Below are 113,305 nucleotides of genomic sequence, written 5' to 3' on the forward strand. Positions count from 1 at the left end.
CCCGCGGCCTCGCATCGGCCGCGCAAGTCGATCTCGTCGAGGTGGGCTCGGCACCCAGCACCGTCGACGCCGACGTGCTGGTCGTCGGCGGCCCGACCCACGCGTTCGGCATGTCCCGTTCCATGACCCGGCGAGACGCGCGGGAGGAGCAGGAGACGGTGTCGCCGGGTGACGGCATTCGCGAGTGGCTGTCCGGGCTCGGATCGGTCACGGTGCAGGCAGCCACCTTCGACACCAAGATCTCCCGGCCACGGCTGCCCGGTTCGGCGGCCCGGAGCGCGGCACGGGCACTCAGACGTGCCGGATGCCGGCTCGTCGCCCGACCGGAGACGTTCTACGTCGAGGACAAGGCAGGTCCGTTGCTCGACGGTGAAATCGACCGGGCGAAGGAGTGGGGCAACCGGCTTGCCTCAGTCGTCGCCGGCCGCACTCCCGGCCGTTGATTCCGACGCCACGTGGTACGGCTGCACGATCCGCGTGCGGGCGGTGGACGCGTCGTCCGGGTCCGGTGGGCTGAGGTAGACCTCCCAGGCGTCACCCTCCGGGATGCCGCCGTGGTCCTCGACCCATTGGGCGACCGCCGCGTAGGCGGGCGCCATCTCGTCGTACGCCCCGGCATGCTCCAGCGTCGCCCGCTCCCCGGCGGGGAGGACCGACGAGCGGACCTGGCCGACCGTCCAGATGTAACTGGACACGGGAAAGCCGGCCTCGACGTCGAAGCGGCCGTCGCCGCGACGCCGGTACCTGGCGAATGGTGGCCCGACAATCGCCACGCCCTGCTCGGACACCACATCGCTGACCGCCTGATACGCGCGCTCGAGGAACTGGCCGATGTCGGTGTCGGACACCGTCGCACTCACCACCGCGGTGCGTTCGGGATGCGGCACGGTCACCGCCACCACGGGCGCGCCGTCGTCAGCCATCGGAGTCGAACCCTTCCCTGGCTTTGCGCCAGTTCCGCCTGGCTTCGGCCATCTCCTGCTCGACGTCGCGGTCGTCGATCCGGTACGTCAGCTCGTTGCGCACGTCCACCACGCCGGGTGTGCGTGCGGTCATCGACTCGGCCAGGGCGACCTCGCTGCGCCGTTCCACCGTTCCGCGGAGCGTGACGACTCCGTCCCGGACCGACACCTCGATCGTGTCCGGATCCAGCCACAGACCGTCGCGCAGGACCTCCGTGCGGATCGTCTCGCGCAGGTCCTCGTCGTCGGCCAGGAAGGCGCGCACGGCGTCCCGCCGGGCGATGACGCCGACCAGCTTGCCGTCCTCGACCACGAACAGACGGCGCAGCCGCTCCTCGGTCAGCCGGCGAGCCGCCTCGGACAGCGACGCGGTCGGCTCGATCGACTTCACCGCCGGCGTCATCGCCTCCGCGGCCGTGGTGGCGCGTGCCTTCGCCCACTTCCGCCAGCGCTTGGCGCCTGCGATCATCGCGGGCCGCTTCCACCCGGTGGAACCGCTCTCCTTCACCAGCAGGTCGGCTTCGGACACCACCCCGAGCAGCCTCGATTCCTCGTCCACCACCGGCACCGCGCTGATGCCCCGGCTGACCAGCACCCGCGCGACCTCCTTGAACGGCGCCGTCGGCGGCACCGTGACCACATCGGTCGTCATCACGTCGGCAACGGTGACCTTGCTGTTCATGTCAGACCTCCACACCAGCGACGCTACGCCGCATCGGGTCGTCCGGCCGCGCCGGAAAGTCCCGGAACGACGGGACCATGGGACCGTCTCAGCCGCTGCGGCTCGGCGACCGCGCCGACGCCTGACTGATCGCCACCGCGACGAGCGCCCCGCCGACCACCAGCAGGAACACGCTGAACACCAGCAGTCCCGCTCCCACCAGCGGCAACGCGGGCAGCTCCGCACCGACGCCGACGATCGCGCTCACCCCTGGCGAGCCGTCGGCGTTGGCCACGACCACCACCCAGTCACCCGGTTGCGCCGTCCACGTCACCTGCTGCGGACCGGGGCCGGACGCCTGAACCGCCCAGAAGCCGTTGTCCGCGGGCGGGGTCAGCACGGCGGACCCGGGACGGGCCACCGGTGCGCTGTCGAAGTCGTCCACCTCGATGTGGCTGACACCCTGCAGATAGCGAGCCGCGTCGTCGGCGGGCGCGATGCCGACGAACACCGGCCGGTTGCCGACCGGCTGCACCTCCACGCGCACGTCGCCGACGAACGTGCGCAGTGCGGCCAGCTCACCTTCCGCGATCCCGCCGGCCTCGATCTGGTCGCTGGCGATCGCGGAGCCGCTGGTGGCGAACGAGCGCGACGTGGACACGAATCCGTCGTCCCGCTGCGTCTGGTCCAGCCACAGCAGGGTGACCCCACCGGTCACCGTGCCTGCGGACAGCAGTGCGGCGAGCGCGCCGATCACCACCATCGTGATCTTGCCCGCGGTCCATCGGTGCGGGACGGGTTCGGGCGGCGGATCGTCGTGCGGGGCGGGCGGGGCCTCCGGTTCGGTTTCGCCCAGATCCAGCCGGAACGGCGGGTACTCGTCGGTCATCAGCGCGGTGTAGGCGCCGGTGCGCACCACCCACCGGTCCATGCCCATGACGAAGTCGAAGATGGGCCGCGGATAGCGGCCGGTGAACAGCAGCGCGATGGCGGCGAACAGCACCAGCACGCCGATCAGGCCGCCCGCGGCCCACTGGAAGCCGCGCGGGCCGGTGTCGGTGGTGGTGGTCAGCCAGATGCCCCCGCCGGCGAACACGCCGACGATGATCAGGTGCGGGATGGCCAGCAGCCACTTGACCAGCACCAGCCAGCGGTTCAGCCGCTCGGGATAGTCGACGGTCAGCCGCGCCGGGTAGTCCGGCACGTCGGCCAGCGTGAACGGTGGATACCGGTCGGTGCCCAGCGCGGCGTAGGTGTAGTAGTGCACCCGCCACGACCAGCGCATCACCCCGACGGTGAAGTCCCAGATCGGCCGCGGGTACCTGGTGGTGAACAGGATCGCCACGCCCGCCACCAGGGTGAGCACGACGAAGCCGATCCACAGGAAGGCGAGCACCAGGTAGTGCGGGATGGCCAGGATCCACTTCACCAGCCACAGACCGCGGGACAACGGCTCGTCCAGCCTGCCGGTCACCCGCACCGGGTAGGCCGTGACCGCGTCCCGGCCGCCGGCGGTGGTGGTCATGGGAACTGTCCTGCCGGTCGCACGACGAGGACCGGGCATGCGGCGTGGTGGATCAGCTTCTGGCTGGTCGACCCGAACAGCAGGCCCCGGAAGCCGCCGCGGCCGCGGCTGCCCACCACGACCAGCTGGGCGCGATCGCTTTCCGCCAGCAGGGCGTGGGCAGGCCGGTCCCGCGCGACCCGCCGCCGCACCGGCACGTCCGGGTACTTCTCCCCCCAGCCCGCCAGCTGCTCGGCGAGCAGCCGCTCCGCAGAGCGCTCGATCGGCTCCCAGTCGAACGCCATCCGGCTCTCGCCGAACACCTGGCTGGTGTCGGCGTCGCTCCAGGCGTGCACGGCGATCAGCGGCGCTGAGCGCAATGCCGCTTCCTCGAACGCCACGGCGATCGCATCCGTCGACAGCCTGCTGCCGTCCACGCCGACCACCACCGGGTCGCGTTCCGGCCGCCGGTCGGCATCCGCGCCGCGGACGACCGCCACCGGCGCCCGCGCGTGGGCGGCCAGCTGGGTGGCGAGTGAGCCGACCAGCAGGCCCTTGACCGCCCCGGGGTGGCCCGAGCCGCCGACCACGAGCATGCGGCTGTCCTGCGCGGCCTTCAGCAGCGCCCGGGCCGGCGGGTCGTCCACCAGCACCTTCTCGACTTGCACGTCGGCGACCTCGCGAACGGCGCGGAACGCCAGCTCCAGTGCGTCGTCACCGGTGCGCTGCAGCTGCTCCCAAAGGCGCTGCGCGGGCGGAAGCGTACCCGCGACCGCTTCGGTGTAGCCGGTGGCGTGCAGCAGACGCATCGGCGCGTGCCGATGAGCGGCGGCGGATGCCGCCCATCGGGCGGCCACGATGGCCCGGTCGGAACCGTCGATCCCCACGGTGACGGGTTTGCCACCCAGCAGTGTGCTCACGATGCCTCCCTCGGGGTGGTCGCCCGGGCGCGCTCGGCGATGCCGCGCAGCATCGCCCGGTGCATGACGAAACTGACGACTTCGATCCGCGTGACCACGACCGCCCGCCAACGGCGTCGATAGCGGTGTCGCTCCCGCACCGGCTCACGGCTGCCGGACGCGTTCGGGGTGACGGCGAAATTCCGGGTGAAGCCGAACGGTGCCGACCGGTGCTGGTCGCGGGGTGCCCGCAGGACCAGGTACTCCGGCGGCTCGATCTCCGCCACGATCGGCGCGACCTCGGGATGCAGGTGCAGCTCGTCACCCGGCCCGGACAGCCGCCGTTGCGGGTCGAGATGCCGGGCGCTGTGGATGCGGCAGCCGGCCAGGTCGGCCACCGTGTCGTGGCTGTCGAAGCCGCCGCGGTCCTGGCCGGTCTGCGCGATCCACGGCCAGACGTCCTGGGCCCGGGCAGGCATGCTGGTCGCGCGGGTGGCCGTGGCGTCCGCGTCCGGCATCAGCTCGTCCCCGGGAAGCCTGCAGCGAGCGTCCTCGGCGGTGGCTCCCCAGGTCCTCGTCCGTGCCAGCGGTCCCATGCCTCGACGCTGCCCCAGCGCCAGGCGCCCGGCCAGGGCCACAAGTCCGCAGCCCGGTGACCAACGGGCCCCCTTCACCTCGCGCATGTCACACCCCGTGCTCGGCGACGACGCACCCGCGGGCAGATCAGGCAGGCTCGGTGTCGAGCACCGCGTCGGCCGGCCTGCGCGGAGTCTTCGGCAGCGGATGACCGGCCAGGGTCGGCCAGCCGATCCGGATCACCATGTGCGGCACGAGATCACCGCCGAGCACGTCGGTGACCATGGCCCGGGTGCTGCCGACCTCCAACGGCTGGGTCAACGGGCAGCTGGCCAGGCCGTCGGTGGTGGCGGCGAGCATCACCGCGCTGGCCGCTTCGCCGGCTTTCAGCTGTGCCGTCCGGTCGTCCGATGCGGTACCCAGGACCAGCAGGTCGCCCGCCCCGTCGGGCGGCGGCGGGGTGTCCGGTGTCCCGGCGAACGTGCGCAGCGTCAGGTCGCCGTAGCCGGCCGCCTCGGCCACACTCGCCGCAAGCACCCCGTCCTCGGCGAGCCGGCCCCGGCCGCTCCAGCTGGCCAGCTCGCCGACGGTCCGCGGATCGCTGCGCTGCAGCCGGTCCGCTTCCGCGACCGCGGCGACCAGCGCCTGCCGCTCGGCACCGTCCGGCACCGCCCGGAGCACCACGCCTTCGGCGGCCGCCAGCTCGGCGTACTCCAGGTACCGCGCGTCGGGCACCGGCCACGACGCATACCGGCGCCGGTCGGACCGGCGATGCGGGATCGCCGTCGCCAACGCCAGAACCTCGCGGGACGGTTCCTCGCGGTGCAGTTCGATGGCGGCGAGGTGATCCGGGTCGGCGGGGTTGGGCAGCCGGTGCACTGTGCCCGCCCAGCCGAGCGCGGCCAGCGCGATCCGCGCGTGATGCAGGGCAGCGCCACAGCTCATCACCATGTCGCGCCCGGCGGGATCGGTCGCGGGCAGCCAGCGTTGCGGATCGGCATACAGGTGCACGCTGCGCTGGCCGAACCGCCACCGCCAGGGCTGGGTGTTGTGCACCGACGGCGCATGCACGGCCAGCGCCAGAGCCGTCCACAGCGTCTCCCGGTCGGGAACGGGCTCGGCCATCGTCATTCCCGGTCGCTTTCCCCCGCGGCAGGCCCGGTGGTGATCTTCACCCGCTTCACCGGCTCCGCCGCCTCCTCCAGCGCCACGGTGACGGTGAGGATGCCGTTGTCGTAGGACGCCTCGACCTCGTCCTCGCGTGCCCCTGGCGGAAGCGCGATCGAGCGGGTGAACCGGCCGTAGCGGAACTCGGACCGGGTCTTGCCCGTGGTGCGTTCGGTGCGCTCGGCCTCGATGGACAGCACGCCGTTGCGCACGGACACGGTGATGTCCTTCTCCGGGTCCATGCCCGGCAGTTCGGCTCGCACCGTGTACCGGCCGTCCGCGAGCTCGTCCTCGATGAGCGGCACATGCGCGTCGAACAGCGCGGGCAGGCCGGACAGCGACGGGAAGGTGTCGAACAGCTCGGACAGCGCCGGCAGCAGCGGCTGCGGGCGACGGGGGGACAGCAAGCCCATGGCGAACTCCTTTCCGAATCGTGAACCGGGCATCGGCTCGATGCTTCTGCCTCGATTCCACGCGGCGGCGACGGCGGAGCGCAGTGCCAGACGTCCCGACTCGATGGGGCCGGTCGAACGGTTCACAAGACCCTGCCCCCGCCGACCAATGGCAGAGGCGGCGGGTGCGGCCGCGACATACCGTCGCGATATCACGAGCCGAAGAAGGTGAACGCCATGCGAGCCGCCGAGATCATGACCAGGCCGGTCGTCACCGTCAGCCCGGACACCCCGGTACGCGAAGCGATCCACGAGCTGGTGGAGAACGGTTTCGCGGGCCTTCCGGTGGTGGACGACCGCGGACAGGTGGTCGGCGTGATCACCGAACAGGACGCGCTGGCCGCAAGCATCCGCGACGACGGCATGACCGGCACCGTCGCCGACGTGATGAAGCACCCGGTGGAGGTCACCACGCCGGACGCCGACACGCACGAGCTCGTACACCTGATGATCGACAACCGCCTGCGCTGCCTGCCGGTGGTCCGCGACGGCGAACTCGTCGGGATCATCAGCAGGCGTGACCTGCTCAGGCCGCTGGTGCGGCCGGACGACGCGATCCAGGCCGGTGTCGCCCGGCTGCTGACCGAGTACACCAATCTGCGCCTGCCGTGGCGGGTGAGGTCGGTGGCAGGAGCGGTCACCATCTCCGGGAAGTTCCGGGACCACGCCGAACGGCTCGTCGTGGAAGCGATCGCGCGCACGGTGCCCGGCGTGGTGAGCGTCGAGCTCACCGACGCCGCCCCGGAGCCCAGCACGGACGGGCGCACCACGGTCGGTACCGGCTGAGGATCGCCCGGTTCGCTACTCGACGAGCGAGGTGGGCCGATGCGTCACGGCCTCGATGTCGGCCGAGGCCTGCTCGACGAGCTGGTGCGACAGGTCCGCCAGGGCGCGCGCCACCGCCAGCTCGTCGCCGATCGCCGGAACGTCCTCGTCGTGCGGGTTCCGCCTGGCGAGGCCGGTGCCGACCGTGGCCGCGTCCGTGGTGCGCAGTTCGGCCCGTGCCCTGGTCTGCCGCTCGTGCTCGTCGATGACGATCTCCACGGTCCAGGTCTTCGCCTCCGGCATGGCAACCACCCTCCTGGCCGGCCGCGCCGACCGGCCCGATGTGCCGGTGCAACCGTGCGGGACCGCCCTGATGCGCCTGACAGCGACGCTAGGCGGCGGCACGCAGGGCCTGCTGCGGCAGAAAGTCGGCAGCGCACAGGACCTGCGACCGGGGACTTTCCGCCCCGCCTACCGCAGCGGGTGGTAGTCGTCGAAGTCGTCGATGCCGTCGTCGTCTTCCGGCTCGTCGCGCCGCGGCGGCCGGGCCGGGCCCGAGCTCGCCTGACCCCGCGCCCCCGGCGGAGCAGGCGGCGCCCCGGGTCCGTCACCCTCGACTTCGCGCCGGGCCTCTTCCAGCTCCGGGTCGTCGGCGAGCGCCTCGGCGACCGCGTCCCGGTTCTGCGCCATCATCCGGTCCAGGTGAGCGTGCAGCAGGTCCCGGTTCGGCGACTCGCCGGAGAACACCGCCTGCCAGGAGTCCTCACCGGCGTCGACCAGGCGGGCCAGCTCCCGCATGTCCTCGCCCAGCTCGCCGCTGCGAGCCAGCCGGTGCAGCTCGCTGATCTCCTCGTCGGTCGGCTTGTTGCGCTCCTTGAACCGCTCCAGCTCGCGCCGCGCCTCGGCGATGGTGGCGTTCAGCTCGCGGAAGGCGTTCCGGATCGCGTCGTCGTAGGCGGAGAAGTCGGTGGCCATGTCATGCCGCCTTCGGGGCCGGGGGCAGCGACTCGAGCGTGATCTGGTTCGCGATCATCTTGATCGAGTCGATGATCATCTTCAGCGCGTCCCAGAACACCTTGATCACCTTGATGGCCTTCCAGATCATCTGCACCGCCTCCTTGGCGGACTTGATCAGCTTCCACTGCCCGTAACCGGGAATGGCGGCGTTGGACAGCGCCGCGGACGCCAGGTCCACGACCGTCTTGACGATGTCCACCACCACCTGGGCCATCTGCAGCGCCTGCTTGGTCGAGTCGAGCAGGTGCTCGCTCATCTTGCGCATGCCGGAAGCCTGGTCGCCCAGCGCCTCGAGCCACTTCTGGATCTGCTTCCTGGCCGCGGTCGCTCCGTCGCCGGACCAGGTGCCGTCGATCACCTGCTGGCCTTTCGCCAAGTTCTCCTTGCTGACGTCGGTGCAGGCGGCGAGCTTGTTCCACGCGTCGGCCTGACGGGCCGCCTTCTCCGTGTCACCGGTGATCCACTTGGCGACTTCCTCCCGGATGTCCGGCCCGCCGACGTAGCTGACCAGCTCGCAGACCTTGTCCAGCGCGAAGCCGAAGGAGACCTCGGGCGGCGGCCCGACCTCGGAGCTGGGCGCGGTCAGCTCCGCGGAGCCGTCCTGGTGGCTGAACGACTTCGACTCGCCGTCGTCCTCCACCCGGCCGGGATCGCCCTTGTCCAGCTTGGTGAAGTCGTTGCGCGCCGCGTCCTCCATGTCCTTGTAGGTCCGTTCGGCGGCAACGAGCGCCTTGCTGGTCTTCTGCAGGCGGGTGTGGTCCTCCCGCAGCACCTCGTGGAACTTCGGGATCATCTGCTCGTACGGATCGGTGATCAGTTCGAGAATCCGCCCGAAGTCGCCGTCGGCGATGTTGCTCTGGGCGTAGTCGTGTGCGCTTCCCATGTCGGAGGCGACGTTCCCGACTTCCTTCGCCCAGCCACGGAGATCGGCTCGCTCGACCGTGTAACCCACCTGCTTCTCCCCTTCGCTCGTGCCTGCGGGCCCGCTGCGGACCTCGCCTCGCGGTCAGCCCGTCACCTGCTCCATGAGGACGACGAGCCCGACGTCGACCGCCGCGACGGCCAGGTAGGTGACCCACTGGGCCCAGGGACGCCAACGCCGGAGCTTCGCCACCAGCGCCACGACGACGCCGGCGACTCCGGCCGCGACGAGCCCGGCCTTCCAGCCGGAACTCGATGCGGTCAAGCCGGCGAACACGGCGACGACACCGGCCAGCAGAGCGCCGTACAGCGCGATGTCACGCAGCCACTCCACGACGATCACGGCCAGCGCGGAAGGAACGAGGCGGCCGAGCGCTTTCCGCCGCTCCGCCTGATCCGACGCGTTGTCGTAGGCCTCGGCGTGCCGCATGGCCGCCTCGTGGAGATGTCCTTCGTGCTCTGCCCCCGTCGGCCTGTCGGGTTCGTGAGTCAACTCGCCAGCCTTCCCCAGCACTTCCGGCTCTCGCAGTGCTGAGACAGTACATCGGGCCACCTACACCAGCAATTCGTCCGACGCGGCAGGGGGAATTCCGGTTCCGGAAAATTCGCGGCGACCGGCAAGATCCTTTTCGGCAGGCATCCGCAGCCCTGTGTGCCAGCAGACATCCGCAGCCCGACGTGGGCCGTGAAAAGTCGCTGTCCTCCGGGGTGCGACCAGCCAGGCGGCACCTGGCGAGCACCGTGCGGGCACACGGCACGCGCCCGTTCGGCGCCCTCGACCTCGCCTGCCTCGGTCACCTCAGCTGACCGGGGCTGCCTCGGCTCGCTCGGCCAGTGACTCCCCGAGCAGTGCGGTGACGTAGGCGATGTGACCCGCCATCTTGGCGCTGGCCATCCGTTCGTCCCCTGCCTCGATGGCGTCGGCGATCGCGCGGTACTGGTCGACGACGATGTGCACGTCTTCCGCACGCCTGATCACGTGCTGAATTCTGCCGTCGAGCAGGTTCATGACGGCGTGGAACACCGATTGCAGTGGCGCGTTGTGACTCGCCGCGGCGATGGCGGCGTGGAACTCACCTTCGGCTTTCGCGAATTCGTCGGCCGAATCCGGGGTGGCCATCCGGTCGAGGCAACGGTCGATGGCTGCGATGTCGTCTTCGGTGCGCCGCTGGGCAGCCAGCCGGGCGAGGGCCACCTCCACGAAGTGCCGCGCCTCGACGAGTTCCCATGCCTGGCGGCCACCGAGCAACAGGCCCCACGAGACCGTCCGGGACAGCAGCGTCGCTCCAGCCTCGGCCAGGTACGTCCCGTCACCTTGGCGGACCTCCACGAACCCCAGCACGTTCAGGCACTTCATGGCGTCGCGCAAGACCGTGCGTCCCACGCCGAGTTGTTCGACCAGCTGCCGCTCCGGGGGAAACCGGTCGCCCGGTTCCATCCGGTTGGCCACGGTCTGCTGCACGATGTGCTGGACGATGTCCGCGACGGTGTGCTGTCGGGCAGTCGGGGCGGGTTGGAAGACGACGTCGGTCACGTCACAACCTTGCCATGGCGCGATACCGACAGTGTGCGCCCCACCAGCCGAGAGTAGCCACCTGCCAGTGCCCGGTCCTTCGTCGCACCGGTTCGCCCGGAGCGCGGGCGCGCTGGCGCTTGTGAACCTCTGACCACCCTTGCCGTCGGCGGGTCAGGCGGTGACCGGTCTCACCACGCGGAACGGAAATACCCGCCATTGCCCGGGCGATGAAACGGGTGGGGGTATCACACTCGCAAGGAGGGCACGAATTGACCGAGTCCCTGGTGACGATGCTGGCGGCGGAGATCGGCATTCTGTTCGCCTTGGCATCGGGCCTGGCGTGGTGGGCCAAGCGCGGGTTCCGGCTGCCCAAGCGCAATTGCCGCACTCACTGAAAGAAGCAGCGCCGCAGCGCGGCCACGACCATGGAAAACGGGCTTTCCGCCGCGACGGAAAGCCCGTTTTCGCCGAGCCAGGGGTGTGCGGCCACTACGCAGGCGCGGGAACCACCCGCGCACGCTTGGACCGCTTGGCATCAGGAATCTCGGTGCCCCGCAGCGACGCGCCCGCCGTCTCCGGTGCGAAGTAGACCGCGACGATGCCGATGATGCTGGCCCCCATCATGTAGAACGCCGGGAAGTAGTCCGTCCACGACGTCGTCAACGCTTCGTTGATCGCCGGGGTGGGCCCGCCTGCGACCGCCGTCGCCACGTTGTAGGTCAACGCGAAGGCGGTGAATCGCACGTGGGTCGGGAACAGCGCCGGGAACGTCGCCGAAATGGTCGACAGCTGCGGCACATAGCAGATGCCGAGCACCAGCAAGGCGATGATCTTGACGAGCAGATTCCCGTGCAGCAGGAAGTAGAAGGCGGGCAGCGCCAGCAGGAAAAGGCTGATCCCGGACAAGTACCAGGACGGTTTCCGGCCGAAGCGGTCGGATGCGGCGCCGCCGAGCGGCATCAGGATCATCATCACCGCGTACATGATCGCGGTCAGGCCCAGGCTCCAGCTGCCGGACAAGCCGCCGCGCTCCGGGTCGGCCAGGTATTCGACCATGTAGACGAACAACGTGTAGTTGTGCACGTTCAGCATGAACACCATGCCCGCGCAGATCGCTATCGGGCGCCAGTGTTTCACCAGGTCGCGCAGCTGCGTCTTGGTTTCGTGCTCCTGCTTGCCCTCGGCCACCAGCTCGGTGAACACCGGGCTCTCCTCCAGCTTGGCCCGCATGTACAGGCCGAACAGGCCGATCGGCGCCGCCAGCAGGAACGGAATGCGCCACCCCCACGCAAGAAACGCCTCGGCCGACATGAACGCCTGCAGCGCGGAACCGAGCAGCGAACCGGCCAGGAAGCCGGAAAGCGTGCCGAATTCCAGGAAGCTTCCGTAGAAGCCGCGTTTGTTGTCCGGCGCGTGCTCGGCCATGAACGTCGCGGCCCCGCCGTACTCCCCGCCGGCGGCCAGTCCCTGCACCACGCGCAGCAGCACCAGAATGAACGGCGCGAGCCAGCCGAGCACGCTGAATCCGGGCAGGACGCCGATCAGGAACGTTCCCCCGGAAATCAGCAGGACGGTCAGCGCCAGGATCTTCTGCCTGCCGACACGATCACCCAGTGCACCGAAGATGGCGCCGCCCAGCGGACGGAACAGGAACGGCACCGCGAAGATCACGAACGTGATGATCGTCCCGGTGGTGGACCGATCCATGGGGGCGGGCAGGAAGTTGGCCTGGATGGCCGTGGCCAGGAAGCCGTAGATCGCGTAGTCGTACCACTCGATCCCGTTTCCGATGGCCGATCCCCCGATGACTTTGCGCAGGCCCCGTCGATCCGTCGCGATACTGCCCTCGCCGCGGTGCCCGGTCGCGGAATCCTGTTCTGACATCCGTTCCCCTTCCGCCGGTTCCATTCGCGTCGGGCCACGCTACGCGCGGCAGCGCGCTCGGCCAAACACCACGCATACGTACCCAGCACGGGCCACCGTCATGTGGCTGCAGCAGCACACCATTTCCCCCGAAAGAGCGAAATCCCGACAACCGGACATTCCGCCCAATTTCCTGGACCGCGGTCGGCGGGCGCTCAGAACGCATTTCCGGCGACGGGCGGGCGGCAATATCGCAGGTCAGCCCAGCGTCGCCGAGCCAGGGTCCGGCACGCCGCGCGAGGACCGTGATCGCGGCCCGCGGGCGGGGAAGCACCCTCCGGGCCGCTCCCGTCGGCATCCGTGCGGCCGGGCAAAGATCACCTGAGTGGTGGTCGTCACATCTCCCGGCCGCAAGGCTCGAGGCACGAGCGACAACGGCGTCCCGGGCACCAGGAAGTGCCCGGGACGCGAAGCTGACCGCGACCACGGCCCGCCACCGCAACCACCGGTCCCTTGACCTCCACGGGAAGCCGGCGCCGGCGAAGCGCCACCGCGAGCGCGATCGGCACAGGACGCGGCATGACGGAACGCGGCGGCCGTCAGCTGCGGGCCGTAGCGCGGAACACCCAGCCACGCAGCAGAAGAAAGCGGGCGATGCCACCCGCGACCGCGGCGAGAACGATCACCGCGGTTTGCTGAGTTGCGGTGGGATCGACCACGAACGCCGCAAGGAGGAGCAGTGCTGAGGAACTGTATGTGGCGTCGTAGAACACGGTCGCCACGACCGCGACAAGCCTTCGCCCCCGCTCGCTGCGCCGGGAGCGGAACGTGACCCGGTGATGGAACTCGACGTTCGCAGTCGCCGTGACGGAGATGGCGACGACGTTGGCAGCGAACGGCCCGAGTGCCCCACGGAGCAGGAGGAACAAGACGGCATGCGCCGCAGTGACAGACGCACCCGCGGCAATGTACAGGAGGGCTTGCGCGGTGAAGGCTCTCCGCGGGCCGGGGTTCCGCATCGTGGTGATCACTCGAGACCACCGGCCGCGACTGTTGCCGCCCTCCCGCAAGCACCGGCAGCAAGCACGACACCAAGCCGAGCTACCGGCGGCACGGCGCGCCCTCCCACAAGCACAGGGAACGAGGGCACCGACTCGCCCGCTTCAGCTCGGCCACACCTCCACCCTGAGACGAGCTCGGGCCTCGTCGCGAGTGCCGGTAGTCCCTTCGCAGCAAGCGAAGTCCGGCACCGCGCCGGGGGTGGTCGCGGCGACCCGGCCAGTAGGGAACAAAGCCACAGGTGCCGGTGGGCCTGGCGGCCCTGGCCGTCCACCGGCCGACTCCAGCAGGCTGATCCGATGAGCAACAATGCGGGCAGCGCGACCGGCGGCGCCGTCTACTTCTTCGGCATCTTCGGCGCCTGGGTGTTCTTCTGGCAGCAGGCGGATCAGTTCTGGGACTATGCCCTGGCCGTCCTGCAGGGACTGGTGTGGCCGGCGTTCCTGGTCTACGACGCGTTCGTCGCGCTGCGCTGACCGGCCCGCAGCGGCGGCACTGCACTCGTACCGTGGAGAAATCATGCAAGCCAAGAAGACGTGGCGGGAACTGTCGCCCGCTCAGCGCGGCGCGGTCGTGGCCGTCGGTTGTGTCCAGCTCGGGCTCGCAGCGGCCGCGTGGCGAGACCTCGCGCGCCGCCCGGCCGGGGAGATCCGTGGTGCCAAGGCGCTGTGGGTGGCCGTCATCGCGGTCAACTTCGTCGGACCGATCGCCTACTTCCGCTGGGGCCGGAAGCCTGGAAAGGCGACGTCCGCGCAGTAGCGCCCTGCACCACGTCATCGCCGCCATCGCCGATCAGCATGGGCTGGTCCCGCACACAAAGGCCCGCCCGGGGCTCGGCCGTTCGTCTCTCGACGACGCTGCAGATCGAACCCTTGAGTTCGATCCGGCTCCGATCCTCGGGCGGGTCACCGGTCTCCCGGCACATTCATGGTGCTCCGCGCATCAGGCCGGGCGCGTGAGCCGAAAGTCCTCGCTTCGGCCGCCATCGGGCCCACGACCGATCCTGGACCGGTCAAGCAGGCGATTCGCCTGACCCGCGGCCGCACGCTCGGTACCGTCCGTGTCCATGTGGTGGGGCAGGCGGAAGCGGGCCGAGCGCATCACCCTCGTCGAGGAAACCAGGGGCGAGATCCACGAAGCCTGGGTCGAGGTCTTCACGCTTCAGGAGCAGTCGTCCGAGGGACCGGACCTCGATGCCGCCTTGTCCGGCATCATGGCGAGGCTGCGTGCCCGTCTGTCGCCGCGCATGGCGGCATTGTCGGAGCTCGCCTCGTCGGGGCGGCTGGAGTCGTTCCATGTGCGGATGGCCCTGGAACAACTGGACGATGCCGTCGTGGTCGCGAGAAGCGCGCCCTGTGGCAGCACGACGACGATCGACCAGCTTCTCATGTCGGCCAGCGGCCACCTGGTCGAGGCTGCCTGCCGCATCGAGTTCCCGAGGATGTACCGGAAAGCTGCCGGTGACCGACCGGTGTCCGCCGGGCCGGCCTCCCCCGGCCCGGCCATGACGAGCGTGCTCGGGCCACAAGCACCGCCCTCGGACCCCGACCGACGGCATGGCGAGCCGCTGTCCCGATCGGCGTCGCCGGAAGCGACGCCCATCCGGAACGAGCTACGCGACGCCTTTCTTCCGGTGTGTGATGCCCTCTACTGGGCGATGATCGATGCCGACAACCTGGAGGGCGAAGAACCGGAGGAGACGCGTCGGGAGCTCGCGCGCATCATGGCGGAGCCGAAAGCCGAACTGGAGCCGGCCATGGCGCAGTGGACCGAGCTGGCTTCCGGTGACCGGCCCGAGTCACCCGCCCTGCGGACGGCGCTTGCCGCTCTGCGAGCCGCCGACGAGGCTGTCCGGCATCCCGATCTCGCGCACGCGGGCCTGCTCGGCACGACCAGCCAGATGCAGGTCTGGAGATGGTTGGAGCTGGCCGAAGCAAACGTGGGCTGGCTCGTCGTGGCTGCCGACGAGGGACCTGCGCCTCAGGCGCCGGTGGTCGACCCGCGCCACGACCGTGGTGAGCCACCACGGACGACTGCCCAGGCAACTGCCGCCCCCGACCGCCACCCGGCACTGCCACAGCCTTACCGGGACCTGCGCGTGCCGTGGTATCGACGGCTTTTCCGCCGGTAGCCGCCGCACGAGGGACCCCACCTGGGATGCCGCATCACCGCGACGAGAGTTCGCCGAACTCCCGCCACTCGCGCTCCCACATGGCGTACCGCTGCCGATCGAGTGCTCTGCGCGCCAGCACGACCGTTCCCGCCAGCAGACCGGCCACGCCGAGCCAGGTCAGCAACGCCAGGCAGGCGGCATCCCATGCAGCGTCCGGCACGGGCAGCGGCGGCGGCACCCGGTGACCGTTCTCGTCGACCCAGATGTCGATCCGGTCGCCTTGCCGTGCCCCCGGATTGGCCGGGACCTTCTCCACCATGCGCCTGCCGTCCCAGTGCCATGCGGCAGGCACCATCGGTGTGATGAGCAACCTCGGCTCCATGGGCGGTGCGTCCGCCAGCAGTGTCGCGGTGATCTGCGTCCGGCTCGCCTGCTGCTCCTCGGCGGTGTCCACCACTTCGGCGTGCACCAACGACCCCACGACCCCCGCGAGCGGCATCGCGGCCAGCGCCAGCAGCACGGCCAGCGCCACGATCACCGCCTCGATGCGATCGCATCGGCGCACCAGCGGGTTTCGCCGTACGCCGCTGCGCAACAGGAGCCACCAACGACCCGTGTCAGCCACGTCTCCACCGTGGCCCGATCCCACCATCTCGCGCGAGTGCCGGTAGTCCTGCCGGGTGGAGCCTTTTCGGCTGAACGACCGCCGGTGGTGCAGACGCCGACACCGGCATTCCCGGTCGCCGGGCACGGCGCCGCCGCCCCGGCTGGGCACGTTGCTCCCGGATCGCGACACCTCGCCTGGCAGAGGACTTCCGGCTGCGGCCGAGGGTGGCGTCGAATCCCGTGCCCGTGAAGCGGCGTGCTCGCCACCATCACAGCGTTTCCGCAGGTCGTGGGCCGGGCGGGACTTGAACCCGCGGCCAAGGGATTATGAGTCCCCTGCTCTAACCAACTGAGCTACCGGCCCGGAACGCGACTACCTTGCAGACTACGAGGTCACCGGTGGAGCTCGTCACCCAGGCGTCCCCTGCTCCCCCCAACCCGGCTCGACTGACCAGGCATTTTCACCGCGAAGACGCCATCGCACCTCCACGTGGAGCTCACCCGAACGGACTTTGAGACGAAAAGTTGGCCCAGATGGAACGAACCCGTGTCGAGGGTCACTCCGTGGGGTGAGCGACGAGCCATTCGGAAGGACGACGATGTCTGCCGCAACCCTGCCGAGTCTCCTCACGAGCCACCGCGCCATGGCGTTGCTGCGTGCAGTCGCCGAGGGGCGCGCCGAGATCACCGCCAGTTGCGAGCCGGACCTGTTCATCGACGGCCTGAGCTGCGGTGACCAGTACACCGCGCACCTGCTGGCGCACGCCGGACTCATCCGGCCCGCCCGCCCCACCGAGATCGGCGAACGGGTCCGGGCCGAACTCACCAGCACCGGCCACGCCGTGTTCGCGCGGGCGGGCACGCACCGGGCAGCCTGACCCGGACGACCGGGTTCCCGTGAGACCGCACCTTTGGCACCGATCGTGAGCAGCGCGCACCGTGCCACCGCCGCCTTCTCACGGACAAGCGCCGAAGCCGCACCCACCCCGCGGCAGCGCAGGCACGGTGGCACGCTCTCGGCGCACGGACGACACGATTGCGTCGATTGCGCGGTCGGTGCGCTCGACCAGGTCCGGTCGCTGCACGCTACGGCATTCCCCTACCGACCGGACAGCGTGCCGGTTACCGGCACAGCCGCCTCGGATGTCACCGGCCGTGCACCGATGGTGCCCCGCGGGACGTTCGTCGTTCGGATTCGGCATTCCGTTCGTGGCCCGGCGACCTGTTGCCGAGCCGCCGCACCTCGGCCGGCGACGCCTCTGCCGCACACGACGGCGAATCCGGGCGAGTCCTCGAGTTCATCCGCACCGCCGGGTCCGTCGAATTCATCGCACCGAGGGCGGACGACACAGCGCCGCGCGCCTCCGACACGACGGGCACGGATGCGTAGTCCATCCCGTCCCGGCTGACGGCCTCGTGCCAATCGGTGGATCCCGGACACCACCGAGCCGCGTCCCTCCGCCGGAGCAAATGACCACCCGGTAGGAGACGGAGATGGCTTGATGGTGTGACGACTACCACAGAAACCGGCCAGCACCATACCGCTGAGCAGAGGCAGCGCACCCGGATTGCGTTTTTCATTCCACCCTTGTCGTGTCTTGCACGTCAGGCGCATGCACGTACGATCACCGGCACCTCGGGCTCCGCGCAATCGCCGCATTGACCGCCTGGTGCACGGGATTACTCTGCCGAGCGCCCCATTACCCACGAGTTGCTTCAACTGCAGCCGGACTCCATCGCGTCATACTGGAGGCGAATGATGACGACTGCTCTGACTTCGCGTTCGCTCGTCGAAAAATATTACGAGCTCATCGACAACGGTCATGTCGACGACGCCATGGAACTGACGACAGAAGATATCAAATTCAAGTTCGCCAATGCCGCCCCCGCCGTCGGCCGGTCCGCCACCAGAGCCGGTATCGACCGAGTGCTGGACCAGTGCAACAAAATCAAGCACGACGTCCTCACATTCTTCGACATTCCCCGCGGTGACGGCCTGCGCGACGTGATTTTCGAGCTGCGCATCACGTACGACCTGAAAAACGGCAAGCACGTGAGCATCCCGGGTTGTGCGGTGACCACGGTGAATTCCGACGGCCGCTTCGTCGAGCAGCGCCTGTACGGGGATCTGACCGACGTCTTCGCCGAATGACTCCCCCTGCCCGGCCGGCACGACCGAGCCGGGCAGGGGACTGCTTCCCGTCCCCCTGACGGCCGTCGCGGTCGGCCGGAACTGTCGATCGGAGTGCCCATGGTGCCTGACGTGAACGTTCCCGTTCTCATCGTTGGCGGCGGCGGATGCGGCTTGACCTCGTCGATCCTGCTGTCCGAGCTCGGCGTCGAAACGCTGCTCGTCGAACGACACGACAGCACGTCGCCGGTCCCGAAGGCGCACTACCTGAACCAGCGCACGATGGAGATCTTCCGCCAGTTCGGGATCGCCGAACCGATCGTCGCGGCCGGCGCACCTCTGGAAGCGTTCGGCAAGGCGACGTGGCGAACGTCGCTCGGGGGCGACGGGCCGCTCGACGGCAAGGTCATCCACGCCATGGACGCCTTCGGCGGCGGCCAGCTGCGCGAGCGCTACCTCCGAGACAGTCCCAGCCTGCCGACCAATCTGCCGCAAGTCCGATTGGAGCCGATCCTGCGGCGCATGGCCGAGGATCGCGCTCCCGGCCGAATTCGATTCGGCCACGAGCTGGTGGATTTCACGCAGGACGACACCGGCGTGACCGCCACGATCGAACCGAAGAACGGAACCGCCTACCGAGTCCGCTGCCAATACCTGATCGGCGCGGACGGCGGAAGATTCGTCGGCCAGAAACTCGGTGTCGTGCTGGCCGGTTCCGGTCGCCTGATCGACATCATCGGATGTCACTTCAAGGCGGACTTGTCCGCCCATTTCTCCGGCGACAGCGTCATCACCTGGCTGATCGACCCCGACGGCGGCGGCCCGTTCGGCAGCGGAGCGCTCCTCCCGATGGGGCCGACCTGGGGCAGGAACTCCGAGGAATGGGTCCTGCATTTCACTGTCCCGCCGGACGATCCGCAGCGGATGTTCGATCACGACGTGCTCGTCGCGCATCTGCGACGGTTGCTGAAAATTCCCGACCTCGACGTCGAGGTGCTGAACGTGAGCCGTTGGGGTCCGGAGGGCGCCCTGGCCGAGCGATTCCGTGCGGGCCGGGTGTTCCTGGCCGGTGACGCCGCGCACCGCACTCCGCCGACGACCGCGCTCGGCCTCAACAGCGCGATTCACGACGTCCACAACCTCGCCTGGAAACTCGCCGCCGTACTCGACGGCACCGCCTCCCCCGCCCTGCTCGACAGTTACGAAACCGAACGCCGCCCCGTCGACGCCGGTTACGTGGATTGGGCGATGTTCACCTTCGTCAACCACACGGTGATCAACGCCGGTCTGGGCTTGAGCCCGAACCAGACACCGGAGCAACGCCACCAGGCGATCGCGGCACTGCTCGCCGACACACCGATGGGGGCCACACCGGGCACGTGCCGTTCAGGTGATCGAAACCCAGCGCACGGAGTTCCACTCGCACGACATCGAGCTCGGATACCGATACGACGACGGTGCCGTCGTACCCGACGGCACCGCTCCCCCACCGCGGGATCCGATGGGATTCGAGTACCGCCCGACGACCCGGCCAGGCCACCGTCTGCCACACGTGTGGCTGAACCATGGCGGCCGACGGGTGTCCACCCACGATCTCGTGGACAAACGCGGATTCGTGCTGATGACCGATCCCAGCGGCACGGCCTGGACGGCAGCCGCCTCGGCCGTCGCGGAAGGGCTGAGAATTCCGCTGCGAACTGTGACGATCGGCGAGAACGGCGAATACACCGACCCCGACGGGGCCTGGGCCCGGTTGAGTCAGCTGGACCGCGGAGGAGCGGTCCTCGTGCGCCCGGATCATCATGTCGCCTACCGATCGACGAGCCCCGTGCCCGATGCCGAGAACGCCCTGCTTCGGGCCCTGAGCGCAGTGCTCGCGCGGCTGCCGGAGCCGGTGGGGTGACCCGGAGCCTGCCCGGCACCATGCTCGGGGCACGGGGCTCTGCCGGGCCGGCCGGGTATCGATTCTCGCTGTCGACCGCACACGTCCTGTCCGGGCCGAATCCGAGGGCGCGCCGGCCGTCCTGCCGACGACGGCGGTCCGTGACCGCGCCGCGAACCTCCGTTCAGCGAGCACCAAGCGAGCGGTGGGGCGATCACTGCGTCCAACACTGACAGGGTGGGCATGCCTGCCCGTCCAGCCGGTTTCGGGCAGCGCGACGTCCCGGCGCGCCCTCGCCGAATCCTGGCGCCGGAAGCCCTGACCGGTCGGCGTGCCCGAACGCGCTCGAGGTGGTCGATGCCGTCGCGGCAGCAGGCGCGCCGACCGCACGTCGCGTCCGTACACATGACGTCCTGCGGCGGTGCGGACCGATCGACGGACGTCGGCGGCCGGGCTTATGGGCCGCAGGCGTGCGACTCGAGTACGCGACACCGTGCGCCGGGTTTCAGGATCGCGACGGTCTCGGTTGAGGTGGGACCGCCGACGACGACCGCCGATCGGCTCGGCGACTCAGTGGCCAAGCTCAACGCGAGCACACGGACTGCGACTGGCCGGACAGCACTGCCGACGCCCGAGCAGGGGCCGACGCGATCAGTGCGCAGCTGCTCGAAGCGATGGTCGATGTCAGCTCGAACGGTTGATGTTTGTGGGGGGTCTTGGCGGGTTCGCTGGATCGGCGAGCCTTGATGATCGGAGACCCTCTGACGTGAGGTTTTGCTCCCCCGGTTGGACTCGAACCAACAACCTACCGGTTAACAGCCGGTTGCTCTGCCAATTGAGCTACAGGGGAAAGTCGTCCCGTGCCCCTCGCGGCGCGGCACGAGCAAACTTTATCCCATGGCTTCCGGGGCCCCAGCAGCGGGGTGCACCTTGCGAAGCCGATGAGTGACGGCGCGCCGAAGCGGGAATCCAGCCCGCACGTTCCTACGAGGAGGAGGCCATGGTGCGCATACTTCTTGCCGCCGCAGTCGGTTACGTGCTGGGGACCCGCGCCGGTCGCAGCCGCTACGAGCAGATGGTGCGTGGCTACCGGAAGCTGGCCGAGCATCCCGCTGTGCAGAGCGCTGCCGGCGTCGCCAGGGCGAAGGTCTCGGAGAAGGTGCCGTTCGTCACCGAGCCCGGGAAATCCAAGCCCGCCGCAGCCACGGCGAGCGCGAGCAACCCCCAGCCCGGGGAGGCCCAGCACTAGCGGGCTCAAGCGGCCGACGGTGCACCGCAGCGCTACGCCGCCTGACGAGTCCGGGCCACGAAGAAGACCCGCCGGAAAGGGAACCACGTGGTGCCGTCCGGACGCATCGGGTACGCCTCGCGTAGCCGCGCGCCGAGCTGCGCGCAGAAGTCCGCCCACCGTTCGTCGTTCAACGCTGCGCGGATCGGCCGCAGCGTCGTCCCGGTGAGCCATTCCAGCACCGCATCCGGCCCGTGGAGCCGCTGCAGGTAGGTGGTTTCCCATGCGTCGACGGTGCAGCCGGCCTTCTCCAACAGTTCGGCGTAACCCATCGGGTCGAGAACGTCACGAACCTGGGCCACGCCGTCCAGGCCCCAGCGCGGGTCGGCGACGAACTCCCTGACCAGCTGATGCGACGGCGATCGCTGATGACCGGGCACCTGCACCGCCAGCCACGCGCCCGGCGGCAGGGCCTCGGCCCACCGCGGCAGCAACTCCTCGTGCCCGGGGACCCACTGCAGCACCGCGTTGCAGACCACCACGTCGGCATCGGCGGGCGGCACCCAGTCCCGGACGTCCTGCACCCGGGCGTCGATCCCGTTCGCGCGGGCGGCCGCGACCATCTCCGGCGAGCTGTCCAGCGCCTCGACCTGGGCGTCCGGCCAGCGCTCGATCAACCGCACGGTGAGATGACCGGGGCCGCAGCCGAGGTCTACGACCCGGCGTGGCTTGTCCGCATCCACCCGGTTGAGCAGTTCGGCGAACGGCCTGGCCCGCTCGTCGGCGTACCGCAGATACTTCCCGGGATCCCACATGCTCAGCGGCCCACCAGCTTGTCCGCCGCCTCCCTGGCGATGGCGGCGACCACGTCCACGTCGGTGCCCGGATCGGGCCGTGCCTGCAGCACCGGGCCGTCCGGAGTCTTGCGCTGCACGAACCACACGCCGCCGCCGTCCGGCAACTCCTTGCGGTAGCGCGAGGTGATCGACCCCTCGACTCGCTTGTGCACGACCGCGGGCAGTTTGCCCGGCTGGGTGAGTTCGAACGTGCGTGGCGGCAGATCCGCGATCAGCACCGCCTTGCCCGCCGTCTGCGTCTGCTGCGCCCACACCACGGTGAGCTTGCCGTCGCCCCACGTCGCCTTCGTCACGAAATGCCATGCGACGTGCCGGTAGCCGTCGCCTTCCGGCAGCCACAGACCACGGTTGGTCGCCACCACGCCGTCGGCCTGAGCCAGCACGTGCTCGTTCGGGTCGAGCGACCCGGTGAAACCATCCGGCAGATCGTCGCCCAGCAGCCGTCGCAGCCACTTCATCAGGTCAAGCCTCCGACCGCGCGCTCGAGCAGCGCCTTGCGGTACTGCTCCAGCGCCACCAGATCACCGAACAGCGCGTGGTACTCCTCGGGCTGATCCACCGGCGACAGCCGTTGCAGCTTCGACTTCACGTCGGCGATCTGCCGGCCGACGAGGCTCTGCTGGACCGCGGCGAGCACCGTGTCGACGTAATGCGCGTCGGCCTCACCGTCCTTGGTGCGCAGCGGCTCGACCGCCAGCTCGGACAGCACGACCTTCGCCGTCTCGTCCGAGCAGTGCTTGCCGGCCGCCTCCAGCAGCTCCGGACCCCGCAGCCCCGATGCCGCGCCGCCCGCGGCCAGCACGGCCTTGTGGATCGCGACATAGACCGGGTGGGTGAAAGCCTCCTCCGGCAGCGCGTCGTAGGTCGGCCCGGCCAGCGCCGGTTCCTGCAGTGCGGCCTTCAGCACCTCGCGCTGCGCCTCCAGGGACGGGTCGCGCGGATCCGGCCGGGGCAGGCTTCCTTGCGCCTTGCGCGGCGACCCGTTGCGGGCCGCCCTGCGGCGGACCACGACCTCGGCCCCCGCCGTCTCGCGTACCCGCCGCACGACCATCGCCTCGTCCTGCCACCCGGTCCAGAACGCCAGCTTCGCCGCGTAGCCGTCCCGCTTCGCCTCGTCCTTGATCCTGGCCACCAGCGGCACGGTCCGCTGCAGGGCCGCGACCTGCCCGTCCACCGAGTCCAGGTCGTACTCGCGCAGGATCGACTTGATCGCGAACTCGAACAGGGGGATGCGCCGGGCCACCAGGTCCCGGACCGCCGCGTCGCCCTTGGCCAGGCGCAGCTCGCACGGATCCATGCCGTCCGGCGCGATCGCGATGTAGGTCTGCCCGGCGAAGGTCTGGTCGCCCTCGAACGCCTTCAGCGCGGCCTTCTGGCCGGCTTCGTCGCCGTCGAAGGTGAAGATCACCTCACCACGGAAGGTGTCGTCGTCCATCATCAGCCGACGCAGCACCGTCATGTGATCGGCACCGAACGCCGTCCCCGACGTGGCCACCGCGGTCGGCACCCCGGCGGCGTGCATGGCCATCACGTCGGTGTAGCCCTCCACGACGACGACCTGGTGCCGCTTGGCGATCTCCCGCTTGGCCAGGTCCAGCCCGAACAGCACCTGGGACTTCCGGTAGATCGGGCTCTCCCCGGTGTTGAGGTACTTCGCCTCGATCTTGTCGTCGTCGAACAGCCTGCGCGCGCCGAACCCGACCACGTCCCCGGCCAGGTCGCGGATCGGCCACAGCAGCCTGCGGTGGAACCGGTCCAGCGGCTTGCCGCGTGAGCCCTGCTTGGCCAGCTGCGCCTTGTACAGCTCCTCGACCTCGAAGCCCTTGGACAGCAGGTACCGGGTCAGCTGGTCCCAGCCGCTCGGCGCGTACCCGCAGCCGAACCGCCGGACGTCCGCGGCGTCGAAGCCGCGCTCGGCCAGGAACTGCCGCGCGGGCTGCGCCTCGGGGGTGTTCAGCTGCTCGGCGTAGAACTCCTGCGCGGCGCGATGCGCCTCGATCAACCGAGCCCGGGTTCCCCGGTCGCGCTGCACGGCCGCACCGCCGCCGGTGTAGGTCAGTGTGTAGCCGACCCGGTCCGCCAGCCGTTGCACCGCCTCGACGAACCCGATGTGCTCGATCTGCATGATGAACTTGATCACATCGCCGCCTTCGCCGCAGCCGAAGCAGTGGAAGGTGCCGTGCGACGGACGCACGTTGAACGACGGGGTCTTCTCGTCGTGGAACGGGCACAGGCCCTTCAACGAGCCGCCACCTGCGCGGCGTAGCGCGACGTAATCGGAGACCACCTCGTCGATCCGGTTGCGCTCGCGAACTTCCGCGATGTCGCTCTCCCGGATCAGCCGTGGCACGCCATTAGTCTAGGACTTCCATCCCAGCCGTGACCCGCTACCGTGCACGGTGGAAGGCGAGATCCCCAGTTCCCGTGAAGGGAGACCAGCACATGCGCATCAGCGTCGAGTCCGATCAGTGCGCCGGCATCGGGCAGTGCCACGAGGTCGACCCCGAGCTGTTCCCGCTCGACGACGACGGCTACAGCGCGGTCGGCAAGGACCGCGACGTACCCGCGGACAAGGAGGAGAAGGCGCGGATCGGTGTCGACAGCTGCCCGATGGCCGCGTTGTTCATCACCGAGTAGTCCCACCGGGGCGCCATGACCTCGCTCGACGTCCTCGCTGAGCAGTTCACTGCGCTGCGCGGCAGGCTGCTCGCCCTCGCCTACCGGCTGACCGGCACGCGCGCGGACGCCGAGGACGCGGTGCAAGAGGCATGGCTGCGCGTGCAAGGGCTGGACGCGGCCGAACGCGACGGCATCCGGGAACTGGCCGCGTGGTCGACCACCGTGGTCAGCCGTATCTGCCTGGACCGCCTGCGTTCGGCCGCCGTGCGCCGGGAGTCCTATGCCGGGCCGTGGCTGCCCGAGCCCGTCGTCACCCCGCTGGACGGGCCGCGCCAGGACGATCCGCTGCAGCTCGCCGTCCAGGGCGAGGACGTCCGCCTGGCGGCGATGGTCGTGCTGGACAAGCTGACTCCGGAACAGCGTGTGGCGTTCGTGCTGCACGACGCTTTCGGCGTGCCGTTCGCCGAGATCGCCGAGGTGCTCGGGTGCAGCGAAACGACGGCACGGCAGCACGCCAGCCGGGGAAGGCGCGTGCTGGCGGAAGCCGACGTGCCACCGCGGATCGACCTGGCCGAGCAGCGTCAGGTGGTCGAACAGTTCATCGCCGCTCTGCTGGCGCGGGACACGGAACGGCTGACCGCACTGCTGCACCCGGACGCGGTGCTGATCGGCGACTCCGACGGCAAGGCTCGCACGGCCCGGCGTGTCATGCAGGGTGCGGACAAGATCGTCCGGTTCTACCTCGGGCTGTTGCGGCTCTACGCGCCCGAGGCCATCTCGGCTGCCCAGCCGATGCTGGTCAACGGCGACCTCGGGGTGTTCCTGCCGCACCACCCCGGCGACGACCAGTACCGTCCGTTGGATCCGCGGCTGACCGTCGCCGTGGTTCGCGACGGCCGCATCGTCGCTTTCTACGACCACTGCAACCCGGACAAGCTGCGCACCGCAGGTGTGCTCTGAATCACCCCTTCGGGCTGTCACACGCGCAGCCGCCGCCTCGTCAGGGCGGTGTCAGCGCAAACGTTCAGCGAAGGGAGTGCGGCATGCCGCGCATCGCAGCCGTGGACATGAAGAATTCGGGCCTGGCCAACCGGATGATGGCCCGGTTCGCCGAGAAGAGGTACGGCAAGACCCTCGACCCGCTGGCCGTCACCGCGCACCACAAAGGCCTGCTGCGCGCCACCGTAGTGCACGAACTCATGGTGGAGCGGGCAGGCAGCGTACTGCCCGAGGCAGTCCGTGAGCTGGTGGTGTACCGGGCCGCGGTGCGGCTCGGCTGCTCGTGGTGCGTCGACTTCGGCACCATGCTGCAGATCCACCAGGGCCTGGACGTCGAGCGGCTCGAGCACATCGACGAGTACCCGACGTCCGACCTGTTCAGCAGGCAGGAGCGGTTGGCGCTCGCCTACGCCGACGCGATGACCGCGACCCCGGTGGAGGTCACCGACGCCCAGGTGGCCGAACTCGAGGCCGAGTTCGGCCCCGCGGGCGTGGTGGAGCTGACCTATCACATCGCGCTGGAGAACATGCGGGCTCGCAGCAACAGCGCGCTCGGCATCCCCGCGCAGGGGTTCACCGAGTCCTGTCAGGTGCCGGTCGGCGACTGACGGTCAGGCGACGCGCAGCTCGACGTCGATGTTGCCCCGGGTGGCCCGGGAGTACGGACAGACCTGGTGCGCGGCCTCGGCCAGCTCGCGGGCGACATCGGCGTCCACGCCGGGGACGCCGACGGTCAGGGTGACGGCCAGTCCGTAGCCCTCGCCGTCCGGGCCTATGCCCACCTCGGCGGTCACCGAGGAGCCCTCGATCCTCACCTTGCGCCGGCGCGCCACCAGCTGCAGCGCACCGTGGAAGCAGGCCGCGTAGCCCGCTGCGAACAGCTGCTCCGGGTTGGTGCCCTCGCCGCCACCGCCGCCGAGCTCCTTCGGCACGCTGAGGTCGACCTTCAGCCGGTTGTCCGAGGTGCTGACCGCGCCGTCTCGGCCGGCGCCGGTTGCGGTGGCTTGTGCGGTGTAGACGGGTTCCATCGGGTGATCTCCTCATCGGTGTCCTGCCCTGCCCCACCCTCGAGGTGGGACGGGGTGATTCCGCGCGGGCGCGCGGTGTGCCGCCCGGCAGACACACACCTACCGGGACGCTTGCGTGGGAACGGCCGAGCTGGCCGGCGCGGACGGCGGCGGTCAGCCAGCCCGTCTCGCGGCGGCGGGCGGCGCTGTCATCGCGCGGCCGCCATGGCGGTGTGACTTTCGGCGAGGGAGTCCGCCAGCTCCCCCAGTGCGGTACGCAAGGCGACGATGTCCTCCAGCTGCATCTGGGTTGCGCAGCCGATCTTCGCCGGGATGTCGCGGGCACGCTCACGCAGCGAGCGCCCCTTGCCGGTCAACGCGATCTCCACCGAACGCTCGTCCTCGGCACGTCTGCCGGTGGTCACGAGCCCGGCGGCCTTGAGCCGCTTGACCAGCGGGGACAAGGTGCCGGAGTCGAGGTCCAGCTCGGCACCGAGCTCCTTGAGGGTGACCGTGCCCCGCTCCCACAGCACCAGCATCACCAGGTACTGCGGGTAGGTCAGGCCCAGCTCGTCCAGCAGCGGACGGTAGATCTGCTGGATCAGCCGCGTCGCGCGGTACAGCGCGAAGCAGAGCTGGTTGCGAAGGTGCAGATCGCTGTCGCTCACGGCTGAAGCATTGCACACAATTTAATTGCGCGCAATTGAATGGCGCGCAATGAGACTCGTGGCTGGGCGTATGACGACACGTCACCGGCAGCGGCCGACGGGCACGCCGCGAGGACCTGACCAGCCGCGGCCCGGCCATCGACGACAAGACGGCTCATCGACCTTGCCTGGGCTGCACCCGGCGCCGGTGGCCGCACCAGCTCGGCCGGACTCGCCGGCCGCGTCGTCCACCGACGCCATGGAACTCAGCGGCCGGCATCCACCTGCGCTGTGCCGCCTGCCCACACCGCCGGACTCGACGGGCCGGGACCCGCATTCACGTGGACCGAGCAGCCAGCCGCCCACGTCCGCCCGAAGCACGCCGGACGGCGACTGGGCGCCCATGGGCCGGGCTCCCGCCGATACCCGCTCTGGCGCCGGTCAGCACGCCGGAGCGCGACCTGACAGGCGCGAGCCGGGGCCGTCAGCCGGGGTCGGCCACCCGCGCAACGAAGTACACCGCCCCGGAGGCCGCGTGGCGAACGAGCAGCAAGAACGGCCGATCGAAACGGACCTCGACCGGGCTTTCGACGATCACCGAGGTCATCCGGACCATCATGGCGGTCGCGGCGGCACCCTCCAGGCCCTTCTCGTCGACCCGCAGCACCGATTCGTGCAGAGCGTCCGACACCGTCAACCGGGGATCGCTGGACAGCCCGCTGAGGTCGGCCTGCGGCGTGAACAGCGTCCGCACCCCGAGGGTGCTCAACACGTCGGTCAACCCGACGTTGGTCTTCACCCGCAGCCGCGGAAGCCACAGCGAGACCCGTCGCGCGCGAAGCTCGCTCAGCACGGCGGCCAGGGTCGCCGCATCGGTGTGGGCTTCCGCTTCCGTCAGCTCCCCGTCGGGCAACAACGCCACCGCCTCGACGCCGCCGGCCGCGGGCAGGCTCACCGCGGTCCAGCCCGCCGCGCTGGCGTAGCCGAATCTGTCCACCTGGTGCATCATCGGCACCCGGCGCTCCCCGGACGGCGTGGCGAACGGTTCCTCGGCGGTCTCGTGCTCGGCGAACGGATGCCGCCACCCCACCTTGAGATACAGCGCGTTGACCAGGCTGGCCACGGTGGAGGAGTCCACCGCGCCTTCCGGCACCAGATCGGTGATCAGGTTCCTGGTGGTTCTCGCGACGTCGTCGTTGATCGCGCGGCGAGCCGCTTCCGGGTCGGTCACGAACGGCGCGGTGGCGACCTTCGCCCCCGGCCATCCGGCCAGCTCCACGGTGAACGACTCGTTGAGCGGCAGCTGCTCCCACGCCCAGAGCGTGTTGGACACCTCGAGCACGGGCTGGTCGCCGCCCCGACCCGAGGACAGCACCGCCGCCGTGCGCAGCAACTCCACCTGCTTGCCGATGTCGGTGGCGTCCGGGTCCAGCAGACCTTGCAGCTCTTCCGCGGTCGCGCCGCGCGCCGCCTGGTAGACCATGCCGAGCGCGCTCTCCACCGAGTACGGCGAGAAGCACACGGTGCCGCCACCGGCACCGATGACCCGATGCAGATCCAGGGTGAACTGCAGATGCCTGCGCTCGGCGGGTGGGTCAGCCATGCCGCCCAGTGTGCCAGGCGTGCCACGCCACGGCTTGCGAATCGGTCAAAGTGGCCACCTGGTCGACCACCACGCGCAGCCGGGCGGCATCGTCACCAGCCGCCTGCCAGTCCGGCACGAACAAGGCGTCCAGCGACTCGGGCGCGCGTTCGGCCAGCACCGTGGCCAGCTCCATGAGCAGTTCCCGCTGTCCCTCCTGCACCGCGAGACGGCGCCGGTCGCTCATCACGTACCGCAGCGCCAGCGACTTCAACAGCGCGACCTCCGCGGCGACCTGGTCCGGCACCTCCAGCCGTGCGGCGTACCGGCACAGCGGCCCGTCGCCGTGGGCCGCCCGCGTCGGAGCCACCACGGCGGTGGCGAAGCGGCCGACCAGCTCGGACGTCATCCGTTTGAGCGCCACCATGGCCCGGGGCGAGAAGTCGCACCCGGACCTGGCCAGTTCGGCGACCGCGGGCAGCTCGAGCAGCCCGACCGCGGCGGCCTCCAAAGTGGCGACGTCCAGGTGGGAGAAGTGCTTGGCGGCCAGCTCCGCGATGGCTGCCCGCTCGTCCCGGCTGGCCAGCACGGCCATGGAAATGCGCCCGGCGAGCACGCCGTCCTCGACGTCGTGCACCGAGTAGGCGACGTCGTCGGCCCAGTCCATGATCTGGGCCTCCATGCAGCGCTCACCCTCCGGGGCGCCTTCGCGGACCCAACGGAAGGTGTCCAGGTCGTCCGGATACACCCCGAACTTGCGCTCGCCCGACCTGCGCGGCCACGGGTACTTGCTGGTGGCGTCCAGGCTCGCCCTGGTCAGGTTCAACCCGACCGGCGTGTCGTCGCGCAGGTGCTTCGGTTCGAGGCGGACCAGGATGCGCAGCGTCTGCGCATTGCTCTCGTAGCCGCCGATGTCGGCCGCGACCTCGTCCAGTGCCTTCTCGCCGTTGTGGCCGAACGGCGGATGCCCGATGTCGTGCGCCAAGCCGGCCAGGTCCACCAGATCGGGATCACAGCCCAGGTCGGTGGCGATCCCGCGGCCGATCTGCGCGACCTCCAGCGAGTGGGTCAGCCGGGTGCGCGGGACACCGGACACCTCGGCCCCCTCCCCCGGCCCGACCACCTGCGTCTTGCCGGCCAGCCGCCGCAACGCCGCGCTGTGCAGCACACGGGCCCGGTCGCGGGCGAACGGCCCTCGCGTGTCCTGCGCCCCCTCCGGTACCGCGCCCTTGGGCGGCTCGGGATACCGCCTGGCCCGGTCGTGCTCGGTGTACATGCGACCAGACTAGGAGCGCGCCGCGTGATCAGTCCAAGCTGGAGCCGCTGACGACGTCCGTCGGCGACGTGACGAAGCGGTAGAACAGCAACGCCCTGGTCTCACGCCAGATGTAGCGCAGTTCCGTCCGACGGGTCTGCACGATCGGGCCGCTGCGCGTCGGCGAGGTCCAGGCGTCGATGCCGAGGTCGCGCATCATGGTGCGGGCCCGCAGCGAGTGCCACGGGTCACTGACGATCACCGCGGACCGGATGCCGGTCTCACGCGCCGACGCGACGAACGACTGCACGCTGCCCAGCGTGTCCGTGCCTTCGCCGAGCGCCGAGACCGCGTCCCGCGGTACGCCGTGGTCGACCAGCCACTGGGCACCGGCTTCCGCCTCGGTCGTGGCATCCCCTGCCTGACCGCCGCCGAGCGTCACGATGCGGCCGGCGACGCCCTGCTCGTACAGCTGCTGGGCGTGCGCCAGGCGCGCGGCGAAGATCGGTGACGGGCGGCCGTTGTACTGGGCCGCCCCGAGCACCACGATGGCGTCCGCCGGGGTGCGGTCGTCGATGCGGGCGACCTGCCACACCCGGAACGCGGTGCCGCCCAGCACCAGCAGGCCGACCAGGAGCGCCCCCACGACGCCCCGGACGATCCAGCGTCGCACTCCTGTCACGAATCAGCAGCCGACCAGGCGCGCGGCCAAGTAGGACTCGACCTGGTCGATGGAGACCCGCTCCTGCTCCAGGGTGTCCCGGTCCCGCACCGTGACGGCCTGGTCCTCGAGCGTGTCGAAGTCCACCGTCACGCAGAACGGGGTGCCGATCTCGTCCTGCCTGCGGTAGCGCTTGCCGATCGACGCCGCGTCGTCGAACTGCACGTTCCAGTGCTTGCGCAGCACCGCAGCCAGGTCGCGCGCCTTCGGGCTGAGGTCGGCGTTCCTGGACAGCGGCAGCACCGCGACCTTCACCGGAGCGAGCCTGCGGTCGAGCTTGAGCACGACGCGCTTGTCCACCCCGCCCTTGGCGTTCGGGGCCTCGTCCTCGGTGTAGGCGTCCAGCAGGAACGCCACCATCGACCGGTTCACACCGGCCGCGGGCTCGATGACGAACGGGCGGTACCGCTCCTTGGACGCCTGGTCGAAGAACGACAGGTCCACCCCGGAGTGGTTGGAGTGCGTGGTCAGGTCGAAGTCGGTGCGGTTGGCGATGCCCTCCAGCTCACCCCACTCCTGGCCGGAGAACTGGAAGCGGTACTCGATGTCGACGGTGCGCTTGGAGTAGTGGGACAGCTTCTCCTTCGGGTGCTCGTACAGCCGCAGGTTGTCCTTGCTGATGCCCAGGTCGGTGTACCAGCGCATCCGCTCGTCGATCCAGTACTGGTGCCACTTCTCGTCCTCGCCGGGCTCGACGAAGTACTCCATCTCCATCTGTTCGAACTCGCGGGTGCGGAAGATGAAGTTGCCCGGCGTGATCTCGTTGCGGAACGACTTGCCGATCTGGCCGATACCGAACGGCGGCTTCATCCTGGCCGTGGTCAGCACGTTGGAGAAGTTGATGAAGATGCCCTGCGCGGTCTCCGGGCGCAGGTAGTGCAGGCCTTCCTCGGACTCCACCGGCCCCAGGGTGGTGCGCAACAGGCCGTTGAACTCGCGCGGCTCGGTGTACTGGCCGCGCGTGCCGCAGTTCGGGCACGGGACGTCCGAGACGTCGTTGGGGGCGATCTCCTTGCCGCTGCGCTCGGCGTACTCCTCCGCAAGCTGGTCGGCACGCCAGCGCCGGTGGCAGGACAGGCACTCGATGAGCGGGTCGACGAACGCCGCCACGTGGCCGGACGCCTCCCACACCTGGCGCGGCAGGATCACCGACGAGTCCAGGCCGACGACGTCCTCGCGGCCCTGCACCATGGCCTTCCACCACTGGCGCTTGATGTTCTCCTTCAGCTCCACCCCCAGCGGGCCGTAGTCCCACGCCGACCGGGTGCCGCCGTAGATCTCACCGCACGGGTAGACGAACCCCCGGCGCTTGCACAGGCTGACGATGGTCTCGAGGCGATCGGTGGCCACTGGATCTCCGCATGTGTCGAACTGGTCGTGGAGTAAAGCCCAGGGTATCCATTCCCCGAACGGATGAAGCCAGCCGGGGCCGCAGACGTGCCCAGCGGCATGGGCACGCGGGACCCGGACGACCACGTGCGGCGCATGGCACCGGCGCGGTACTCCCCGCCGGGCCGTATGCGGGCACCCAGCAGGCCGCGCGCACCGCCGCCACCACGTCGGCCCCCGCCCGGCCGTATGCGGGCACCCGGCACCGGCTGCCGGACCAGTGTGCGGCACGCGTGGCGTCGGCTCGGCGCTTCCGCCGCCGGGCCGCTTCCCGCGCGCGTCCGCCGCTTCCTGCCGGAGCCGGGAGCCGGTCACCAAGTGGCATCGGCCGGCGGCGCCGGGGCCGCCCGGCAGCCACGGCCACCTTCGTCGCGCGGCGTCTACCATGGGGTGCATGCAGACGCTCACCCACGCGGCCGACCGCCCGTCGGCGTCCGCGGAATCGCCGCTGCCTGCGGAGACGCTGGCCGCCGCCGGTGAGCTGCTGCGCGCGCTCGCCGCGCCGGTGCGGATCGCGATCGTCCTGCAGCTGCGGGCCGGCGAGCGCTGCGTGCACGAACTCGTCGACGCGCTCGGTGTCGCGCAACCGTTGATCAGCCAACACCTCCGCGTCCTGAAGGCCGCGCGCGTGGTGCGTGGCGAGCGGCGTGGGCGCGAGGTGCTGTACCGGCTGGCCGACGACCACCTGGCCCACATCGTCGTGGACGCCGTGGCGCACGTGCAGGAGGAGGGTCGATGACCAAGGCGAGCCCGGTGCCCGGCAGGCGGGCGACGCGGCAGCGTGCTGCCGTGGTGGAGCTGCTGGAGAACATCGACGACTTCCGCTCCGCGCAAGAACTGCACGACGAGCTGCGGCGGCGCGGCGACACCATCGGGCTGACCACCGTCTACCGCACCCTGCAGTCGCTGTCCGACGCCGGGCTGGTGGACACCATGCGCACCGAGTCCGGCGAGGTCATTTACCGCCGCTGCTCCGACCACCATCACCACCACCTGGTGTGCCGGGAGTGCGGCTACACGGTGGAGGTCGAGGAGCCCGCGGTGGAGCGCTGGGCGGAGTCGGTCGCGGCCAGCAACGGCTTCGTGAACCTGCGGCACACCGTGGAGATCGTCGGCACCTGTGCGGACTGCAACGCCGCCAAGTCGTAGCGCCCCGGGAGGGCATTCGGCACCGGCATCCCTGCCCGAACGTCGCTGGCAGGAACCCGGGCAATGACTCGCCGCGGACGCGGCAGCCTGGGTGCGCTGGTTGGAGAGGCGCGGAACCGGCGGTAATCGCGGACGGCACGGCGGGCGCACGGCCTGCCCTGAGCGGTCCGGGTAGCACCCCGGCCGGAATCGGCAGCGCGATGCCCGACCCGATGAGCAGTGCCAGCCGCGTACGTGATCGCAGCGGCCGGGACACGTCGCCGGGACAAGTCGTCGGGACACGTCGCCGCGGCAGCCGCAATGCGTGGAAGTCACGCCGCCCGGGCACTGTCCGCCATGTCCGCCGCAAGGCGTCGACATCGCACCGATGGAAAGTCATCCGCCTCTGGGGCCCCTCCCCTCCCCTCCCTCCCCTCCCCGCCGGACTGCTGGCAGTGTCGCCGACCCGGGGCGCACGCTTCCGGTCCGCGGCGCACGCTTCAGTACTCGTACGGATCGGCAGGTTCCGGTATTCGCCTGAGCTCCTCCACCGTCAGGTCCGGGGTGGTCACCGACGACGGACGCGACGGCGGGCGATACCGCCCGACCACCTCGATCCACTCGTCCTGCCCCAATCCCCGCAGCATCTCCGAATCGCCGACCAGGCGGACCGGCACCGGATAGCCGTCGGCCGCGCAGCACCTGATCACCACCCGCGCGATGTAGGTGCGCCCGCGTTCGCGCACGACGAAGCCGCTCAATCGCACTCGCCGGTCGATGAGCGTCTTCCCCTCGCCCCAGACCGCCCTGGCATGGAACTGCGACAGCGGCAGCGTGGTGACTTCGTCCGCCGGCAACGCCGAGAACGCCTCGACCTGCGCCGGGTCGACCTGCCTTCCGCCCGCTTCCAGCGACCGGGACACCGAGTCGGCACCCAGCGCAGGCGGAGCGACCAGAAGCCCGGCGAGCACCGGCGCCAACAGCAGCCATGCGCTCCGGCCACCGCCATGAGCATGGCCGTGGTCATCCACCGAGGAGTCGGCACGGGCGTGGTGGTCTGCTCCTGCCGGGGCACCGGAATGGCCATCGCCCTCCATCCGCGCCGAACCAACAGCGCCTGCACCACCGCCCCCTCCGCCGGCCGGGCGGGCGGCGCGCATGTCACGCCAGATCGCCACCGCGGCCAACACCACCACGACCAGGCCGGCGCCCACCAGCCACCAGCGATGCTGCGGCTTGACGTACCGCAGGTAGTCGCCGGTCCAGGCCAGCTTCAGCAAGCAGCCACCGAGCAACAGCAACAGGACATTGGCCGTCTCCCGCCTCATCGGCTGCCTCCCAGGACCACCCACCACGCGGCGACCGCACAGGCAATGGCCACCACGAACGTCAGCGGAGCGAACCGCAGCGCGAACGGGCGCCCGAACGTCCCCGCCTGGAGACTGATCAGCTTGACGTCCACCGCCGGGCCGACCACCAGGAACACCAACTTCGGCAGCAGTGGCAAGCCGGCGAGGGAAGCCACGACGAACGCATCGGCCTCGCTGCACAGCGCCAGCAACACCGCGAGCACCGCCATCACGAGCACGCCGAGCACCACCTGCTCGCCCAGGAACGCGAACCAGCCCGGTGGGATCAGCACGTTCATCGCCGCGGCGATCGCCGCGCCCAGCACCAGGAAGCCGCCCGCGTCCACCAGGTCGGCACGCGCCGTCTCGGTGAACGCCCGCCAGCGCCGCCCCGCTACCACATCGGCCACGCGCTGCCGGGCTCGCTCGACGATCCAGTCGAGCTTGCCGAACCGGGCCCACAGCAGCCCGACCAGCACCGCGGTCCCCAGCGACGCCACCAAACGCGCCAGCATCATCAGCGGCTCCCCCGGGAATGCCACCGCGGTCGCCACCATCACGACCGGGTTCACCGCCGGCGCGGCAAGCAGAAAGGTCAACGCCGCCGCTGGCACGACCCCGCGCGCGATGAGCCTGCGGGCAATCGGCACCGCCGCGCACTCACACGTCGGCAACGCCACCCCCGCGACCCCCGCGACCCCCACGGACCCGACGCTGCTGCGTGGCAGCGCCCGCTGCAGCACGCGAGCCGGGACGAACGCGGCGATCGCACCGGACAGCAGCACCCCGAGCACCAGGAACGGCAGCGCCTGCACGCAGATGGCGACGAACACGGTGGCGGCCGTGCTCAGCCGCGGATAGCCGGCCAGCCCGTCACGCAGCAGCGGCCGCACCAGCAGCGCCGCCACCAACAGCACGCACAGCACTTCCATCGACGTGATGCGCAGGCGCCGCGGCGGCCGAACCTCGCGGCCACCCGGCCCCCGCCGATCAGCGACGCCCGAGGGCGCGGCAGGCCGCGCCGGCCGCTCGGCACGCTCGAGCGCCCGGCCGGGCTCCGCACCGGAAACATGTGCGCGTTCTGCGTTCACGGTCGACGATCGTGCCAGCCCACCTAGTCGAAATCGACAATCAGTGTCACGAGTGGCGCGAATTCTCCCCTTCTGTGCAGCCGGACGACACGTCCGTCGCCACTCGCGCCGCCACGGCTTGCGCCCGGCCCGCCACGATGCCTTCTGCGCTCAGCGATTCTCGACCAGCGCGAGCAAGTCGGCGCGCAGCCGCGAGGCTGTCGACACCACCAGCATCAACAGCGTCCCCAGCGGCGTGGGCTCCAGCCCGTCGGCCGGGAACGCGTAGCGCAGCGTGACGTCCAACCCGGTGTCGGTGTGCACCACGCCGAGCGTGCCGAACAAGCCCTGGCCCGCCCGCTCGGCCGCCGCCACCGCCAACGCAGGGTCGTCCGGCAGGTCCCAGGCCACCACACACGTCAGGCTCAACACCGTCAAGCCCTCGGCCAGCCGCACCGCCTGCACCGCGCACGGCACATCGGAGTGCTGGAAGGTCAACGCGCCGTCGTCGTCGACCTTGACCTCCAGGTAGCGCTCCAGCGCCGTCTTGGCGTTGGTCAGCAGTTCTGCGGTGTCAACGGCCTCGGTGCTCATGGTTCTCCGGTCTGTCGGGCTGGCTCCGCAACGGCATCCCGCGCTGCCCCGAACCGCCGATCACGCCGGGCATACTCCAGGCACGCCTGCCACAGGTGGGTGCGGTCGAAATCAGGGAACAGGGTGTCTTGGAACACCATCTCGGCATACACCGACTGCCACGGCAAGAAGTTCGACGTGCGCTGCTCGCCGGACGGTCGGAGGAAAAGGTCCACGTCGGGCATCTCCGGCTGGTAGAGGTACTTCGCCACGGTACGCTCGGTGACCTTCCTCGGGTCGATCCGGCCCGCCGCGGCCTCCTCCGCGATGCGGCGCACCGCATCGACGATCTCCGCCCGCCCACCGTAGTTGACGCACATGGTCATGTTCATCCTGGTGTTGAACCGGGTCCGCTCCTCGGCGATCCGCAGCTCCTTGATGACGCTGCGCCACAGCCGCGGCGCCCGGCCCGCCCAGCGGATGCGCACCCCGATCGAACCGAGGTAATCCACCTGCCTGCGGATGGTGTCCCGGTTGAAACCCATCAGGAAGCGCACTTCCTCCGGGCTGCGCTTCCAGTTCTCGGTGGAGAACGCATACACCGTCAGCCACTTGATGCCCAGCTCCACCGCGCCGCTGGCCACGTCGATCATCACGGCCTCGCCGCGCTTGTGCCCCTCGATGCGGGGCAGGCCGCGCTTGTTGGCCCACCGGCCGTTGCCGTCCATCACCAGCGCGACATGGCGGGGGATCAACTCCGGCGGGATCTCCGGCGGCCGGGCGCCGGACGGATGCGGATCCGGCTTCCGCGTTTCGCGAATGGGCTCCAACCGTGCCTTACCCCGCACGTTCTCAGCCTCCCGCTCTGCGTTCCACCAGCGGAAGCGAGCGTAGCTGACGTTCCAGATGCCACTGCAGGTGCGCGGCGACCAGGCCGCTCGCGTCACGCCGGGCCGACGGCTGGCAGCGTTCGGCGACCTCCCAGTCGCCGTGCAACAACGCACCGAGCAGCCGGATCACCTCCGGTGACGGCGACACGGCCCCCGCTGGGCGGCACCCGGCGCACACCACCCCGCCTGCCGGGACACTGAACGCACGATGCGGCCCCGGCTCCCCGCACCGGGCGCACTCGGTGATGGCGGGCGCCCAGCCGGCATACGCCATGGCACGCAGCAAGAACGCGTCGAGCACCAGCGACGGATCCCGCTCCCCCGCCGACAACGCCCGCAGCGCACCCGCCACCAGCAGATACAACCGGGTGGCAGGCTCGCGTTCCTCCGCCGCCAGCCGGTCGGCCGTCTCCACCACCGCGGCGGCCGCGGTGAAGCGCGGATAATCCGAGACGATGCCCTGCGCGAACGCATCGACGGTCTGCACCTGGGTGATGACATCGAGCGAGCGCCCGGGATAGAACTGCACGTCGACGTGACAGAACGGCTCCAGCCGTGCACCGAACCGCGACGTGGTACGCCGCACCCCGCGGGCGACCGCCCGAACCTTGCCGTTCCTGCGGGTCAGCAGCGTGATGATCCGGTCGGCCTCCCCCAGCTTGTGCACGCGCAGGACCACGCCGGTGTCACGGTAGAGGTTGGCCACCCCGTCATCATCCCACCACCCGCCGACGAGCCCGCCCGCCGACGCGCAGCATGCCACCCGCCGGTCAGAACCCGAGCTTGCGCAGCTGCTTCGGGTCGCGCTGCCAGTCCTTGGCCACCTTCACGTGCAGGTCGAGGTAGATCTTGGTGCCCAGCAGGCGCTCGATCTGCTTGCGCGCGGTGCTGCCGACCTCCCGCAGCCTGCTGCCGCCCCGGCCCAGGATGATCCCCTTCTGGCTCGGCCGCTCGACGTACAGCGCCGCGTAGACGTCGATCAGGTCGTCACGGCCTTCGCGCGGCAGCATCTCCTCGACCACCACCGCGATCGAGTGCGGCAGCTCGTCCCGCACCCCCTCCAGGGCCGCTTCCCGGATCAGCTCGGCCACCAGCGTCTGCTCCGGCTCGTCGGTCAGGTCGCCGTCCGGGTACAGCTGCGGCCCCTCCGGCAACCGTTCGATCAGCAGGTCGGCGAGCAGGTCCACCTGGAAGCCCTCGTGCGCCGACACCGGGATCAGCTCGGCGAAGTCCATCAGCTCCGCCATCGCCGCCAGCTGCTTGGCGATCTGCGGCGGCTTGACCAGGTCGGTCTTGGTGACGATGCCGATCACCGGGGTGTGCTTGGCCACCTTGCGCAGTTCCGCGGCGATGAACCGGTCACCGGGCCCGATCTTCTCGTTGGCCGGGATGCAGAACCCGACCACGTCCACCTCCGACCAGGTGGCGCGCACCACGTCGTTGAGCCGCTGGCCGAGCAGCGTGCGCGGCCGGTGCAGCCCCGGCGTGTCCACCACGACCAGCTGGGCGTCCGGGCGGTGCACGATGCCGCGAATGGCGTGGCGGGTGGTCTGCGGCTTGGTGGAGGTGATCGCCACCTTCTCGCCGACCAGCGCGTTCGTCAGGGTCGACTTGCCCGCGTTCGGCCTGCCGACGAAGCAGGCGAAACCCGACCGGTGCGGCTCGCTCATGGCGTCTTGTCCACCACGGTGCCGGACGGGTCGACCAGGTAGATCGGCGCGTCGGGGGTCAGATCGCGCACCGCGGACGCGGACGCGGCGGTGATCTCCGCGGACTCCCCCACGATCACCGCGGCTTCGATGCCGTCCGCGCCGCTGGACACCGCCGCGACGACCGCCGCCTGCAGCGCGGTGACCGACAGCGACGGCAGCTCGACGGTGGCCGCGGCGTAGGTGCGGCCGATGGTGTCCCGGACCGCCGCGCCCTCCGCGGCGCCGGTGCGCGCCCGCGCAGAGCGGGCCAGCGTCACCAGCTTGGCGTCCTCGGAATCCAGGTCGTCGATCGTGGTCGTCATGCACGCTCCGTTTCCGCCGGGGCCGTCGTGGCCGAGGATTCCCGCGCGGTCGGCTGGACCACGACGGTGGTGATACGCATCCTGCCACGATGGTCCTTGCCGCCTTCGGCGTGCAGCCGCAGGCCGTCGACTTCCGCTTCGGCCCCGGGCAACGGCACTCTCCCCAGCCGTTCGGCCAGCAGCCCGACCACGGTGTCCACGTCGTGGTCGGACAGGTCGATCCCGTACAGCTCCCCCAGGTCGTCCACGCCCAGTCTGGCGGACACCCGCACCGCGCCGTCCGCCAGGTGCTCGACCGGCGGCCGCTCGTCGGTGTCGGACTCGTCGGTGATCTCGCCGACGATCTCCTCCACGATGTCCTCCAACGTGACCAGACCCGCGGTGCCGCCGTACTCGTCGACCGCGATGGCCACGTGGTTGCGCGAGACCTGCATCTCCCGCAACAGGTCGTCCAGCGGTTTGGAGTCGGGGATGAACGACGCCGGGTTCATCACCTCCGACACCGGGCGGGAGCTGCCGCCCTCGGTCATGCTCGCCCGCACCAGGTCCTTGATGTTCACCACGCCGACCACGTCGTCGACGTTCTCCCCGATCACCGGAATCCGGCTGTAGCCGGTGCGCAGCGACAACGCCAGCGCCTGCCGCACGGTCTTGGTCCGCTCGATCCACACGATCTCGGTGCGCGGCACCATCACCTCACGGGCCAGCGTGTCCCCCAGCTCGAACACCGAGTGGATCATCGCCCGCTCGGAGTCCTCCACCACGCCGCGTTCCCTGGCCAGGTCGACGATCTCGCGCACCTCGATCTCGCTGGTGAACGGCCCCTCCCGGAATCCGCCGCCGGGCACGATCGCGTTGCCCAGCCAGATGAGCAGCCTGCTCAGCGGGCCGAGCAGGAAGCCAAGCAGCCGCACCAGGCCGGCCAGCGCGGAGCCCACCCCGTACGGGTGCTGACGGGCGATGGTGCGCGGCCCGACACCGACCAGCACGTAGCTGATCACCAGCATCACCGCCGCGGCGACCAGCACGGCCAGCCACTCCGACTCGATCCAGCGCAGCAGCACCACGGTGACCAGCACCGTGGCGGTCAGCTCACAGCCGAGCCGGAGCAACAGCAGCAGGTTGATGTGCCTGGTCCGGTCCTCGACCACCGCGGCGAGCTGACGGGCGCCGCTGCGCCCGGCCCGGACCATGCCCGCGACCCTGGCCTTGGAGACCACACTGACGGCCGAGTCCGCGGCGGCGAACACGCCTGCGAGCAGGATCAGCGCGCCTGCCACGACGAGCAACGCCGCTGACGAGGCCATCAGGGCTCCTGACGGCCCGATTCGTCGTCCAGCCCCACCACGCCGAGCAGCTTCTCGTCGGCGTCCCGCTGCACGCTGCGCCGCTTCGCCTCGGCCACTGCCCGCCGGTAGTCGGCCAGGATCTGGTTCTGCAGGCCGAACATCTCCCGCTCCTCGTCCGGCTCCGCGTGGTCGTAACCCAGCAGGTGCAGCACGCCGTGCACGGTCAGCAAGTGCAGTTCGTCGGACAACGAGTGCCCGGCCTTGCGGGCCTGCTCCTTGGCGAACTCCGGGCACAACACGACGTCACCCAGCAGGGCGGGTGCCTCCGCCGGGGACGGCTCCGGGGCGTCCGGCCGCCGCGTGTCCAGCTCGTCCATCGGGAAGGCCATCACGTCGGTCGGCCCCGGCAGGTCCATCCACCTCCGGTGCAGGTCCTCCATCACCTCGAGGGTGACCAGCTGCACCGACAGTTCGGCCAGCGGGCTGACGCGCATGCGGTCCAGCGTGTAACGCGCGATGGAGACGATCGACTCCTCGTCCACCGCGATACCCGACTCGTTGGCCAGCTCGATACTCATGGTTCGTCCGTGTCTCCCACCGTCGGCACCGTCAGCGCCGACGGCGCCGCTCCGCCTGCTGCCGGCGGCCGACCTGCCACTTCTCGTAGGCGTCCACGATGCGGCCGACCAGCTGGTGCCGCACCACGTCGTCGCTGGTCAGCACCGAGAAGTGAACGTCATCGACGTCTTCCAGGATCTCCCGCACCACGCGCAGCCCGGACTCCTGGCCCCCCGGCAGGTCGGTCTGCGTGACGTCGCCGGTCACCACGATCTTCGAGCCGAAGCCCAGCCGGGTGAGGAACATCTTCATCTGTTCCGGCGTGGTGTTCTGCGCCTCGTCCAGGATGATGAACGCGTCGTTGAGCGTGCGGCCGCGCATGTAGGCCAGCGGCGCGATCTCGATCGTGCCCGCCTGGATCAGCCCGGGGATGGAATCCGGGTCGACCATGTCGTGCAACGCGTCGTACAGCGGCCGCAGGTACGGGTCGATCTTCTCGTAGAGCGTGCCGGGCAGGAAGCCGAGCCGCTCCCCCGCCTCCACCGCGGGCCTGGTCAGGATGATCCGGTTGACGTCCTTGGCCTGCAGCGCCTGCACCGCCTTGGCCATCGCCAGATACGTCTTGCCGGTCCCCGCCGGGCCGATGCCGAACACCACCGTGTGCGCGTCGATGGCGTCGACGTAACGCTTCTGGTTCAGCGTCTTCGGTCGGATGGTGCGGCCGCGCCGAGACAGGATGTTGATGCTGAGCACCTCGGCGGGCGACTCGTCCTCGGACACGCCGTTGGCCAGCATGCCCACGGTGCGACGCACCACGTCCGGCCCGACCTGCTGACCTTTGCCTGCCAGCTCGACCAGCTCACTGAACACTCGCTCGGCGAACGCCACGTCCGCCGCGCTGCCAGTGAGGGTGACCTCGTTGCCGCGCACGTGCACGTCCGCGGCAAGGTACTCCTCCATGGCGATGAGGTTCTCGTCGGCGGAACCAAGCAGGTTGAGAGCGATCGCAGCGGGTATCGGGAACCGGGACTGCGCTGGTGACGAGGATCTGGGAACGCCTTCTGCGGTTTCGGCCACGTGGCCTCTGGCCTGCCTTCTTCTGCTGCTCGACGGACGGGTTGGTGGCACCGATGCTAACGAATTTCTCCCCGGGTGCGCAGCTCACTTTCCCCCGGGACGTCCGAACAGGCCCAGCGGCTCGCCTCCCAGCACGTGCGCGTGCACGTGGAAAACCGTCTGGCCGGCGTCCGGGCCGGTGTTGAAAACGACCCGGTAGCCGCTGTCGGCGATGCCCTCCAGCTCGGCGACCTTGCGGGCGGTGGCCAGCACGTCGGCCAGCAGCTGCGGCTCGGCGGCCAGCTCGCCGACGTTGCGGTAGCGCTTCTTCGGCACCACCAGCACGTGCACCCGGGCCTGCGGATTGATGTCGCGGAAGGCCAGCGTGGTGTCCGTCTCGTGCACGATGTCGGCCGGGATCTCCCTGGCGATGATGCGCTCGAAAAGCGTCTCGCTGTCGCTCATGCCGATCAGACTACGAGCCACCCGCCGCATGCCGACGACCGGTCAGCCGTCTCCCGCGACCGCGCACAGCGCGACCCGCGCAAGGGCGAGGACACGATGCGCGCGACGATCGCCGGCATGCTGCGCCGCCCTGGTGGAACGGCCAGCTGAGAGGGAGAACGACAACGCTGGGAAGAGGCCGCGGGGCGGTGGAACCTGGGGGTCGCTCCACCGCCTCCCGCGGCGCCGCCGGACCGAGGGGGGAGGTGTCCGGCGGAGTCTTCTGTTCGCGGGGTCAGCGACCGGTGACTCCCGCAACCTCAATTTTAAGCACCGTTAGCCTGCGGTCGCCATAGCTGAAGGGCAATTCGTCACCGAAGGCCCGTTCTGGGCGGTTCCGGCGCCGGTCACCTCCAGCGCTTGGTCAGCGTCGCCGCCGCGCTCACCGCGACCGCCCCCGCGGTCGACGTGCGCAGCACATACGGCCCGAGGCGGGCTTCCACGGCCCCCGCGGACGCCAGTGCGGCGCGCTCCTCGGGCGTGATGCCCCCTTCCGGACCGACGACCAGCAGGACCTCGCCCCGCTCCGGCCAGGGCAGGTCGGCGAAGGCCCGCTCGGCATCGCCCTCCAACACCACGGTCAGCGCGGCCGAGGACGCCAGGCCGAGCAGTTCGCGCGTGGTGACCGGTTCGGCCACGTGCAGCAGCCGCGGCCGCCTGGCCTGCTTGGTGGCCGCCCGCGCCACGGATCGCCACTTGGCCAGCGCCTTGGCACCGCGCGGCCCCTCGTCCCACCGCGCCACGCAGCGGGCCGCGCGCCACGGAATCACCGCGTCCGCACCGACCTGGGCGGCCTGCTCGACCGCGAGCTCCCCGCGGTCCCCTTTCGCCAGGGCCTGCACCACCGTGAAACGCAGCGCGGGTTCCGGCTCCACCCATCGCCGGCGCACGATCACCGTCACGACGGCGTCGCGGCCGGGGCGAACGGCCGCGACCGTGCCCTCCGCCACGGCGCCCGCGCCGTCACCGACCAGAACGGCCTCGCCCGGCTTGAGCCGCAGCACCGAAGCACCGTGATGGGCCTCGTCGCCGGTCAGCGTCAGCTCCGCGCCGTCCGCGGGCTCGCCAAGCTCCTCGACGAGGAACAGCGGTGGGGTCATGGGACACGGCGCCTTCAGCGCTTGGCACGCAGGCGGGAGAACAGGCCGCCCGACTTGGCGCCGTTGGAGGTCAGCGACGGCGCCTCCTCGCCGCGCAGCTGAGCCAGCTGCTGCAGCAGCCTGCGCTGCTGCTCGTCCAGTTTCGTCGGCACCTCGACGTCGATGTGCACGTGCAGGTCGCCACGCCCGTCGGACTGCCCGGAGGAACGCAGCTTCGGCATGCCGAGACCGGGAACGACCACCTCGGTGTCCGGCTGCGTGCCCGGGTCCAGGCGCAGCTCGTGCACCCCGTCGACCAGCGTCTCCATCGGCACCGTGGCGCCCAGCGCCGCCGTGGTCATCGGAATGCGCACGTGGCAGTGCAGGTCGTGGCCCTGCCGGACGAACACGTCGTGCGGCGCTTCGTCCACCTCCACGTACAGATCGCCCGCCGGGCCGCCGCCCGGACCGACCTCACCCTGCCCCGCCAGGCGGATGCGCATGCCGTCGCCGACCCCGGCGGGAATCTTCGCGGTGACCGTCCGGCGAGCGCGCACCCGCCCGTCGCCGCCGCACTTGCCGCACGGGTCGGCGATGATCTCGCCGTAGCCCTGGCAGACCGGACACGTCCTGGTGGTCATCACCTGGCCGAGGAACGACCGCTGCACCGTCTGGATCTCACCGCGGCCGTCGCAGGTGTCGCAGGTCACGGTCTGCGAGCCGGACCGGCTGCCCGAGCCCTTGCACTCGTCGCACAGCACCGCGGTGTCCACCGCGATCTCCTTGGTGACACCGGTGGCGCACTCCTCCAGCGTCAAGGTGATCCGGATGAGGGCATCGGAGCCCGGCTGCACCCGGCTGCGCGGGCCGCGACCGGTCGCCGCCCCACCGGTGCCGAAGAAGGCGTCCATGATGTCGCTCAGGCCGCCGAACCCGGCGAACGGGTCGCGCATGCCCGCGCGGGCGCTCGCGCCGTTGTCCAGCGGGTCACCACCGAGGTCGACGATCTTGCGCTTCTGCGGGTCGGACAGGACCTCGTAAGCCTGGGTGACCTCGGCGAAGCGGTGCTGGGCGTCCTCCGACGGGTTGACGTCCGGATGCAGCTCGCGGGCCAGCTTGCGGTAGGCCCGCTTGATCTCCTGCTCCGTAGCGTTCTTGGACACCCCGAGGATGCCGTAGTAGTCCTTCGCCACCGTGCTCCCTAACGCCTCTGCTCAGCGCCGCTACCCAGCTTCGCGCATCCCGCTGCTCACCGGCCGGAGAGGATCTGGCCGACGTAGTTGGCCACGGCACGCACCGCGGCGATGGTGTTCGGGTAGTCCATCCGCGTCGGGCCGACCACCCCCATGCCGCCGAACAACGTGTCCCCGGTGCCGTACCCGATCGACACCACGGACGTGGTGCGCATCTGCTCGTCTTCATTTTCCTCGCCGATACGCACGTTCAGCACACCGGGTCCGCGCACCGCGGCCAGCAGCTTGAGGACCACCACCTGCTCCTCCAGCGCCTCCAGCACCTGGCGCAACGAGCCGGGGAAGTCCGAGACGTTCCTGGTCAGGTTGGCCGTGCCGCCCAGCACCAGCCGCTCCTCCGGGTGCTCGACCAGCGACTCGATCAGCACCGTGGCGATCCGGGTCATGTGCTCGCGGATCTCCGGGCGCACCCGGTCCGGCAGGCCGGAGACCGTGGACGCGGCGTCCGCCAGCTTCTGCCCCACCAGCGACTCGTTCAGCTCGTTGCGCATCGCGGCGATGTCGTCGTCGCTGATCACGTCGCCCAGCTCGACCGTGCGCTGGTCCACGCGGCCGACGCTGGTGATCAGCACCAGCATGAGCCGGGCGGGGGTGAGCGGGACGACCTCGACGTGCCGGACGGTGGAGTTGGTCAGCATCGGGTACTGGATCACCGCGACCTGCCGGGTCAGCTGGGCCAGCAACCGCACGGAGCGGCGCAGCACGTCCTCGAGGTCGACGGCGCCGTCCAGGAACTGTTTGATGGCGCGGCGCTCGGCCGCGCTGAGCGGCTTGACCTCCGACAGCCGGTCGACGAAGACCCGGTAGCCCTTGTCGGTGGGGATGCGCCCGGCGCTGGTGTGTGGCTGGGTGATGTAGCCCTCCTCTTCCAGGACGGCCATGTCGTTGCGCACCGTCGCGCTCGACACGCCGAGATTGTGCCTGTCCACCAGGGCCTTCGACCCCACCGGCTCCTGAGTGGCCACATAGTCGGCGATGATTGCCCGCAACACCGCGAACCGACGATCCTCGGCGTGGCCCACGGACACCTCCTCCGGCTCGGAACCACCCAGCGACCAGACACCTTCAGTTTACGGCCAATTCGACGCGGTACTGTTGCTTGTGCTAACGACCGGCAGGCACACCGTACCCGCAAACGGGTGATGCTCGCCCCGGCCGGGCACACTCAGCGCCGTGTCGTCCGCCGTGGTTCCCCTCAACATAACGCTCGTTGTCGTCCTGGTGATCCTGGCCACCGTCGCGGCGGTGGTCACCGCGGCAGGCGGGCTCGGGCCCGCCAGGGCCCCGCTGCTGGCAGGCGTGCGCGCGGCCGGGCAGCTGGCCGCCGTCTCCGGGGTCATCACGTTCCTGCTCACCACCGGCTGGTGGGCGGTGTTCGTGGTGATCATGCTCGTGGCCGCCACGGTGACCGCTTCCCGCCGCATCACCAGGACCTTCACCGCGTTCTGGCTGGCCGTGCCCATCGTGTGCGGGGTCGCCCCGGTGCTCACGCTGACACTGGCCACCCGCCTGGTCCCGCTGTCCGGCATCGCGGTCATCCCCATCGCAGGCATCCTCATCGGCAACGCGATGACCGCGACGACGCTGGCCGGGCGGCGGGCACTGGACGAGCTCGAGGCCCGGCGCGGGGAGTACGAAGCAGCGCTGGCGCTCGGCTTCATGCCCCGGGGCGCCGCACTGGAAGTGGCCAGGCAGCCTGCCGCGGAAGCGCTGATCCCGTCGCTGGACCAGACGCGCACCGTCGGCCTGGTCACGTTGCCCGGCGCCTACGTCGGCGTCCTGCTCGGCGGCGCGAGCCCGGCGGACGCCGGCGCCGCGCAGCTGCTCGTGCTGATCGGCGTCCTGGCGGTCCAGGCCATCGCGGTGCTGATCACCGTCGAGCTGATCGCCCGCGGCATGGTCAGCCGATCATGACCCGGACACGACGTCGCGGTCCGCAGGGTGCCACGCCGTGCCAGACTCGGTGCGCGTGAGCATCAAGGGCCTGCTGTGCACCGCAGCGGTGCTGGTGGCTGCGTCCGTCACGCTGACCGGGTGCGCCCTCTTCTCGTCCGAACCGGTCTCGGCGACATGCGCCAACGGCGTGTCGCTGTACTTCGCCGACGACAAGTCCATGCGGACGGCCGCGCAGCGGCTCCGCGAGGACGATCGGGTCGGCGACGTGCGCACCGAGACGCAGGAACAGATGCTCCGCCGGCTGGTGCGTTCCTTCCCCGAGCTGGCCGACGGCATGCGGGACCAGACCAGCAGCGAAGCACCGGCGGTGGCAGCCGTCCACGTCGCTGCGGTCGATGCGCCCAAGGGCGAGCTGGCGAGCGTGCTCGGCGACGAGTTCGCCGACGCGCTGGCCGTCGAGCCGGTGACGTGCGTCAAGGGAGACGAGCGCACAGCAGCGATTCTCTCCCTGTCGCAGTCGGTGAACTGCCGGAATTCCGTGCTGGTGTACTTCGGTACCGATGCGGCCATGACCGCCGCCGCCAGCGCGTTGCGCAACGACCACCGGGCAACTTCGGTGGTGGAGACGACCCGCGAGGAGGCATTTCGGCGCGCCAAGGAGCAGTTCGCCGACCAGCCCGAGCTCGTCGCGTCGCTCCAGCCCGACGACATGTCCCCCTTCGTCGAGGTCACCGCGGCAAACTCGGTCGACGCCCGGCAGCTGGCCGCCGAACTGCAGGCGAAGCTGCCCGACGTGGAGGATGCCCGGGTCGGCATGTGCATCGCGCTGCCGCATCCGGTGGCCGGGCCGTGATCCGGGTCAGCCGGCCAGCCTGCGGACCACGCCGTCGGCCAGCAACCGCCCGCGCCGGGTCAGCACCGCCTTTCCGGCAGCCCACTCCCCCGGTTCGAGCAGGCCGTCCCGGACCGCGTCTTCGGCGGCGCGGCGGCCGGCGTCGTCGAGTGCGTCTCGCGGCAACCCGCGGGCCAGCCGCAGTTCGAGCATGACCCGCTCGAGGTAGCGGTCCTCATCGGTCAGCAGCTCGCGGCCGGCAGCGGGTGAATCACCCGCACGCAACCGCTCCGCGTAACGGGCGGGGTGCTTGACGTTCCACCAGCGGACCCCGCCGACGTGGCTGTGCGCCCCGGGCCCGGCGCCCCACCAGTCGCCGCCCAGCCAGTAGCCCAGGTTGTGGCGGCACTCCGCATCGGCGGATCGCGCCCAGTTCGACACCTCGTACCAGGAGAACCCGCATCCGGTGAGGTAGTCGTCGACCATCTCGTAGTAGCCGGCCAGCACGTCGTCGTCCGGCGCGGGGATCACGCCCGAGCGGACCTTGCGCGCCATCGCCGTGCCGTCCTCGACGATCAGCGCGTACGCCGACACGTGGTCCACACCGTCGGCGATGACTTCGCCGACGGCCTCCAGCGACGCGCGCAGGTCTTCCGGCCGCTCCCCCGGCGTCCCGTAGATGAGGTCCACGTTGACGTGCTCGAATCCGGCGTCGAGCGCCTCGCGAGCGGCGGCGAGCGGCCGCCCAGGGGTGTGCACTCGGTCGAGCACCCGCAACACGTGCGGCACAGCGGACTGCATGCCCAGCGAGACCCGGGTGTAGCCGGCCTCGAGGAGCCCGGCGAAGAACTCCGGCGACGTCGATTCGGGATTCGCCTCGGTCGTGACTTCCGCACCACGGGCAAGACCGAACGCGTCCCGCACGGCCGCCAGCACATCGGCCAGGCCCTGGGCTCCCAACAGCGACGGAGTACCGCCGCCGACGAACACCGTTTCCGCACGCGGAACGCTGCCCAGCACTGTCGCCGCGAGATCCAGCTCTCGCCGCAACCCCTCCAACCACGACTGCGGCGACGCCGACGTGCCCAGCTCACCGGGTGTGTAGGTGTTGAAGTCGCAGTAGCCGCACCGGGTGGCGCAGAACGGCACGTGCACGTAGACGCCGAACGGCCGCTCGCCCAACGACCGCAGCGCTGCGGCGGGTAGCGATCCGTCGCGGGGAGCGGGTTCACCGTCGGGCAATGCAGGCACCCATCCAGTGTCTCCCCACCACGTCGCCGCCGCCCACGGCGGGGCGGGAGGCGGCCGACGACGACCGCACGATTTGGCCGAAAGTTCATCTCACGATCTGAACGACATAGATCAGCAGGTGGACGGCTGGCACTCTGACCCGCATGACGTCAGCCACCGTTCTCCTCGTCAGCCGGCTGCACGTCGACCTTCTCCGGGTGGCCAGCGCACTGTGCCGTCCGGGCTGCTGACTCATCCGCGATCCGTTCCCGACCGCACGCTGCGCACTGGCGCGCCGCCATGTCCACCCGGAGGAATGACGTTGACCACACCTGCCAGAACACGCCCGCGCAAAGGGCGTGGCGAAGGTCAATGGGCCCTCGGCTACCGCGAGCCGCTGAACAAGAACGAACAGACCAAGAAGGACGACAACCCGCTCAACGTGCGCGCCCGCATCGAGAACATCTACGCGCACGTCGGGTTCGACGGCATCGACCCCAGCGACCTGCGCGGGCGTTTCCGCTGGTACGGCCTCTACACCCAGCGCAAGCCCGGCATCGACGGCGGCCGCACGGCCACGCTCGAGCCGGAGGAGCTGGACGACAAGTACTTCATGATGCGCGTGCGCATCGACGGCGGCGCGCTCACCACCGAGCAGTTGCGGGTCATCGGCGAGGTGTCCCAGGCCTACGCCCGCGACACCGCCGACATCACCGACCGGCAGAACGTCCAGTACCACTGGGTCCGCATCGAGGACGTGCCTGCCATCTGGCAGCGGCTGGAGTCGGTCGGGCTGATCACCACGGAAGCCTGCGGCGACTGCCCGCGGGTGATCCTCGGCTCGCCGGTGGCCGGCATCGCCGCGGACGAGGTGATCGACCCGACCCCGGCCATCGCCGAGATCCGGCGCCGCTACGTCGGCGACCCCGAGCTGGCCAACCTGCCGCGCAAGTTCAAGACGGCCATCTCCGGCCTGCAAGACGTGGCGCACGAGATCCACGACGTCGCGTTCGTGGGGGTGGAGCATCCCCAGCACGGGCCGGGCTTCGACGTCTGGGTCGGCGGCGGTCTGTCCACCAACCCGATGCTGGCCACCCGGCTGGGCGCCTGGGTTCCGCCGGCGGAGGTCGGGGAGGTCTGGGCGGGTGTCACCAGCATCTTCCGCGACTACGGCTACCGCAGGCTGCGGCACCGCGCCCGGCTGAAGTTCCTGGTCAAGGACTGGGGGCCGGAGCGGTTCCGCGAGGTACTGGAGAACGAGTACCTCGGCCGCAAGCTCGTCGACGGGCCCGCGCCGCCGGTGCCCGAGACCCAGGTCGACCACGTCGGGGTGCACGCCCAGAAGGACGGCAAGTTCTACGTGGGTGCCTCGCCGATCGCCGGCCGGGTGTCCGGCAGCACGCTGATCGCCGTCGCCAAGGCCGCCGAGCGGGCAGGCTCCCGCCGGGTGCGGCTGACGCCGCTGCAGAAGCTGCTGGTGCTCGACGTGGCCGAGTCCGAGGTGGCGGCGCTGCAGCGGGATCTGGCCGACGTGGGCCTGGAGACCGAGCCGAGCCCGTGGCGGCGCGGCGTGATGGCCTGCACCGGGATCGAATACTGCAAGCTGGCCATCGTCGAGACCAAGGCCAGGGCCAGGGACCTGGTCGCCGACCTGGAGAAGCGCCTGGCGGACGTCACCGACGGGCTGACCGCGCCGCTGTCGATCCACCTCAACGGCTGTCCCAACTCGTGCGCCCGGATCCAGACCGCCGACATCGGGCTGAAGGGCCAGATCGTCACCGATGCCGACGGCAACCAGGTCGAGGGGTTCCAGGTGCACCTGGGCGGCGGGCTCGGCATGGACGCCGGGTTCGGCCGCAAGCTGCGCGCGCACAAGGTCACCAGCGCCGAGCTCGGTGACTACGTCGAGCGCGTGGTGCGCAAGTTCGTCGAACAACGCGAAGACGGCGAGCGGTTCGCCCAATGGGTGGCCCGCGCCGAGGAGGCCGACCTGCGATGAGCGAACGAGCGACTCCGTTCTACTGCCCGTACTGCGCGAACGAGGACCTGCGGCCGCACGTGGACGAGGCCACCGGGTCGCACGCCGCCTGGCTGTGCACCGGATGCCGCCGGGTCTTCCGGCTCAAGATGCTCGGGTTGAACTTCGCCGCCGCCTCCGAGGTGGTGCGGCGATGACCACCTCGACGAGGCAGCAGCACCGCGCGCTGGCCGAGCGCGCCGAGGCAGAGCTCGCCGACGCGACCGCGATCGAGGCGCTGACCTGGGCGGTCGAGCAGTTCGGCGACCGGCTGATCGTGGCGTCCAACATGCAGGACGCGGTGCTGATCGACCTGGCGACCAAGGTCAAGCCGGACATCGACGTGCTGTTCTTGGACACCGGCTACCACTTCGCCGAAACCCTCGGTGTGCGGGACGCGGTCGCCACCGTCTACCCGCAGGTGCGCATCGTCGACGCACAGGCCGAGCAGTCGGTGGCCGAGCAGGAAGCCGAGTTCGGCGAGCTGTACCGGACCGAACCCGACCGCTGCTGCCACCTGCGCAAGGTGGTGCCGCTGCGGCGCACGCTGGCCGGCTACGACGCCTGGGTGACCGGCGTCCGCCGGGTCGACGCGCCGACCAGGGCGAACACCCCGATCGTGCACTGGGACGAGCGGAACGGCCTGGTCAAGATCAACCCGATCGCGGCCTGGTCGGACGAGGAGTTCGACGACTACCTGCGCACCAACGGCATCCTGCAGAACCCCCTGGTGTCCGTGGGCTATCTGTCCATCGGCTGTGCCCCGTGCACGTCGAAGGTCGCCCCCGGCGCCGACCCGCGCAGCGGCCGCTGGGCGGGACACGCCAAGACCGAATGCGGCTTGCACGGATAGGGAGAACCATGACCGCAGTCGTATCCCGATCACGTCCCGCCGGCGACGTCGGCGTTCCGGCCGTCGGCGACCACCTGACGGCCCTGGAGTCCGAGGCCATCCACATCATCCGCGAGGTGGCCGGGGAGTTCGACCGCCCGGTGATCCTGTTCTCCGGCGGCAAGGACTCCACCCTGCTGCTGCACCTGGTCGTCAAGGCGTTCTGGCCCGCGCCGGTGCCGTTCCCGTTGCTGCACGTCGACACCGGGCACAACTTCCCCGAAGTGCTCCAGTTCCGGGACAAGATGGTCGCCAAGCACAACCTGCGGCTGATCGTGGCCGAGGTGCAGCGGTGGATCGACGAGGGCAAGGTGGCCGAACGGCCGGACGGCACCCGCAACCCGCTGCAGACCGTCCCGCTGCTCGACACCATCGCCGAGCACCGTTTCGACGCCGTCTTCGGCGGCGGCCGCCGGGACGAGGAGCGGGCCCGGGCCAAGGAGCGGATCTTCAGCCTGCGCAACGCGTTCGGGCAGTGGGAGCCGCGCAGGCAGCGGCCCGAGCTGTGGAACCTCTACAACGGCAGGCACCGGCCGGGCGAGCACGTGCGGGTGTTCCCACTGTCCAACTGGACCGAGCTCGACGTGTGGCACTACATCGCCAGGGAGAACATCGAGCTGCCGTCGATCTACTACGCCCACGAGCGCGAAGTCTTCCGACGTGACGGCATGTGGCTGACCGCCGGCCCGTGGGGCGGGCCGCGCGAGGGCGAACAGGTCGTCCGCAAGATGGTGCGCTACCGCACGGTCGGCGACGGCTCGTGCACCGGTGCCGTGGAATCGCACGCCACCACCGTCGAGGACGTCATCGCGGAAGTGACCGCCTCCCGGCTCACCGAGCGGGGCGCCACCAGGGCCGACGACCGGCTGTCCGAGGCCGCGATGGAGGACCGCAAACGCGAGGGGTATTTCTGATCGTGAGTTCGTTGTTACGGCTGGCGACCGCGGGATCGGTCGACGACGGCAAGTCCACCCTGGTCGGACGGCTGCTGTACGACACCAAGTCGGTTTTGGCGGACCAGCTGGACGCGGTCACCCGCGCCTCGGTCGATCGCGGGCTGTCCACCCCGGATCTGTCCCTGCTGGTCGACGGGCTGCGCAGTGAACGCGAGCAAGGCATCACCATCGACGTGGCGTACCGCTACTTCGCCACGCCGAAGCGGAAGTTCGTGCTCGCGGACACCCCGGGCCACGTGCAGTACACCAGGAACACGGTCACCGGCGCCTCGACCGCGCACCTGGCGGTGCTGCTGGTCGACGCGCGCAACGGCGTCATCGAGCAAACCCGCAGGCACGCTGCGGTGCTGGCGCTGCTCGGCGTGCGGCGGCTGGTGCTCGCGGTGAACAAGATCGACCTGGTCGGCTACGACGAGGCGAGGTTCACCGCCATCGCCGACGAGTTCACCGCGCACGCGGTCGCGCTCGGCTACTCGCCCGAGGAGGTGCAGGCCATCCCGGTGTCCGCACTGCACGGGGACAACGTGGTGCAGAAGTCGGGCCGCACCCCCTGGTACCGCGGCCCAGCGTTGCTGGAGCACCTGGAGACCGTGCCGGTGGCCGACGACCCGCACGACGAGCCGCTGCGCTTCCCGGTGCAGTACGTCATCCGCCCGCGAACGGCGGAGCATCCGGACTATCGCGGCTACGCGGGACAGATCGCGTCGGGCACCATCCGGCCGGGGGACGAGGTTCTGGTGCTGCCCAGTGGCCTGCGCTCCCGCGTGGAACGGATCGACACGGCCGACGGCCCGCTGGACGAGGCGAGCGCCGGGCGATCGGTGACCCTGGTGCTGGCCGACGACCTGGACGTCGCACGGGGCGATCTGATCGCGGCGGTCGACGCCCCTCCCCGGGTGACCGGCGAACTGTCCGCCGCGCTGTGCTGGCTGGCCGAGAAGCCGCTCACTCCGGGCGCTCGGGTGCTGGTGAAGCACGGCACCAAGACCGTGCAAGCGCTCGTGGAGCGGCTTGACGCCCGGTTCGACGAGCAGCGACTGGCGACGATCGAAGCGCCGGAGACGTTGCGGCTCAACGACATCGGCCAGGTGGCGGTCCGCACCGCGGAGCCGCTTCCGGTGGACGACTACACCACCGCGCACCGTAACGGCGCGTTCCTGGTGATCGATCCGCCGACGGGCGACACGCTCGCCGCCGGCCTGATCGGCGCGCCGCTGCCGTCGCTCGGGGTCGGCCGGTGACCGCACCACTGCTGCTCGTCGCGCACGGCAGCCGCGATCCCCGGTCGGCAGCCACCGTGCGGCGGCTCGCCGCGGTGGTCGGTGAGCGCGCGCCTGGTCTTGTCGTTCGCGTCGCGTTTCTCGACTTGAGCGAGCCGTCGGTCCCGGACGCCCTCGCCGAGCTGCACGGCCAGGGGCATCGGTCGGTGATCGTGGTGCCCCTGCTGCTCGGCTCGGCCTACCACGCGCGCGTCGACCTCCCCGCGCTGATCGCCGAAGCCCACGAACGCTGCCCAGGCCTGGCGGTCACGGTGTCGGATGTGCTGGGGCCCGATCCCGTGCTGCAGTCGCTCGCCGCGCTGCGCGCTGCCGAACAGCTCGACGCCGACGAGACGGCCGGGGTGGTGCTGACCGGTGTCGGCTCCAGCGACGCGAAGGCGAACGCCGCCGTGGCCGGGATCGCCGCGGCTTGGCGGGGCCAAGGCCGGTTCGCCCACGTCACGCACGCGTTCGCGACCTGCCGACCGTCGGTGGAGTCCGCCGTGGCCCGCCTGCGGACGGCGGGAGCGTCCCGGATCGTGCTGGCGCCGTGGTTCCTCGCCCCCGGGCTGCTGCTGGACCGGGCCGCCGGCGAAGCCAGGCGCGTGGCCGACGACGTGCGAGTCGCCGCCCCCCTCGGTGCGCACCCGAGCGTCGCCGAGGTCGTGCTCGCCCGCTACACCTCACCCGTTCCGGTGGCCGCTGCCGCGTGAATCGTTCCCCGACCACGAGGTGGATTCTCCGCGGCCCGGCCGGCGAGCGCGCAGGTGCAGCATGCCTGGCGGAACGGTCCAGCTCAGCCCATACCGCCCAATCGGACGAAACGAGCTGCTACTTTCGTTGCGTGTTCTCCGAGGCCGTCGTTCAGCGTCAAGCCCGCGTGTACCAGGCGCTTCCCGAGTACCAGCGACGCTTGCGGCTGCTCGACCCCAAACCGTCGGACGCGGTGGCGGAGCTGGACCTGACCGGTTACGAGTACCAGGTCTGCTCCCAGAACGGGGAAGATGGGGTGCTGGTGGAAATTTTCCGCCGCATCGGTGTCGAGGACGGCTGGTTCGTGGAGTTCGGCGTGGAGACCGGCATGGAGGGCAACTGCGTGGCGCTCGCCGACATCGCGGGCTGGCGCGGTCTGTTCATGGAGGCGAACCCCGACACCTACCACCACCTGCACCACAAGTACCTGTGGTCGGACCGGGTCACCACGCTGCACGCCGCGGTGACCCCGGAGAACGTGCAGGAGCTGTTCGCGCAAGCCGGGGTGCCCCGCCGCCCCGACGTGCTGTCGATCGACATCGACGGCAACGACTACTGGGTCTGGCGGGCGATCGACGCCTACACGCCCCGCGTGGTGGTGATCGAGTACAACTCCGGTCTCGACCCGGACCAACGCCTGGTGCAACCACCGGACACGCCCGGCTGGGACGGCACCGACTTCTTCGGTGCGTCGCTGGGGGCGCTGATCGACCTGGCCGCACGGAAGGGGTACCGACTGGTTCACTGTGAGCTGGCAGGGGTCAATGCGTTCTTCGTCCACACCGACGAGGCCGGCGCGTTCCTCGCGCCGGAGGACGTCCGGCGCCGCGGCCCGAACTACTTCCTCGGCGCGTTCGGTCACCCACCCGGTGACGCGAACCGCCGCTACCAGGCGGTCTAGGTCGACGACGGTGCGGATCTGGGACGCCCCCACCGAAGTGTTCGGCGTGGTGAAGGCCACGCCGGAGAAGTCCCGCATTGCCTTCATCGACATCGGCCGCACGGTGGCCGCCCTGGTGGTGTTCTACACCCACGTCGCCAACCAGTTCGTCGCCGCCCGGTACGGCGGCAGCGCGGTCACCGACGGCTTCACCGCGTTGTTCGAGACCCCGCTCAACCTCTCCTCGGAGGGCATCGGGCAGATATCGATCTACTTCTTCTTCCTGGTCAGCGGCTTCGTGGTGACGCCGATCGCGCTGCAGCTGGGCGCCCGCAGGTTCGGCGTCAACCGGTTCTTCCGCATCTACCCGATGAACGTGCTGGCCGTGCTGCTGGCGGCGGGCGGGATCGCGCTCGGCCTGTCGGTGCTCAGCGCAGGCCACAAGCAGGACATCACCCCGGGCACGCTGGTGGCCAACCTCACCCTGGCCAACTTCTCCCTCAAGCCGTTCTGGGCGATGGTCGGGGTGGCCTGGACGCTGGCCGTCGAGGTGTTGTTCTACCTGCTGCTCATCGCGATGCTGCCGCTGCTGCGCCGGTGGGTCTGGGCAGCGATCTTCGTCGAGCTGGACATCGTGTTGATCCTGGTGCTGCTGCGCACCCCGCTCGGCGAGGACTTCGGCGGGTTCGCCTCCCAGTCGGCGTACCTGCTGCTGCCGATCATGGGGCAGATCATCTGGGCGGGCTGGCACGGCAAGATCCACCCGTGGCTGGCAGGCGGGTACCTGCTGGCCGCGTGGGGCCTGTTCGTCATGGCCACCAACCTCCGGCTGGACACCGACTACCTGCTGCGCCCGGCCCCCATCGTGTTCGCGGTGCTGGTGTTCTTAGTCGGCCTGGGCGCCGAGCCGCGGTTGAAGCAGCGCGCGTTCTGGACCGCGATGTCCGAACGCAGCTACTCGCTGTACCTGATGCACGGCCTGATCGCGTTGCCGCTGATGCACGCGGTCAGCGACGCGCTGCCGGTCTGGCTCTGCGTCGTGCTCGGTGTCGCCGCCACGTTCGCCGTGACCGAGCTGGCCTACCGGTACGTCGAGCGGCCCAGCCACAACCTGGGCCGGCGGCTGTCCCGGCGGAACGAGGACTCCCCGGCCGCGCCCAGGCCGCGGCTCGGCGCGCTGCTGAAGCGCAAGCGCCGTTCCGCAGACGACTCCTCCGAAGCCGAGGAGGACGAGGAAGACGACGAGCAGGACGCCGACGGCGCCGAGGAAGAGGACGCGCCTTCCCCGGACGAGGAACTGACCCGCCCGAGCATGCCCGCGGCACCGAGACGTGCCGCTGCCGAGGCCCGGACGGTGCACCGCGGGCGCCCGGCACCGGAGGTACGGCAGCGGCGGCTCCCCGCCGAGGAACCGGAACGCGGCGACGATCACCGCGAAGTACCCGCTCGCAACGGTCGCCCGCCGCGGCCGGCCGGCGAGCGAAGCGAACGGCAGGCATCGAACGGACAGCCCAGGCGGCCGGCTGCGAACGGACGTCGCGCTGCGCATGGTCCTGGCGACCGGCCTCCCACCCGGCCCGCACCCGGCGGCCCGCGCGAACGGCCGGCACCGCGCTGGCCGGGTGAGACGCCGGAGCAGTCGCAGGCTTCCCGGCCGATCCGCCGAGAGCGCGGTGTCCTGCCCGAGCCACGGCGGCAGCCGCCCCCGCGTCCCCGGCACCGGCGCGAGGAGCCGCCGAACGGCCACCGGACGGCGAACGGCCGCGTCCACCACGACGAGCCCGTGTGGCCGGTCGCGGGCAACGAAGCCGCGCCCAGGCGGTCCGCAGGCAACGGCGACGCGCGCAGCCGCAGGAACGGACCCGCACCGAGCCCAGACACCCGCAATCGGCCCGTCGGCGAGTCCGCTGGATCGAACGGTCGGCGTGCGCCGCTGGGGTCACCCGACCGCCGGGGCGCCGGACCGCGGGGCGCGGACAGGCCGCACGCGCGCTGACGGGCATGTGCCAGAGTGAGCGGCATGGCTGACGAACTCGTGCATTACCGGGCCGACCACGGCGTCGCGACCATCACGCTGGACTCCCCGCACAACCGCAACGCACTGAGCGCCCAGCTGCGCCGGGAGCTCGCCCAGGCGCTGACCACCGCATTGCAGGACGACGCGGTCCGCGTCATCGTACTGGACCACACCGGGCCGGTGTTCTGTGCAGGAATGGACCTCAAGGAGGCGCGTGGCGCCGGGGCCTCCGAGCAGGGCGTCAACGAGTTCCCCCAGCTGCTCAGCCGGATCATGACCAGCCCGAAGCCGGTGGTGGCCAAGCTGGCCGGACCGGCGCGCGCGGGCGGAGTCGGCCTGGTGGCGGCCGCGGACATCGCGGTGGCCGTCGACGACGCCACGTTCGCGTTCAGCGAGGTGCGGATCGGCGTGGTCCCCGCGGTGATCTCGGTGCCGGTGCTGCCGCGCCTGCTGCCGCGCGCCGCCCACGAGCTCTTCCTCACCGGCGCGCCGTTCGACGCCGCCCGGGCGGCGGAGATCGGGCTGATCAACGCGGCCGTGCCCCGGGACCAGCTGGACGCCACGGTCGACGGCTACGTGACAGCGCTCGCCGCCGGTGGGCCGAACGCGCTGGCCGCCACCAAGGAGTTGCTGCGGCGCAGGACGGGCGCAGCCGACGAGGAGGCGCTGAAGGCGGCCTTCGACGAGATGCTGGCGCTGTCCGCGCGGTTCTTCGCCTCCGCGGAGGGACAGGAGGGCATCCGGGCGTTCGCCGAGAAGCGCAAGCCGAACTGGGTGCCGGACCAGTCCTGAACAGCCTGCCCGGGACGCCACCAGGCCTGGCAGGCCGCCCTGCCCTAGGAATCCACCAGCTCGACGGTGAGCTGCCTGCTGTCGGCGCGCTCACCCGCGGGCCCGAGCGCACGCTGCGCGTCCGACAGCACCGATCGGATCGCCAGGTAGGCCCTGGGGTCGTTGTCGCCGAGCGTCGACGAGTTCACCCAGATCAGCACGTGCTCACCGGCGGGCAACCAGGACAGGTCGGTCAGGTAGTCGTAGAGGGCGTCCAGGTTCCGGCCGAACGACTCCGGGAATTCCATCGCGTCGGCGATCGCGTCCAACACTGCGAGCTTGTCCCGCAGACCGGCGCCACTGACGGTGTGCACATACGCGCCGCGAGCGGCGGCTTCACTGGCCACCTCGGCGTGTGTGCGCACTGCGGGCTCCTCGACCACGCTCACTCCCCTATCGGTCCGGGTCGACGACAACGAATGATCGGTAGTGATCCGGTGTGTAGTACAGCTCATCGCCCTCTCCGGTGACCAGTCTCCGGGCCCCACGATCGGGCGAGTTCGGGGTGGGCACCGTGTATTCGCGGTAGTACCCGTGCTCGCGCGCGGGCAGCAACCCTTCCCGGTTGCCGAACACGGTGCCGTCCTGGCGTTCCGGGAACGGGCCGCCCCGCTGGATCAGCCGCCACGTCTGCCGTGCTTCGGCCGGCAGTTCCGACAACGGGGTGATCGGCAGCCCGGACTCCGCCCCGGGAAGCTGGTCGGTGGCGGACCCACCCCACTGGTTCTGCGCCACCCAGCCTGCGCCCACCAACAGCAGCAAGCCGACCAGGGCAGCGGTGATCCGGCGGCGGTTGCGCCGCGGTGGTGCTTCCCGCATAGGGCCCGATCCTAGGCACGCGGGACGTCACGACGCCGACGCACCCGCCGCAGCCGGGCGGAGAGGTGGTCCACGCCGCGGTCCACTCCCCAGGCCACGACCAGGCACACCGGCACGACCACGGCCATGACCACCAGGAACTGCAGCGGGAACCACAGCTCGACAACCCACAGTTCGACCGCGTCCCACCAGGCGCTGAGTTTGTCGAGCATGTGGCGAACCCTACTCCTGTACCGGCCGAACGGCCGATACGGTGTGGTCATGTTCGCCGTATACGCCACAGAACCGCATCCCGACGACCCGCTGGCCGGCCTGGCCGTCGGCGAACGACCCGAGCCCGAGGCCCCGGAGGGCTGGGTCACCGTCGACGTCAAGGCCGCGAGCCTGAACATGCACGACGTGTGGACCCTGCGCGGGGTCGGGATCGGCAAGGACCAGTTCCCGATGATCCTGGGCTGCGACGGCGCGGGCACCCTGCCGGATGGCACCGAGGTGGTGCTGCACTCGGTGATCGGCGACCCGGCGTGGCGCGGCGACGAGACGCTGGACCCCAAGCGCACCCTGCTGACCGAGAAGTACCAGGGCACGTTCGCCGAGCGGGTGGTCGTCCCGGCGGCCAACGTGCTGCCGAAACCGGCCGGGATGAGCTGGGCTGAGGCGGCCGTGATGGGCACCGCGTGGCTCACCGCGTACCGGATGCTGTTCGTCAAGTCCGGCCTGCGGCCCGGACAGTCGATGCTGGTGCAGGGAGCGTCCGGTGGGGTCGCCACCGCGCTGATCCAGCTGGGCCGCGCCGCGGGCATGCGGGTGTACGCCACCGGGCGGACGGAGGCCAAGCGGGCGCTGGCCAAGGAGCTGGGTGCGCACGAGGCGCTGGAGCCCGGCGCCCGGCTGCCCGAACGGGTCGACGCGGTGTTCGAGACCGTCGGCAAGGCGACCTGGTCGCACTCGCTGAAGTCGCTCAAGCCCGGCGGCGTGGTGGTCGTCTCGGGGTCGACGAGCGGGCCGGACGCCAATGCCGAGCTGAACCGGGTGTTCTTCCTGCAACTGCGGGTGATCGGATCGACCATGGGCACCCGCGACGAGCTCGCCTCGCTGCTGGAGTTCGTGCAGCTGGCCGGGATCCGGCCGGCGATCGGGGCGGAGCTGCCGATGACCGAGGCTCCGCAGGCGTTCCGGCAGATGCTGGCGGGCGAGACGGCAGGCAAGATCGTGCTGACCCGCTGATCCGGGCCCGTCGCCGCTGCTTGCCGGACGCGCTCGTCGTGAGCCGTGCAGCCTGCCGGACGGCGGGGCCTTCGGCCCGCTCCGCCGCCGTGGCAATGGTGCCTGCCTGCGTCGAGCGCGGCGAGCTGCGCCGAGCGGTCTCGGCCTGACCGGGTCGGCGCTTGCGGCCGGTCAGGCCGTTCGGGCTCGTTGACCGCGGACCCTGGCGAGCTGATGCCTGAAGCGCAGGCGTAACAAGCCTCGGGGCCGGACGCAAGGCACCCCCACCGCGAGCGGGCCGAGCAGCCGCGCACCTCCGCCAGCTGAGCACACGGGCCACGAACCAGACCAACCTGTAGTGCCTTTTGTGTGCCGTCCCCACGGCGAACCCGGCCTGGGTGAAGGCGGTGTAGGCCGCGGGCGCTACCAGCGGAAACGCCGTTCGGCCGGACCGAACCCGGACCACGGCGACCCGGCATGAGCTGCGGCGATCCGAACCGATGCCGGTTTGTGATCGTCTTGGTGGCGGTTCTTCCGGTGATTCGTTGTCTACCCTCCAGTCATGACGACCGCACCGGAGCGGGGCCGGCGATCGGTCCAGGGCGGATCACCGATCCGCACGACGTACCGCACGTACGCACGTGTGCGCACCCGGGTGTTGACGGTCGAGCGGCCGGGAGCCAGCCGCTCCGGTGTCCGGTACGTCATGTTCCACGGCTACTGCGACAGCGCAGACACGTGGCGGCGGCTGCTGGTGGAGTTCGCCAAGGCGGGCGAGCCGGCGCTCGCGGTCGACTTGCCCGGCTTCGGTGAGGCCGACCCGCTGCGGCCGGGACCGATCCTGCCGCAGCTGGACGCGTTCGTGCGGGCCGTCGTGCGCGCTCAGGCCCGCTTGGGCGACGTGGTGTTGATCGGCAACTCGCTGGGTGGCACGGTCAGCTTGCGCGCGGCACAGCGATCGGCGCCGCGGCTGGCCGGGGTGGTGTCCATCGCAGCGCCCGGGCTGTCCGACACCTGGCTGGTCAACACGGTCAAGCGGTATCCGCTGCCGCTGCGGCTGTACGGTTCGCTGCCGCTGCCGATTCCCGACCGGGTCGTCCGCCGTGTGGTCGACGCCGTCGTGCCCAGGTTGCTGTACGCCCAGCCGCGCGGCGCGGACGACGAGGATGCGCGCCGGTTCGTCCAGCTGTTCTCGTCCAATCGCTCGGTCCGCGAACGGCTCGCCCAGGCCAGGCAGCTGACCAGCGAGTTCGACGAGCGGCTGTACCAGCCGGAGCTCATCACCGCGCCGCTGCTGATCCTGGCCTGTGGACGGGACCGGCTGGTGCGCGCCGAGGGTGGCCGGAGGCTGCACAGCCTGGTGCCGCACAGCAAGCTGGTGGTGCACGACGACTGGGGCCACTGCCCGCAGCTGGACCACGCGCCGGAGATCCACCAGCTGGTGCGCTATTTCGTGCGCCGCAGCCGTCGTGTGGGAGTGCGGCCACCCCGTCCCCTCACCGAGCGGACCGCGGTCGATCGTCATGCGGCCGCTGGTTAGCGCGGCACGCCTGCGGTGGCTGACAGGCGGCCGTCAGCCGCTCAGCATGCGGGCCGGCCGCTGACCGTCGCGCTCGCCGAACCATCAGCTGACCGCCACGCCTCGCCGAACCGCCAGCCGACCGCCACGCCCCACCGAACCGCCAGCCGACCGCCACACTCCACCGAACGGGCACCACCCGGACCGCGGTGACGGCCGGACACGACGTGCCGGCCCCCGGTCGGAGGCCGGCAGGTCGGGCTGGCAGGTTCAGATGAGCCAGCGGTTCCTCTGCACGAACGGGATGCGCTCCCAGTAGCGGCCCAGCCCGAGGTACCGGCCCGAGAACGTCAGGGCGAGCACCACCAACATCAGCGCTTCGGTGACGTGCTCGTCCATGAACGGATTGTTCTCCAGCGGCAGTGAAGCCAGGTACATCAGGCCGAGCATCAGCACGCCGGCGACCGCGGCCACGCGCATTCCGATGCCGAGAATCAGCGCCAGCCCGACACCGAGCAGGCCGATCATGAACAGCCAGTCCACCCATGCCTTCCCGGCGAGGCTGGTGAAGAAGTCCTCGAACGGCCCTTCGACCCGTGACAGGTAACCGGTGGTAGGGCTGCCACCGTTGATCCAGGCGCCCTGGCCAGGAGTGGCATGACCGAGGCCGAACGTCTTGTCCAGGAACGCCCAGAGGAAGGTCCAGCCGAGCGCCAGCCGCAGCACGGCAAGCACGTACTGGAGAGCCACGGGACGAACATCTGTGTCGTGGGTGCCGGTCGCGGCCGATGTCGTGGCCTCGGTGTTCCGCGCCGGTGCGTCGTGACCGCTGGTCGTGGCCATCGCCCTGACCTCCTTCTGAACGTGTCCCCGGTGTCTCCGGTGGCAAGGTCGGTTTCAGTCCATCACCCGGACAGGGCTGCCGCTTCTGCTTAATGTCACCGGCTGGTGGGACCCTTGGACGTCCGTCCGGGTGATCGGCACACCGATGTCCCCGGAGATGCTCACGCCGCGGCACGGGCCGCCCACGACCGGGCGAGTGCGGGTCGTCACCGGTGGAGCGGATTCGACATCGCTCGCATCGCAGTGACCAGCGTGAGACGACCAGGACGCAATCGGCCCGTGGGCGGCGGGTAGCGCCTGCCGATGCCTCGAACGGGGAACCGATGCGATCCAACACCGCGTAGCGGTGACGTCGAGCGCCGACCGATGGATCACGCCCGCCACTGCTGTGACCGTGCTCCGCGCGGGAGGCCGAGCCGATGGGTATTGGCTTGCCCGCGGGCCGCTCCGGCTGGGCAGCTCCCACCAATGGCACGACGGCGCTCGCGCCGTGACCACGCCCAGGCACTGATGGATTGGCTTCCCCGCCAGCTGGGACGGCACCGGCTACGCCGTGCTGTCGGCCACCATCCGTAGGCGGTTGGACGTGCCGGCGCCATGCCGTGTGGGGGCTGCTTCCTGCCCTTGGGAGCCCGCCCGACGTGCCCTTGGGAGTCCGCCCGGCGCGCTGGCCCGGTTACTTCTTGCCCTTGGGTTCGTCGGTGGACAGCGCCGCGACGAAGGCCTCCTGCGGGACGTCGACCCGGCCGACGGTCTTCATCCGCTTCTTGCCTTCCTTCTGCTTCTCCAGCAGCTTCCGCTTCCGCGAGATGTCACCGCCGTAGCACTTGGCCAGCACGTCCTTGCGCATCGCGCGGATGGTTTCCCTGGCGATGATGCGGGACCCGATCGCGGCCTGGATGGGCACCTCGAACTGCTGCCGCGGGATGAGCTCGCGCAGCCTGCTGGTCATCTTCGTGCCGTAGGCGTAGGCGTGGTCCCGGTGCACGATCGCGCTGAATGCGTCCACCGCCTGGCCGTGCAGCAGGATGTCGACCTTGACCAGGTCGGCGACCTGCTCGCCGTCCTCTTCGTAGTCCAGCGAGGCGTACCCGCGGGTGCGGGACTTCAACGAGTCGAAGAAGTCGAAGATGATCTCCGCCAGCGGTAACCGGTAGCGCAGTTCCACCCGCTCCTCGGACAGGTAGTCCATGCCTGCCAGCTGCCCGCGCTTGCTCTGGCAGAGCTCCATGATCGCGCCGACGAACTCGCTCGGGGCGATCACCGTCACCCGGCACACCGGCTCGTGCACCTCGGCGATCTTCTTCTTGGTCGGCCAGTCGGACGGGTTGGTGACGACCTGCTCGGTGCCGTCCTCCAGCACGACCCGATACACCACGTTCGGCGCGGTGGAGATCAGCTCGAGGCCGAACTCGCGCTCCAGCCGGTCCCGGGTGATCTCCAGATGCAGCAGGCCGAGGAAGCCACAGCGGAAGCCGAACCCGAGCGCCACCGACGTCTCCGGCTCGAACGTCAACGCGGCGTCGTTGAGCTGCAGCTTCTCCAGCGCTTCCCGCAGCACCGGGTAGTCCGACCCGTCGATCGGGTACAGGCCGGAGTAGACCATCGGCTTCGGGTCGCGGTAGCCGGCCAGCGGCTCGGCGGCCGGTTTCCGGTCGGAGGTGACCGTGTCACCGACCTTGGACTGGCGGACGTCCTTGACGCCGGTGATCAGATAGCCGACCTCGCCGACCCCCAGCCCGTCGGCCGGCTTCGGCTCCGGCGAGATGATGCCGACCTCGAGCAGCTCGTGGGTGGCGCCGGTGGACATCATGCGGATCTTGTCCCGCGGGGTGATCTTGCCGTCCACCACCCGGATGTAGGTGACCACGCCGCGATAGGTGTCGTACACCGAGTCGAAGATCATCGCCCGGGGCGGCGCGTCCGGGTCGCCGGTCGGCGGCGGGACGACCTCGACCAGGTGGTCCAGCAGCTCGCGCACGCCTTCCCCGGTCTTGGCCGACACCCGGAGCACGTCCGACGGATCGACGCCCAGGATGTGCCCGAGTTCCGCGGCGTACCGGTCCGGGTCCGCGGCAGGCAGGTCGATCTTGTTCAGCACCGGGATGATTTCCAGATCCCGGTCCATGGCCAGGTACAGGTTCGCCAGCGTCTGCGCCTCGATGCCCTGCGCGGCGTCCACGAGCAGGATGGCGCCCTCGCACGCCGCGAGCGCACGCGACACCTCGTAGGTGAAGTCGACGTGGCCGGGGGTGTCGATCAGGTGCAGCACGTAGTCCTGATCACCGACCCGCCACGGCAACCGGACGTTCTGCGCCTTGATGGTGATGCCGCGCTCGCGCTCGATGTCCATCCGGTCGAGGTACTGCGCCCGCATCAGGCGCTCCTCGATGACGCCGGTGAGCTGCAGCATCCGGTCGGCAAGCGTCGACTTGCCGTGGTCGATGTGCGCGATGATGCAGAAGTTCCGGATCCGCTCCGGTGGCGTGAAGGTCTTGTCGGCGAAGGTCACTCAGGTTCCTCGGTTCTGGGCGATCGCTTCTATGTTCCCATGCCGCTTCGTGCGCGTCTCCCCTGCCGCTGCTCGGCACGGGCTCGGCGGCCGCGCCGGTTCGCCACCCGGGGGAGAATTCCGGGTCATCCCCGATGCTGGGGCGGTCCGAAGCGTGCTGTTGTCGAATTATGAAAGACCTTCTGGACCGAGCCTTCGGGCATCCTCGCGGCCTGCTTGGCCGGATCGGTGGGGCGGTCATGGCGTACACGAACGCCGCCACCGAGAAGCACATCGTCGAAGTCGCCGACCTCGACGCCGGACACACGGTGCTGGTGCTGGGACCCGGGCCGGGCGTGGGGTTGCGGGCCGCCGCCGAACGAGCGGCCGTCGCGATCGGCGTCGACCCGTCGGAGGACATGCTCCGGCTCAGCGAGCAGCGGTGCGCCGATCTGGTGCGTTCCGGCTCGGTGCGCCTGCAGGCCGGGACCGCGGAACGGACCGGGCTCGACGACGATTCGGCCGACGTGGCCGTGACCGTGAACAACGTGCAGCTCTGGGCGGATCGGCGGGCGGGATTCGCCGAGATCGCGCGGGTGCTCCGGCCCGGCGGGCGGCTGGTGTTGTCGGTGCACGAAGCCCATCTGTCCGTGACGCGGCACCAGCTGGCCGCGGAAGCCGAGGCGGCGGGCTTCGTCGACGTGCAGTCGTGGACGTGGGATCCGCCCGGCATGTTCGCCGGCCGGGCCGTCCAGCTGCGCGGGGTGAACAAGAAGGACGGAGCGTCCTGACCGGGACGTGACTTTGCACCGGCCGAGCACCACGCGGCGGGAATGGGCTCCGGTCCCTTGCTCCGCGCCGAACGGCACGTAGCCCGGCGACGGATGACTGACGGGAGAAGCACCAACCGGTGCCGTATCACCCACACGTCCGCGCACCCCACCCGGCGAAGCCGACCACCAGGCGCGCTCCGCACGCCACCGGCCACGACCAACGACGGCGGCAGTCTCGTTCCCCGGCCGCCAGCACCGCCCGGCCAGACACCAGGCGCTCCCTCGCACCCACAGCCACGCCAACCCGCAAGCACACCGGCAGGAGTCGACCGGCCCGCCCACACACTCAACCACCAACCAAGCCGAGCCCACCAACCAACGCGCCACGCACACCACCGAGCAGGACCAACGGCGACGAACCAACCCGTTCCGCCGCCGCCAGCACCCGCCACACCAGGCGCTCCCTCGCCACCGAGCCGACACCGACCAACGAGGAACCACCGGAGGGAGCCCAGGCTCTCCCGGGCAGCCTCCCACCAGGCGAAATTCGATCACCGACGCGGGAAGCCTCCGCCCGGCCAGCGACACCGATCGGTCGCGTACTCCAACGCCGACCGGGGCGGCCGGGGCGCCTAAGCTACCGTGGATCGGAGCGCAGCGGGTGGCCCTCCGGGACCTCGACCAGCACGATCCGGACTCCGTCCGGGTCGGCGATCCACGCCTCGTGCAGGCCCCACGGCTCGCGTCGCGGCCCACGCACGATCGGCACCCCGGCCAATGCCAGCTCGGCCAGCGCGTCGGACAGGTCACGCACCTGCAGCCACAACGCCAGGCCCCGACGTTCCCCTTCCTCTCCCCGGCCGGACACCTCGAGCAGTCCGTTGCCGAGGAAGTACACCTTTCCTCCCGGGAACTGGCGGTAGACCGCCAGACCGAGGGTTTCGCCGTAGAACGCGTGCGTCCGTTCCGGGTCCGACGGGCGCAGCACGATCCGGCTGCTGAGAACCTCCATGCTCAGTGGATACCTGGTGAAAGGCCGCAGAGCGGGGATTGTTAGCCTGGTGTGTCGCTTCCGCGTGGCATTCCGCAGGGGAGGAAACCCGCGACGCTGCACCACGTCCGTCGCGGGGCCACAAAAACGCGCAGCGACATCCACCGACGATCAAGGAGCAGCTTCCGTGGCCAATATCAAGTCCCAGATCAAGCGCATCAAGACCAACGAGAAGCGCCGCCTGCGCAACCAGGCGGTGAAATCGTCGGTGAAGACCGCAATCCGCAAGTTCCGCGAGGCGGTTGAGGCTGGCGACAAGGAGAAGGCCGTCGAGCTGCAGCGCATCGCCGCTCGCAAGCTGGACAAGGCGGCCAGCAAGGGCGTGATCCACAAGAACCAGGCCGCCAACAAGAAGTCCGCGATGGCCAAGCGGGTCAACGCGCTGTAATTCCCTACGCGACTTCCTGGCCGGCAGCGTTCGCGCTGCCGGCCAGTTCGCGTCTACGGACCCCTTCGGGCGAGCGCCGCCCGGTTGGTTGCGTGTGCCGCCCGGATCGGGGCGTGTGCCGAGCGGTTTGTGCGTGCCGACCCGCTCGAAGCGCGCGCCAACCAGCTCGTGCGTACCAACCAGCTCGAACCGCGCACCAACCAGCCCGTACGTGCCGACCCGCTCCGGTGCGCCGACCAGCTCGTGCGCGCCGACCAACTCGAAGCACGTCGGCCAGTTCGCATCTGCAGGTCCGCAGCCAGCCAGCTCGCCGCCCGATCCCGGCCGGTGATGCTACGCATCGATCCAGGCCGGGACCTACGCATCCCCGGTCGCCGGTCTCCCCGAGCCATGCGGTTGCCCGTGGTCGCTGCCCGGCATGTCCGTCCTCGGCGGGTGGTTTTGCGTCACGCGACCGCGCCGCTGTCGGTACTCGGTCGGAAAGCGCGCGATCCACACCACGTTCCGGGCTCGACCACTGCGCCGGCAACGTCGTCCAGGCGCTGCCGTGGAGGACCGACGACGGCGCGCCACGGTCGGCCCAGTGGACCGATGGACCGTCAGCGGTTCGAACGCGCAGCAGCGATCTCCAATGCGGCGCGCTCAAGCGCATACTCGGGATCAGCGGCCGCGCCTTTCACGTCCGCGTTCAAGCGCGCGACGATCGCCATCGACTCGGCGAGTGCTTCCCGGCTCCAGCCGCGGGCCTGGCTCTGGGCGCGGCGAATCTTCCACGGCGGCATCCCCAGCTCGCCCGCCATGGAGTACGGATTGCCACGTCCGGCAGCCGAGACCCGGGCGATGGTGCGCACCGCATCGGCGATCGCGTCGGCGATGAGCACATGGGGGACGCCGATCTGCAGGGCCCACCGGAGGGATTCCAAGGCGGCTGCCCGGTCCCCCGACACGACCTTCTCCGCCACCGCGAACCCGTTGACCTCGGCCTTGCCCCGGTGGTAACGCCGCACCGCTTCCTCGGTCACGGTCCCGCCGGTGTCCGCGACCAGCTGGGAAGCGGCCATGGCGAGCTCACGCAGGTCGGAGCCGACCGCGTCGATCAACGCGGTGACGGCCGCCGCGTCGATCTTGCCTCCGGCACGGCGTATTTCGGCCTTGACGAACGCCTCCCGCTCGGCCGGCTTGGTGATCTTGGCGCACTCGGTGATCTGCGCGCCTGCCTTGCGCAACGCCGCAGGCAGCGCCTTGCCTGCCTTGGTGCCGCCGCTGTTGGAGTGCAGCACGACGAGGACGACGCCGTCGGACGGCGCTTTGGCGTAGTCGAGGATCGCCTTGCCGATCTCCTCGCTCACGCTCTGCGCCGCTTCCAGCACGACGACCCGCCCCTCACTGAACAGGGTGGAGCTGATCATCTCCAGCAGGTACGGCGCGGTCAGGTCCGCGGCCTTCAGCCGCGTGAGATCCACCGCGGGATCGACGCGCCGCGCGGCCGCCAGGGTGTCCCGCACCGCGCGCTCCACCAACAGTTCCTCGTCGCCGAGGACCACGTGCACGGCCGGAGGGTGGGAGGTGCCAGCACTCACGCGTGGAATCCTGCCACGCCGGGCCGACGTCGGCGGTCCGAGCCCGTCCGGGAGCTGACGGATAGCGGCACAGGGTCCTGTCGTCTCCGGGAACAACGGCACACCGCGGGGCAAGCCTGACTGCGCCACGGAAACGGCGACCATCAGCGGGAGCTGTTCGTGCGCCCCCCTGCTCACGAAACCGGTAGTTCCCGTGGCACGCGGCGACCGTGGAGCGGATTCCACGGCAGTCGGCGGACTTGCCGGGCGGCACCTCGCAGCAGCCGACGGCCGAGCGATCAGGCGTTTCGCGGCGGCCAGCGGCCGACACAAGCAGGTTTCCAACGGCGAGCGACGCACGAGGCGGACAGGATTCGGCAACAGCCAGGGAGCGAAGGGCAGCGATCCGCGACGGGCGCCAACGAGGCGGCCAGCGATCCGCAACAGGCGCCAGCAAGGCGGCCAGCGATCCACAACAGGCGCCGTCGCGGCCAGCGATCCGCAACAGCCAGTGGCCGGCACGACCAGGCCTTCGCGACCGGCGACGAGCGAGCCGGTCCCGTCACTGTCGACGCGCGAGGTCGACAACTCACCGTGTCAGCTGGACGCATGGAGGAACGAACTGCCGCAGCAATCTGCTGGCAAGCGGGTGCGGGTTTCGGCAGGCAGCCGAGCCGGTGAGTGTGGAGCGGATTCCTGCGGCAGCAGTAGCCGAGCGCGATGCGCCCCTCGCACGCAAGAGCCGGCAGGCACGTCCAGCCGGTCGCGTGATCTCGATCTCCGGATCTGAGACGAACTGGCGGCTCGTCCCGGCCGTGCCGTAGGGTGAGCCGAGGATGCCAGTCGGCTGTCCACCGAAGCTGCGGGGCGACCTGCAGGACAACTGAACAACGCTCATCAAGAGGGGCAGAGGGACCGGCCCTGTGAAGCCCCGGCAACCGGCGTCAGCCAGTCATCTCGGATCCGCGAGGTAGCTGACGAGCACGGTGCCAATTCCGGCCCATTCCGTGGGAAAGATGAGGAGAGGAACCTCGCGATGACTGCAACTTTTGGTGCCCCGTCCACCGTGCGCTCCGGCAAGTCCGTCGATCTCGGCCCGGCCGTCGAGCTGGTGTCCAAGGAAGAGGGGCACCGCCAGCCGCTGGCACCGGAGTTCGTCTCCAGTGAGGACTTCTCGCCGCTGGAGGTCGCCTACGACTTCGGCCGGATCACCCGCGAGCAGATCGAAGCGGGCCCGCGCAACATCTGGCGCTACAAGAACCTGCTGCCCGTGCCGAGCAACGTCGAGGAGTTCCCCAACACCGAGCCGGGCTGTACCAAGCTGATCCGCGCCGACCGGCTGGCCAAGGCGCTCGGGGTCCGGCGGCTGTGGATCAAGGACGACACCGGGAACCCCACGCACTCGTTCAAGGACCGCGTCGTGGCGGTCGCGCTCGCCGCGGCCCGCGAGTTCGGCTTCTCGGTGCTCGCGTGCCCGTCGACCGGCAACCTGGCGAACGCCGTCGCCGCTGCGGCCGCGCGGGCCGGGTGGGACTCCGTGGTGCTGATCCCCGCCTCGCTCGAGCGCGCCAAGATCCTCACCACCGCGGTGTACGACGGCTCGCTCATCGCGGTGGACGGCACGTACGACGACGTCAACCGACTGGCCACCGAGCTGGCCGCGGAGAACGAGTCGTGGGCCTTCGTCAACGTCAACGTGCGGCCGTACTACTCGGAGGGCTCGAAGACCCTCGCGTTCGAGGTCGCCGAGCAGCTCGGGTGGCGTATCCCGCCGCAAATCGTCGTACCGGTCGCCTCCGGGTCGCAGCTGACCAAGGTGGACAAGGGCTTCCGGGAGCTGGGCGAGGTGGGTTTGGTCGAACCGACGCCGTACAAAGTGTTCGGGGCGCAAGCCAGCGGCTGCGCACCGGTGTCCAACGCCTTCAAGCAGGGCTATGACGTGGTGCAGCCGGTCAAACCGAACACCATTGCCCGTTCCCTGGCCATCGGGAACCCGGCCGACGGCCCGTACGTGCTCGACGTGGTGCGGCGGACCGGCGGCGCCGTCGAGGACGTCACCGACGAGGAAGTCGTCGAGGGCATTCGCCTGCTCGCACGCACTGAAGGGGTGTTCGCCGAGACCGCGGGCGGGGTCACCGTCGCGACCGCGAAGAAGCTCATCGACACGGGCAAGATCGACCCGGACGAGGAGATCGTCCTGCTGATCACCGGCGACGGCCTGAAGACGCTCGACGCCGTGCAGGATCACGTCGGCCCCAAGGCGACGGTCGAGCCCACGGTCGACGCCGTCCGCGCGGCCCTGGCCAAGTAGGCGAGCCGGCGAGAGTCACCGGCGGGGGGGCTCAGCGGTCCGATCAGCTGCCGCGGCGCGGGCCGGCTTCGACGGCGGGGCTGACCTCAGCGGTGCACCTCTCCGAGCAGCGGGCTTGTCGCGCAGCGCGATTCGGCTCGGCCGTGCCCGCCCTTCCCAGCTGGAGGAGATCGCACCACCGGTGCTGGTCAGCCCAGCGGTACCAGTCGGCCCAGCGACAACGGCCGACGCTCCTGGTGCTGGTCGGTCCTAGCAGCGCACATCTCCTAGCGGCCGGGCTTCTGGCGCATCCCGCTTCGGCTCAGCAGCAGGCTTCCCTTCCCACCGCATCCCGGCCCGAACACACGCTGTACCGGCCGGGTGCGCGTGGGCCGTCGCCGCCAGGCGGAGCGAGCGGGAGATCGCTCCAGCGGTGCTGGCCGGCCTAGCCGTGCTGATTGGCGCCCTGGCGGTAAGCATCTCCTTGGGTGCCGGGCTTCTCACGCAGCGCGACTCAGCTCAAGCGTGCGCGCCTATCCCCGCTGGAGGAGATCGCTTCAGCGGTCCGGGCGGACCCAGTAGTCCCGGACAGCCCCAGCGGCTATGGCCAGCACGGTGCAGGGGCCCACGCTGCAGGGGCCACCTGATCCGTTTGGACCGTTTGCGCAGCAGGTCTCGGCCTGAGCCGTGTGCGGCCGTTCCAGCTCACCGCACTGCCTGCGGCAGCCGGATCGCTCGCGGCAGCCGGATCGCCTCGAACGTGGCCGGCCCACCGGTGCTGGCGGTCTCAGCGGTTGTGGCCGCGCTCGCGGACATGCGGCCGGCCTTTCCTGGCGACGCGGATCCTCGTCCCTCCGGCTTCGGCCGTGGCATACGGCGCACCTCGGCGCTCGCTGGTAACCGTGCCCAGCAGCCGTGTCGTGCACACCAATCGGCAGACCACGGCCCGGGGAAGGCTGTGCGCGTTCGCCGTGGACCGACAGGGCTCCGTTCGGTCCCGGTGCGACGGCGACGTCACCGCTGACGTCTGTCCGGGCAACGAGCACACCGGCCGACCGCAGCGCCTTGACCAGCATCGGACTCGGATGGCCGTACCGGTTGTCCGCGCCGACGCTGATGATCGCCACTCGCGGAGCCACCGCGGCCAGGAAGTCCGGCAACGTGTAGCGCGATCCGTGATGCGGAACCTTCAGCACGTCCGCCCGCAGGTCCACCCCTGCAGCAAGCAGGCCTGCCTGCGCAGCCTGCTCGATGTCTCCGGTGAGCAGCACACGGCCCACCGGTGTCGTGGCCCGCAGGACCACCGATGCGTTGTTGATCACCGTTCCTTCCTCTCCGCCTCTCCCGTCGTCCCCACCCTTCGGGAGGTGACGCGGGCCGAGGACGTCCACGGTCAGCTGCGGCCATCGCAGCTGCTCCCCTGCCCGCAGCCGCAGCAACGGCAGCCGTCGGCGGTCGGCGATCTGCTGCACCTCGCGCCACGCCCAGCCCGGAGATCGACCGTCACCGACGGCCACCCCACCGACCGAGCGTCCCTCCACCACTGCAGCCAGACCTCCGACATGGTCGGCATGCAGGTGGCTGAGCAGCACGACCGGTACCGTCGCGATCCCCAGCTGGTCGAGGCAGTCGTCGATGTGACCGAGCTCCGTGCCGGTGTCCACGACGACGGCCTCACCTGGGCGGCCGGTGGCCAGCACCAACCCGTCGCCCTGGCCGACGTCGCACGCGACCATCACCCACCCGGGCGGCGGCCAGCCAGGTCGCCACGCCTTGGCGGGCACGACCACGACGGCGACGACCAGCACAACCGTCGTCGCGACGAGCCGCCATCGCCGACTGTGCAGCAGGACAACCACAACCCCGCAGACAGTCATCGCCAGCAGACCGCCCCACCATCCGTCCGGCCACGAGACGACCGCCCCGGGAACGGCGGCCGCGTGGCGCGCGACGACGATCAGCCACGTCATCTCAGGGCCCGCCGCATACACGAAGATCTCCGCGAGCCAGGACAGCAGCGGCGCCGTCAGCACGGCCACGAAGCCCAGCACCGTTGCCAGCGGCACCACCGGAGCGGCGAGCACGTTGGCGGCGACGGTCATCAGGCCGACTTCGCCGGTCACGCCCGCCAGGATGGGCACAGTGGCGACGAACGCCACCAGTGGGACGACGAGCCCTTCTGCGACGACCCGAGGCACCCGTCGGCGACGCAGAGCCTCCACCCATCCGGGCGCGACCAGGACCAATGCCGCTGTTGCGACAACCGACAGTGCGAAGCCCACGTTGACGGCCATCGCAGGATCCAGCAGGACGAGGAGGACCACCGCGACGCAAAGCGCGGGCACGGCCGACCCCTCACGCCCCAGGCACAACGCCATTAGCCCGACAGCGGCCATGACCCCGGCGCGCAGCACGCTCGGCTCGTACCCGACCACGATCACGAATGCGGTCAGCACGGCACCAGCTGCGATTGCCGAAGTCCGCGGCCCGAGCCGTACCGCCCGCGTCACCGCAAGCGCTGCTCCGCACACAACGACGAGGTTCGACCCCGAGACCGCTACTAGGTGCGCCAGGCCCGCGTCACGGAACTCCTCCTGCAGTTGTGGCGTCATCCGCGCCGTGTCGCCGATGACCAACCCCGGCAGCAAACCTGCTTCCTCGGGCTCGAGCACCTGCGTGGCGTCACGCATGGCCGCGCGAAATCGCGCCGCAACCTCCTGCCACCACGGCGCCGGGGTGACGGCCAGCGGTGGGCTGCGTACGTGCAGCACGGCCACGGTCATGTCTCCACCTCGGGCTGCCGACAAGGAGCCCTCGGCAGTCACCATTTGACCAGGTAGCAGGCTCGCCCATCCGTCGGCTCGCGCCACGACGAGGACACGGCCGGATCTCTCCACGAGTCGCTTCCCCACCACGACCTGATCGGCCTCGGTGGCCACCATCACTACCGAGCCCGCACGGTCGTCGGCATACCCCGCGGCACGGATCGGTCTGGGGCGCTCGGCGACGGTCAGCCTCATCTCGGCCGTCCCGCCGCTCTCGGCGACGGACCGCAACGGATCAGTCTCTGCGCGGTGCAAGCTGATCCCGAGCACCCCCACCGCGAGCAACCCGCAGACCAGCAACGCCGCCGCAAGACCGACCGCCACCCGGATGCGGAGCAACATCAGCGCCGCAACCACTGCGAGCCCACCCAGGAGCGGGGCGCACCACCAGCCGACCAGTGCACCTGCAAGCCCTGAAACCCACACCAGCGCCGCTGCGGGAACCAGGCGGACATCGGGACCAGCCCGCACCGAGTCCGACCGAGCGCCGGCGGAAGCCGTGTCTCGGACATGAGCATCCGGGCAGCGGGCGTTGCGGCCACCCAGGCTCGACATCACACCGTGACCCGATCGCGCAGCTGCGACAGCCGCCGATCCCCGATGCCGTCGACCTCGAGCAGCTGCTCAACCGATGTGAACGGGCCGTGCTGTTCGCGCCACGCGATGATGTTGCCCGCCGTGACCTCGCCGATCCCCGGCAGAGTTTCCAGTTCCGCCGCCGTGGCCGTATTGATGTTCACCTTCACACCGTCGGCACCGTCGGTGCCGACGGTGCCGGCATCAGCTGTCGCACCGCCACCACCCTGCTCCGGCACGAACACTTGCTCGCCGTCGGCCACCTTGCGGGCGAGATTCACCGACCGGAGATCCGCCTTCGGCTTCGCGCCGCCTGCCGCCCGCAACGCGTCATCCACGCGCGCACCGGGCTGCAACCGAACCAGGCCTGGCTTGCGAACTGCACCGACGACGCTGACGACCAGGACGTCTGCATCCCCTCCCGCCGGCGGGCGCGGCTCGCTGCGCTGCGCCGCGGGCAACGGCGGAGCCTCAGCGGGTGCCGGGGCCGGACTGGCGAATGCGGTGACGACTGCCACCCCAACCACCGCCACGACGACGGCCGCCGCCACCAGCACGCGAAGCGGTACGGAAGCGGCGGATCGGACGACATCTCGGGCAGCGCCGAGGCGGTGTTTACCGCTGCCCGGCCTCCACCAGGTGATCCGTGATCCACGACCCGGCGGGGAATGCTCGTCCTCGGCTATCGGCTCGTCATACTCTGCCAGCTCCCCATCGTCGTACGACTTCTCTGTCGACGATCGAGACCCGCACCCGGCCAGTTCTTCTTGCGCCTCGGCAGGAATCCCCGTCCTTCTCGCTCGCGCATCCGGCGATGGCTCGGCCGACGACACGCCTGTGCCGGAGCCACCGGCCTTCCGCGGCTCACTGCTGCGTCTGACCGACGACCGCGCAGACACTGCCGATGGCTCAGCCTCACATCGCCCTTGATCCCTCCGTGGGGTGGCACCGTCCGGGACGGCGACCGTGGCCAGCCGGTGCGCCGTCCGGCCTGCAGTTCCTCGTTCGAACATGTGGTCGACGGTATTGGTGTTGATCACTGCGGTGGAGGCCGTCGTGGGCAGGCTGTGGACAACTGGCAGTTGTGGACAACCGATCAAGCCGTGGCGAACGTCCCTGCGACGAGGCGGCGTCTGCCGAGGCCGGATCGCCCGGTGCCCGCCGGAACGGCCGGAGTCCTCGGCACCCGCCGACACAGCCGGAATCCCCGGCACCCGCCGACACAACCGGAATCCTCGGCACCCACCGACACGACCAGAACCCCGGCACCCATCGCGGTAGATCCAGAATCCCCGGCATCCATCGCGGTAGATCGGGCCGACCGTGCCGATCCGTCCGATCTGTGTGGGTCGATGCGGTCGGACGTGGTTGTTTCGGCCGAGATCGGTGTGACCGTCAGTCGCGACGCCTCGCTCGGTCCGCGTGGGTCGCTGCTGGTCGGTTTCGGTCCTTTCGGCCGGGATCAGGGCGCGAGTCCGCGCGGTGCGACGATCACGACCTGCTCGGCAGGCAGAGTCCGCGAGCAGCGGCGCCGGGAGGCACCGCTGCCTCACTACCGAGGCGGCAGCTGCACGACGATGCCGAGCGCGCCTGGGCCGGTGTGCGCGCCGATGACCGCACCCAGTTCGGACACCACACACCCGCTTGCCTTCGGTATCGCCTCCGACAACCGATCGGCCAACAGCACGGCCCGGTCCGGCGACCCCAAGTGCTGCACGGCCAGTTCGACCGGCTCGTCACCGGCTTGCGCCGCCGCGAGTTCCACCAGGCGGCTCAGCGCCTTGCTCATGGTGCGGACCTTCTCCAGCGGCCGGATCCGCCCGTCTTCGATGTGCAGCAGCGGCTTCATGGCCAATGCGGTACCGAGCAAAGCGCTCGCCGAGGAGATCCGGCCGCCCCGGCGCAAATACTCCAGCGTCGACACCACGAACACGGTCCGGGAACGCGCCGCGGTGCTCACCGCTACGTCCTCGACTTCCGCGGCGGAGGCGCCCCGGGCGGCCGCCTCGGCCGCGTGCAGCGCCGCGAAGCCGAGTCCCATGACCGTGGTCCGCGAGTCGACCACCCGCACGCGGCCCGCCCCCCGCTCGGCGCACACCTCGTCCGCTGCCGTCACCGCGGCCGCCCAGGTCCCCGACAACTCCCGGGACAGGTGAATCGACACCACCGCATCGGCGCCGCCGTCCAACACCCGCCGGTAGGTGGCCGCAAGATCGGCCGGGCTGGGCATCGACGTCGTCACCTTGCGGTGCGCGGTCAGCGCGGCGATCAGCTCGGCAGCGCCGAAATCGACTCCGTCGCGCGCGCACTCGCCGTCCACCAGCACGTTGAGCGGCACGACGGTGATGTCGTGCCGCTTGGCGAAGCCCTCGGGCAGGTAGGCCGTGGAGTCGGTGACGACGGCGACGGGCACGGCGTCCAGCGTAGTCAGCCCGGCTCGCTCACATTGGGACGTTCAGCTGGGGATTCGTCACATCGCGAGATCAGCAACGGCGCCAGCGTGGCCGCCATCGCCTCGCCCACCAGACGGTGGCCTTCCCAGCCCCAGTGCATGCCGTCCGGGTTGCCGCGCCCGCTGAGCACGTGATCGCCCACGACAGCGGGCAGGTCCACCACCGGTACGTTCACCCTCGCCGCCCAACGAGCGATAGCCGCGGCAGCCGGGTCACGCACCGTGTGGACGTATCCGTAGGACTCGGCCCGGTGAATCGACGGAAGAATTCCGACTATCGGCATGTCGGGCCGCAAAATGCGCAGCGCCCCGACCGCAGTGTCGAGGTATCGCACGGTCAACCGGACGGGCAGGGCCGCAGGACGCCCGCGGAACAGCACGGACAGATGCGGTTGCGCCGCCAGATAAGCCTTACGGACCATCCGGCGCAGGCCGTCGGGACGCAGATAGCGCAGGCCGGTGCGCAGGTACGTCGGCAGCGGGGACGGAAGCGTGTCCATGCTGCCCACCGCCAGCACCACCGCGTCGACCCGGCGCAGATCGGCCCACACCCTCGGGTCCTCGATCATCGCCCACCAGGCGTCGCGGGCGGTCCAGCCCGCCCTGGCCACCAGCTCGGCCTCCCCACCCAGGCGCGCGGCCGCCACGTTCGGCCACAACCGCGGGTCGTCCGCCGCCAATGGCCCGTCGGGTCCGTGAAAACTCAGCGAATCGCCGAACACCAGCAGCCGTGGGCTCACCCCGTCATCCCCACGTTGTAGCCGTGCAGCCGCCATCGGCCGTCCAGCCGCCGCAGCTCCACCCAGTGACAGTTGCCGATGCCGCCCAGCAGGGTCCAGTGGCTCAACGGCAGCTCCAGCAGCGCGGCCGTCAACGCCACGATCAGGCCGCCGTGCGCGGCCAGCAACACCACCTCGTGCGGGCCGCGGTCGAGATCGGCCACCACCTGCATGGCCCGCTCAGCCACCTCCACCCGGCTTTCCCCGCCGGGCGGCGCCCAGGTGGCGTCCTTGCGCCACTTCTCCCGCTCGCCCGGCCACTCCGCATCCACCTCGGCGCCGGTGAGCCCTTGCCACTCCCCCAGATGCGTCTCACGCAGGCGCTTGTCGACCCGCAGTGGGACACCGATGCCTTCGGTCAGCACCATGGCCGTGTCGGTGGCCCGGCGCAAGTCGGACGCCACCACCAGGTCCGGTTGAAACCTGGCCAGCGCCGGGACGGCGAACCGCGCCTGATTCCACCCGACCGCGGTGAGCTCGGTGTCGATGTGGCCCTGCATCCGGCCGGACGCGTTGTACGTCGTCTCGCCGTGCCGCCACAGCACCAGCCGTCTGATGCGGCCCGGTGGCTGGGTCACGTCTGCGACCCGTCCGCTTCGTCCAGCCCGGGCACCTCCAGCTCCGGGCAGTCCTTCCACAGCCGGTCCAGGCCGTAGTACGAGCGTTCTTCGGTGTGCTGGACGTGCACCACCACGTCGACGTAGTCCAGCAGCACCCAGCGGCCCTCCCGCGCACCTTCGCGGCGGGCCGGCTTGTGCCCGATCGCCAGCAGCTTCTCCTCGATGTTGTCCACGATCGCGCCGACCTGACGCTCGTTGGGCGCCGAGGCGATCACGAACACGTCGGTGATCACCAGGCGCTCGGACACATCGAGCAGCACGATGTCGGACGCCTTCTTGTCCGCGGCCGCGTGCGCGGCGGCCTCCGCGATCGTGCGTGCTTCAGCCGTGGCTGCCACTTGCCGTTTCTCCCGTCCTCGCTGTCAGCTGCTTGAGCCTACCTGGTAGCTCCGACGCATTGTCGGTCGTCACTGCTCGTCACGCACGTAGAGCCGGTGCTTGTGGATGTAGCGGACGACGCCGTCCGGGGTCAGGTACCAGATCGGCTCCCCGGTACGAACCCGCTCCCGGCAGTTCGTCGACGAAATCGCCATCGCGGGCACGTCGACCAGTGACACCTTGCCTTCCGGCAGGTGATGGCCGTCCAACCGGTAACCCGGCCGTGTGACGCCGACGAAATGCGCCAGGTCGAACAGCTCGTCGGCGTTGCGCCAGGTGAGGATCTGCTCCAGGGCGTCGGCTCCGGTGATGAAGAACAGCTCGGTGTCCGGCATCTCCCGCCGCAGTTGTCGCAGCGTGTCGACCGTGTAGGTGCGGCCGGGACGGTCGATCTCGATCCGGCTGACCCGGAACACCGGATTGGACGCCGTCGCGATGACCGTCATCAGGTAGCGGTCCTCGGCCGGACTGACGTCGCGGCCGGCCTTCTGCCAGGGCTGCCCGGTGGGCACGAACAGGACTTCGTCCAGGCCGAACCGCCACTGGACCTCGCTGGCGGACACCAGGTGACCGTTGTGGATCGGGTCGAACGTGCCCCCCATCACCCCGACCCGTCGAGGCTTTGCCATGACCGAAAAGCTTACGGCAGTGCCGCGATTGCCCCTTTGGCGACGTTCTTCGCGGAATAACCTGCGTCACGGCGAACGAGCGGGACGCCCTGCGGACTCCAGCGCGCACCTAGTGCGCAAGCGGCACCAAGTCGTCGGCGTGCACCACTTCGCGACGCTGCTCTTCCGGGAGCTCGTGCGTCGACCGGCCGATCATGCGTGGCAACTCGCTGGCGTCGTACGCCACGACACCCCGGGCGATCACCCGTTGCCGTGGATCGACGAGATCCACCACGTCTCCTGCGACGAAGCCGCCGTCGACACCGGTGATCCCGGCCGCCAGCAGCGAGCGACGGCGCTCGACCACCGCGGTGACGGCGCCGTCGTCGAGATGCAGCCGCCCCGCGGAGTCCGCCGCATAGCCGAGCCAGAACCGGCGAGCGGGCAAGCGCGACTTCCGGGCGGCGAACGCGGTACCCACGTCCGCCGAGGTCAGCGCCCGCTCGGCCGAAACAGCCGCCGCCAGCAGTACCGGGATGCCACCGGCAGCCGCGGTCAGTGCGGCAGCCACCTTGGACTTCATCCCTCCGGTCCCCAGCCCGGAGCTGGACATGCCGACGTGCAAGCCTTCCAGATCCTTCGCGGAGCGCACCTCCGAGATCGCCCGGGTCGCCCCCTTGCGCGGGTCGCCGTCGTACAGCGCGTCCACGTCCGACAACAGAACCAGCGCGTCCGCGCGCACCAGGTGCGCAACGAGGGCGGCGAGCCGGTCGTTGTCGCCGAAGCGGATTTCCTCGGTCGCCACGGTGTCGTTCTCGTTGACCACCGGGACCGCCCCCAACGCCAGCAGCCGGGAGAACGTCCGCTGCGCGTTGCGGTAATGGGCGCGCCGGACCACGTCGTCGGCGGTGAGCAGGACCTGCCCGACCGTCAGCCCGTAGCGGCCGAACGACTCGACATACGCGTGCGCCAGCGCGAGCTGCCCGACACTCGCCGCGGCCTGCTGGGTGGCCAGGTCACGCGGCCGGGACGGCAACGACAGCGGGGATATCCCGGCACCGATGGCCCCGGACGACACCAGGACCACCTTCGTGCCCGCCTTGATCCGGCCGGCCACCGCATCGACCAGGGCGTCCAGCCTGGAGCGGTCCAAGCCGTCCTCGGCCGTGGTGAGCGCCGAGGAACCAACCTTCACGACCAACGTCTGCGCCGAAACCACTGCGGCACGAGGAGATGTCGACGTCACGTCCTCGCTCCACCGTCGGAAACGGAGTCATCGTCGTCCGCGTCGCCGGCGGCAGCACCGGCGGAAGCTTCGTCGTCGCCGGTGCCCTGGCGGCGCAGCCGGCGAGCCTCCTTGCGTTCGGCGGCACTGACCCGGGTGGAACGGTCCAGCCTCGGGTCGGTGCCGCGGCCGGCGAGGTGGGTGACGGCACCGGCGGGAGTGGACGGTTCCCAGTCGAATGTCATCGAGCCGATGGTCACCGTGCTACCGGGGACGGCACCCGCCTTGGCCAGCTCCTCCTCCACCCCGAGCCGGGCAAGCCGGTCGGCCAGGTACCCGATCGCCTCGTCGTTGGTGAAGTCGGTCTGCCGCACCCAGCGCTCGGGCTTCTCGCCGCGCACGACGAAAGCGTCCGGGTTCTCCGGGTCCCGGCTGACCGTGAAGCCGCTGTCGTCCACCGGCTTGGGTCGCAGCACGATGCGCTTCGGCTGCGGCGCAGGCGCCTTGGCGCGGTGTTCCTCGACCACCCTGGCGAGCGCGAAACTCAGCTCGCGCAGGCCCTTGCGGCTCGCCGCGGACACCTCGAACACCGGCCAGCCCCGCGCCTCGATGTCCGGCCGAACCAGCTCGGCCAGCTCCGCGGCGTCCGGCACGTCGATCTTGTTCAGCGCCACCACCCGCGGCCGCTCGGCCAGATCACCGCCCAGCCGGGGGGTGTACCGGGCCAGTTCCTCCTCCAGCGCGTCGATGTCGGACAGCGGATCCCGGCCGGGCTCCAGCGTGGCGCAGTCCACCACGTGCACCAGCACCGCGCACCGCTCGATGTGCCGCAGGAAGTCCAGGCCCAGTCCCTTGCCCTGGCTCGCGCCGGGAATCAGCCCCGGCACGTCGGCCATGGTGAAATCGGTGTCGCCTGCGGTGACCACGCCGAGGTTCGGCGTCAGCGTGGTGAACGGGTAGTCGGCGATCTTCGGCCGGGCCGCGGACATGGCCGCGATCAGCGAGGACTTGCCCGCCGACGGGAAACCCACCAGCCCGACGTCGGCCACCGAGCGCAGCTCCAACACCAGCGTGCGCGCTTCGCCCGGCTCACCGAGCAACGCGAACCCGGGGGCCTTGCGGGCCCGGGAGGCCAGCGCGGCGTTGCCCAGGCCGCCTCGGCCGCCGCGCGCCGCCACGAACCTGGTGCCCGCTCCGACCAGGTCCGCCAACACCTCACCGTCCTCGGTCAGCACGACCGTGCCGTCCGGGACCTTCAGCTCGAGGGTCTCCCCGGCCGCCCCGGCCTTGTGGGAACCCTGCCCCGGCTTGCCGTTTCCCGCCTTGGCGTGCGGCCGGAAGTGGAAATCCAGCAGCGTGTGCACGCCGGGATCGACCACCAGCACCACGTCACCGCCGTGGCCGCCGTTGCCGCCGTCCGGGCCGCCCAGCGGCTTGAACTTCTCCCGATGGATCGACGCGCAGCCGTTCCCGCCGTTGCCAGCGGCGACGTGAATCACCGCGCGGTCGACGAATCGGGACATCGCACACTCCAGTTGTCGAACGTCGAAAGGGGGCGGGCTCCGGAAGCTGATCCGGTTCCCGCCCCCTTGTCGGTGGCTTGCGGTGAGCGGTCAGCTCTCCGCCGGGATGACACTGACCGTCTTGCGGCCGCGCTTCTCGCCGAACTGCACGGACCCGGCGACCAGCGCGAACAGCGTGTCGTCGCCGCCACGGCCCACATTGAGGCCGGGGTGGAACTTGGTCCCGCGCTGCCGGACAAGGATCTCGCCGGCGTTGACGAACTGGCCGCCGAAACGCTTGACCCCAAGGCGCTTGGCGATGGAGTCACGACCGTTGCGGGAGCTGGATGCGCCCTTCTTGTGTGCCATGCCTGGTGAACTCCTTACGCCTTGATGCCGGTGACCTGCACCCGGGTCAGCCGCTGGCGGTGACCCTGCCGCTTGTGGTACCGGGTCTTGTTCTTGAACTTGTGGATGCGGATCTTGGGGCCCTTGATCTGCTCGATCACCTTGCCGGTGACGGCGATCTTGGCGAGCTTGTCGGCATCCGTGGTGACCTTGTCTCCGTCGACGTAGAGCACCGCGGGAAAGCTCAACTCGTCGCCCGGCTCGCCCTCGAGCTTCTCAACCTCGACCACGTCACCCACGGCGACCTTGTACTGCTTGCCGCCGGTCTTGACGATCGCGTACGCCGACACGGATGCTCCTGCTGCTCGATGGTGACTGGGACTTGCATGCTCAACCGCGCCGGGCGCGGCCGTCATCGCAGGCAACCCGCACTACCTGCGGGCCGCTGTATAGCGTACGTGGTCCTGCTCGACGGCCGCGCACCGGGGGTCAGGTGGTGGTCGCCGGAGGTGGTCCTGCCGGCCGGGAAGCCGCGCCCTTCGCCCGCCGCGGGGCCTGCCTGGCCACCGGCGTGAGCACCTCGGAGGCGCTCGGTGACCCCGCAGGCGCGGTCTGCACCGTCTCGACCGGGTCCGGCCGGGACTCCGGAGGCCCGGCAGGCCGCGAGACGCGCACCGGCCTGCTCGCCTGCCGGACCGCAGGCGTCTGCAGCGCCGTCACCGGCTTGGCGTTCTGCTCGGGCGCGGGCTCCGGCTCACGGCGTTCGACAGCCGCGTTGCTCGAGGCGGCTTCCGTCTGCCCGTGCGGCTGCCCGGCGATGGGCTGCGCCGGCTGCTCGGCAGCCTTCGGCGCGGGCTTCTCGTCTGCAGGCTGCTGCGGAGCCGACGCGTCCTCGCGCGACCGCGCACCGGACGGAACCGCCGCGACGTCGCTTTCGGCCTTCCCGACGTCGTCCGTGGCCGCACCCTTGCCGCCGTCGCGCTCCGGCCCGACCTTGTCCCTGGCCGGGGAACCGGACACACCCTCGCCGGCCTTCGCCGAGCGATCCTCGCCGCGCTCGAGCGGGTCGGACTTGCCTTTGCCGCGCTCCGCCGCGCCCGCACTGGGCCCCGCCTTGGCACGCGCGGGCTTCGCGTCCTTCTCCTGGCGTGAGCCCGCCGCCTCGGACTTGCCGGAGCCGGACGCCTCGACGGAACCGGACTGCTTCGGCTTGGCGGTGGCCGACGCGATCGCGGCCACGGCGCTGACCACGCTCTCCCGCTGCTGCGGGGTGGGCTCGGGCACGACCGCGTTGTCCTGCTTGCCGCGCTTGCGGCCCTTGCCGTTGCCGTCCGAGCCGGACTGCGGAAGGCGTGGCTCGGTGCCCACGATGACACCGCGGCCCTTGCAGTGCTCGCACGGCGTGGAGTACGCCTCGAGCAGGCCGGTGCCGATCTTCTTCCTGGTCATCTGCACCAGGCCGAGCGACGTCACCTCAGCGACCTGGTGGCGGGTGCGGTCGCGGGCCAGGCACTCGGTCAGCCTGCGCAGCACCAGCTCCCGGTTCGACTCCAGCACCATGTCGATGAAGTCGATGACGATGATGCCGCCGATGTCCCGCAACCGCAGCTGCCGCACGATCTCCTCGGCGGACTCCAGGTTGTTGCGGGTGACCGTCTCCTCCAGGTTGCCGCCGGAGCCGGTGAACTTGCCGGTGTTGACGTCGATGACGGTCATCGCCTCGGTGCGGTCGATGACCAGGTACCCGCCGGACGGCAGCCACACCTTGCGATCCAGCGCCTTGGCGATCTGCTCGTCGATCCGGTAGTCGTGGAAGACGTCGCCGTTGCCCGTGTAGCGCTCCAGCCGGTCGGCCAGGTCCGGGGCCACGTTCTGCACGTAGGAGTTGATGGTCTCCCAGGCCACCGAGCCCTGGATGATCATCTTGCTGAAGTCCTCGGTGAACAGGTCACGCACGACCTTCACCAGCAGATCCGGCTCCTCGTACAGCAGCGCCGGGGCGTTCTTCTTGGCCTTCTTGCCGCCGCTGGGCGTCCGGCCCGCCTTCTCGCAGATGGTCTCCCACTGCGCCCGCAACCGGTTGATGTCGCGGGCCAGCTCCTCCTCGCTGATGCCTTCCGACGCGGTGCGGATGATCACCCCGGCGTCGTCCGGGACGATGCGCTTGAGGATCTCCTTGAGCCTGCGGCGCTCGTTCTCCGGCAGCTTGCGGCTGATGCCCGTGGTGCCGCCACCCGGCACGTACACCAGGTACCGCCCGGGCAGCGAGATCTGCGTGGTCAGCCGCGCGCCCTTGTGCCCGACCGGGTCCTTGGTGACCTGGACCAGCACCTGGTCGCCGGGTGAGAGCGCCTGCTCGATCTTGCGCGACTTGCCCTCCAGGCCGGCCGCGTCCCAGTCGACCTCGCCCGCGTACAGCACCGCGTTGCGGCCCCGGCCGATGTCGACGAACGCCGCCTCCATCGACGGCAGCACGTTCTGCACCCGGCCCAGGTACACGTTGCCGACGATGGAACCCTGACCGGAGGAGGTGACGAAGTGCTCGACGAGCACGCCGTCCTCCAGCACGCCGATCTGCGTGGTGCGCTCGCCGTTGCCGACCCGCTCGCGCACCACCATGGTGCGCTCGACCGATTCGCGCCGGGCCAGGAACTCGGCCTCGGACAGGATCGGTGCTCGGCGGCGGCCCGCTTCCCGGCCGTCCCGCCTGCGTTGCCGCTTGGCCTCCAGCCGGGTCGACCCGCGCACGCTGCGCACCTGGTCGTCGTCCGAGCGGGTCGCCTGCTCGTCGGCGGTGGAGTCGGCGCTTCCGGCGGCTTCCCCGTTGTCCGCGCTGCGCCGGCGGCGCCGCCTGCGCCGACGGCGCGTGCTGCCTTCGACCTCGGTGCCGTTGGCCTCGGCAGCTTCCCCCTTGTCCGCTGCCGTGGTCTCGTCGGCACGCTCGGCTTCGGCGTCGTCACCACCGTTCGACGCCGCACCGCCATCGGCCGCCTTGTCACCTGCCTTGTCCTTGCCGCCGTCCTCGGGCGCGGGCTCCGCGCCGGCCTCGCCCTGCCCGTCCGGCTCCGGCTTGCCATCCGGCGCGCCGGCTTCGGCAGCCGCCTGCTCCTGCTCGGACGACTCGGCGCTCGACTCGCCACCTTTGCCGCGGCCGCGGCCACGCCGTCCGCGCCGGCGCCTGCGCCGCGTGCCTTGCTCCTCGTCGCCGCGGCCCTCGTCCTCCCGGGGCGGCTCCCCGGCGGGCTCGGCGTCCTCCTCGACGGTCTTGCTCACCGGGATCGGCTCGGCCTCGTCCGGCTGCACGAACACCGGCGCCGGAGGCGCGAACAACGGCTGCGGCGACGCCGCCGGCGGCGGGGCGCTGAACGCGGGCTGGGGCGCCGGCTCCGGCTGCGCCACCTGCGGGGCAGAGAACAACTGCCCCGACGCTCCCGGTACCGCTGGCGGCACCGTCGGCTCCTGCCCGGCCGCCGCTACGGCCGGCGCCTGTGCACCGGCACGGCCCGGCTCCTCCGCCTTCGGTGCCGGTGCGCCGGACTCACTCCGTTGCTTGCTTGCTTCTTCGCCATTACCGCCTACCCGCTCACCGGCGTCGTCCGTGCCGCTGTCGGCGACCCCGTAGCTTTCCGCCAACCGCAGCGCGACACCGCGCGACACGGTCGACTGCGGACTACGGGCGTCGAACCCCTCCGCGGAGAGCTTGTCCAGCAACTCCCTGCTGGTCGTGCCCAGCAGCTTGGCAAGCGCATGCACTCTGATCCGCGGCGGGATCGACGACAACGGAGCTCGAGCGGGTGTGGCGGTATTCCCGCCGGTCTGCTCGGCGGGTGTTTCCGCATTCGACATAAATCTCCTCCGCCCCCGGGCGCGTCACGACATGTGCTCGATGTCCCGACGCGGCCGCGCAGGGGCCCTTTCTGTTGTCAGCCGCCAAAGCTCGCGCCCTGGCGGGAATCCTGTGTCACACCATCAACGACGTCGACATGCCCCGGCGCGCTGTCGATGGCGGGTGTCCTTACCCGGCGGCCTGCCCGAGCGCCCTCGCCCGATCTGTAAGACAGCACACCTGGACCTTCGCGGGCCGCTGGCCGCGGCGCGAGCCGGCCTGGGCAGCGGGGCTCGTCCGACTGACCGCCTGACCTCGGCGTCGACACCCGAAACGGGTGGCGCCCGACACCAGGGTCACGGCCAGTATCCCACACCACGGCCCAGAAGGCCCGCAAGGGCGAAGTTGCCGCCGGCGCGCCGTGGCCTCTTGTCGTGACGGCACACACTGGCTACCGTGCGCAGCTATGCCCCTGTTGCGGCCCCGTCTGCCCGCGTGGCGTTGGTTCGCGGCCGGAGCGGCAGCGCTGCTGCTGACGTTGGCCACGACGGAGCCGGTGGCGACGGCAAGCGCGGACCCGGACGGCACCCACGGCCAGCGATGCTCCCGTACCGGCACTTCGTTGCGGTACCTCGTGCTGTTCGACGAAGGCACCGGCCGTGGCCAAGCAGGCAGGGAGATCAAACGGGCTTGCGGCAAGCTGGTCGTGTACTACGACGCGATCGCGGTGGGCATCGCCACCTCTGAGCATCCGCTCTTCGCCGAAGCGATGGGGCCGGCCCGGGTCTACAGCGCGCAGGCGCGTCGCGCGGAAACGGCCGCTGACAGCGCACCGAAGCCGAGCATCACCCCGCAGAGCAGGCACGACGCCTCCGACACCGCGGACAGGTCCGATGAGCAATGGGGCCTGGAGATGATCAACGCGCGGGCCGCACGCGAGGCCGCGGGCCCCGGCGCCGAGGTGATCGTCGGGGTGCTCGACTCCGGCGTCGACGACCGGCATCCCGAGCTCGCCCACGCCGTGGACACCGAGCGATCCGTGGGATGCCTCGGCGGCAAGCCCGATCGCTCGCGCGCGGCGTGGCGGCCGTCCACGTCGGTCCACGGCACGCACGTGGCGGGCACCATCGCCGCCGCCGACGACGGAGTCGGCGTGGTCGGCGTGGCGCCCCAGGTGCGGGTCGCGTCCATCAAAGTGATCGACGACGCGGGGCGGGTCGATCCGGAGGCCGCGGTGTGCGGCTTGATGTGGGCGAGCAAGAAGCGGATGCGAGTGACCAACTCCAGCTTCTTCGTCGACACCGGGCCGACGTCGTGCATGTCCGACGACGAGTTCGGTGTGGTGCGGGAGGCGATCACGCGCGCGGCCGACTACGCCACCGAGTCCGGCACGCTGAACATCGCGGCCGCCACCAACGAAGCCGTCAACCTCTCGCCCGCGGGCAGCACCGGCGACGAGTGTGTGGCATTGCCCGCGAGCATCCCGTCGGTGCTGACCGTGTCGGCGGTCGACCGGTCGGGCCTCAAGTCGGGGTACAGCTCCTACGGGCTCGGGGTGATCTCGTTGACCGCCCCCGGCGGTGACGACGGCGAGTGCGTGCTCTCCACGATTCCCGGCGGCTACGCCGACACCTGCGGGACGTCCATGGCCGCGCCGCACGTGGCGGGTGTCGCCGCCCTTCTGGCCGCCCAGGACCCGGATGCCGGCCCGGCGGAGATCCGGCAGGCCCTGCAGTCGACCGCGCGGCAGACGGCGTGCCCGGCCGATTACGACCGCACCGGTGACGGCCATCAAGACGCCTTCTGCACCGGTTACCGGGGCTACAACAGCTTCTACGGCCACGGCCTGGTGGACGCGCTGGCCGCGGTGCAAGCCTTCAGCAGGGAATCCGACGACGACACCGCCGCGGACACGCGCGACGGCACCGCGACCATCGCCACCAGCTCGACCGAATCAGCGCAGCAGCATCGAACCGATACGCCGCACGGTGCCGGCCACGCCGACGACGGCCAGGACGATCAGGACCGCGCAATTGCCGAGCATGCCGACGTCGAAAACACCGTGCGCACACTGACGAAGCAGCTCGACTCCGTGGTACAGGGGCGATAGCTGGACCACCCACTGCAGCTGCTCCGGGTACACCGACAACGGGTAGAACGTCGTCGAGAACAGAAACAGCGGGATGACGATCAGATGCGGTCGGCCAGCCCCTCGACTTGCTGCTCCTGGCCGGCCTGCTCACCAGGGGCGAAGCGCAGCTCGAGCACCTCCCGGCTGGAGCACCTGGCGATGAGCGCCGACGACGAGCCCTCGGCGACGATGCGGCCGCCGTCCATGACCACCAGCCGGTCGCACAGCTGCTCAGCCTCGTCCGTTCAGTAGAAATAGTTGGGTCCTGAATACGAAGTAGCCCCTCCCGTTGGCTCGGGAGGGGCCCTGGTCAGCGCGGGTTTAGAGCACGTTGTCGAACTCGCCGGCCTTGACGCCGCGAATGAAGGCCGTCCACTCGTCGCGGGTGAAGACGAGAGTCCCACCGTCCCGGTCCTTCGTGTCGCGCACGCCGACGATACCCGGCCCGTAGCCGACCTCGACGCAGTTGTCCGAGTGAGCGCTGTAGGAGCTCTTGTGCCAACCGCTCAGCTCCTCCATGCGCCGCTGGAAGTCCTTCATGTCCGCTCACCTTCCTGTGCCTCGATCACCCGCACGGACTCTGCTTCGCTGAGAGAAGTCGCGTCAAGTTCCGTAATGGTCTTCTCATACACCCGGGTGTCGTCCTCATCGTCGAGGAAGACTCCCGAACTGATCAACTCGACGTGAACCACGTCTAACGTACTCCGGAGAAAGATGAACGGCGTCAACAGTGCCCGGTGCGGAGTAGCGTCCCAGGGGACCACGCGAACGGACACGTTGGGCCGCCGCTGCATCTCCAGAAGGTGGGCGAGCTGGCGCCGCATCACCGGTCGCTCGATGCCGGGAGTCCGCAGCGAGAGTTCGGCGATGAAGCCGACGAACCGGACGTCCTTCCGATTGAGCACCTGTTGCCTACGGAGCCGGCCGGCCACTCGCTCCTGGCGTTGCTCGAACGTCAGGCCGCCATGCGCTCGCAAGAGCTCGCCCGTGTAGTCGGGCGTCTGCAGGAGGCCGGGGATCAGAAACGGCGACCAGCTGATGATCTCGTCCGCCGACGACTCGTAGGCCACAAGCGTCCGTGAGTCCTCCGACAACCCTTGCAGGTCGAACTCCCACCAGCCGGGTTCGTTCATGCTGCGGGCGGCCGCCACTAGGCGGGCGTACTGGTCACCCTTGACCTTGTAGTAGCCGAGAAGCTGGACGACCTCCTCGAGAGTGAAGTTGCGCAGCCCGTTCTCGGTACGCGACAGCTTGCTCTTGTCCCAGCCGATGTCCTCGGCCACGTCGGACAGCCGAAGGCCCCGCGATTCACGCAGCTTTCGGAGCTCTGCTGCCAGGTTGCGAGCCTTCGTGCCGGGTCCTTTCCGGGGCATTCCTACTCCGATCGGGTGCTCCCTTGAGGTTGCGTTGCTGCAACAAATTGTTGTTGCAACGCTTGCACTGCGAGTAGCAATGGTTGCACGGAGGGGCGCGGGAGGCAACGCATGGGAACGAGGGCGATCACCTTCTCGGTCACCTTCACGTGCATGGGGCACAGGCCCCCGCTCGACCACGACCAGCCGGACTGTCCGGTGTGCGGCCCGAGGGGAACCGATGGACATCAATCGAACGCTGCTGGCCGAAGTGGCGCAGACGAATGTAGACCTGGCGCGCGGGGTGCTGATGATCACTCGCGCCCTGCGCGAAGGCGACCTGCCCGATTCGCCGATCCTGCGTAGGTACGGCGAGCACCTGGCCGAAATCGGAGACTTCATTGCGCGGGTCAATTGGGAGCGCGTGAGCACCATCGACTCAAGCGTGTCCGACGAGGTGATCGGCCCCAAGATGGAACTCGAGCGCGCCGGGGCCACGGTGCTTGACTTCCCCTTGTGACTTCCCAGCCGGTGCACGGTCTCCCACGTGTATCGGCTGGGATTCCAACTACCCCTGAGGTGCAGAACGGCCCCCTCCCCGAGGCCCGTAAGACCCGAGGAGGGGGCGTGTGTTCAGAAGCCAAGCAGCGTGTCCCTTGCGTGATCCGGATCGTCCGGATCCCGACTGGAGTCCCGGTGGAGCGGGCGGTCCAGCTCCAGGCAGACCCAACCGGTGGCCTCCCGGTGAACCGCACGACGGGTACGGATCCCGTCGCTGCACGGCTCCCCGGACGAAGACGCGCAGGCCAGGCCAGGCCCCACGAGCACTACCCGGCGGGAGCGGGCACGGCCACGATCACTCCGTCCAACCCGGCCCCCACGAGAACTTCCCGGCGCGTCGCGACACCACGACGTGCGGCGAGCACGGCAAGGCCCGGCGACGTCATGCCGCAGCCACACCGGGCGCACGACGCCACCGGGCCAGCCGGATGCCCTGATCGTGCCGGAGGGACCGGCCCGGGCCGACGACCTCGGGCCGATCGCACCCCGGCCGTTCAGGCCAGGTTCGGGAACCAGAGCTTGATCTCGCGCTCGGCCGACTCCGGAGAGTCCGACCCGTGCACGATGTTGTTCTGCACCTGCAGGCCGAAGTCGCCCCGGATGCTGCCGGTGTTCGCCTTGACCGGGTCGGTGGCGCCGGCCAGCTGCCGGAACGCCTCGACCGCGCGCTCGCCTTCCACCACCGCGGCCACCACCGGGCCGGAGGTGATGAACTCCAGCAGCTCGCCGAAGAACGGCTTGTCCTTGTGCTCGGCGTAGTGCTCCTCGGCCAGCTCGGTCGGCACCGTGCGCAGCTCGAGCGCGGCCAGCTTCAGCCCCTTGCGCTCGATCCGGCTGATCACCTCGCCCACCAGGCCACGGCTCACACCGTCCGGCTTGACCAGCACCAGCGTCCGCTCAGTCACGTGAGAAGTCCCTTTCCTGCCAGCCGTTGTGTCGAGCGCAGCTTACGAGCAGGCGGCAGGCAGGCCGGGACCAGGGTGCGGCACCGGGTGTCACTCCCCCTGCCGGGTGCTGGGCAGCGTGCCGCCGGCGATCTGCTCGGCCACCTTGGCCCGCAACCGGAACAAGATCAGCCACGCCACCAGGAAGACGATCCCGATGATGCCGACCGGGGGCTCGACCACCACGAACACGACCAGCACCAGCTGCAGCGCGACGATGGTTTCGGTGATGCGCGGGGACCGCACGAACGCGCAGAGCACGAGCAGCACCACCGCCAGCCCGCCCACCAGCCAGCCGGTGACGCTGGTCAGTCCGTCGCCCAGCCGGTCGATGACCGGCAGGGCAAGGCCGAGGGTGATGGCCTCCATCACCAGCGTTCCGGACATCACCCCGCGGAAGCCCTTCATTGGGTCCTTCGGGGCCTGTTCCCGCTCCGGGACGGCGTCCTCGCTCATGCCGGCTCCAGTCCGAGCAGGGTGCGGGCGTCGCCCGCGGTGACGACCGAGCCGGTGATCAGCACCCCGCCGCCGGACAGCTCCTGCTCGACGGTCGCGCCTTCCTCCACCAGGCTCACCGCGGTCTCGAACGCCGTCGGGAAGTCGGGCTCGGCCACGACGCGATCCTCGCCGAAGATCTCCCTGGCCAGTTTGCCGAGCTGCCCGACGGGCATGGCCCGCGGGGACGAGTTGCGGGTCACCACCACGTCGTGCACCACCGGCTCGAGCGCATCGAGGATGCCGCGTGCGTCCTTGTCCCGCATGATCGACACCACCAGCGCCAGCCTCCGGAACGCGAACTCGCCGTCCAGCGCCTCGGCCACAGCGGCCGCACCGGCGGGATTGTGCGCCGCGTCCAGCAGCACGGTGGGTGCCGACCGCGCGCGCTCCAGGCGCGCCGGGAGCTGCACCGCCGCGAACGCTTCCCGCACGGTGTCCACCTCGAGCGAGCGGTCCTTGCCCGCTCCCAGGAACGCCTCGACCGTGGCCAGCGCCAGCGCGGCGTTCTTCGCCTGGTGCTCGCCGTGCAGCGGCAGCATGATCTCGTCGTACACGCCGCCGAGCCCCTGCAGCGTCAGCATCTGGCCGCCGACGGCGATCTCGCGCTTGAGCACCCCGAACTCCTGGCCGCTGCGCGCCACCGTGGCGTCGACCTCCACGGCGCGCTCCAGCAGCACCCGCATGGCCTCCGGGTGCTGTTCGCCGATCACCGCGATCGAACCCGGTTTGATGATCCCCGCCTTCTCCGCGGCGATGGACCGCAGGTCCTCACCCAGGTAGTCGGTGTGGTCCAGGCTGATCGGCGCGATGGCGGCGATCTGCGCATCGGCCACCGACGTGGCGTCCCAGCTGCCGCCCATGCCGGCCTCGACCACGGCCACGTCGACCGGCGCGTCGGCGAAGGCGGCGTAGGCCATGCCGGTGAGCACCTCGAACTTCGTCATCCGCTGGCCGCTCTCCCCGGCCGCGCGGTCCACCATCGCCACGAACGGCGCGAGGTCCTGGTACACGTCGACGTAGCGCCCCGGCCGGATCGGCTCGCCGTCCAGCGCGATCCGTTCGGTGACGATCTGCAGGTGCGGGCTGGTGTACCGGCCCACCCGCAGGCCCATGGCGCTGAGCAGGGTGTCGATCATCCGCACCGTGGAACCCTTGCCGTTGGTGCCCGCCACCTGCACCACCGGATACGACTTGTGCGGCTCCCCCAGCAGGTTCAGCAGTGTGGCGATGCGGTCCAGCGACGGCGCGATCCTGGTCTCCGGCCAGCGCTGGTCGAGTTCGGCCTCCACGGCCAGCAGCCGCTGCCGGTCCCGCTCCAGCTCGGCAGGGTCCTCGACTACCGGCTCGTCGGGGGCGTGGTCCCGGTCGTCGTCGTCCGGCAACGGCCCCGCCACGGGCACGTCGTCGCCCGCGAGCTCGTCATCGGGATAGGTCTCGTCCTCGGCCACCAGCCGAGTCTACGAGCCGCACGGTGACGATCGGACGACGGGAACGGCACCCCCGAACGCGCGACCTCACGTCGGCTGCCCGGAGCATGCCGCGACGGCCTGCGGACCAACCGGCCAGCAGCGGGTTCGAGCACCGTAACCGGCCCTTGTCCGCGCCCGACGTCCGGGCAGGGGCCCGAACCACGGCGAGGAGGCCGACATGGCCGTCGACGAGAGCAAACTGAAGGAGCTGCTGGGCAGCTTCGTCACCGATCTCGGCGGAAGCTTCCAAGCGGTCAACGCGGTGATCGGCGACCGGCTGGGGCTCTACCGGGCGCTGCTGGCCGTCATGCCTGCGACACCGGCCGAGGTCGCCGAGCATGCCGGGATCAGCGAGCGGTACACGGCGGAATGGCTGAAGTCGCAGGCAGCCGGCGGCTACGTCAGCTACGACCCGGCGACCGAGCACTTCTCGCTGACCGAGGAGCAGGCGTTCGCCCTGGCCGCACCGGACGGCATGCAGATCGCGGCCGCGTTCCACATTCCGGTCGCGGTCACCAAGAACGTCGAGCCGATCACCGAGGCCATCCGGTCCGATTCCGGATTCGGCTGGCACGAGCAGGACACCGAACTGTTCGAGGGCACCGAGCGCTTCTTCCGACCGGGCTACGCCGCGAACCTGATCCCGGAGTGGATTCCCGCATTGGACGGGGTCGAGGACAAGCTGCGCGCCGGAGCGCGCGCGGCCGACGTGGGCTGCGGACACGGCTCGTCGACGCTGTTGCTCGCAGCGTCGTACCCGAACTCGCACGTCACCGGGTTCGACTACCACGCGGCCTCGATCGATCAGGCACGCAAGCGGGCCGAGGAGGCCGGGCTGGGCTCCGCCGCGACGTTCGAGGTGTCCGCCGCGGCCGACTTCCCCGGGACCGACTACGACCTGGTCACCGTCTTCGACGCGCTGCACGACATGCCCGATCCGCTCGGCGCCGCCCGGCACATCCGGGAATCACTTCGCCCGGACGGCACGTTCATGCTGGTCGAGCCGTATGCCAACGACAAGGTCGAGGACAACTTCACCCCGGTCGGACGGCTCTACTACGGGGCATCGACGGTCATCTGCGTCGCACACTCGATGACCGAACACCCTCGTACCGCCCTCGGCGCCCAGGCAGGCCTCGGCAGGCTCACCGCGCTGCTGACCGACGCCGGCTTCACGCAGGTGCGCAAAGCGGCGGAGACGCCGTTCAATCTGGTCGTCGAGGCCAGGCCGTAGCACCCGGCACCTGGTCACCGCACGCGGCGAACGGCCCAGCCCGCGACAGGTCCGCACCGACACCCGCGAACCTGGTCACCGCACGCGGGGGATGATCTCCTCGCCGTAGGACGCCAAGGTCTTGTCCTTGTCGTCGTGCATCAGGTACAGCGCGAACTGGCCGACACCCAGCTCGCGCAGTTCGGCGAGCCGTTCGACGTGTGCCGAGGCCGGCCCGACCAGACAGAACCGGTCGACGATGTCGTCCGGCACGAAGTCCGCCGACGGGTTGCCCGCCCGGCCGTGGTGGCTGTAGTCGTAGCCTTGCCTGCCCTTGATGTAGTCGGTCAGCTCGCGCGGCACCGGGCCCGATTCGCCGTAGCGGGCGACCAGGTCGGCGACGTGGTTGCCGACCATCCCGCCGAACCAACGCAGCTGGTCGCGCTGGTGTTCGACGTCGTCGCCGACGTAGGCGGGTGCAGCCACGCACATGGTGATGCTGTCCGGGTCGCGGCCGGCCTGCTCGGCGGCCTGGCGCACCGCGGTGATGGTCCACCGGGCGATCGCCGGGTCGGCGGTCTGCAGGATGAACCCGTCGGCTTCCTCACCGCACAGTTTGAGCGCCTTCGGGCCGTACCCGGCCATCCAGACCTCCAGCTTGCCGTCCCGCACCCACGGGATGCGCACCCGCGTGTCGTCGTGCAGGACGGCTTCCCGGCCGCAAGCCAGGTCCCGGATCGCCCGCATCGCCTCCCGCAGCCGCGCCAGCGTCGCCGGCTTCATGCCGACGACCCGGTGCGCCGAGTCGCCCCGGCCGATCCCGCAGACCGTGCGGTTGCCGTACATGTCGTTGAGCGTGGCGAACACCGAAGCGGTCACCGACCAGTCCCTGGTGCCCGGGTTGGTCACCATCGGACCGACGACCATGCGCTCGGTCGCCGCCAGCACCTGCGAGAGGATCACGTACGGCTCCTGCCACAGCACCGTGGAGTCGAACACCCAGCCGTAGCCGAAGCCGCGCTGCTCGGCCTCGGTCATCAGCCGCACCACCTCGCGCGCGGGCGGGTCGCACTGCAGCACCACTCCGAAGTCCATCGCGGCCCCCTACAGCAGGTACTGCGACAGCTCGCGGCTGAGGAACCTGCCGTGCCCTTCCTTGCCGTGGAAGGCACCGTCGGCGATCACCTTGGTGCCGCGCGAGAACACCACGTCGACCTTGCCGGTGATCTCCATGCCCTCGTAGGCCGAGTAGTCGACGTTCATGTGGTGGGTGGCGGCCGAGATCGTCTGCTTGGCGTTCGGGTCGTAGACGACCACGTCCGCATCCGCCCCGGGCGCGATGACCCCCTTGCGCGGGTAGAGACCGAACATCCTGGCCGGCGTGGTGGAGGCGATCTCCACCCAGCGCGCCGGCGAGATCTCCCCGGCCACCACGCCCTGGTGCAGCAGGTCCATCCGGTGCTCCACCCCCGGCATGCCGTTGGGGATCTTGGAGAAGTCGCTCCTGCCCAGCTCCTTCTGATCCTTGAAACAGAACGGGCAGTGGTCGGTGGACACGACCGACAGGTCGTTGGTGCGCAGCCCGCGCCACAGGTCCTGCTGGTGGTCCTTGGTCCGCAGCGGCGGGGACGCCACGTACTTGGCGCCCTCGAAGTCCGGCTTGGCCAGGTCGTCCAACGACAGGTAGAGGTACTGCGGGCAGGTTTCGGCGAACACGTTCTGCCCGGTGTCCCGGGCTTCGGCCACCGCCTCCAGCGCATGCCGGGCCGACAGGTGCACGATGTACAGCGGTGCACCGGTGACCCGCGCCAGCTGGATCGCCCGCGACGTCGCCTCTCCCTCCAGCTCCGGCGGCCGGGTGAGCCCGTGCTGGACCGGGTCGATGTGGCCGGCGGCCAGCGCCTCGGCCACCAGCTCGTCGATCGCGATGCCGTTCTCCGCGTGCATCATGATCAGCGCGCCGGTCTCGGTGGCCCGCTGCATCGCCCGCAGGATCTCGCCGTCGGTGGCGTAGAACACCCCCGGGTAGGCCATGAACATCTTGAAGCTGTTCACGCCCTGGTCGATGCACGACTGCATCTCTTTCAACGACTGGTCGTCGACGTCGGCGACGATCATGTGGAAGCCGTAGTCGACGGCACAGTGGCCGTCGGCCTTCTCGTGCCAGGCGTCCAGCGTCGCCAGCAGCGACGTGCCCTTCTTCTGCACCGCGAAGTCGATGATGGTGGTGGTGCCACCCCACGCGGCCGCGGTCGTCCCGGTGGCGAACGTGTCCGACGAGTAGGTCCCGCCGAACGGCATCTCCATGTGCGTGTGCGCGTCGATGCCACCCGGGATCACGTACTTGCCGGTGGCGTCGACTTCCTCGTCGGCCACCGTGATCAGGCCCGGCTCGGTGACCGCGCCGATGGTCTCCCCCGTGATCAGCACGTCGGCGACGACCGGGCCGGTGGCGTTGACCACGGTCCCGCCGCGGATCAGCGTGCGCATGGCTCTCCCCCCTTCACGCCTCGGTCAACGGGCCGTAGGTGTCCGGCCTGCGGTCGCGGTAGAACTGCCACAGGTTCCGCACCTCGGCCAGCAGACCCATGTCCAGGTCGCGCACGACCACCTCGTCCTCCGAGTCCGAGGCCGCGTCGCCTACCAGCTCCCCCCGCGGGTCGACGAAGTAGGACTGGCCGTAGAAGTCGTTGTCGCCGAGCGGCTCGACCCCGACCCGGTTGATGGTGCCGACGAAGTACTCGTTGGCCACCGCGGCCGCGGGCTGTTCGAGCCGCCACAGGTACTCCGACAGGCCACGGCTGGTCGCCGACGGGTTGAACACGATCCGCGCGCCACCGAGCCCGAGCGCCCGCCACCCCTCCGGGAAGTGCCGCTCGTAGCAGATGTAGACGCCGATCTTGCCGACCGCGGTGTCGAACACCGGGTAGCCGAGGTTGCCCGGCCGGAAGTAGAACTTCTCCCAGAACCCTTTCACCTGCGGGATGTGGTTCTTGCGGTGCTTGCCCAGGTACGTGCCGTCGGCGTCGATCACCGCCGCGGTGTTGTAGTAGATCCCGGGCTGCTCCTCCTCGTACATCGGGACGACGAGCACTACCCCATGGCGCTCGGCGACCTCCTGCATGAGCTTGGTGGTCGGCCCGTCCGGGATCTGCTCGGTGTAGGAGTAGAACTCGGCGTCCTGCACCTGGCAGAAGTAGGGGCCGTAGAACAGTTCCTGCAGACACACCACCTGAGCACCCTGCGATGCCGCCTGCGCGATGTAGTCGACCGCGTTCGCGATCATCGATTCCTTGTCGCCGGTCCAGCGCTGTTGCACCAGAGCGGCCCGCACCACGTCAGGCACGCGCTTCTCCTTCCGCCGGGGCGGCGCCGGCCACCCGCATCGAGCCCGTGCCCGCGGTCAGCAGGACGTAGACGATCGATGCGGCGACCAGGCCGACCACCCACGAGTAGTCGTAGAACCCTTTCAGGAACGGGATCAGCCCGTCCGCCGGGAACGGACCTTCCTTGCCGGGGGCGGTGTAGGCACCACCGACCGCCAGCACGCCGCCGACGACCGTGGCGACGACGGCCTGCCAGTTCCACCCGCCTGTGAACCAGTACCTGCCCTTCTCCCGGTACAGCTCGGCCAGCTGCAGCTCGGTGCGGGCGCGCAGCCAGTAGCCGCTGATCAGCACGCCGGCGACGGCACCGAGCACCCCGCCGTAGAACACCAGCCAGCCGTTGATGTAGACGTCGGCGTTGGCCAGCAGCCGCCACGGCTGCACCACGATGCCCAGCACACCGGTGATCAGCCCGCCGACGGCGAAGCTGATCCGGCGCGGGAACGCGTTCGAGAAGTCGTACGACGGGCTGACCACGTTGGCCGCGATGTTCGCCGAGATGGTGGCCAGCACCAGCGCCACCAGTGACACGATCACCACGACCGGGCTGTCGAACCGGGAGGCGAGCAGGGCGGGATCCCAGATCTCCTCGCCGTACAGCACCGCGCCGCCGGAGGTGGTCAGCACCGCCACGACGGCGATGAACGTCATGGTGGTGGGCAGGCCGAGGATCTGCCCACGCATCTGCTTGCCCTGGCTGCCGCCGAAGCGGGTGAAGTCCGGCATGTTCAGCGACAGCGTCGCCCAGAAGGCGATCATCGCCATCAGCGACGGGGCGAACACCGTCCAGAACTCCACGCCCCAGCCCAGCTGCGACGGGCGCTCGAGGATCGGCCCGAATCCGCCCGCCTTGACCAGGACGTAGCTCATCATGATCAGGAAGGCGACGCTGACCAGCGGCGCCGTCCAGTTCTCGAACCGACGCACGGCGTCCATGCCCCGCCAGATGATCAGCAGCTGCAGCAGCCAGAACACCCCGAACGAGATCCACAGCGTGACGGGGTGGCCGGCCATCACCGGCGCGTTGAGCCATCCGTCGCCGGCCAGCGTGCCCACGACGACGTACATCGCGTGGCCGCCGACCCAGGTCTGGATGCCGAACCAACCGCAGGCGATGAAGGCGCGCAGCAGGGCCGCGAGGTTGGCGCCCCGCACGCCGTAGAACGCCCGCGCGAACACCGGGAACGGGATGCCGTACTTGGTGCCCGCGTGGCTGTTCAGCAGCATCGGGACGAGCACGACGAGGTTGCCGAGGGTGATCGTCATCAGGGCCTGGATCCAGTCCATGCCCAGCACGATCAGCCCGGAGGCGAGCAGATAGCTGGGGATGTTGTGGGCCATCCCCATCCACAACGCGAAGTAGTTGTACGTCGTCCAGGACCGCTTGGCGACCGGAACCGGTTCCAGGTCGTCGTTGCTGAAACGGCTGGCGCGGACGTCGGCGACCGCGACGTCGGCCAAGTCGACCCTGCCGTCGGGGTGGGTGATCTGTCGTGCCGAGCCGGCTACGCCTTCGGTAGAGTCGGCATTCCTTCCCCCAGTGGACGTCAACGCCATTGGGGCATAGTGCTGCCGGTCACACTGGACAGGCAGTGGCAGACTGTTCACAGCTGGTCAGCAGCGCGAACAGTCTGCCCGTTGACTGCCCCGGTGATCTGGGTCACGTATCACCTGATGTCCAGGTCGATGCACGCGTAGAACGCGTTCGCCGTGTCGTAGATGTTCCACACGGCCAGCAGTTTCTGTTTGCCGCTGTACCCGCTCAGGTCGATGGTGTGGGTCAGCCCGTTGGGCGGCTGCTGTCCCCCGCCGTCGAAATCGGCCACCTTCCGGTCACCGATGTAGTACTCGAAGTTGGACGTCCGGTGCGGCGCGGTGAACGTCCACGTGAACGACACCGAACGCGACACCGGCGTCGCCACCCACCCCTTGTTGTCGTCGTCCAGCTCCGCGAACCTGGCATTGCCGCCACTGCAGCTGCGCAGGCCCTTCGGCCCTTCGACGCTCTGCGGCTCCCAGGTGATCTGCCCGCATTGCACGATGCCTTGCGCGCACTGGGCTTGCCTGCTCGGCGGGTTGGAGATGTATCCGTGTGCACTGGCCGACGCGGTGGGGAGCACCAGCATGGCCAACGGCGTCAAGGCCACGGCGGCGAGCATCGTCGAGATGCGTTTGGTCATGATTCCTCCTCGATACGGCAGGGACCTCGAGGCGAGATGTGGTCTAGACCACTTTTCAGCATGACTCCCGCGCTCACCTGCGCCTAGGCCGTGCCGGCCGGCCTGCCCGTTCATGCCATCGGCACGTGTTCGCTCCGACACCGCTAAGGTGCACGTTGGTGCACTCTTTGGACTTACCGCTCAAAACCGACCGGCTCGTGCTCCGTCCGCATCGGCCGGAAGACGCCGCGGAGTTGCTCAGGTTCCACTCCCGGCCCGACGTCGCGCGCTACCTGCTCGTCGGGCCCTGGACGGCGGAGTACGCCGAGCAGGAGGTCGCCAAGCGCATCCCCAAGACCGGCCTGGACACCGACGCCAAAGCGCTCGCGCTGGTGCTGGAGCACGACGGCGTCGTCATCGGGGACCTCGGGCTGTGGACCACCGAGCATCCCCGGCTGGCCGAGATCGGCTGGACCCTCGACCCCGACTACGGCGGCCGGGGCCTGGCGGCGGAAGCGGCGCGTGCGGTGCTGTCCGCCGCGTTCGAGGTGTACGGACTGCACCGGGTGGCCGCGCAAATGGACGCGCGCAACACCGCTTCGGCCCGGCTGGCCAGGCGCGTGGGCATGCGACAGGAGGCCCACTTGCGCCGGAACTGGTGGTGCAAGGGCGAGTGGACCGACACGCTGATCTTCGCCAGGCTCGCCGACGACCCGCCGCCGCCGTGACGCGCCGTCAGCGCGACTGGCGGATCTCCCGGGCGAGCAACGCGACGTAGAGCGACAGCACCGACTCCGGGTCGTCCAGCGAGACACCGAGAACCTGCTCTATGCGCGCCAACTGCTGGTAGTAGGCGGTGCGCGAGACGTGCGCCGCGGCAGCCGCAGCGGACTTGTTGCCGCCGTGCACGCAGTAGTGCTTGAGCGTGTCCACCAGGCGGCTCCCTCGTGCCTCGTCACGCGCCAGCAGGGGGCCGAGCTCGCGCTCGGTGAACGCCACGACGCGTTCGTCGTCGGCCAGCAGGTGCAGCAGGCCGCGCAACCGCACGTCGTGCAGCCGGTGGAATCCCTTCGATTCCCCCGAGGGATTCGGCTGCACCGGTACCGCCCTGGCGACCTGCCCGGCTTCCAGCAGGCTGCGGCGTGCCTGGGAGATCTCCTCGACCGCCGTCCCGACGCCGATCACCACCGGCATCGGCTGCGCCGCCGCGGCGGAGGCCCGGTGAATGGACGACGACAGCCTGGACAGCACGGTGTCCACGTCCGCTTGCAGGGGAAGCGACAGCAACACCGTGACGTCGGTGTCGTCGACGACGCCGACGAGCGCGTCGACTCGTGTGCGGCGCGCGGCCAGCACGGTCGCTTCCGCCAGGTCACGCAGCACTTCCTGGGTCGCCATCGCCATCGCAGGCCGCCGCCCCGGCGGGGTGAGCGTGCGCGGACGCACCGACACCCCGACCAGCCTGCGATGCTGCAGCGGCACCCCCAGCGCGTTCGCCCGTGCGGCCAGGTCGGTCGGCGCGACCGGCGACGACACCAGCTCGGACAGCAAGGTTCGGTGGGCGTGCCGCTCCAGGCTCTCCCGTTCCCGTGCCGCCAGCCGGTGCACGGCCAATGCCGAAGCGGCCCGCTCGATGAGCACGATCAGCCGGTGGTTGGGTTCCTCGGGGCACATCAGCACCAGCCGGCCCCAGTCGTTGCGCCTGGCCCCGACCACCGTCACCAGCCAGCCGGCATCCTCGTCCCACCCGGTGCGCTCGTCCACCGTCACCGCTTTCGACCGCTCCGCCCAGTTGGCCAGCAGCTCGCTCGCCGACTCGCCCGCGGTGTCGTAGGCGAGCACGTCGTGGCCGAGCGTCTCCAGCACCACCGGGCGCCCGCACGCCGCCACGACCTCCCGGAGCACTTCCGCGGGCTCGGCACCCGCGACGGTGAGCGCGGTGAACGTCTCGTGAATCTGTTCCGCGGCACGCAGCTCGGCGACCTGCGCCTCGGAGATCATCCCGGCGATCGCCTCGGTCACCGCGACGTAGCGGGTCTCCTCGGCGAGCGTGATCACCGGCAGGTCACGCCGGTCCGCGGCGGCGATCAGCGCGGGCGGCAGCCGGTCGGTCCACCGGCGCACCAGCTCGATCACCAGGCCGGCGATCCCGATCTCGGCCAGCTGGTCGATGTAGGCGGCGAGCCCGTCGTCGTCCTTGGGCATCGCCACGCCGGTGGTGAGCACCAGCTCGCCGCCGCTGAGCAGCTGTGCGACCTCGGGCACCTCGACCACGTGCACCCAGCGCACCCGGTTGTTCAGCCCACCGGCCCCGGCCACCACGCTGGGCCGCCCGACCCGCAGCGGCTCCAGCCGCAGCACCTCGGAAATCGTCGGATACACCGGTTTCTCCTCCCCCTCGCGGCGGCCGTGCCGGCGTAAGTTTCCCGCCGGTTAAGACACAATGTACGGCGATTGCCGCGCAGGCGATACATGTTGTGCATGGTGTCCGCCGGTGGCCGCGGCGACACTCGAGACATGGAGCTCATCGATCGGCACCGCGCCGTGCTACCCAGCTGGCTGGCGCTGTACTACGACGAACCCATCGAGATCGTGCACGGCAACGGACGGCGGGTGACCGACTCGACTGGTCGAACCTACCTGGACTTCTTCGCGGGCATCCTGACCAACGCCCTGGGCTACGGGGTGGCCGAGGTCAACGACGCGGTCCGCAAGCAGCTCGACTCCGGGGTGCTGCACACCTCGACGCTGTATCTCATCCGCAGCCAGGTCGAGCTCGCCGAGCGGATCGCCGAGCTGTCCGGCATCCCCGACGCCAAGGTGTTCTTCACCAACTCCGGGACCGAGGCCAACGAGACCGCGCTGCTGCTGGCCACCCAGTACCGCCGCAGCGACCAGGTGCTGGCCATCCGCAACAGCTACCACGGCCGGGCGTTCGCCACCGTCGGCGTCACCGGCAACCGGGGCTGGTCGGCCAGCGCGCTGTCGCCGGTGCGGGTGTCCTACGTGCACGGCGGCTACCGGTACCGCAGCCCGTTCGCGCACCTCGACGACGAGGAGTACATCCAGGCCTGTGTGGACGACCTGCGCGATGTGCTCCAAACGGCGACCTCGGGCGACGTGGCATGCATGATCGCCGAGCCCATCCAGGGCGTCGGCGGGTTCACCGTGCCACCGGACGGCCTCTACGCGGCTTTCAAGGAGGTCCTGGACGAGTACGGCATCTTGTTCATCTCCGACGAGGTGCAGACCGGCTGGGGCCGCACCGGGGAGCACTACTGGGGCATCCAGGCGCACGGGGTCACGCCGGATCTGATGACGTTCGCCAAGGGCCTCGGCAACGGCTTGGCGATCGGTGGTGTGGTCGGGCGCGCGGAGATCATGGACTGCTTGAGCGCCAACTCGATCTCCACGTTCGGCGGCAACCCGGTGGCCACCGCCGGCGCGCTGGCGGTGCTCGACTACGTGGAGTCGCACGACTTGCAACGCAACGCCGCTGTGCAAGGCGCCAGGCTGCTCACCGGCCTGCAGGCGATCGCCAACGATCACGACATCATCGGTGAAGTGCGAGGAAAGGGGCTGATGGTCGGCATCGAGCTCGTCGAGCCGGGCGGGAAGGTTCCCAGCCCGACCCTGGCGACGGCGGTGTTGGAGGAGACCCGGGCACGGGGTGTTCTGGTGGGCAAGGGCGGTCTGCACGGCAACGTCATCCGGCTGGCCCCACCGATGACGATCACGACCGAGGAAATCGACGAAGGCTTGGCAGCCATTCGGGACGCCGTGGCGGCGGCACAGGAGGTTACGCGATGACCGCGCGAATCACGCACTGGATCGACGGCAAGCTGTGGGACGGTGAGGCCGAGCGCAGCGGTGAGGTCTACAACCCGGCGACGGGTGAGGTCACCGCGCGGGTCGACTTCGCCGGCCCCAAGGAGATCGAGGCCGCCGTGGCCAGCGCGAAGGCCGCGTTCCCGAAGTGGCGGGACACCTCGCTGGCGAAGCGGCAGGCGGTGCTGTTCGCCTTCCGCAGCCTGCTCGACGCCAAGCGGCGCGAGCTGGCCGAGATCATCACCAGCGAGCACGGCAAGGTGGTCGACGACGCGCTGGGCGAGATCGCCCGCGGCATCGAGTCGGTCGACTTCGCCTGCGGCATCCCCGCGCTGCTCAAGGGCGGCTTCAGCGAGAACGTCTCGACCAACATCGACGTGTACTCGATCCGGCAGCCGCTCGGCGTGGTCGGCATCATCTCGCCGTTCAACTTCCCGGCCATGGTGCCGCTGTGGTTCATCCCGGCCGCGCTGGCGTGCGGGAACGCCGTCGTGCTCAAGCCGAGCGAGAAGGACCCGTCCGCGTCGATCCTGCTCGCCCAGCTGCTGAAGGAGGCGGGCCTGCCGGACGGCGTGTTCACCGTGCTGCACGGTGACAAGGTGGCCGTGGACGGCCTGCTGGCGCACGAGGACGTCAAGGCGATCTCGTTCGTCGGTTCCACCCCGGTGGCGCGCTACATCTACGCCACCGGCACCTCGCACGGCAAGCGGGTGCAAGCGCTCGGCGGCGCGAAGAACCACATGGTGGTGCTGCCCGACGCGGACATCGACCGCGCGGCCGACGCCGCCGTGTCGGCCGGTTTCGGCTCGGCGGGTGAGCGCTGCATGGCGGTGTCCGTGGTGGTCGCGGTCGACCCGATCGGTGACGAGCTGGTCGACAAGATCGTGGAGCGGGCCAAGAAACTGCACGTCGGAGACGGCAAGCGGGCGGGATGCCAGATGGGCCCGCTGGTGACCAAGCAGCACCGGGACAAGGTGGCCTCGTACATCGACGCCGGCCTGGAAGCGGGCGCCAAGCTGGTGCTGGACGGCCGCGAGCACACCATCGACGGCGAGCCCGGCGGCTTCTGGCTCGGCCCCACGGTGTTCGACCACGTCAAGCCGGACATGTCGATCTACACCGACGAGATCTTCGGCCCGGTGCTGTCCGTGGTGCGCGCCGGCTCGTACCCGGAGGCGGTGGAGCTGATCAACAGCAACCAGTACGGCAACGGCACCGCGATCTTCACCAACGACGGTGGTGCGGCGCGCCGGTTCCAGCACGAGATCGAGGTCGGCATGGTCGGCGTGAACGTGCCCATCCCGGTCCCGGTCGGGTACTACTCGTTCGGCGGCTGGAAGGCGTCGCTGTTCGGCGACACGCATGCCTACGGACCCGACGCGGTGCACTTCTTCACCCGCACCAAGGTGATCACCAGCCGCTGGCTCGACCCGTCGCACGGCGGAGTCGACCTCGGCTTCCCGCAGAACTGATTCATCACTGATCCGGTCGTTCACCGACCGCTGGGCGCCCGTCGCAGCGATGCGGCGGGCGCCTGCTGCTTCGGGCGGTCGTCAGCTCCGCGGGACGTCGGCGGCGACCCGGAATCCGGTGTTCCCGGTGGACGAGTCCGGCGTCAGTCCTTGCCGGGCGCTGACCCGGTAGCGGCGGCAGTACGACTCGTGGCAGAGGTACGAACCGCCGCGCGTGCTGCGCAGCACGCCCGACTCGGGTCCGCGCGGGTTGTCACCGACGCGACGCAGGTAGTACGTCGGGTCGAACCAGTCATGGCACCATTCCCACACGTTTCCGGTCATGTTGTAGAGACCGAAAGCGTTGGGCTCGTACTCCCGCACCGGACATGTACCCAGCCACCCGTCGGCTTCGGTGTTGTGCTGTGGGAAGGTTCCCTGCCAGACGTTCATCCGGTGCTTGCCGCCGGGTTCGAGCTCGTCGCCCCACGGAAACGCGCAGCCGGTGAGCCCGCCGCGGGCGGCGTACTCCCACTCGGCTTCGGTCGGCAGCCGTACCCCCGCCCACGCGCAGTAGGCCGCCGCATCATGCCACGACACGTGCACCACCGGGTGGTCCTCCAGCCCGTCGAGATCGGACTGCGGACCGCACGGATGCCGCCAGTCTGCGCCCTCGACCTGCCGCCACCACGGCGCCGCCGCCACCCCGCGGGTCGGTGGGAAGTCGTCCGGGAGCAGGCCCGCGAAGACGAACGACCAGCCGTACCGTTCCGCCTCGGTGCGGTAGCCGGTGGCCTCGACGAAGGCGGCGAACTCGGCGTTGGTCACCGCGGTCGGGCTGATCAGGAACGGGGCGAGCCGCACCCGGTGCACCGGTCCTTCCCCGTCCTCCGGATACGCCCGAGGATCCTCGCTGCCCATGAGGAATTCGCCGCCGTCGAGCCGGATCAGGCCATCGGTGCCGGGCGGGTCGCCGGGCGGCCGAGCGTCAGGCGAACGAGCCGATGTGCGCGCCGCCGGAACCTCCGGCCGCGCCCCGGAGGCCCGCGATGCCGACACCTCGGGTGACTGCGGCATAGCCGGGGCGCCGCCTGGACCCGTGCGTGCGGCGGAGACACCGCAACAGCCGGAACGTCCGCCGCCGTCACTCGTGGGCGGCACGGCACCGCTCCCTCGCCTGCTCGCTGGCCAGATCGCTGCACTGGTCGTCGGCAAGATCGAACCGCACCGTGTGCAGCGTGCCGGTGAACGCGTTGTCGACCACCGGATAGTCGTCGGTCACCGGGGTCGCCCGGTCGCAGCCGACGTCGAAGGTCTCGTCGAAGGCGAAGTAGTACGGGATCGTCGCCTCGATCTGTCCTTGCGCCACCTTCTCCCCGTCGACCAGCAGCGTCCCGGTGCCGCCGCGACCGACCCCGCCGCCGTGGTACCTGAAGTCGAACACCAACTCGTGCCTGCCGGGCAGCAGCGGTGCCGGGGCGGTGATCTTCTGCACGGACAGCCCGAAGTAGTTGTAGGCATAGCTCGGCTTGCCGTCCACCAGGTAGAACGACCAGCCGCCGAAGCGACCGCCCTGCGCCACGATCACCCCGCCTGCGCCGCCGTCCGGGATCTCCACCTGGGCGGTGATGGTGAACGAGCGGTTCTTGACGTTCGGCGCGGTCTCCTCGGTCAGGCGCAGCCCTGGGCCGTGGAACGTGATGACGTTGCGGTCGCCGTGCAGGTCGAGCCTGCCCGCTTCCTTGGGGTTCTCCCGCTCGGTCATCCGGTCGTCGAGCGGGAAGACGTTGTGCTTGGCCGCTTCGATCATGAACAGCTGCTGCAGCTCGCGCAGCTTCTCCGGGTGCTCGGCAGCCAGGTCGCGCGCCTGGGAGAAGTCCTCGGCCACGTGGTACAGCTCCCAGACGTCGTCGTCGTAGGAGCGCGGTGTGCCGGACTGCACCATCTCCCACGGCGTGCCGTGCCGGGTGACCGCCATCCAGCCGTCGTGGTAGATGCCGCGGTTGCCGACCATTTCGAAGTACTGCACCCGCCGCCGGTCCTCGGCGTCCGGGTCGTCGAACGTGTAGCGCATGCTGGTGCCCTCGATGGGCTGCTGCGCCACCCCGTCGACCGAGGCCGGCTGCGGGATCCCGGCCACGTCCAGGATCGTCGGCATGATGTCGATGACGTGGTGGAACTGCTGCCGGATGCCGCCGCGGTCGGCGATCCCGTTCGGCCAGTGCATGATCATGCCGTCCCGGGTGCCGCCGAAGTGGGAGGCGACCTGCTTGGTCCACTGGAACGGGGTGTTCATCGCCAGCGCCCAGCCGACCGGCCCGTGCACGTGGGTGGTCGGATCGCCCAGCACGTCGTCGTGCGCGTTGATGAACTCGGCGGAGTCGACCAGCCCGCTGGCGATCCGGTGCTCGTTCAGCGTGCCGCCGACACCGCCCTCCCCGGAAGCGCCGTTGTCGCCCAGGATGTAGACGATCAGCGTGTCGTCCAGCACGCCTAGCCGTTCCAACGCGTCCACCAGCCGCCCGACCTGCACGTCGGTGTGCTCGGCGAACCCGGCGTACAGCTCCATCAACGAGGCCGCCGCCCGCTTCTCGGCGCCGGACAGCTCGTCCCAGTGCGGCACGTCGTCCGGCCACGGCGCCAGCTCGGTGTCCGGTGGCACGACACCCAGCTCTTTCTGCCGCTGCAGGGTGATCTCGCGCTGTCGGTCCCAGCCGTGGTCGAACTTGCCCCGGTACTTCTCCCGGTACTCCTTGGGCACGTGGTACGGCGCGTGCGTGGCGCCGAAGGCCAGATAGACGAAGAACGGCACATCCGGCTTGAGGGTGTGCTGGTCGGTGATCCAGGAGATCGCCTGGTCCACCAGGTCCTCGGACAGGTGGTAGCCGTCCTCGGGGCGGCGGTCCGGCTCGATCGGCGTGGTGCCGTCGAACAGCAGCGGATACCAGTGGTTCATCTCCGCGCCGAGAAAGCCGTAGAACTTCTCGAACCCTTCCCCGGTCGGCCACCGGTCGAACGGGCCGGCAGGGCTGACGTCCCGCACCGGCGTCTGGTGCCACTTGCCGAACGCCGCCGTGTTGTACCCGTTGCCCGCCAGCACTTGGGCCAACGTGGCCGCACTGCGCGGCCGGATGCCGTTGTACCCGGGGGCGGCGCTGCACATCTCGGTGGTCACGCCCATGCCCACCGAATGGTGGTTGCGCCCGGTCAGCAACGCCTGCCGGGTCGGTGAGCACAGCGCCGTGACATGGAAACGGGTGTAGCGCAGGCCGCCTGCGGCCAGCCGCTCGGCCGTGGGCATGTGGCAGGGCCCGCCGTAGGCGCTCGGTGCCCCGTAGCCCATGTCGTCGATGAGCACCACCACCACGTTCGGCGCGCCCTCCGGGGGACGCACTGGCCGCGGCGGCGAGAAGGGCGGGTGCTGGTTGCGCACATCGACCGCCGTCGCCGACGGGCGGGGATCGTCCGGTATCGGCAGGTGATACCTGCCGGCGTGCGGTTCAGGCATCGCGGTACTCCCTCGGTGCTCGCCTGCGCGACACGAACCGTGCAGCCTCGCCACTTCGCCCAGCCCCGGCTCCTGCGGCGCACGCGCAGGCCTCGGTCGGCGCGACGCATGGAAGGCATACAGGCACCGCCACGTCCACGACGGTCGGGAGGCCAAGCCGAAGCGGCTGGGTCGCGTAATACGCAACTAATTGGCCTATATGCAACTTCGACGATGCAGTCGGACGGCCGGGGTTGTCAATACCGCCCAATGGGCGAACGATCGGGTGCCGCTTACGACCGGATCACCGGTGGCCCAGGCGCGCGGACAGCTCGCGCGCAGCTACCTGCAGCTCGGCGACCATCTCGCGCATCTGCTTGCGCTTCATCCGGTAGGCCGGCCCGGAGGCGCTGATTGCAGCGATCACGGCGTCCCCCCTGCCGTGCACCGGCACCGCGACGCCGTGCAAGCCAGGTTCGAACTCCTCGATGGCCACCGCGTAGCCGTCGCGGCGTACCCGCTCCAGTTCCTCGCGGAGCCTGCGCGGGTCGGTGATCGTGCGCGGCGCGACCGCCTCCAGCTCCTTGCTCAGGATCTCGTCCTGCTGCGCCCGTGACGCGGCGGCCAGCAGCACTTTGCCACTGGAGGACGTGTGCGGAGGCGTCCGCTGTCCGATCCAGTTCTGTGTCGACACCGCCGCAGGGCCGCGCGCCTCGCAGATGTTGATGACGTCGGCGCCGTCGAGCACCGCGATGTGCACCGATTCGCCGAGCTTGTCCGCCAGCTCCTCGCACAACGGCGTCCCGACCCGGACGATCTCGGACTGACGACCGAGGGCCCCGGTGAAGCGCAGCACGCCGATGCCCAAGGTGAAGCGGCCGCGCTCGCCGTGCTGCTCCACCAGCTCGCGCGCCTGCAACGTGGCCACCAGGCGGGAAGCGGTCGACTTGTGGACGCCGAGGTGTTCGGCGATCTCGGTGATGCCTGCCTCGCCCGCGCTCGCGAGCAGTTCCAGGATCGCGATGGCGCGATCGACCGACTGCACCACGCCCGCCTCACGGTCGTGCGGCGAGTTGCCCATGTCGCAACAGTAATCGCTACCCTGGCGGCTGGCGCCGCGATGTGACGACCCGCCGCAACCTCCGTGACTCTGTTGCGCATCAGTACACTGGTTTCGGACTACGCAACTTTGGCCGTCGGTCGGCGTGTGCGCCGCGACGGCCGAGCGTAGGGTGGGCTCGGCACGCCGTACGCCGTCGACGAGGACGGCGGCTCCCGGACGGGCCGCGTCGGCCCGCGGAGCTCGACGTGCCGGAACGACGTACCCGAGCGGATGACTTCGGCGGCATGAAGGACTTGTTCATCGCGGGGGCCTGGACCGATTCCACGGCACAGACGCCCGCCACACGCACGATCTACAACCCGTTCGACGGCTCGGAGCTGGCGACCGTCTCGGAGGCCACGGCGGAGGATGTCGACGCCGCAGTGGCCGCGGCGAAGCGTGCCCAGCCCGAGTGGTGGGGGTCGACCAGCGCCACCGAGCGGGGCGACCTGCTGCGCCGGGTCGCGGACCTGCTGGTGCGGGACCGCGAGGAGCTGGCGCGCACCGAGTGCCTCGACACCGGAAAGACCGTCAAGGAGGGCCGCATCGACGTCGACGACGTCGTGTCGGTCTTCCGCTACTACGCGGACCTGGCGGACAAGGACGCCGGGCGCGTGGTCGACACCGGCAATCCGGACGCGATCAGCCGCATCGTCCACGAACCGGTGGGGGTCTGCGCGCTCATCGCGCCGTGGAACTACCCGCTGCTGCAGATCTCCTGGAAGATCGCTCCGGCGCTGGCCGCGGGCAACGCCGTGGTCGTCAAACCGAGCGAGCTGACGCCGATGACCACCATCCACCTGGTCCGGCTGCTCGCCGAAGCCGGTGTCCCGGACGGCGTGGTCAACCTCGTGCTTGGGTCGGGGGCCGTGGTGGGCGAGCGCATGGTCTCCCATCCGGACGTGGACATGGTCTCGTTCACCGGCGGGCTGGCCACCGGACGGCGGATCATGGCCGCCGCCGCGGCCGGGCCGAAGCGGGTCGCGCTCGAGCTGGGCGGCAAGAACCCGAACGTGGTCTTCGCCGACGTCGACCTCGACACGGCGGTGGACTACGCCCTCGCCGCGGCGTTCCTGCACTCCGGCCAGGTGTGTTCCGCCGGTTCGCGGCTGATCCTGCACGAGGACATCCACGACGACTTCGTCGCCGAAATGGCCCGCCGGGCCGAGGCGATCGTGCTGGGCAACGGCCTGGACGACGACACCGAATGCGGGCCGCTGATCTCCGCCGAGCACCGCGCGAAGGTGGAGAAGTACATCGAGCAGGCGGTCGCCGACGGGGCGCGGCTGGTGTGCGGCGGCACCCGGCCGGACGACCCCGAGCTGCGCGACGGCTACTTCCTGCGGCCGACGATCTTCACCGACGTCGCCTCGGACTCGGCCATCGTGCAGGAGGAAGTCTTCGGACCGGTGGTCACCGTCGAGCGGTTCCGCACCGAGGAAGAAGCCGTCCGGCTGGCCAACGACACCGAGTACGGCCTGGCCGGCGCCGTGTGGACCAACGACGCCTCGCGCGCCCAGCGGGTCGCCGGGGCGCTGCGGCACGGCACCGTCTGGATCAACGACTACCACCCGTACCTGCCGCAGGCCGAGTGGGGCGGCTTCGGCAAGTCCGGGATCGGCCGGGAACTGGGGCCGACCGGGCTGGACGAGTACCGGGAAAGCAAGCACATCTACCAGAACACGCGGCCCGCGCCGCTGCGCTGGTTCGCCGGGAACGGAGGCGTATGAGCACCGCGACGTACGACTACGTGATCGTGGGCGGCGGTTCGGCCGGTTGCGTGCTGGCGAACCGGCTGTCCGCCGACCCGTCGACGACCGTCCTCGTGCTGGAAGCCGGCCGGAGCGACTTCTCCTGGGACATCTTCACGCACATGCCGGCGGCGTTGACGATGGTGATCGGCAACCCGCTGTACGACTGGCGCTACGAGTCCGAGCCCGAGCCGTACATGGGCGGCCGCCGCGTCTACCACGGCCGCGGCAAGATGCTGGGCGGCTCCAGCTCCATCAACGGCATGATCTTCCAGCGCGGCAACCCGATGGACCTGGAGCGCTGGGCGTCCGACCCGGGCATGGAGACCTGGGACTACGCGCACTGCCTGCCCTACTTCAAGAAGATGGAGCACTGCACGGCGGGCGCGGACGACTGGCGCGGCCAGGGCGGCCCGCTCTGGCTGGAGCGCGGCCCGGCCACCAACCCGCTGTTCTCCGCCTTCCTGGAGGCGGCGACCCAGGCCGGCTACCCGCTCACCGACGACGTCAACGGCTACCGGCAGGAAGGCTTCGCGCGGTTCGACCGCACCATCAAGAACGGCAGGCGCTGGTCGGCCGCTCGCGCCTACCTGCACCCGGTCAAGCACCGGGAGAACCTGACCGTGAAGACCCTCTGCCACGTGCACCGGGTGGTCTTCGGCGGGCCGGACGGCAAGCGCGCCGTGGGCGTGGAGTACACCCGCTTCGGCAGCCGCCGCGTGCGCCGGGTCAGCGCGGGAGAGGTCATCCTGTGCGGCGGCGCCTTCAACACCCCGCAGCTGCTCCAGCTGTCCGGGGTGGGTGATCCCGAGCTGCTGCGCCCGCTCGGCATCGACGTGGTCGCGCCGCTGCCGGGCGTCGGCCAGAACCTGCAGGACCACCTCGAGGTGTACGTGCAGCACGCGTGCAAGCAGCCGATCAGCCTCAACCCGGCGCTGAAGCTGCGCAACCGCCCGAAGATCGGCCTGCAGTGGCTGCTCGGCAGGAAGGGACCCGGAGCGACCAACCACTTCGAGGCGGGCGGCTTCGTCCGGGGCAACGACGAGGTCGACTACCCCAATCTGATGTTCCACTTCCTGCCGATCGCGGTGCGCTACGACGGCACCCCGGTCGACGCGGAACACGGCTACCAGGTGCACATCGGGCCGATGTACTCCGACGTGCGCGGCTC

At 70.2% G+C, this 113,305-nt stretch carries 112 protein-coding genes, 2 tRNA genes, 2 pseudogenes and 1 riboswitch (1 of these 117 cut by a window edge); of the genes and pseudogenes, 41 read left to right on the plus strand and 75 right to left on the minus strand.

What is annotated here, in order from left to right; all coding sequences use genetic code 11:
* Window positions 1–443, plus strand: a 443-nt coding sequence (locus CXP56_RS11695) for a flavodoxin (RefSeq protein ID WP_286901107.1), incomplete at its 5' end; no start/stop codon positions are given.
* On the opposite strand, the gene CXP56_RS11700 is transcribed toward CXP56_RS11695, so the two are convergent.
* The 7 genes from CXP56_RS11700 to CXP56_RS11730 form a co-directional block, all read right to left on the minus strand.
* The gene (locus CXP56_RS11700; protein ID WP_051309608.1) at window positions 411–923 is read right to left on the minus strand and encodes a GyrI-like domain-containing protein; all 513 of its coding nucleotides are present in this window, start codon (window positions 921–923) and stop codon (window positions 411–413) included. The genes CXP56_RS11695 and CXP56_RS11700 overlap by 33 nt on opposite strands.
* Window positions 916–1,644 carry a CBS domain-containing protein gene (locus tag CXP56_RS11705; protein ID WP_084608869.1) on the minus strand — a complete coding sequence of 243 codons (729 nt, stop codon included), beginning with the start codon at window positions 1,642–1,644 and terminating at the stop codon, window positions 916–918. Before CXP56_RS11705 ends, CXP56_RS11700 begins: the two co-directional genes overlap by 8 nt.
* An 88-nt stretch (window positions 1,645–1,732) precedes the next feature.
* Complete coding sequence (locus tag CXP56_RS11710; protein ID WP_286901109.1) at window positions 1,733–3,148, minus strand: DUF4389 domain-containing protein; 1,416 nt, start codon at window positions 3,146–3,148, stop codon at window positions 1,733–1,735.
* Window positions 3,145–4,047, minus strand: coding sequence for a universal stress protein (locus CXP56_RS11715; RefSeq protein WP_286901110.1), 903 nt, complete (start codon window positions 4,045–4,047; stop codon window positions 3,145–3,147). The genes CXP56_RS11710 and CXP56_RS11715 overlap by 4 nt, the downstream gene beginning before the upstream one ends.
* Entirely contained in the window at window positions 4,044–4,622 is a 579-nt protein-coding gene (locus CXP56_RS11720; protein ID WP_286901111.1) for a hypothetical protein, read from the minus strand. Before CXP56_RS11720 ends, CXP56_RS11715 begins: the two co-directional genes overlap by 4 nt.
* 127 nt (window positions 4,623–4,749) lie before the next feature.
* Window positions 4,750–5,727, minus strand: coding sequence for an Acg family FMN-binding oxidoreductase (locus CXP56_RS11725; RefSeq protein ID WP_286901113.1), 978 nt, complete (start codon window positions 5,725–5,727; stop codon window positions 4,750–4,752).
* A 2-nt stretch (window positions 5,728–5,729) separates the two neighbouring features.
* Window positions 5,730–6,182, minus strand: a complete 453-nt coding sequence (locus CXP56_RS11730) for an Hsp20/alpha crystallin family protein (RefSeq protein ID WP_028846433.1) — start codon at window positions 6,180–6,182, stop codon at window positions 5,730–5,732.
* A 216-nt stretch (window positions 6,183–6,398) separates the two neighbouring features.
* Between CXP56_RS11730 and CXP56_RS11735 the strand changes: the two genes are divergently transcribed.
* On the plus strand, window positions 6,399–7,007 hold the full coding sequence (locus tag CXP56_RS11735) for a CBS domain-containing protein (protein ID WP_286901116.1): 609 nt from the start codon (window positions 6,399–6,401) through the stop codon (window positions 7,005–7,007).
* A gap of 15 nt (window positions 7,008–7,022) precedes the next feature.
* Here the strand turns inward: CXP56_RS11735 and CXP56_RS11740 are convergent, their stop codons facing one another.
* The 5 genes from CXP56_RS11740 to CXP56_RS11760 all read right to left on the minus strand — a co-directional run bounded on the left by CXP56_RS11740 (window position 7,023) and on the right by CXP56_RS11760 (window position 10,458).
* Entirely contained in the window at window positions 7,023–7,289 is a 267-nt protein-coding gene (locus tag CXP56_RS11740) for a DUF1876 domain-containing protein (protein ID WP_028846432.1), read from the minus strand.
* 168 nt (window positions 7,290–7,457) lie between these two features.
* Window positions 7,458–7,961, minus strand: a complete 504-nt coding sequence (locus tag CXP56_RS11745; protein WP_028846430.1) for a hypothetical protein — start codon at window positions 7,959–7,961, stop codon at window positions 7,458–7,460.
* Window position 7,962: 1 nt separating this feature from the next.
* Entirely contained in the window at window positions 7,963–8,955 is a 993-nt protein-coding gene (locus CXP56_RS11750; protein WP_286901118.1) for a WXG100 family type VII secretion target, read from the minus strand.
* A gap of 54 nt (window positions 8,956–9,009) precedes the next feature.
* Window positions 9,010–9,354, minus strand: a complete 345-nt coding sequence (locus tag CXP56_RS11755) for a hypothetical protein (protein WP_286901120.1) — start codon at window positions 9,352–9,354, stop codon at window positions 9,010–9,012.
* 369 nt (window positions 9,355–9,723) lie between these two features.
* The gene (locus tag CXP56_RS11760) at window positions 9,724–10,458 is read right to left on the minus strand and encodes a FadR/GntR family transcriptional regulator (RefSeq protein ID WP_286901121.1); all 735 of its coding nucleotides are present in this window, start codon (window positions 10,456–10,458) and stop codon (window positions 9,724–9,726) included.
* 251 nt (window positions 10,459–10,709) lie between these two features.
* On the opposite strand from CXP56_RS11760, the gene CXP56_RS11765 reads away from it, so the two are divergent.
* Window positions 10,710–10,835: a hypothetical protein gene (locus CXP56_RS11765; RefSeq protein WP_281168968.1), complete on the plus strand. Its 126-nt coding sequence runs from the start codon at window positions 10,710–10,712 to the stop codon at window positions 10,833–10,835.
* Window positions 10,836–10,929: 94 nt separating this feature from the next.
* Here the strand turns inward: CXP56_RS11765 and CXP56_RS11770 are convergent, their stop codons facing one another.
* Together CXP56_RS11770 and CXP56_RS11775 are read right to left on the minus strand one after the other, a co-directional pair.
* On the minus strand, window positions 10,930–12,324 hold the full coding sequence (locus CXP56_RS11770; protein WP_084608911.1) for an MFS transporter: 1,395 nt from the start codon (window positions 12,322–12,324) through the stop codon (window positions 10,930–10,932).
* 578 nt (window positions 12,325–12,902) lie between these two features.
* On the minus strand, window positions 12,903–13,334 hold the full coding sequence (locus CXP56_RS11775) for a GtrA family protein (RefSeq protein WP_051309604.1): 432 nt from the start codon (window positions 13,332–13,334) through the stop codon (window positions 12,903–12,905).
* Between the two features lie 327 nt (window positions 13,335–13,661).
* Between CXP56_RS11775 and CXP56_RS11780 the strand changes: the two genes are divergently transcribed.
* The 3 genes from CXP56_RS11780 (at window position 13,662) to CXP56_RS11790 (ending at window position 15,493) form a co-directional block, all read left to right on the plus strand.
* Window positions 13,662–13,838: a hypothetical protein gene (locus tag CXP56_RS11780; protein ID WP_028846425.1), complete on the plus strand. Its 177-nt coding sequence runs from the start codon at window positions 13,662–13,664 to the stop codon at window positions 13,836–13,838.
* A gap of 43 nt (window positions 13,839–13,881) precedes the next feature.
* A complete protein-coding gene (locus tag CXP56_RS11785) occupies window positions 13,882–14,121 on the plus strand; it encodes a PLD nuclease N-terminal domain-containing protein (protein ID WP_028846424.1) in 240 nt (79 codons plus the stop codon).
* 307 nt (window positions 14,122–14,428) lie between these two features.
* Window positions 14,429–15,493 (plus strand): hypothetical protein, encoded by a 1,065-nt coding sequence (locus CXP56_RS11790; protein ID WP_286901124.1) that lies wholly within the window; start codon window positions 14,429–14,431, stop codon window positions 15,491–15,493.
* A gap of 34 nt (window positions 15,494–15,527) precedes the next feature.
* On the opposite strand, the gene CXP56_RS11795 is transcribed toward CXP56_RS11790, so the two are convergent.
* Together CXP56_RS11795 and CXP56_RS11800 are read right to left on the minus strand one after the other, a co-directional pair.
* Window positions 15,528–16,100: an Rv1733c family protein gene (locus CXP56_RS11795; RefSeq protein ID WP_028846422.1), complete on the minus strand. Its 573-nt coding sequence runs from the start codon at window positions 16,098–16,100 to the stop codon at window positions 15,528–15,530.
* A gap of 271 nt (window positions 16,101–16,371) precedes the next feature.
* A tRNA-Ile gene (locus CXP56_RS11800) sits at window positions 16,372–16,445 on the minus strand.
* A 235-nt stretch (window positions 16,446–16,680) separates the two neighbouring features.
* Between CXP56_RS11800 and CXP56_RS11805 the strand changes: the two genes are divergently transcribed.
* The 4 genes and pseudogenes from CXP56_RS11805 (at window position 16,681) to CXP56_RS19040 (ending at window position 20,115) form a co-directional block, all read left to right on the plus strand.
* On the plus strand, window positions 16,681–16,959 hold the full coding sequence (locus CXP56_RS11805) for a hypothetical protein (RefSeq protein ID WP_028846421.1): 279 nt from the start codon (window positions 16,681–16,683) through the stop codon (window positions 16,957–16,959).
* 878 nt (window positions 16,960–17,837) lie between these two features.
* Complete coding sequence (locus tag CXP56_RS11810) at window positions 17,838–18,233, plus strand: nuclear transport factor 2 family protein (RefSeq protein ID WP_286901126.1); 396 nt, start codon at window positions 17,838–17,840, stop codon at window positions 18,231–18,233.
* Window positions 18,234–18,332: 99 nt separating this feature from the next.
* Window positions 18,333–19,445 (plus strand): annotated as a pseudogene (locus CXP56_RS19035) (FAD-dependent monooxygenase); the annotation flags it as partial.
* 268 nt (window positions 19,446–19,713) lie between these two features.
* Complete coding sequence (locus CXP56_RS19040; protein WP_353744555.1) at window positions 19,714–20,115, plus strand: aromatic-ring hydroxylase C-terminal domain-containing protein; 402 nt, start codon at window positions 19,714–19,716, stop codon at window positions 20,113–20,115.
* A gap of 756 nt (window positions 20,116–20,871) precedes the next feature.
* On the opposite strand, the gene CXP56_RS11820 is transcribed toward CXP56_RS19040, so the two are convergent.
* Window positions 20,872–20,944, minus strand: a tRNA-Asn gene (locus CXP56_RS11820).
* Window positions 20,945–21,094: 150 nt separating this feature from the next.
* On the opposite strand from CXP56_RS11820, the gene CXP56_RS11825 reads away from it, so the two are divergent.
* Complete coding sequence (locus tag CXP56_RS11825) at window positions 21,095–21,343, plus strand: hypothetical protein (protein WP_028846417.1); 249 nt, start codon at window positions 21,095–21,097, stop codon at window positions 21,341–21,343.
* 32 nt (window positions 21,344–21,375) lie between these two features.
* Here the strand turns inward: CXP56_RS11825 and CXP56_RS11830 are convergent, their stop codons facing one another.
* The 3 genes from CXP56_RS11830 to dnaG are packed head-to-tail and all read right to left on the minus strand — an operon-like array spanning window position 21,376 to window position 24,529.
* Window positions 21,376–22,137, minus strand: a complete 762-nt coding sequence (locus tag CXP56_RS11830; protein ID WP_286901130.1) for a trans-aconitate 2-methyltransferase — start codon at window positions 22,135–22,137, stop codon at window positions 21,376–21,378.
* A 2-nt stretch (window positions 22,138–22,139) separates the two neighbouring features.
* Window positions 22,140–22,637, minus strand: a complete 498-nt coding sequence (locus CXP56_RS11835; protein ID WP_028846415.1) for a hypothetical protein — start codon at window positions 22,635–22,637, stop codon at window positions 22,140–22,142.
* The gene (gene dnaG, locus CXP56_RS11840; RefSeq protein ID WP_028846414.1) at window positions 22,637–24,529 is read right to left on the minus strand and encodes a DNA primase; all 1,893 of its coding nucleotides are present in this window, start codon (window positions 24,527–24,529) and stop codon (window positions 22,637–22,639) included. The genes CXP56_RS11835 and dnaG overlap by 1 nt, the downstream gene beginning before the upstream one ends.
* Window positions 24,530–24,621: 92 nt before the next feature.
* On the opposite strand from dnaG, the gene CXP56_RS11845 reads away from it, so the two are divergent.
* From CXP56_RS11845 to CXP56_RS11855, 3 genes are all read left to right on the plus strand, one after another.
* Window positions 24,622–24,816 carry a ferredoxin gene (locus CXP56_RS11845; protein WP_028846413.1) on the plus strand — a complete coding sequence of 65 codons (195 nt, stop codon included), beginning with the start codon at window positions 24,622–24,624 and terminating at the stop codon, window positions 24,814–24,816.
* Window positions 24,817–24,831: 15 nt separating this feature from the next.
* Complete coding sequence (locus CXP56_RS11850; RefSeq protein WP_286901133.1) at window positions 24,832–25,758, plus strand: sigma-70 family RNA polymerase sigma factor; 927 nt, start codon at window positions 24,832–24,834, stop codon at window positions 25,756–25,758.
* 83 nt (window positions 25,759–25,841) lie between these two features.
* Window positions 25,842–26,405, plus strand: a complete 564-nt coding sequence (locus CXP56_RS11855) for a carboxymuconolactone decarboxylase family protein (protein ID WP_028846411.1) — start codon at window positions 25,842–25,844, stop codon at window positions 26,403–26,405.
* Window positions 26,406–26,408: 3 nt separating this feature from the next.
* On the opposite strand, the gene CXP56_RS11860 is transcribed toward CXP56_RS11855, so the two are convergent.
* From CXP56_RS11860 to CXP56_RS11885, 6 genes are all read right to left on the minus strand, one after another.
* Window positions 26,409–26,825, minus strand: a complete 417-nt coding sequence (locus CXP56_RS11860) for an organic hydroperoxide resistance protein (RefSeq protein WP_286901136.1) — start codon at window positions 26,823–26,825, stop codon at window positions 26,409–26,411.
* 188 nt (window positions 26,826–27,013) lie between these two features.
* Window positions 27,014–27,472, minus strand: coding sequence for a MarR family winged helix-turn-helix transcriptional regulator (locus tag CXP56_RS11865; RefSeq protein WP_028846409.1), 459 nt, complete (start codon window positions 27,470–27,472; stop codon window positions 27,014–27,016).
* Between the two features lie 463 nt (window positions 27,473–27,935).
* Window positions 27,936–29,054, minus strand: coding sequence for a serpin family protein (locus CXP56_RS11870; protein ID WP_028846408.1), 1,119 nt, complete (start codon window positions 29,052–29,054; stop codon window positions 27,936–27,938).
* Window positions 29,047–30,309: a deoxyguanosinetriphosphate triphosphohydrolase gene (locus tag CXP56_RS11875; protein ID WP_028846407.1), complete on the minus strand. Its 1,263-nt coding sequence runs from the start codon at window positions 30,307–30,309 to the stop codon at window positions 29,047–29,049. Before CXP56_RS11875 ends, CXP56_RS11870 begins: the two co-directional genes overlap by 8 nt.
* A 28-nt stretch (window positions 30,310–30,337) precedes the next feature.
* Window positions 30,338–30,961 (minus strand): YdcF family protein, encoded by a 624-nt coding sequence (locus tag CXP56_RS11880; protein WP_028846406.1) that lies wholly within the window; start codon window positions 30,959–30,961, stop codon window positions 30,338–30,340.
* A 12-nt stretch (window positions 30,962–30,973) separates the two neighbouring features.
* Window positions 30,974–32,359 carry a glycine--tRNA ligase gene (locus CXP56_RS11885; protein ID WP_286901142.1) on the minus strand — a complete coding sequence of 462 codons (1,386 nt, stop codon included), beginning with the start codon at window positions 32,357–32,359 and terminating at the stop codon, window positions 30,974–30,976.
* A gap of 433 nt (window positions 32,360–32,792) precedes the next feature.
* On the opposite strand from CXP56_RS11885, the gene CXP56_RS11890 reads away from it, so the two are divergent.
* On the plus strand, window positions 32,793–33,137 hold the full coding sequence (locus CXP56_RS11890) for an ArsR/SmtB family transcription factor (protein WP_038044347.1): 345 nt from the start codon (window positions 32,793–32,795) through the stop codon (window positions 33,135–33,137).
* On the plus strand, window positions 33,134–33,547 hold the full coding sequence (locus CXP56_RS11895; protein ID WP_286901145.1) for a Fur family transcriptional regulator: 414 nt from the start codon (window positions 33,134–33,136) through the stop codon (window positions 33,545–33,547). Before CXP56_RS11890 ends, CXP56_RS11895 begins: the two co-directional genes overlap by 4 nt.
* Window positions 33,548–34,026: 479 nt before the next feature.
* On the opposite strand, the gene CXP56_RS11900 is transcribed toward CXP56_RS11895, so the two are convergent.
* The 14 genes from CXP56_RS11900 to hrcA form a co-directional block, all read right to left on the minus strand.
* On the minus strand, window positions 34,027–34,854 hold the full coding sequence (locus CXP56_RS11900; protein WP_028846403.1) for a TIGR03943 family putative permease subunit: 828 nt from the start codon (window positions 34,852–34,854) through the stop codon (window positions 34,027–34,029).
* Window positions 34,851–35,807, minus strand: coding sequence for a permease (locus CXP56_RS11905; RefSeq protein ID WP_084608868.1), 957 nt, complete (start codon window positions 35,805–35,807; stop codon window positions 34,851–34,853). The genes CXP56_RS11900 and CXP56_RS11905 overlap by 4 nt, the downstream gene beginning before the upstream one ends.
* Before the next feature lie 309 nt (window positions 35,808–36,116).
* Window positions 36,117–36,539, minus strand: coding sequence for a hypothetical protein (locus CXP56_RS11910; protein WP_028846402.1), 423 nt, complete (start codon window positions 36,537–36,539; stop codon window positions 36,117–36,119).
* Window positions 36,536–37,366, minus strand: coding sequence for an isoprenyl transferase (locus CXP56_RS11915; protein ID WP_028846401.1), 831 nt, complete (start codon window positions 37,364–37,366; stop codon window positions 36,536–36,538). Before CXP56_RS11915 ends, CXP56_RS11910 begins: the two co-directional genes overlap by 4 nt.
* A gap of 4 nt (window positions 37,367–37,370) precedes the next feature.
* Window positions 37,371–38,114 carry a DNA repair protein RecO gene (recO, locus tag CXP56_RS11920; RefSeq protein WP_286901150.1) on the minus strand — a complete coding sequence of 248 codons (744 nt, stop codon included), beginning with the start codon at window positions 38,112–38,114 and terminating at the stop codon, window positions 37,371–37,373.
* A 64-nt stretch (window positions 38,115–38,178) separates the two neighbouring features.
* The gene (gene era / locus CXP56_RS11925; protein ID WP_028846399.1) at window positions 38,179–39,078 is read right to left on the minus strand and encodes a GTPase Era; all 900 of its coding nucleotides are present in this window, start codon (window positions 39,076–39,078) and stop codon (window positions 38,179–38,181) included.
* Window positions 39,075–39,410, minus strand: coding sequence for a cytidine deaminase-like protein (locus CXP56_RS11930; RefSeq protein ID WP_028846398.1), 336 nt, complete (start codon window positions 39,408–39,410; stop codon window positions 39,075–39,077). Before CXP56_RS11930 ends, era begins: the two co-directional genes overlap by 4 nt.
* 8 nt (window positions 39,411–39,418) lie before the next feature.
* Window positions 39,419–40,729 (minus strand): hemolysin family protein, encoded by a 1,311-nt coding sequence (locus CXP56_RS11935; protein ID WP_051309596.1) that lies wholly within the window; start codon window positions 40,727–40,729, stop codon window positions 39,419–39,421.
* Complete coding sequence (gene ybeY / locus CXP56_RS11940) at window positions 40,729–41,289, minus strand: rRNA maturation RNase YbeY (RefSeq protein WP_028846397.1); 561 nt, start codon at window positions 41,287–41,289, stop codon at window positions 40,729–40,731. The genes CXP56_RS11935 and ybeY overlap by 1 nt, the downstream gene beginning before the upstream one ends.
* Window positions 41,290–41,320: 31 nt before the next feature.
* The gene (locus CXP56_RS11945) at window positions 41,321–42,346 is read right to left on the minus strand and encodes a PhoH family protein (RefSeq protein ID WP_169725207.1); all 1,026 of its coding nucleotides are present in this window, start codon (window positions 42,344–42,346) and stop codon (window positions 41,321–41,323) included.
* Window positions 42,347–42,430: 84 nt separating this feature from the next.
* Window positions 42,431–42,790 carry a histidine triad nucleotide-binding protein gene (locus CXP56_RS11950; RefSeq protein WP_028846395.1) on the minus strand — a complete coding sequence of 120 codons (360 nt, stop codon included), beginning with the start codon at window positions 42,788–42,790 and terminating at the stop codon, window positions 42,431–42,433.
* 386 nt (window positions 42,791–43,176) lie between these two features.
* Window positions 43,177–43,929, minus strand: a complete 753-nt coding sequence (locus CXP56_RS11955) for a 16S rRNA (uracil(1498)-N(3))-methyltransferase (protein ID WP_038044345.1) — start codon at window positions 43,927–43,929, stop codon at window positions 43,177–43,179.
* Window positions 43,930–43,943: 14 nt separating this feature from the next.
* Complete coding sequence (gene dnaJ / locus CXP56_RS11960) at window positions 43,944–45,101, minus strand: molecular chaperone DnaJ (protein WP_028846393.1); 1,158 nt, start codon at window positions 45,099–45,101, stop codon at window positions 43,944–43,946.
* Window positions 45,102–45,157: 56 nt separating this feature from the next.
* A complete protein-coding gene (hrcA, locus tag CXP56_RS11965; RefSeq protein WP_028846392.1) occupies window positions 45,158–46,183 on the minus strand; it encodes a heat-inducible transcriptional repressor HrcA in 1,026 nt (341 codons plus the stop codon).
* A 151-nt stretch (window positions 46,184–46,334) separates the two neighbouring features.
* Here hrcA and CXP56_RS11970 point away from each other — a divergent pair, with 151 nt between their 5' ends.
* Both CXP56_RS11970 and CXP56_RS11975 read left to right on the plus strand, forming a co-directional pair.
* Window positions 46,335–47,075 (plus strand): ABC transporter permease, encoded by a 741-nt coding sequence (locus tag CXP56_RS11970; protein ID WP_211227465.1) that lies wholly within the window; start codon window positions 46,335–46,337, stop codon window positions 47,073–47,075.
* A gap of 55 nt (window positions 47,076–47,130) precedes the next feature.
* A complete protein-coding gene (locus CXP56_RS11975; RefSeq protein ID WP_286901157.1) occupies window positions 47,131–47,910 on the plus strand; it encodes a permease-like cell division protein FtsX in 780 nt (259 codons plus the stop codon).
* 6 nt (window positions 47,911–47,916) lie between these two features.
* Here the strand turns inward: CXP56_RS11975 and hemW are convergent, their stop codons facing one another.
* The gene (gene hemW / locus CXP56_RS11980; protein ID WP_028846389.1) at window positions 47,917–49,140 is read right to left on the minus strand and encodes a radical SAM family heme chaperone HemW; all 1,224 of its coding nucleotides are present in this window, start codon (window positions 49,138–49,140) and stop codon (window positions 47,917–47,919) included.
* A gap of 143 nt (window positions 49,141–49,283) precedes the next feature.
* On the opposite strand from hemW, the gene CXP56_RS19045 reads away from it, so the two are divergent.
* The 10 genes from CXP56_RS19045 to CXP56_RS12025 all read left to right on the plus strand — a co-directional run bounded on the left by CXP56_RS19045 (window position 49,284) and on the right by CXP56_RS12025 (window position 58,685).
* Window positions 49,284–49,370, plus strand: a complete 87-nt coding sequence (locus CXP56_RS19045) for a putative leader peptide (protein WP_353744556.1) — start codon at window positions 49,284–49,286, stop codon at window positions 49,368–49,370.
* A 65-nt stretch (window positions 49,371–49,435) separates the two neighbouring features.
* On the plus strand, window positions 49,436–51,118 hold the full coding sequence (locus tag CXP56_RS11985; protein ID WP_028846388.1) for a nitrite/sulfite reductase: 1,683 nt from the start codon (window positions 49,436–49,438) through the stop codon (window positions 51,116–51,118).
* A complete protein-coding gene (locus tag CXP56_RS11990; RefSeq protein WP_028846387.1) occupies window positions 51,115–51,294 on the plus strand; it encodes a hypothetical protein in 180 nt (59 codons plus the stop codon). The genes CXP56_RS11985 and CXP56_RS11990 overlap by 4 nt, the downstream gene beginning before the upstream one ends.
* Window positions 51,291–51,989 (plus strand): phosphoadenylyl-sulfate reductase, encoded by a 699-nt coding sequence (locus CXP56_RS11995; protein ID WP_028846386.1) that lies wholly within the window; start codon window positions 51,291–51,293, stop codon window positions 51,987–51,989. The genes CXP56_RS11990 and CXP56_RS11995 overlap by 4 nt, the downstream gene beginning before the upstream one ends.
* Window positions 51,990–51,997: 8 nt before the next feature.
* Window positions 51,998–52,942, plus strand: coding sequence for a sulfate adenylyltransferase subunit CysD (gene cysD, locus CXP56_RS12000; protein WP_286901160.1), 945 nt, complete (start codon window positions 51,998–52,000; stop codon window positions 52,940–52,942).
* 2 nt (window positions 52,943–52,944) lie between these two features.
* Window positions 52,945–54,225, plus strand: coding sequence for a sulfate adenylyltransferase subunit 1 (locus tag CXP56_RS12005; protein WP_286901161.1), 1,281 nt, complete (start codon window positions 52,945–52,947; stop codon window positions 54,223–54,225).
* The gene (locus tag CXP56_RS12010; protein ID WP_028846383.1) at window positions 54,222–54,956 is read left to right on the plus strand and encodes a sirohydrochlorin chelatase; all 735 of its coding nucleotides are present in this window, start codon (window positions 54,222–54,224) and stop codon (window positions 54,954–54,956) included. The genes CXP56_RS12005 and CXP56_RS12010 overlap by 4 nt, the downstream gene beginning before the upstream one ends.
* A 131-nt stretch (window positions 54,957–55,087) precedes the next feature.
* Window positions 55,088–55,897, plus strand: a complete 810-nt coding sequence (locus CXP56_RS12015) for a hypothetical protein (RefSeq protein ID WP_051309590.1) — start codon at window positions 55,088–55,090, stop codon at window positions 55,895–55,897.
* A gap of 10 nt (window positions 55,898–55,907) precedes the next feature.
* Entirely contained in the window at window positions 55,908–57,872 is a 1,965-nt protein-coding gene (locus CXP56_RS12020) for an acyltransferase family protein (RefSeq protein ID WP_286901163.1), read from the plus strand.
* 24 nt (window positions 57,873–57,896) lie between these two features.
* A complete protein-coding gene (locus tag CXP56_RS12025; protein ID WP_028846382.1) occupies window positions 57,897–58,685 on the plus strand; it encodes an enoyl-CoA hydratase-related protein in 789 nt (262 codons plus the stop codon).
* Between the two features lie 44 nt (window positions 58,686–58,729).
* On the opposite strand, the gene CXP56_RS12030 is transcribed toward CXP56_RS12025, so the two are convergent.
* The 3 genes from CXP56_RS12030 to CXP56_RS12040 are packed head-to-tail and all read right to left on the minus strand — an operon-like array spanning window position 58,730 to window position 59,755.
* Window positions 58,730–59,089, minus strand: a complete 360-nt coding sequence (locus CXP56_RS12030; RefSeq protein WP_028846381.1) for a barstar family protein — start codon at window positions 59,087–59,089, stop codon at window positions 58,730–58,732.
* A 28-nt stretch (window positions 59,090–59,117) separates the two neighbouring features.
* Window positions 59,118–59,543, minus strand: coding sequence for a guanyl-specific ribonuclease (locus CXP56_RS12035; RefSeq protein ID WP_028846380.1), 426 nt, complete (start codon window positions 59,541–59,543; stop codon window positions 59,118–59,120).
* An 11-nt stretch (window positions 59,544–59,554) separates the two neighbouring features.
* Complete coding sequence (locus CXP56_RS12040; protein WP_038044343.1) at window positions 59,555–59,755, minus strand: hypothetical protein; 201 nt, start codon at window positions 59,753–59,755, stop codon at window positions 59,555–59,557.
* A 49-nt stretch (window positions 59,756–59,804) separates the two neighbouring features.
* On the opposite strand from CXP56_RS12040, the gene CXP56_RS12045 reads away from it, so the two are divergent.
* The gene (locus CXP56_RS12045) at window positions 59,805–60,770 is read left to right on the plus strand and encodes a zinc-binding dehydrogenase (protein WP_028846379.1); all 966 of its coding nucleotides are present in this window, start codon (window positions 59,805–59,807) and stop codon (window positions 60,768–60,770) included.
* Between the two features lie 541 nt (window positions 60,771–61,311).
* Entirely contained in the window at window positions 61,312–62,289 is a 978-nt protein-coding gene (locus tag CXP56_RS12050; RefSeq protein WP_028846378.1) for an alpha/beta fold hydrolase, read from the plus strand.
* 249 nt (window positions 62,290–62,538) lie between these two features.
* On the opposite strand, the gene CXP56_RS12055 is transcribed toward CXP56_RS12050, so the two are convergent.
* Together CXP56_RS12055 and lepA are read right to left on the minus strand one after the other, a co-directional pair.
* The gene (locus tag CXP56_RS12055; protein ID WP_028846377.1) at window positions 62,539–63,111 is read right to left on the minus strand and encodes a DoxX family protein; all 573 of its coding nucleotides are present in this window, start codon (window positions 63,109–63,111) and stop codon (window positions 62,539–62,541) included.
* Window positions 63,112–63,787: 676 nt separating this feature from the next.
* Window positions 63,788–65,623, minus strand: a complete 1,836-nt coding sequence (gene lepA, locus CXP56_RS12060) for a translation elongation factor 4 (protein ID WP_028846376.1) — start codon at window positions 65,621–65,623, stop codon at window positions 63,788–63,790.
* A gap of 170 nt (window positions 65,624–65,793) precedes the next feature.
* Between lepA and CXP56_RS12065 the strand changes: the two genes are divergently transcribed.
* Window positions 65,794–66,393, plus strand: coding sequence for a class I SAM-dependent methyltransferase (locus CXP56_RS12065; RefSeq protein ID WP_038044342.1), 600 nt, complete (start codon window positions 65,794–65,796; stop codon window positions 66,391–66,393).
* Window positions 66,394–67,012: 619 nt separating this feature from the next.
* On the opposite strand, the gene CXP56_RS12070 is transcribed toward CXP56_RS12065, so the two are convergent.
* Window positions 67,013–67,387, minus strand: coding sequence for a VOC family protein (locus CXP56_RS12070; protein ID WP_028846375.1), 375 nt, complete (start codon window positions 67,385–67,387; stop codon window positions 67,013–67,015).
* A 166-nt stretch (window positions 67,388–67,553) separates the two neighbouring features.
* On the opposite strand from CXP56_RS12070, the gene rpsT reads away from it, so the two are divergent.
* Window positions 67,554–67,814, plus strand: a complete 261-nt coding sequence (gene rpsT, locus CXP56_RS12075; RefSeq protein ID WP_028846374.1) for a 30S ribosomal protein S20 — start codon at window positions 67,554–67,556, stop codon at window positions 67,812–67,814.
* A 599-nt stretch (window positions 67,815–68,413) separates the two neighbouring features.
* Here the strand turns inward: rpsT and holA are convergent.
* Window positions 68,414–69,394 (minus strand): DNA polymerase III subunit delta, encoded by a 981-nt coding sequence (holA, locus tag CXP56_RS12080; protein WP_028846373.1) that lies wholly within the window; start codon window positions 69,392–69,394, stop codon window positions 68,414–68,416.
* A gap of 870 nt (window positions 69,395–70,264) precedes the next feature.
* Window positions 70,265–70,396: riboswitch (SAM riboswitch) on the plus strand.
* 13 nt (window positions 70,397–70,409) lie between these two features.
* Between holA and thrC the strand changes: the two genes are divergently transcribed.
* Complete coding sequence (gene thrC, locus CXP56_RS12085; RefSeq protein WP_028846372.1) at window positions 70,410–71,684, plus strand: threonine synthase; 1,275 nt, start codon at window positions 70,410–70,412, stop codon at window positions 71,682–71,684.
* A 536-nt stretch (window positions 71,685–72,220) separates the two neighbouring features.
* Here the strand turns inward: thrC and CXP56_RS12090 are convergent.
* The 12 genes from CXP56_RS12090 to CXP56_RS12145 all read right to left on the minus strand — a co-directional run bounded on the left by CXP56_RS12090 (window position 72,221) and on the right by CXP56_RS12145 (window position 86,822).
* Window positions 72,221–75,043, minus strand: coding sequence for a ComEC/Rec2 family competence protein (locus CXP56_RS12090; RefSeq protein WP_084608862.1), 2,823 nt, complete (start codon window positions 75,041–75,043; stop codon window positions 72,221–72,223).
* On the minus strand, window positions 75,043–75,615 hold the full coding sequence (locus CXP56_RS12095) for a helix-hairpin-helix domain-containing protein (RefSeq protein WP_245566532.1): 573 nt from the start codon (window positions 75,613–75,615) through the stop codon (window positions 75,043–75,045). Before CXP56_RS12095 ends, CXP56_RS12090 begins: the two co-directional genes overlap by 1 nt.
* Window positions 75,616–76,616: 1,001 nt before the next feature.
* On the minus strand, window positions 76,617–77,477 hold the full coding sequence (locus CXP56_RS12100; protein ID WP_028846370.1) for a DegV family protein: 861 nt from the start codon (window positions 77,475–77,477) through the stop codon (window positions 76,617–76,619).
* A 14-nt stretch (window positions 77,478–77,491) separates the two neighbouring features.
* Window positions 77,492–78,256, minus strand: a complete 765-nt coding sequence (octT, locus tag CXP56_RS12105; protein WP_028846369.1) for a diglucosylglycerate octanoyltransferase — start codon at window positions 78,254–78,256, stop codon at window positions 77,492–77,494.
* A complete protein-coding gene (locus CXP56_RS12110) occupies window positions 78,253–78,873 on the minus strand; it encodes a histidine phosphatase family protein (RefSeq protein ID WP_028846368.1) in 621 nt (206 codons plus the stop codon). Before CXP56_RS12110 ends, octT begins: the two co-directional genes overlap by 4 nt.
* Window positions 78,870–79,253 (minus strand): ribosome silencing factor, encoded by a 384-nt coding sequence (gene rsfS, locus CXP56_RS12115; RefSeq protein WP_028846367.1) that lies wholly within the window; start codon window positions 79,251–79,253, stop codon window positions 78,870–78,872. The genes CXP56_RS12110 and rsfS overlap by 4 nt, the downstream gene beginning before the upstream one ends.
* 69 nt (window positions 79,254–79,322) lie before the next feature.
* The gene (nadD, locus tag CXP56_RS12120; RefSeq protein WP_084608860.1) at window positions 79,323–79,922 is read right to left on the minus strand and encodes a nicotinate-nucleotide adenylyltransferase; all 600 of its coding nucleotides are present in this window, start codon (window positions 79,920–79,922) and stop codon (window positions 79,323–79,325) included.
* Window positions 79,923–80,031: 109 nt separating this feature from the next.
* Window positions 80,032–81,120 carry a glutamate 5-kinase gene (proB, locus tag CXP56_RS12125; RefSeq protein WP_038044341.1) on the minus strand — a complete coding sequence of 363 codons (1,089 nt, stop codon included), beginning with the start codon at window positions 81,118–81,120 and terminating at the stop codon, window positions 80,032–80,034.
* A 23-nt stretch (window positions 81,121–81,143) separates the two neighbouring features.
* Entirely contained in the window at window positions 81,144–82,649 is a 1,506-nt protein-coding gene (gene obgE / locus CXP56_RS12130) for a GTPase ObgE (protein WP_051309583.1), read from the minus strand.
* Between the two features lie 90 nt (window positions 82,650–82,739).
* Window positions 82,740–82,997, minus strand: a complete 258-nt coding sequence (gene rpmA, locus CXP56_RS12135) for a 50S ribosomal protein L27 (protein ID WP_028846363.1) — start codon at window positions 82,995–82,997, stop codon at window positions 82,740–82,742.
* 14 nt (window positions 82,998–83,011) lie between these two features.
* Window positions 83,012–83,326, minus strand: a complete 315-nt coding sequence (gene rplU / locus CXP56_RS12140; RefSeq protein ID WP_028846362.1) for a 50S ribosomal protein L21 — start codon at window positions 83,324–83,326, stop codon at window positions 83,012–83,014.
* Between the two features lie 139 nt (window positions 83,327–83,465).
* The gene (locus CXP56_RS12145; RefSeq protein ID WP_286901171.1) at window positions 83,466–86,822 is read right to left on the minus strand and encodes a translation initiation factor IF-2 N-terminal domain-containing protein; all 3,357 of its coding nucleotides are present in this window, start codon (window positions 86,820–86,822) and stop codon (window positions 83,466–83,468) included.
* A 446-nt stretch (window positions 86,823–87,268) separates the two neighbouring features.
* Here CXP56_RS12145 and CXP56_RS12150 point away from each other — a divergent pair, with 446 nt between their 5' ends.
* Window positions 87,269–88,912, plus strand: a complete 1,644-nt coding sequence (locus tag CXP56_RS12150) for a S8 family peptidase (RefSeq protein WP_245566531.1) — start codon at window positions 87,269–87,271, stop codon at window positions 88,910–88,912.
* An 83-nt stretch (window positions 88,913–88,995) separates the two neighbouring features.
* Here CXP56_RS12150 and CXP56_RS12155 read toward each other — a convergent pair.
* From CXP56_RS12155 to CXP56_RS12165, 3 genes and pseudogenes are all read right to left on the minus strand, one after another.
* Window positions 88,996–89,175, minus strand: a pseudogene (locus CXP56_RS12155) (ABC transporter ATP-binding protein); the annotation flags it as partial.
* Between the two features lie 79 nt (window positions 89,176–89,254).
* Complete coding sequence (locus tag CXP56_RS12160; protein ID WP_028846360.1) at window positions 89,255–89,473, minus strand: DUF397 domain-containing protein; 219 nt, start codon at window positions 89,471–89,473, stop codon at window positions 89,255–89,257.
* Complete coding sequence (locus CXP56_RS12165) at window positions 89,470–90,534, minus strand: helix-turn-helix domain-containing protein (RefSeq protein WP_353744553.1); 1,065 nt, start codon at window positions 90,532–90,534, stop codon at window positions 89,470–89,472. The genes CXP56_RS12160 and CXP56_RS12165 overlap by 4 nt, the downstream gene beginning before the upstream one ends.
* Here CXP56_RS12165 and CXP56_RS12170 point away from each other — a divergent pair.
* The gene (locus CXP56_RS12170) at window positions 90,527–90,805 is read left to right on the plus strand and encodes a hypothetical protein (RefSeq protein WP_028846359.1); all 279 of its coding nucleotides are present in this window, start codon (window positions 90,527–90,529) and stop codon (window positions 90,803–90,805) included. The genes CXP56_RS12165 and CXP56_RS12170 overlap by 8 nt on opposite strands.
* 535 nt (window positions 90,806–91,340) lie before the next feature.
* On the opposite strand, the gene ndk is transcribed toward CXP56_RS12170, so the two are convergent.
* From ndk to folC, 3 genes are all read right to left on the minus strand, one after another.
* On the minus strand, window positions 91,341–91,751 hold the full coding sequence (ndk, locus tag CXP56_RS12175) for a nucleoside-diphosphate kinase (RefSeq protein WP_286901173.1): 411 nt from the start codon (window positions 91,749–91,751) through the stop codon (window positions 91,341–91,343).
* Between the two features lie 90 nt (window positions 91,752–91,841).
* Window positions 91,842–92,246, minus strand: a complete 405-nt coding sequence (locus tag CXP56_RS12180) for a DUF4233 domain-containing protein (RefSeq protein WP_028846357.1) — start codon at window positions 92,244–92,246, stop codon at window positions 91,842–91,844.
* Window positions 92,243–93,739, minus strand: coding sequence for a bifunctional tetrahydrofolate synthase/dihydrofolate synthase (gene folC, locus CXP56_RS12185; RefSeq protein WP_028846356.1), 1,497 nt, complete (start codon window positions 93,737–93,739; stop codon window positions 92,243–92,245). The genes CXP56_RS12180 and folC overlap by 4 nt, the downstream gene beginning before the upstream one ends.
* A 196-nt stretch (window positions 93,740–93,935) precedes the next feature.
* Between folC and CXP56_RS12190 the strand changes: the two genes are divergently transcribed.
* Window positions 93,936–94,991 carry a class I SAM-dependent methyltransferase gene (locus CXP56_RS12190; RefSeq protein WP_286901175.1) on the plus strand — a complete coding sequence of 352 codons (1,056 nt, stop codon included), beginning with the start codon at window positions 93,936–93,938 and terminating at the stop codon, window positions 94,989–94,991.
* A gap of 75 nt (window positions 94,992–95,066) precedes the next feature.
* Here CXP56_RS12190 and CXP56_RS12195 read toward each other — a convergent pair whose 3' ends face one another.
* The 5 genes from CXP56_RS12195 to CXP56_RS12215 all read right to left on the minus strand — a co-directional run bounded on the left by CXP56_RS12195 (window position 95,067) and on the right by CXP56_RS12215 (window position 100,536).
* Window positions 95,067–96,065, minus strand: a complete 999-nt coding sequence (locus tag CXP56_RS12195) for a TIGR03842 family LLM class F420-dependent oxidoreductase (RefSeq protein ID WP_286901177.1) — start codon at window positions 96,063–96,065, stop codon at window positions 95,067–95,069.
* A 9-nt stretch (window positions 96,066–96,074) separates the two neighbouring features.
* On the minus strand, window positions 96,075–97,460 hold the full coding sequence (gene hydA, locus CXP56_RS12200; protein WP_028846354.1) for a dihydropyrimidinase: 1,386 nt from the start codon (window positions 97,458–97,460) through the stop codon (window positions 96,075–96,077).
* Between the two features lie 13 nt (window positions 97,461–97,473).
* Window positions 97,474–98,316 (minus strand): nitrilase-related carbon-nitrogen hydrolase, encoded by an 843-nt coding sequence (locus tag CXP56_RS12205; protein ID WP_028846353.1) that lies wholly within the window; start codon window positions 98,314–98,316, stop codon window positions 97,474–97,476.
* Entirely contained in the window at window positions 98,309–99,913 is a 1,605-nt protein-coding gene (locus CXP56_RS12210; RefSeq protein WP_051309581.1) for an NCS1 family nucleobase:cation symporter-1, read from the minus strand. Before CXP56_RS12210 ends, CXP56_RS12205 begins: the two co-directional genes overlap by 8 nt.
* A 110-nt stretch (window positions 99,914–100,023) precedes the next feature.
* Window positions 100,024–100,536 carry a lytic polysaccharide monooxygenase auxiliary activity family 9 protein gene (locus CXP56_RS12215; protein ID WP_286901179.1) on the minus strand — a complete coding sequence of 171 codons (513 nt, stop codon included), beginning with the start codon at window positions 100,534–100,536 and terminating at the stop codon, window positions 100,024–100,026.
* Between the two features lie 158 nt (window positions 100,537–100,694).
* Between CXP56_RS12215 and CXP56_RS12220 the strand changes: the two genes are divergently transcribed.
* The gene (locus CXP56_RS12220; RefSeq protein ID WP_051309682.1) at window positions 100,695–101,243 is read left to right on the plus strand and encodes a GNAT family N-acetyltransferase; all 549 of its coding nucleotides are present in this window, start codon (window positions 100,695–100,697) and stop codon (window positions 101,241–101,243) included.
* Between the two features lie 7 nt (window positions 101,244–101,250).
* Here the strand turns inward: CXP56_RS12220 and CXP56_RS12225 are convergent, their stop codons facing one another.
* The gene (locus tag CXP56_RS12225) at window positions 101,251–102,897 is read right to left on the minus strand and encodes a PucR family transcriptional regulator (protein WP_286901181.1); all 1,647 of its coding nucleotides are present in this window, start codon (window positions 102,895–102,897) and stop codon (window positions 101,251–101,253) included.
* A 135-nt stretch (window positions 102,898–103,032) separates the two neighbouring features.
* On the opposite strand from CXP56_RS12225, the gene CXP56_RS12230 reads away from it, so the two are divergent.
* Window positions 103,033–104,325, plus strand: coding sequence for an aspartate aminotransferase family protein (locus CXP56_RS12230; protein WP_028846350.1), 1,293 nt, complete (start codon window positions 103,033–103,035; stop codon window positions 104,323–104,325).
* Entirely contained in the window at window positions 104,322–105,815 is a 1,494-nt protein-coding gene (locus CXP56_RS12235) for a CoA-acylating methylmalonate-semialdehyde dehydrogenase (RefSeq protein ID WP_028846349.1), read from the plus strand. Before CXP56_RS12230 ends, CXP56_RS12235 begins: the two co-directional genes overlap by 4 nt.
* An 81-nt stretch (window positions 105,816–105,896) precedes the next feature.
* Here the strand turns inward: CXP56_RS12235 and CXP56_RS12240 are convergent, their stop codons facing one another.
* The 3 genes from CXP56_RS12240 to CXP56_RS12250 form a co-directional block, all read right to left on the minus strand.
* Window positions 105,897–106,871 (minus strand): formylglycine-generating enzyme family protein, encoded by a 975-nt coding sequence (locus tag CXP56_RS12240; protein WP_028846348.1) that lies wholly within the window; start codon window positions 106,869–106,871, stop codon window positions 105,897–105,899.
* Between the two features lie 67 nt (window positions 106,872–106,938).
* The gene (locus CXP56_RS12245; protein ID WP_286901186.1) at window positions 106,939–109,302 is read right to left on the minus strand and encodes an arylsulfatase; all 2,364 of its coding nucleotides are present in this window, start codon (window positions 109,300–109,302) and stop codon (window positions 106,939–106,941) included.
* Window positions 109,303–109,585: 283 nt separating this feature from the next.
* Window positions 109,586–110,362, minus strand: a complete 777-nt coding sequence (locus CXP56_RS12250; protein WP_028846346.1) for an IclR family transcriptional regulator — start codon at window positions 110,360–110,362, stop codon at window positions 109,586–109,588.
* 266 nt (window positions 110,363–110,628) lie between these two features.
* On the opposite strand from CXP56_RS12250, the gene CXP56_RS12255 reads away from it, so the two are divergent.
* Both CXP56_RS12255 and betA read left to right on the plus strand, forming a co-directional pair.
* Complete coding sequence (locus CXP56_RS12255) at window positions 110,629–112,113, plus strand: aldehyde dehydrogenase family protein (protein WP_286901235.1); 1,485 nt, start codon at window positions 110,629–110,631, stop codon at window positions 112,111–112,113.
* Window positions 112,110–113,305: the 5' portion of a choline dehydrogenase gene (gene betA, locus CXP56_RS12260; RefSeq protein WP_286901188.1), read on the plus strand. Its footprint extends 523 nt past the window's final position; only the first 1,196 of its 1,719 coding nucleotides appear in the window; the start codon lies at window positions 112,110–112,112; its stop codon lies beyond the right edge, outside the window. Before CXP56_RS12255 ends, betA begins: the two co-directional genes overlap by 4 nt.

Source organism: Thermocrispum sp., from assembly GCF_002919275.1.
Taxonomy (GTDB): domain Bacteria; phylum Actinomycetota; class Actinomycetes; order Mycobacteriales; family Pseudonocardiaceae; genus Thermocrispum; species Thermocrispum agreste.

Coding starts and splice junctions, on each gene's coding strand:
- CXP56_RS12165 (WP_353744553.1), bottom strand. CDS start 90,534: ATGTCCATCGGTTCCCCTCGGGCCGCACACCGGACAGTCCGGCTGGTC.
- CXP56_RS11700 (WP_051309608.1), bottom strand. CDS start 923: ATGGCTGACGACGGCGCGCCCGTGGTGGCGGTGACCGTGCCGCATCCC.
- CXP56_RS12040 (WP_038044343.1), bottom strand. CDS start 59,755: ATGCTCGACAAACTCAGCGCCTGGTGGGACGCGGTCGAACTGTGGGTT.
- CXP56_RS12250 (WP_028846346.1), bottom strand. CDS start 110,362: ATGGGCAACTCGCCGCACGACCGTGAGGCGGGCGTGGTGCAGTCGGTC.
- CXP56_RS11875 (WP_028846407.1), bottom strand. CDS start 30,309: ATGTACACCGAGCACGACCGGGCCAGGCGGTATCCCGAGCCGCCCAAG.
- CXP56_RS12170 (WP_028846359.1), top strand. CDS start 90,527: ATGGACATCAATCGAACGCTGCTGGCCGAAGTGGCGCAGACGAATGTA.
- CXP56_RS12195 (WP_286901177.1), bottom strand. CDS start 96,065: ATGGACTTCGGAGTGGTGCTGCAGTGCGACCCGCCCGCGCGCGAGGTG.
- CXP56_RS11740 (WP_028846432.1), bottom strand. CDS start 7,289: ATGCCGGAGGCGAAGACCTGGACCGTGGAGATCGTCATCGACGAGCAC.
- CXP56_RS12210 (WP_051309581.1), bottom strand. CDS start 99,913: ATGGCGTTGACGTCCACTGGGGGAAGGAATGCCGACTCTACCGAAGGC.
- CXP56_RS12045 (WP_028846379.1), top strand. CDS start 59,805: ATGTTCGCCGTATACGCCACAGAACCGCATCCCGACGACCCGCTGGCC.
- CXP56_RS11985 (WP_028846388.1), top strand. CDS start 49,436: ATGACGTTGACCACACCTGCCAGAACACGCCCGCGCAAAGGGCGTGGC.
- CXP56_RS11705 (WP_084608869.1), bottom strand. CDS start 1,644: ATGAACAGCAAGGTCACCGTTGCCGACGTGATGACGACCGATGTGGTC.
- obgE (WP_051309583.1), bottom strand. CDS start 82,649: ATGTCCCGATTCGTCGACCGCGCGGTGATTCACGTCGCCGCTGGCAAC.
- CXP56_RS11770 (WP_084608911.1), bottom strand. CDS start 12,324: ATGTCAGAACAGGATTCCGCGACCGGGCACCGCGGCGAGGGCAGTATC.
- CXP56_RS12160 (WP_028846360.1), bottom strand. CDS start 89,473: ATGAAGGACTTCCAGCGGCGCATGGAGGAGCTGAGCGGTTGGCACAAG.
- CXP56_RS11780 (WP_028846425.1), top strand. CDS start 13,662: ATGAGCAACAATGCGGGCAGCGCGACCGGCGGCGCCGTCTACTTCTTC.
- era (WP_028846399.1), bottom strand. CDS start 39,078: ATGAGCGAGCCGCACCGGTCGGGTTTCGCCTGCTTCGTCGGCAGGCCG.
- CXP56_RS11910 (WP_028846402.1), bottom strand. CDS start 36,539: ATGAGCACCGAGGCCGTTGACACCGCAGAACTGCTGACCAACGCCAAG.
- CXP56_RS11825 (WP_028846417.1), top strand. CDS start 21,095: ATGGTGCGCATACTTCTTGCCGCCGCAGTCGGTTACGTGCTGGGGACC.
- CXP56_RS11710 (WP_286901109.1), bottom strand. CDS start 3,148: ATGACCACCACCGCCGGCGGCCGGGACGCGGTCACGGCCTACCCGGTG.
- CXP56_RS11745 (WP_028846430.1), bottom strand. CDS start 7,961: ATGGCCACCGACTTCTCCGCCTACGACGACGCGATCCGGAACGCCTTC.
- CXP56_RS19045 (WP_353744556.1), top strand. CDS start 49,284: ATGACGTCAGCCACCGTTCTCCTCGTCAGCCGGCTGCACGTCGACCTT.
- CXP56_RS12150 (WP_245566531.1), top strand. CDS start 87,269: ATGCCCCTGTTGCGGCCCCGTCTGCCCGCGTGGCGTTGGTTCGCGGCC.
- CXP56_RS11725 (WP_286901113.1), bottom strand. CDS start 5,727: ATGGCCGAGCCCGTTCCCGACCGGGAGACGCTGTGGACGGCTCTGGCG.
- CXP56_RS11905 (WP_084608868.1), bottom strand. CDS start 35,807: ATGGAAGTGCTGTGCGTGCTGTTGGTGGCGGCGCTGCTGGTGCGGCCG.
- CXP56_RS11995 (WP_028846386.1), top strand. CDS start 51,291: ATGACCACCTCGACGAGGCAGCAGCACCGCGCGCTGGCCGAGCGCGCC.
- CXP56_RS12230 (WP_028846350.1), top strand. CDS start 103,033: ATGGAGCTCATCGATCGGCACCGCGCCGTGCTACCCAGCTGGCTGGCG.
- CXP56_RS12090 (WP_084608862.1), bottom strand. CDS start 75,043: ATGTCGAGCCTGGGTGGCCGCAACGCCCGCTGCCCGGATGCTCATGTC.
- CXP56_RS11785 (WP_028846424.1), top strand. CDS start 13,882: ATGCAAGCCAAGAAGACGTGGCGGGAACTGTCGCCCGCTCAGCGCGGC.
- CXP56_RS11845 (WP_028846413.1), top strand. CDS start 24,622: ATGCGCATCAGCGTCGAGTCCGATCAGTGCGCCGGCATCGGGCAGTGC.
- CXP56_RS11720 (WP_286901111.1), bottom strand. CDS start 4,622: ATGGGACCGCTGGCACGGACGAGGACCTGGGGAGCCACCGCCGAGGAC.
- CXP56_RS11730 (WP_028846433.1), bottom strand. CDS start 6,182: ATGGGCTTGCTGTCCCCCCGTCGCCCGCAGCCGCTGCTGCCGGCGCTG.
- nadD (WP_084608860.1), bottom strand. CDS start 79,922: ATGGCAAAGCCTCGACGGGTCGGGGTGATGGGGGGCACGTTCGACCCG.
- CXP56_RS12065 (WP_038044342.1), top strand. CDS start 65,794: ATGAAAGACCTTCTGGACCGAGCCTTCGGGCATCCTCGCGGCCTGCTT.
- CXP56_RS12055 (WP_028846377.1), bottom strand. CDS start 63,111: ATGGCCACGACCAGCGGTCACGACGCACCGGCGCGGAACACCGAGGCC.
- CXP56_RS12035 (WP_028846380.1), bottom strand. CDS start 59,543: ATGCGGGAAGCACCACCGCGGCGCAACCGCCGCCGGATCACCGCTGCC.
- CXP56_RS12245 (WP_286901186.1), bottom strand. CDS start 109,302: ATGCCTGAACCGCACGCCGGCAGGTATCACCTGCCGATACCGGACGAT.
- CXP56_RS11950 (WP_028846395.1), bottom strand. CDS start 42,790: ATGAGCGACAGCGAGACGCTTTTCGAGCGCATCATCGCCAGGGAGATC.
- CXP56_RS12180 (WP_028846357.1), bottom strand. CDS start 92,246: ATGAGCGAGGACGCCGTCCCGGAGCGGGAACAGGCCCCGAAGGACCCA.
- CXP56_RS12025 (WP_028846382.1), top strand. CDS start 57,897: ATGGCTGACGAACTCGTGCATTACCGGGCCGACCACGGCGTCGCGACC.
- CXP56_RS11890 (WP_038044347.1), top strand. CDS start 32,793: ATGCAGACGCTCACCCACGCGGCCGACCGCCCGTCGGCGTCCGCGGAA.
- CXP56_RS12070 (WP_028846375.1), bottom strand. CDS start 67,387: ATGGAGGTTCTCAGCAGCCGGATCGTGCTGCGCCCGTCGGACCCGGAA.
- CXP56_RS11835 (WP_028846415.1), bottom strand. CDS start 22,637: ATGAAGTGGCTGCGACGGCTGCTGGGCGACGATCTGCCGGATGGTTTC.
- CXP56_RS12050 (WP_028846378.1), top strand. CDS start 61,312: ATGACGACCGCACCGGAGCGGGGCCGGCGATCGGTCCAGGGCGGATCA.
- CXP56_RS11830 (WP_286901130.1), bottom strand. CDS start 22,137: ATGTGGGATCCCGGGAAGTATCTGCGGTACGCCGACGAGCGGGCCAGG.
- CXP56_RS11810 (WP_286901126.1), top strand. CDS start 17,838: ATGATGACGACTGCTCTGACTTCGCGTTCGCTCGTCGAAAAATATTAC.
- CXP56_RS19040 (WP_353744555.1), top strand. CDS start 19,714: ATGGGATTCGAGTACCGCCCGACGACCCGGCCAGGCCACCGTCTGCCA.
- CXP56_RS11895 (WP_286901145.1), top strand. CDS start 33,134: ATGACCAAGGCGAGCCCGGTGCCCGGCAGGCGGGCGACGCGGCAGCGT.
- CXP56_RS11990 (WP_028846387.1), top strand. CDS start 51,115: ATGAGCGAACGAGCGACTCCGTTCTACTGCCCGTACTGCGCGAACGAG.
- CXP56_RS12215 (WP_286901179.1), bottom strand. CDS start 100,536: ATGACCAAACGCATCTCGACGATGCTCGCCGCCGTGGCCTTGACGCCG.
- hydA (WP_028846354.1), bottom strand. CDS start 97,460: ATGCGCACGCTGATCCGCGGCGGGACCGTGGTCAACGCCACCGGCCCG.
- CXP56_RS11855 (WP_028846411.1), top strand. CDS start 25,842: ATGCCGCGCATCGCAGCCGTGGACATGAAGAATTCGGGCCTGGCCAAC.
- rpmA (WP_028846363.1), bottom strand. CDS start 82,997: ATGGCACACAAGAAGGGCGCATCCAGCTCCCGCAACGGTCGTGACTCC.
- CXP56_RS12255 (WP_286901235.1), top strand. CDS start 110,629: ATGAAGGACTTGTTCATCGCGGGGGCCTGGACCGATTCCACGGCACAG.
- CXP56_RS11790 (WP_286901124.1), top strand. CDS start 14,429: ATGTGGTGGGGCAGGCGGAAGCGGGCCGAGCGCATCACCCTCGTCGAG.
- CXP56_RS11755 (WP_286901120.1), bottom strand. CDS start 9,354: ATGCGGCACGCCGAGGCCTACGACAACGCGTCGGATCAGGCGGAGCGG.
- CXP56_RS11955 (WP_038044345.1), bottom strand. CDS start 43,929: ATGACCCCACCGCTGTTCCTCGTCGAGGAGCTTGGCGAGCCCGCGGAC.
- CXP56_RS11805 (WP_028846421.1), top strand. CDS start 16,681: ATGTCTGCCGCAACCCTGCCGAGTCTCCTCACGAGCCACCGCGCCATG.
- CXP56_RS11735 (WP_286901116.1), top strand. CDS start 6,399: ATGCGAGCCGCCGAGATCATGACCAGGCCGGTCGTCACCGTCAGCCCG.
- ybeY (WP_028846397.1), bottom strand. CDS start 41,289: ATGAGTATCGAGCTGGCCAACGAGTCGGGTATCGCGGTGGACGAGGAG.
- CXP56_RS11860 (WP_286901136.1), bottom strand. CDS start 26,825: ATGGAACCCGTCTACACCGCACAAGCCACCGCAACCGGCGCCGGCCGA.
- cysD (WP_286901160.1), top strand. CDS start 51,998: ATGACCGCAGTCGTATCCCGATCACGTCCCGCCGGCGACGTCGGCGTT.
- CXP56_RS11900 (WP_028846403.1), bottom strand. CDS start 34,854: ATGAGGCGGGAGACGGCCAATGTCCTGTTGCTGTTGCTCGGTGGCTGC.
- CXP56_RS12190 (WP_286901175.1), top strand. CDS start 93,936: ATGGCCGTCGACGAGAGCAAACTGAAGGAGCTGCTGGGCAGCTTCGTC.
- CXP56_RS12145 (WP_286901171.1), bottom strand. CDS start 86,822: ATGTCGAATGCGGAAACACCCGCCGAGCAGACCGGCGGGAATACCGCC.
- CXP56_RS12235 (WP_028846349.1), top strand. CDS start 104,322: ATGACCGCGCGAATCACGCACTGGATCGACGGCAAGCTGTGGGACGGT.
- CXP56_RS12240 (WP_028846348.1), bottom strand. CDS start 106,871: ATGCCGCAGTCACCCGAGGTGTCGGCATCGCGGGCCTCCGGGGCGCGG.
- CXP56_RS11870 (WP_028846408.1), bottom strand. CDS start 29,054: ATGGCTGACCCACCCGCCGAGCGCAGGCATCTGCAGTTCACCCTGGAT.
- CXP56_RS11935 (WP_051309596.1), bottom strand. CDS start 40,729: ATGGCCTCGTCAGCGGCGTTGCTCGTCGTGGCAGGCGCGCTGATCCTG.
- CXP56_RS11850 (WP_286901133.1), top strand. CDS start 24,832: ATGACCTCGCTCGACGTCCTCGCTGAGCAGTTCACTGCGCTGCGCGGC.
- thrC (WP_028846372.1), top strand. CDS start 70,410: ATGACTGCAACTTTTGGTGCCCCGTCCACCGTGCGCTCCGGCAAGTCC.